Origin of the sequence: Dyadobacter sediminis, from assembly GCF_005860765.1 — a bacterium.
Lineage (GTDB): Bacteria > Bacteroidota > Bacteroidia > Cytophagales > Spirosomataceae > Dyadobacter > Dyadobacter sediminis.
This window is the reverse complement of record NZ_VCEI01000028.1, coordinates 115,343-230,685: the sequence shown is the minus strand read 5'-3', so window position 1 is coordinate 230,685 and position 115,343 is coordinate 115,343. Positions and strand designations below refer to the sequence as shown.

General features: G+C 43.9%; 106 protein-coding genes (1 of these 106 cut by a window edge). 40 read left to right on the top strand and 66 right to left on the bottom strand.

The features are described from left to right. The 3 genes from FEM55_RS18050 to FEM55_RS18040 form a co-directional block, all read right to left on the bottom strand. On the bottom strand, positions 1 to 198 hold the 5' portion of the coding sequence (locus tag FEM55_RS18050; protein WP_138282793.1) for a LytR/AlgR family response regulator transcription factor. 585 nt of this gene lie to the left of the window's left edge; 198 of the gene's 783 nt are visible here — the first part of the coding sequence; its start codon is at positions 196 to 198; its stop codon lies off the left edge, out of view. 2 nt (positions 199 to 200) lie between these two features. Beyond that, positions 201 to 1,598: a histidine kinase gene (locus FEM55_RS18045; RefSeq protein WP_229209322.1), complete on the bottom strand. Its 1,398-nt coding sequence runs from the start codon at positions 1,596 to 1,598 to the stop codon at positions 201 to 203. A 293-nt stretch (positions 1,599 to 1,891) separates the two neighbouring features. Next, on the bottom strand, positions 1,892 to 2,527 hold the full coding sequence (locus tag FEM55_RS18040; protein WP_138282791.1) for a 3-keto-disaccharide hydrolase: 636 nt from the start codon (positions 2,525 to 2,527) through the stop codon (positions 1,892 to 1,894). A 95-nt stretch (positions 2,528 to 2,622) separates the two neighbouring features. On the opposite strand from FEM55_RS18040, the gene FEM55_RS18035 reads away from it, so the two are divergent. Then, positions 2,623 to 3,135: a fasciclin domain-containing protein gene (locus FEM55_RS18035; protein WP_138282790.1), complete on the top strand. Its 513-nt coding sequence runs from the start codon at positions 2,623 to 2,625 to the stop codon at positions 3,133 to 3,135. Positions 3,136 to 3,189: 54 nt separating this feature from the next. Here FEM55_RS18035 and FEM55_RS18030 read toward each other — a convergent pair whose 3' ends face one another. Further along, positions 3,190 to 3,609, bottom strand: a complete 420-nt coding sequence (locus FEM55_RS18030; RefSeq protein WP_138282789.1) for a nucleoside-diphosphate kinase — start codon at positions 3,607 to 3,609, stop codon at positions 3,190 to 3,192. Between the two features lie 200 nt (positions 3,610 to 3,809). On the opposite strand from FEM55_RS18030, the gene FEM55_RS18025 reads away from it, so the two are divergent. The 4 genes from FEM55_RS18025 to FEM55_RS18010 all read left to right on the top strand — a co-directional run bounded on the left by FEM55_RS18025 (position 3,810) and on the right by FEM55_RS18010 (position 7,387). Continuing rightward, on the top strand, positions 3,810 to 4,844 hold the full coding sequence (locus tag FEM55_RS18025; RefSeq protein WP_138282788.1) for a DHH family phosphoesterase: 1,035 nt from the start codon (positions 3,810 to 3,812) through the stop codon (positions 4,842 to 4,844). A gap of 52 nt (positions 4,845 to 4,896) precedes the next feature. Further along, on the top strand, positions 4,897 to 5,805 hold the full coding sequence (locus FEM55_RS18020; protein ID WP_138282787.1) for an FKBP-type peptidyl-prolyl cis-trans isomerase: 909 nt from the start codon (positions 4,897 to 4,899) through the stop codon (positions 5,803 to 5,805). Positions 5,806 to 5,884: 79 nt separating this feature from the next. Continuing rightward, positions 5,885 to 6,463: an RdgB/HAM1 family non-canonical purine NTP pyrophosphatase gene (rdgB, locus tag FEM55_RS18015; protein ID WP_138282786.1), complete on the top strand. Its 579-nt coding sequence runs from the start codon at positions 5,885 to 5,887 to the stop codon at positions 6,461 to 6,463. Between the two features lie 30 nt (positions 6,464 to 6,493). After that, entirely contained in the window at positions 6,494 to 7,387 is an 894-nt protein-coding gene (locus tag FEM55_RS18010; protein WP_138282785.1) for a PPK2 family polyphosphate kinase, read from the top strand. Positions 7,388 to 7,490: 103 nt separating this feature from the next. Here the strand turns inward: FEM55_RS18010 and FEM55_RS18005 are convergent, their stop codons facing one another. From FEM55_RS18005 to rplC, 35 genes are all read right to left on the bottom strand, one after another. Next, a complete protein-coding gene (locus FEM55_RS18005) occupies positions 7,491 to 8,444 on the bottom strand; it encodes a DUF8428 domain-containing protein (RefSeq protein WP_138282784.1) in 954 nt (317 codons plus the stop codon). Positions 8,445 to 8,762: 318 nt separating this feature from the next. Beyond that, positions 8,763 to 9,314, bottom strand: coding sequence for a hypothetical protein (locus tag FEM55_RS18000; protein ID WP_138282783.1), 552 nt, complete (start codon positions 9,312 to 9,314; stop codon positions 8,763 to 8,765). A gap of 156 nt (positions 9,315 to 9,470) precedes the next feature. After that, positions 9,471 to 11,003 carry a 2,3-bisphosphoglycerate-independent phosphoglycerate mutase gene (gene gpmI, locus FEM55_RS17995; RefSeq protein WP_138282782.1) on the bottom strand — a complete coding sequence of 511 codons (1,533 nt, stop codon included), beginning with the start codon at positions 11,001 to 11,003 and terminating at the stop codon, positions 9,471 to 9,473. A 47-nt stretch (positions 11,004 to 11,050) separates the two neighbouring features. Next, entirely contained in the window at positions 11,051 to 11,383 is a 333-nt protein-coding gene (locus tag FEM55_RS17990; RefSeq protein WP_138282781.1) for an FtsB family cell division protein, read from the bottom strand. A 54-nt stretch (positions 11,384 to 11,437) separates the two neighbouring features. Next, the gene (gene eno / locus FEM55_RS17985) at positions 11,438 to 12,709 is read right to left on the bottom strand and encodes a phosphopyruvate hydratase (RefSeq protein WP_138282780.1); all 1,272 of its coding nucleotides are present in this window, start codon (positions 12,707 to 12,709) and stop codon (positions 11,438 to 11,440) included. Positions 12,710 to 12,984: 275 nt separating this feature from the next. Beyond that, positions 12,985 to 14,088: a glutamine-hydrolyzing carbamoyl-phosphate synthase small subunit gene (gene carA / locus FEM55_RS17980; protein ID WP_171036602.1), complete on the bottom strand. Its 1,104-nt coding sequence runs from the start codon at positions 14,086 to 14,088 to the stop codon at positions 12,985 to 12,987. A 146-nt stretch (positions 14,089 to 14,234) separates the two neighbouring features. Then, positions 14,235 to 14,798, bottom strand: coding sequence for a 50S ribosomal protein L17 (gene rplQ / locus FEM55_RS17975; protein ID WP_138282779.1), 564 nt, complete (start codon positions 14,796 to 14,798; stop codon positions 14,235 to 14,237). Positions 14,799 to 14,870: 72 nt separating this feature from the next. Continuing rightward, a complete protein-coding gene (locus FEM55_RS17970) occupies positions 14,871 to 15,860 on the bottom strand; it encodes a DNA-directed RNA polymerase subunit alpha (protein ID WP_026631251.1) in 990 nt (329 codons plus the stop codon). A 126-nt stretch (positions 15,861 to 15,986) separates the two neighbouring features. Beyond that, positions 15,987 to 16,592 (bottom strand): 30S ribosomal protein S4, encoded by a 606-nt coding sequence (rpsD, locus tag FEM55_RS17965; RefSeq protein WP_138282778.1) that lies wholly within the window; start codon positions 16,590 to 16,592, stop codon positions 15,987 to 15,989. Positions 16,593 to 16,674: 82 nt separating this feature from the next. Continuing rightward, positions 16,675 to 17,070, bottom strand: a complete 396-nt coding sequence (rpsK, locus tag FEM55_RS17960; RefSeq protein ID WP_138282777.1) for a 30S ribosomal protein S11 — start codon at positions 17,068 to 17,070, stop codon at positions 16,675 to 16,677. Between the two features lie 46 nt (positions 17,071 to 17,116). Then, positions 17,117 to 17,494, bottom strand: coding sequence for a 30S ribosomal protein S13 (gene rpsM / locus FEM55_RS17955; protein ID WP_138282776.1), 378 nt, complete (start codon positions 17,492 to 17,494; stop codon positions 17,117 to 17,119). A 5-nt stretch (positions 17,495 to 17,499) separates the two neighbouring features. Next, positions 17,500 to 17,616, bottom strand: coding sequence for a type B 50S ribosomal protein L36 (gene ykgO / locus FEM55_RS17950; protein WP_015813811.1), 117 nt, complete (start codon positions 17,614 to 17,616; stop codon positions 17,500 to 17,502). A gap of 37 nt (positions 17,617 to 17,653) precedes the next feature. Continuing rightward, on the bottom strand, positions 17,654 to 17,872 hold the full coding sequence (gene infA, locus FEM55_RS17945; protein ID WP_015813810.1) for a translation initiation factor IF-1: 219 nt from the start codon (positions 17,870 to 17,872) through the stop codon (positions 17,654 to 17,656). Positions 17,873 to 17,887: 15 nt separating this feature from the next. Then, on the bottom strand, positions 17,888 to 18,682 hold the full coding sequence (gene map, locus FEM55_RS17940) for a type I methionyl aminopeptidase (RefSeq protein WP_138282775.1): 795 nt from the start codon (positions 18,680 to 18,682) through the stop codon (positions 17,888 to 17,890). A gap of 6 nt (positions 18,683 to 18,688) precedes the next feature. Next, the gene (gene secY / locus FEM55_RS17935; RefSeq protein WP_138282774.1) at positions 18,689 to 20,002 is read right to left on the bottom strand and encodes a preprotein translocase subunit SecY; all 1,314 of its coding nucleotides are present in this window, start codon (positions 20,000 to 20,002) and stop codon (positions 18,689 to 18,691) included. A 55-nt stretch (positions 20,003 to 20,057) separates the two neighbouring features. Next, entirely contained in the window at positions 20,058 to 20,504 is a 447-nt protein-coding gene (gene rplO / locus FEM55_RS17930) for a 50S ribosomal protein L15 (protein ID WP_138282773.1), read from the bottom strand. Positions 20,505 to 20,515: 11 nt separating this feature from the next. After that, a complete protein-coding gene (gene rpmD / locus FEM55_RS17925; protein WP_138282772.1) occupies positions 20,516 to 20,695 on the bottom strand; it encodes a 50S ribosomal protein L30 in 180 nt (59 codons plus the stop codon). A gap of 29 nt (positions 20,696 to 20,724) precedes the next feature. Next, complete coding sequence (gene rpsE, locus FEM55_RS17920) at positions 20,725 to 21,240, bottom strand: 30S ribosomal protein S5 (RefSeq protein ID WP_138282771.1); 516 nt, start codon at positions 21,238 to 21,240, stop codon at positions 20,725 to 20,727. 14 nt (positions 21,241 to 21,254) lie between these two features. Then, on the bottom strand, positions 21,255 to 21,608 hold the full coding sequence (rplR, locus tag FEM55_RS17915) for a 50S ribosomal protein L18 (protein ID WP_138282770.1): 354 nt from the start codon (positions 21,606 to 21,608) through the stop codon (positions 21,255 to 21,257). A gap of 45 nt (positions 21,609 to 21,653) precedes the next feature. Then, positions 21,654 to 22,211, bottom strand: coding sequence for a 50S ribosomal protein L6 (gene rplF, locus FEM55_RS17910; protein WP_138282769.1), 558 nt, complete (start codon positions 22,209 to 22,211; stop codon positions 21,654 to 21,656). Positions 22,212 to 22,232: 21 nt separating this feature from the next. Further along, positions 22,233 to 22,631: a 30S ribosomal protein S8 gene (gene rpsH, locus FEM55_RS17905; protein ID WP_031528740.1), complete on the bottom strand. Its 399-nt coding sequence runs from the start codon at positions 22,629 to 22,631 to the stop codon at positions 22,233 to 22,235. 75 nt (positions 22,632 to 22,706) lie between these two features. Then, complete coding sequence (gene rpsN / locus FEM55_RS17900; protein ID WP_138282768.1) at positions 22,707 to 22,976, bottom strand: 30S ribosomal protein S14; 270 nt, start codon at positions 22,974 to 22,976, stop codon at positions 22,707 to 22,709. A gap of 31 nt (positions 22,977 to 23,007) precedes the next feature. Then, positions 23,008 to 23,562, bottom strand: coding sequence for a 50S ribosomal protein L5 (gene rplE / locus FEM55_RS17895; protein ID WP_138282767.1), 555 nt, complete (start codon positions 23,560 to 23,562; stop codon positions 23,008 to 23,010). A gap of 69 nt (positions 23,563 to 23,631) precedes the next feature. Next, the gene (rplX, locus tag FEM55_RS17890; protein WP_138282766.1) at positions 23,632 to 23,973 is read right to left on the bottom strand and encodes a 50S ribosomal protein L24; all 342 of its coding nucleotides are present in this window, start codon (positions 23,971 to 23,973) and stop codon (positions 23,632 to 23,634) included. 47 nt (positions 23,974 to 24,020) lie between these two features. Next, a complete protein-coding gene (gene rplN / locus FEM55_RS17885) occupies positions 24,021 to 24,389 on the bottom strand; it encodes a 50S ribosomal protein L14 (RefSeq protein WP_026631237.1) in 369 nt (122 codons plus the stop codon). Between the two features lie 2 nt (positions 24,390 to 24,391). Then, positions 24,392 to 24,655: a 30S ribosomal protein S17 gene (gene rpsQ / locus FEM55_RS17880; protein ID WP_138282765.1), complete on the bottom strand. Its 264-nt coding sequence runs from the start codon at positions 24,653 to 24,655 to the stop codon at positions 24,392 to 24,394. 14 nt (positions 24,656 to 24,669) lie between these two features. After that, positions 24,670 to 24,864, bottom strand: coding sequence for a 50S ribosomal protein L29 (gene rpmC / locus FEM55_RS17875; RefSeq protein WP_138282764.1), 195 nt, complete (start codon positions 24,862 to 24,864; stop codon positions 24,670 to 24,672). Between the two features lie 35 nt (positions 24,865 to 24,899). Further along, positions 24,900 to 25,331: a 50S ribosomal protein L16 gene (gene rplP / locus FEM55_RS17870; RefSeq protein ID WP_138282763.1), complete on the bottom strand. Its 432-nt coding sequence runs from the start codon at positions 25,329 to 25,331 to the stop codon at positions 24,900 to 24,902. 42 nt (positions 25,332 to 25,373) lie between these two features. Further along, a complete protein-coding gene (gene rpsC / locus FEM55_RS17865) occupies positions 25,374 to 26,207 on the bottom strand; it encodes a 30S ribosomal protein S3 (RefSeq protein WP_138282762.1) in 834 nt (277 codons plus the stop codon). An 18-nt stretch (positions 26,208 to 26,225) separates the two neighbouring features. Beyond that, entirely contained in the window at positions 26,226 to 26,615 is a 390-nt protein-coding gene (gene rplV, locus FEM55_RS17860; RefSeq protein WP_138282761.1) for a 50S ribosomal protein L22, read from the bottom strand. A 50-nt stretch (positions 26,616 to 26,665) separates the two neighbouring features. After that, a complete protein-coding gene (gene rpsS / locus FEM55_RS17855; RefSeq protein WP_138282760.1) occupies positions 26,666 to 26,944 on the bottom strand; it encodes a 30S ribosomal protein S19 in 279 nt (92 codons plus the stop codon). A 9-nt stretch (positions 26,945 to 26,953) separates the two neighbouring features. Beyond that, on the bottom strand, positions 26,954 to 27,778 hold the full coding sequence (gene rplB / locus FEM55_RS17850) for a 50S ribosomal protein L2 (protein ID WP_138282759.1): 825 nt from the start codon (positions 27,776 to 27,778) through the stop codon (positions 26,954 to 26,956). A 40-nt stretch (positions 27,779 to 27,818) separates the two neighbouring features. Next, positions 27,819 to 28,106, bottom strand: a complete 288-nt coding sequence (gene rplW, locus FEM55_RS17845; protein ID WP_056280041.1) for a 50S ribosomal protein L23 — start codon at positions 28,104 to 28,106, stop codon at positions 27,819 to 27,821. Positions 28,107 to 28,108: 2 nt separating this feature from the next. Next, positions 28,109 to 28,738: a 50S ribosomal protein L4 gene (gene rplD / locus FEM55_RS17840; protein WP_138282758.1), complete on the bottom strand. Its 630-nt coding sequence runs from the start codon at positions 28,736 to 28,738 to the stop codon at positions 28,109 to 28,111. 5 nt (positions 28,739 to 28,743) lie between these two features. Continuing rightward, entirely contained in the window at positions 28,744 to 29,364 is a 621-nt protein-coding gene (gene rplC / locus FEM55_RS17835; RefSeq protein ID WP_138282757.1) for a 50S ribosomal protein L3, read from the bottom strand. A gap of 3 nt (positions 29,365 to 29,367) precedes the next feature. Here rplC and FEM55_RS17830 point away from each other — a divergent pair, with 3 nt between their 5' ends. Then, positions 29,368 to 29,631, top strand: a complete 264-nt coding sequence (locus FEM55_RS17830; protein WP_138282756.1) for a hypothetical protein — start codon at positions 29,368 to 29,370, stop codon at positions 29,629 to 29,631. Positions 29,632 to 29,642: 11 nt separating this feature from the next. On the opposite strand, the gene rpsJ is transcribed toward FEM55_RS17830, so the two are convergent. The 4 genes from rpsJ to rpsL all read right to left on the bottom strand — a co-directional run bounded on the left by rpsJ (position 29,643) and on the right by rpsL (position 33,577). Beyond that, positions 29,643 to 29,948, bottom strand: coding sequence for a 30S ribosomal protein S10 (gene rpsJ / locus FEM55_RS17825; RefSeq protein ID WP_015813787.1), 306 nt, complete (start codon positions 29,946 to 29,948; stop codon positions 29,643 to 29,645). 140 nt (positions 29,949 to 30,088) lie between these two features. Further along, the gene (gene fusA, locus FEM55_RS17820) at positions 30,089 to 32,209 is read right to left on the bottom strand and encodes an elongation factor G (RefSeq protein WP_138282755.1); all 2,121 of its coding nucleotides are present in this window, start codon (positions 32,207 to 32,209) and stop codon (positions 30,089 to 30,091) included. Positions 32,210 to 32,578: 369 nt separating this feature from the next. Beyond that, positions 32,579 to 33,046, bottom strand: coding sequence for a 30S ribosomal protein S7 (gene rpsG, locus FEM55_RS17815; protein WP_138282754.1), 468 nt, complete (start codon positions 33,044 to 33,046; stop codon positions 32,579 to 32,581). A 117-nt stretch (positions 33,047 to 33,163) separates the two neighbouring features. Then, a complete protein-coding gene (gene rpsL, locus FEM55_RS17810; protein ID WP_026631225.1) occupies positions 33,164 to 33,577 on the bottom strand; it encodes a 30S ribosomal protein S12 in 414 nt (137 codons plus the stop codon). A 344-nt stretch (positions 33,578 to 33,921) separates the two neighbouring features. Between rpsL and FEM55_RS17805 the strand changes: the two genes are divergently transcribed. From FEM55_RS17805 to FEM55_RS17770, 8 genes are all read left to right on the top strand, one after another. Continuing rightward, complete coding sequence (locus tag FEM55_RS17805) at positions 33,922 to 35,946, top strand: CHU_0125 family OmpA-like outer membrane integrity protein (protein WP_445447101.1); 2,025 nt, start codon at positions 33,922 to 33,924, stop codon at positions 35,944 to 35,946. Between the two features lie 136 nt (positions 35,947 to 36,082). Then, the gene (locus FEM55_RS17800) at positions 36,083 to 37,282 is read left to right on the top strand and encodes a deoxyribodipyrimidine photo-lyase (RefSeq protein ID WP_138282753.1); all 1,200 of its coding nucleotides are present in this window, start codon (positions 36,083 to 36,085) and stop codon (positions 37,280 to 37,282) included. Between the two features lie 132 nt (positions 37,283 to 37,414). Beyond that, positions 37,415 to 37,996 carry a LemA family protein gene (locus FEM55_RS17795; RefSeq protein ID WP_138282752.1) on the top strand — a complete coding sequence of 194 codons (582 nt, stop codon included), beginning with the start codon at positions 37,415 to 37,417 and terminating at the stop codon, positions 37,994 to 37,996. 89 nt (positions 37,997 to 38,085) lie between these two features. After that, the gene (locus FEM55_RS17790) at positions 38,086 to 38,526 is read left to right on the top strand and encodes a TPM domain-containing protein (protein ID WP_138282751.1); all 441 of its coding nucleotides are present in this window, start codon (positions 38,086 to 38,088) and stop codon (positions 38,524 to 38,526) included. A gap of 7 nt (positions 38,527 to 38,533) precedes the next feature. Further along, complete coding sequence (locus FEM55_RS17785) at positions 38,534 to 39,313, top strand: TPM domain-containing protein (protein ID WP_138282750.1); 780 nt, start codon at positions 38,534 to 38,536, stop codon at positions 39,311 to 39,313. A 156-nt stretch (positions 39,314 to 39,469) separates the two neighbouring features. Next, positions 39,470 to 40,378 (top strand): DUF8428 domain-containing protein, encoded by a 909-nt coding sequence (locus FEM55_RS17780; protein WP_138282749.1) that lies wholly within the window; start codon positions 39,470 to 39,472, stop codon positions 40,376 to 40,378. Between the two features lie 157 nt (positions 40,379 to 40,535). Next, positions 40,536 to 42,026 (top strand): peptide MFS transporter, encoded by a 1,491-nt coding sequence (locus FEM55_RS17775; protein WP_138282748.1) that lies wholly within the window; start codon positions 40,536 to 40,538, stop codon positions 42,024 to 42,026. Between the two features lie 38 nt (positions 42,027 to 42,064). Next, positions 42,065 to 44,107 (top strand): M13 family metallopeptidase, encoded by a 2,043-nt coding sequence (locus tag FEM55_RS17770; protein WP_138282747.1) that lies wholly within the window; start codon positions 42,065 to 42,067, stop codon positions 44,105 to 44,107. Between the two features lie 183 nt (positions 44,108 to 44,290). Here the strand turns inward: FEM55_RS17770 and FEM55_RS17765 are convergent, their stop codons facing one another. The 4 genes from FEM55_RS17765 to FEM55_RS17750 all read right to left on the bottom strand — a co-directional run bounded on the left by FEM55_RS17765 (position 44,291) and on the right by FEM55_RS17750 (position 54,796). Then, on the bottom strand, positions 44,291 to 45,541 hold the full coding sequence (locus tag FEM55_RS17765) for an MFS transporter (RefSeq protein WP_138282746.1): 1,251 nt from the start codon (positions 45,539 to 45,541) through the stop codon (positions 44,291 to 44,293). Positions 45,542 to 45,567: 26 nt separating this feature from the next. Further along, a complete protein-coding gene (locus FEM55_RS17760) occupies positions 45,568 to 48,174 on the bottom strand; it encodes a family 20 glycosylhydrolase (RefSeq protein WP_138282745.1) in 2,607 nt (868 codons plus the stop codon). A 136-nt stretch (positions 48,175 to 48,310) separates the two neighbouring features. After that, positions 48,311 to 49,291: a nucleoside hydrolase gene (locus FEM55_RS17755; protein WP_138282744.1), complete on the bottom strand. Its 981-nt coding sequence runs from the start codon at positions 49,289 to 49,291 to the stop codon at positions 48,311 to 48,313. 123 nt (positions 49,292 to 49,414) lie between these two features. Beyond that, the gene (locus tag FEM55_RS17750) at positions 49,415 to 54,796 is read right to left on the bottom strand and encodes a S8 family serine peptidase (protein ID WP_138282743.1); all 5,382 of its coding nucleotides are present in this window, start codon (positions 54,794 to 54,796) and stop codon (positions 49,415 to 49,417) included. A gap of 251 nt (positions 54,797 to 55,047) precedes the next feature. Here FEM55_RS17750 and FEM55_RS17745 point away from each other — a divergent pair, with 251 nt between their 5' ends. Further along, positions 55,048 to 55,821, top strand: coding sequence for a shikimate dehydrogenase family protein (locus FEM55_RS17745; protein ID WP_138282742.1), 774 nt, complete (start codon positions 55,048 to 55,050; stop codon positions 55,819 to 55,821). Here the strand turns inward: FEM55_RS17745 and ribD are convergent. Then, entirely contained in the window at positions 55,807 to 56,886 is a 1,080-nt protein-coding gene (gene ribD, locus FEM55_RS17740; protein ID WP_229209321.1) for a bifunctional diaminohydroxyphosphoribosylaminopyrimidine deaminase/5-amino-6-(5-phosphoribosylamino)uracil reductase RibD, read from the bottom strand. The two genes, FEM55_RS17745 and ribD, sit on opposite strands and share 15 nt — an antisense overlap. Before the next feature lie 91 nt (positions 56,887 to 56,977). Between ribD and prmC the strand changes: the two genes are divergently transcribed. Together prmC and FEM55_RS17730 are read left to right on the top strand one after the other, a co-directional pair. Then, positions 56,978 to 57,838, top strand: coding sequence for a peptide chain release factor N(5)-glutamine methyltransferase (gene prmC / locus FEM55_RS17735; protein WP_138282741.1), 861 nt, complete (start codon positions 56,978 to 56,980; stop codon positions 57,836 to 57,838). Between the two features lie 63 nt (positions 57,839 to 57,901). Then, the gene (locus FEM55_RS17730; RefSeq protein ID WP_138282740.1) at positions 57,902 to 58,855 is read left to right on the top strand and encodes an AAA family ATPase; all 954 of its coding nucleotides are present in this window, start codon (positions 57,902 to 57,904) and stop codon (positions 58,853 to 58,855) included. Here FEM55_RS17730 and yidD read toward each other — a convergent pair whose 3' ends face one another. Further along, positions 58,856 to 59,065, bottom strand: coding sequence for a membrane protein insertion efficiency factor YidD (gene yidD, locus FEM55_RS17725; protein ID WP_138282739.1), 210 nt, complete (start codon positions 59,063 to 59,065; stop codon positions 58,856 to 58,858). A gap of 50 nt (positions 59,066 to 59,115) precedes the next feature. Between yidD and lgt the strand changes: the two genes are divergently transcribed. Then, entirely contained in the window at positions 59,116 to 59,955 is an 840-nt protein-coding gene (gene lgt, locus FEM55_RS17720; protein WP_138282738.1) for a prolipoprotein diacylglyceryl transferase, read from the top strand. A gap of 158 nt (positions 59,956 to 60,113) precedes the next feature. Here the strand turns inward: lgt and FEM55_RS17715 are convergent, their stop codons facing one another. Then, a complete protein-coding gene (locus FEM55_RS17715) occupies positions 60,114 to 60,650 on the bottom strand; it encodes an RNA polymerase sigma factor (protein ID WP_138282737.1) in 537 nt (178 codons plus the stop codon). Between the two features lie 561 nt (positions 60,651 to 61,211). Here FEM55_RS17715 and FEM55_RS17710 point away from each other — a divergent pair. From FEM55_RS17710 to FEM55_RS17695, 4 genes are all read left to right on the top strand, one after another. Next, complete coding sequence (locus FEM55_RS17710; RefSeq protein WP_138282736.1) at positions 61,212 to 63,137, top strand: PfkB family carbohydrate kinase; 1,926 nt, start codon at positions 61,212 to 61,214, stop codon at positions 63,135 to 63,137. Positions 63,138 to 63,487: 350 nt separating this feature from the next. Beyond that, positions 63,488 to 64,654, top strand: a complete 1,167-nt coding sequence (locus FEM55_RS17705) for a sialidase family protein (RefSeq protein ID WP_138282735.1) — start codon at positions 63,488 to 63,490, stop codon at positions 64,652 to 64,654. A gap of 71 nt (positions 64,655 to 64,725) precedes the next feature. Then, positions 64,726 to 66,957, top strand: coding sequence for a hypothetical protein (locus tag FEM55_RS17700; RefSeq protein WP_138282734.1), 2,232 nt, complete (start codon positions 64,726 to 64,728; stop codon positions 66,955 to 66,957). A gap of 54 nt (positions 66,958 to 67,011) precedes the next feature. After that, positions 67,012 to 68,343, top strand: coding sequence for a DUF3748 domain-containing protein (locus FEM55_RS17695; RefSeq protein ID WP_229209320.1), 1,332 nt, complete (start codon positions 67,012 to 67,014; stop codon positions 68,341 to 68,343). A gap of 7 nt (positions 68,344 to 68,350) precedes the next feature. On the opposite strand, the gene FEM55_RS17690 is transcribed toward FEM55_RS17695, so the two are convergent. Then, complete coding sequence (locus tag FEM55_RS17690; RefSeq protein ID WP_138282732.1) at positions 68,351 to 68,929, bottom strand: Uma2 family endonuclease; 579 nt, start codon at positions 68,927 to 68,929, stop codon at positions 68,351 to 68,353. 226 nt (positions 68,930 to 69,155) lie between these two features. On the opposite strand from FEM55_RS17690, the gene uxuA reads away from it, so the two are divergent. The 4 genes from uxuA to FEM55_RS17670 are packed head-to-tail and all read left to right on the top strand — an operon-like array spanning position 69,156 to position 73,512. After that, on the top strand, positions 69,156 to 70,388 hold the full coding sequence (gene uxuA, locus FEM55_RS17685; RefSeq protein ID WP_138282731.1) for a mannonate dehydratase: 1,233 nt from the start codon (positions 69,156 to 69,158) through the stop codon (positions 70,386 to 70,388). 21 nt (positions 70,389 to 70,409) lie between these two features. After that, entirely contained in the window at positions 70,410 to 71,195 is a 786-nt protein-coding gene (locus tag FEM55_RS17680; RefSeq protein WP_229209319.1) for an SDR family NAD(P)-dependent oxidoreductase, read from the top strand. Between the two features lie 16 nt (positions 71,196 to 71,211). After that, a complete protein-coding gene (locus FEM55_RS17675; RefSeq protein WP_138282730.1) occupies positions 71,212 to 72,051 on the top strand; it encodes a ThuA domain-containing protein in 840 nt (279 codons plus the stop codon). Between the two features lie 27 nt (positions 72,052 to 72,078). After that, complete coding sequence (locus FEM55_RS17670; protein WP_138282729.1) at positions 72,079 to 73,512, top strand: Gfo/Idh/MocA family protein; 1,434 nt, start codon at positions 72,079 to 72,081, stop codon at positions 73,510 to 73,512. A 44-nt stretch (positions 73,513 to 73,556) separates the two neighbouring features. On the opposite strand, the gene FEM55_RS17665 is transcribed toward FEM55_RS17670, so the two are convergent. After that, positions 73,557 to 74,417: an AraC family transcriptional regulator gene (locus FEM55_RS17665; protein WP_138282728.1), complete on the bottom strand. Its 861-nt coding sequence runs from the start codon at positions 74,415 to 74,417 to the stop codon at positions 73,557 to 73,559. A 307-nt stretch (positions 74,418 to 74,724) separates the two neighbouring features. Between FEM55_RS17665 and FEM55_RS17660 the strand changes: the two genes are divergently transcribed. From FEM55_RS17660 to FEM55_RS17650, 3 genes are all read left to right on the top strand, one after another. Continuing rightward, on the top strand, positions 74,725 to 75,153 hold the full coding sequence (locus FEM55_RS17660) for an META domain-containing protein (protein ID WP_138282727.1): 429 nt from the start codon (positions 74,725 to 74,727) through the stop codon (positions 75,151 to 75,153). Between the two features lie 386 nt (positions 75,154 to 75,539). Next, positions 75,540 to 76,364: a sugar phosphate isomerase/epimerase family protein gene (locus FEM55_RS17655; RefSeq protein ID WP_229209318.1), complete on the top strand. Its 825-nt coding sequence runs from the start codon at positions 75,540 to 75,542 to the stop codon at positions 76,362 to 76,364. A gap of 121 nt (positions 76,365 to 76,485) precedes the next feature. Then, complete coding sequence (locus FEM55_RS17650) at positions 76,486 to 77,346, top strand: pirin family protein (protein WP_138282725.1); 861 nt, start codon at positions 76,486 to 76,488, stop codon at positions 77,344 to 77,346. A 96-nt stretch (positions 77,347 to 77,442) separates the two neighbouring features. On the opposite strand, the gene FEM55_RS17645 is transcribed toward FEM55_RS17650, so the two are convergent. Together FEM55_RS17645 and FEM55_RS17640 are read right to left on the bottom strand one after the other, a co-directional pair. Continuing rightward, complete coding sequence (locus tag FEM55_RS17645) at positions 77,443 to 78,885, bottom strand: glycoside hydrolase family 125 protein (RefSeq protein ID WP_138282724.1); 1,443 nt, start codon at positions 78,883 to 78,885, stop codon at positions 77,443 to 77,445. A 148-nt stretch (positions 78,886 to 79,033) separates the two neighbouring features. Beyond that, positions 79,034 to 79,588 (bottom strand): GNAT family N-acetyltransferase, encoded by a 555-nt coding sequence (locus tag FEM55_RS17640; RefSeq protein ID WP_171036601.1) that lies wholly within the window; start codon positions 79,586 to 79,588, stop codon positions 79,034 to 79,036. A 238-nt stretch (positions 79,589 to 79,826) separates the two neighbouring features. On the opposite strand from FEM55_RS17640, the gene FEM55_RS17635 reads away from it, so the two are divergent. The 3 genes from FEM55_RS17635 (at position 79,827) to FEM55_RS17625 (ending at position 85,762) form a co-directional block, all read left to right on the top strand. After that, entirely contained in the window at positions 79,827 to 80,951 is a 1,125-nt protein-coding gene (locus FEM55_RS17635; RefSeq protein ID WP_138282722.1) for a Gfo/Idh/MocA family protein, read from the top strand. A 59-nt stretch (positions 80,952 to 81,010) separates the two neighbouring features. Then, the gene (locus FEM55_RS17630; RefSeq protein WP_138282721.1) at positions 81,011 to 84,775 is read left to right on the top strand and encodes a PVC-type heme-binding CxxCH protein; all 3,765 of its coding nucleotides are present in this window, start codon (positions 81,011 to 81,013) and stop codon (positions 84,773 to 84,775) included. A 108-nt stretch (positions 84,776 to 84,883) separates the two neighbouring features. After that, the gene (locus FEM55_RS17625) at positions 84,884 to 85,762 is read left to right on the top strand and encodes an AraC family transcriptional regulator (protein WP_138282720.1); all 879 of its coding nucleotides are present in this window, start codon (positions 84,884 to 84,886) and stop codon (positions 85,760 to 85,762) included. Here FEM55_RS17625 and FEM55_RS17620 read toward each other — a convergent pair. Both FEM55_RS17620 and FEM55_RS25415 read right to left on the bottom strand, forming a co-directional pair. Then, on the bottom strand, positions 85,732 to 86,076 hold the full coding sequence (locus tag FEM55_RS17620) for a nucleotidyltransferase domain-containing protein (protein ID WP_138282719.1): 345 nt from the start codon (positions 86,074 to 86,076) through the stop codon (positions 85,732 to 85,734). The genes FEM55_RS17625 and FEM55_RS17620 overlap by 31 nt on opposite strands. Beyond that, positions 86,034 to 86,381: a HEPN domain-containing protein gene (locus FEM55_RS25415; protein WP_374756482.1), complete on the bottom strand. Its 348-nt coding sequence runs from the start codon at positions 86,379 to 86,381 to the stop codon at positions 86,034 to 86,036. The genes FEM55_RS17620 and FEM55_RS25415 overlap by 43 nt, the downstream gene beginning before the upstream one ends. 192 nt (positions 86,382 to 86,573) lie before the next feature. On the opposite strand from FEM55_RS25415, the gene FEM55_RS17610 reads away from it, so the two are divergent. The 5 genes from FEM55_RS17610 to FEM55_RS25225 all read left to right on the top strand — a co-directional run bounded on the left by FEM55_RS17610 (position 86,574) and on the right by FEM55_RS25225 (position 95,172). Beyond that, positions 86,574 to 90,335: a hydantoinase B/oxoprolinase family protein gene (locus FEM55_RS17610; RefSeq protein ID WP_138282717.1), complete on the top strand. Its 3,762-nt coding sequence runs from the start codon at positions 86,574 to 86,576 to the stop codon at positions 90,333 to 90,335. 195 nt (positions 90,336 to 90,530) lie between these two features. Further along, positions 90,531 to 91,694: an NRAMP family divalent metal transporter gene (locus FEM55_RS17605; protein ID WP_138282716.1), complete on the top strand. Its 1,164-nt coding sequence runs from the start codon at positions 90,531 to 90,533 to the stop codon at positions 91,692 to 91,694. Positions 91,695 to 91,765: 71 nt separating this feature from the next. Continuing rightward, entirely contained in the window at positions 91,766 to 93,334 is a 1,569-nt protein-coding gene (locus FEM55_RS17600; protein ID WP_138282715.1) for a glycoside hydrolase, read from the top strand. 44 nt (positions 93,335 to 93,378) lie between these two features. Then, the gene (locus FEM55_RS17595; protein WP_138282714.1) at positions 93,379 to 94,764 is read left to right on the top strand and encodes an aminopeptidase P family protein; all 1,386 of its coding nucleotides are present in this window, start codon (positions 93,379 to 93,381) and stop codon (positions 94,762 to 94,764) included. A 174-nt stretch (positions 94,765 to 94,938) separates the two neighbouring features. Further along, on the top strand, positions 94,939 to 95,172 hold the full coding sequence (locus FEM55_RS25225; RefSeq protein ID WP_229209317.1) for an SRPBCC family protein: 234 nt from the start codon (positions 94,939 to 94,941) through the stop codon (positions 95,170 to 95,172). 187 nt (positions 95,173 to 95,359) lie between these two features. Here FEM55_RS25225 and FEM55_RS17585 read toward each other — a convergent pair whose 3' ends face one another. From FEM55_RS17585 to FEM55_RS17555, 7 genes are all read right to left on the bottom strand, one after another. Next, the gene (locus tag FEM55_RS17585) at positions 95,360 to 97,174 is read right to left on the bottom strand and encodes a M61 family metallopeptidase (protein ID WP_138282713.1); all 1,815 of its coding nucleotides are present in this window, start codon (positions 97,172 to 97,174) and stop codon (positions 95,360 to 95,362) included. Between the two features lie 12 nt (positions 97,175 to 97,186). Then, positions 97,187 to 98,614, bottom strand: a complete 1,428-nt coding sequence (locus FEM55_RS17580) for an APC family permease (RefSeq protein ID WP_138282712.1) — start codon at positions 98,612 to 98,614, stop codon at positions 97,187 to 97,189. Positions 98,615 to 99,272: 658 nt separating this feature from the next. Further along, positions 99,273 to 99,731: an IS200/IS605 family transposase gene (gene tnpA / locus FEM55_RS17575; RefSeq protein WP_138282711.1), complete on the bottom strand. Its 459-nt coding sequence runs from the start codon at positions 99,729 to 99,731 to the stop codon at positions 99,273 to 99,275. Between the two features lie 177 nt (positions 99,732 to 99,908). Next, entirely contained in the window at positions 99,909 to 101,171 is a 1,263-nt protein-coding gene (locus tag FEM55_RS17570) for an NAD(P)/FAD-dependent oxidoreductase (RefSeq protein ID WP_138282710.1), read from the bottom strand. A gap of 117 nt (positions 101,172 to 101,288) precedes the next feature. Next, a complete protein-coding gene (locus FEM55_RS17565) occupies positions 101,289 to 102,290 on the bottom strand; it encodes a 4-hydroxyproline epimerase (protein ID WP_138282709.1) in 1,002 nt (333 codons plus the stop codon). A 127-nt stretch (positions 102,291 to 102,417) separates the two neighbouring features. Then, positions 102,418 to 103,899, bottom strand: a complete 1,482-nt coding sequence (locus FEM55_RS17560; protein ID WP_138282708.1) for an aldehyde dehydrogenase (NADP(+)) — start codon at positions 103,897 to 103,899, stop codon at positions 102,418 to 102,420. A gap of 557 nt (positions 103,900 to 104,456) precedes the next feature. Then, positions 104,457 to 105,395: a dihydrodipicolinate synthase family protein gene (locus FEM55_RS17555; protein WP_138282707.1), complete on the bottom strand. Its 939-nt coding sequence runs from the start codon at positions 105,393 to 105,395 to the stop codon at positions 104,457 to 104,459. 377 nt (positions 105,396 to 105,772) lie between these two features. On the opposite strand from FEM55_RS17555, the gene FEM55_RS17550 reads away from it, so the two are divergent. From FEM55_RS17550 to FEM55_RS17540, 3 genes are all read left to right on the top strand, one after another. Then, complete coding sequence (locus FEM55_RS17550) at positions 105,773 to 106,864, top strand: Gfo/Idh/MocA family protein (protein WP_138282706.1); 1,092 nt, start codon at positions 105,773 to 105,775, stop codon at positions 106,862 to 106,864. A gap of 755 nt (positions 106,865 to 107,619) precedes the next feature. Then, positions 107,620 to 110,847, top strand: a complete 3,228-nt coding sequence (locus tag FEM55_RS17545) for a SusC/RagA family TonB-linked outer membrane protein (RefSeq protein WP_138282705.1) — start codon at positions 107,620 to 107,622, stop codon at positions 110,845 to 110,847. A 36-nt stretch (positions 110,848 to 110,883) separates the two neighbouring features. Then, positions 110,884 to 112,455: a RagB/SusD family nutrient uptake outer membrane protein gene (locus FEM55_RS17540; protein WP_138282704.1), complete on the top strand. Its 1,572-nt coding sequence runs from the start codon at positions 110,884 to 110,886 to the stop codon at positions 112,453 to 112,455. A gap of 117 nt (positions 112,456 to 112,572) precedes the next feature. On the opposite strand, the gene FEM55_RS17535 is transcribed toward FEM55_RS17540, so the two are convergent. The 3 genes from FEM55_RS17535 to gltX all read right to left on the bottom strand — a co-directional run bounded on the left by FEM55_RS17535 (position 112,573) and on the right by gltX (position 115,313). Beyond that, positions 112,573 to 113,352, bottom strand: a complete 780-nt coding sequence (locus tag FEM55_RS17535; RefSeq protein WP_138282703.1) for a TIGR00266 family protein — start codon at positions 113,350 to 113,352, stop codon at positions 112,573 to 112,575. Positions 113,353 to 113,405: 53 nt separating this feature from the next. Next, positions 113,406 to 113,654 carry a hypothetical protein gene (locus tag FEM55_RS17530; protein WP_138282702.1) on the bottom strand — a complete coding sequence of 83 codons (249 nt, stop codon included), beginning with the start codon at positions 113,652 to 113,654 and terminating at the stop codon, positions 113,406 to 113,408. Positions 113,655 to 113,762: 108 nt separating this feature from the next. Beyond that, positions 113,763 to 115,313, bottom strand: coding sequence for a glutamate--tRNA ligase (gene gltX, locus FEM55_RS17525; protein ID WP_138282701.1), 1,551 nt, complete (start codon positions 115,311 to 115,313; stop codon positions 113,763 to 113,765). Between the last annotated feature and the right edge of the window lie 30 nt (positions 115,314 to 115,343).

Sequence of the window (115,343 nt, the reverse complement as noted above, 5' to 3'; positions counted from 1 at the left end):
TCCGTTCAGCAGCGGCATTTCAATATCCAGAAATATAATATCCGGATCAAACCTGTTGATCTCGATCAATCCTTCTGCTCCGTTTTTTGCTTCCGATACAATATAAAAAACGGCTGCATGTTTTTCCAGCAATCTGCGCAGGCGGCTCAGTGCAAGCGGTTCGTCATCAATCAGTATGGTTTTTAACGGAAAGTTCATGATCAGTTCAGAGATGAGTCGATTGCGGTTTTCAGAATAGAAATATTGACGGATTTGTAAGGATCATTGTGCAGTTCAAGCCTGGCATTTTCACCATAAAGCAGTTTCAGCTTGTCCTGAATGCTTTTGATCCCATAACCGGCCCCCATATTTTCGGGAAATGCCGGCCCGTTGTCACTGACGCAAAGATGCAGCCAATTGTCTTTTTCGTAAATCTTCACAACAATATATCCCTGTTCGGCCATTTTCGAAATGCCGTGCTTGATTGCGTTTTCGACAATGGGCTGCAAGATAAACTTTGGAACCTGTAAAACTTTCAGCGCTGCATCGGTTACTTCCACATTGAATTTCAACCTGTCACCAAACCTTACCTTTTCCACTTTCAGATAAGTATCCACCATTTCCAGCTCGTTTTCTATGGTGTCAAAATAATCATTTGTCTTGCGGCCAGTTGTGTATCTGAAAAGTTTGGATAATAACAAAGTCATTTCCTCGGCCTTTTCCGGATCATCGTGAACAAGGCTTGCAATGCTGTTTAGTGAATTGTACAGAAAGTGCGGATTGATCCTGGCCTGCAATGCATCGAGTTCCGCGCGGGTTTTCAGCTTTTCAAGGTTCAGCAGCTGATATTCCTGATCGGAAATTTTTCTTGAAATCTGCTTTCCGGCACGGCTGAAATAATAAAATGTATTGGCCACGATAATGGCGCCCCACATATACCAGTACCACGGCGCATTCTGTGCGGCTTCGTTCGGGTACATAATCCGGTAATTACGGACAAGATTGATGCCAAAGAAGAAATAGATTGCAATACTCAGCGCATTATTCAGGATCAGAATGGCAACGGAAAGAATCAGATGCTTGATGTAAACCTTGTCAACAAGCATATCCAGCCACAGGGTGAATTGCTGGGTAAACAAAATCGTAAATACACCGGCTATGATATTCTGCGAAACCAGATATTGGTATAACTTGATCCTTACCGGTTCGTGTGTGTAATAAATCTCTGCGGTAAAAAAAGCAATGGCATTGATCCCGTACAATATGATTGCACCCAGCACAATGGCGATCAGCGTTCCGATCCAGCCCTGATTCTGTATGGCACCGATCAGATTGAAATCTATCTTGTTCAAAGGTTTCTGATGCGAAGTAAAGCTGAAATTCGCTCCTTCCACTCTGGCTTGCGACAGATCCACATCCGACAAACTGCTGAAACTCAGGTCTGCGTTTCTGAGATCCGTGTTCCGGAACGTAGTCCGGTCCAGTGCTGAAAAACGAAGTTTGGCATTCCTGAGATTGGCGCCATCGAAGTTGATATCCTTTAAACTGGAAAAACTGAAATCTGCATTTTCCAGATCCATGTTACTGAAATCCCGTCCGTCCAGTGAAGAGGCCTTCATACGCAACCGCTTTGTTCCTTTGTTCTCCATTTTATACTGATAAAGCGTTACTTATTAACACGACATCCGGGCTCATTTCGGTTCTTGTCAAAGACACATTCAGGAAAGTATCTTATTGTTATTTTTTACGGGTTTGAAAGGATTTAAAAACAAAAAGGCTTCATAACTGACAGCATCTGTGCTTTTTTACACAAACCTATCAGCTATGAAGCCTGCAATGGAATCATTTCCGACGAACTGCAGGTTTCACCGGAATGAACCTGTTTTCTTTCGGAGTGAAAGCATATGCTTTTTTATAGTTCTTCGACCATAATATCTTTCCAGCGTACTTTTATTCCGCCTCCGTCATGAATCTGCAAGGCAATGGAACCATTGGCAGCACCAATTTTTTCATCATTGAAGTCGACCATTTCGTTTCCGTTCAGCCAGGTTTGTACCTTGTCGCCGTTCACGCGGATGCGCAAAGTATTCCATTCGCCCATTTTCAGAAAGCCTTCTTTTTCGTCCGGAATTTTAACCAGCCATTCGCGTCCGTACGATTCGTAAACACCGCCGGTATCGTGATTTGGTGGTGCAACTTCCACTTGCCATCCTGAAACTTTTGTTCCGTCCACGGTCGATCTGAAAAATACGCCGCTGTTACCGTTTGCTTCCTGCAGGAATTTCAGGGAAAGGTCAAAGTTCTTGTAGAACTTCTCGGTAGTCAGATAACCGTATTTCTTATCCGGACCGCTTTCGCAAACCAGTTCGCCATCTTTTACGTACCATTTTTCGGTACCGTTGATTTTCCAGCCTTTCAGGTCTTTTCCGTTAAACAGCTTTACCGGTTTTTTTTCAGGACCGACGGCTGGTTCCTTTACTGCAAGGAAAGCAGAATTGATAAAAAAGACGGAAGCACAAACGACAATCAATTGCCTCAATTTTAACATAACTTTTTTGGGATTAGGATTAAAAAATTCAGGTCAGAAATTCTGCCAGGATAGATTTTACATTAGTTTTACAGAAACTAACTAATTGGAAAGCTATGAAAAAAAACCATTGCATAGAGCGCTATCTGACATTTTTTTTAATTGCTGTCCTGTTTTCAGGAGCTCTTTTTTCCTGTACAGAAGATGATGATGACCGGATAAAACCCAAAACGCTGACGGATGTAATTCTGGAAAACGAGCAGTTCAGCATTCTGCGCGACGTTATGCTTTATGCAGAAATGAGCGATGCTTTGAGGACGGATGAGTTAACGGTTTTTGCGCCCAATAACAATTCATTCGGGAAAGCCGGCATTTTCAGTTCAGATGCAGTGACCCGGTTACCGAAAGATTCTGTACGTTCATTTCTGCGGAGCCATATCATACCAAAACAAAGGCTCAGCTTTTCACAGCTTACGCCCGGCTCTCAGGTTTCATTGAATAGAAACACCTTGTCAATCACCAGAATGGACAGCACGCTTTCCGTCAACAAATCGGATATTATAATCAGAAATGTGAATGCGGCCAACGGCATAATCCATGTTATTGACAGTGTAGTGGTCAGGTATTAAAAAGACAGGCCGGACTGAAAAATCAATCCGGCCTGTCTTTTATATGGTTGAAAATCAGAATTGCTCGATGTGTGCAAAAAAGAAATTTCCTTCAATTTCAGCATTTTCGTCTGAATCCGAACCGTGAATGGCATTGGCTTCCATGGATTTTGCATACAGTTTCCGGATTGTGCCTTCCTCTGCATTGGCCGGATTTGTAGCGCCGATCAGCGTACGGAAATCAGTAACCGCATTTTCCTTTTCCAGAATAATCGGAACGATTGGCCCGGATGACATATACTTGCACAAATCATTGTAAAAGGGACGTTCCTTGTGCACTTCATAAAACTTCCCGGCAAGCTCCGGCGTAAGCTGTGTTTTCTTCATAGCAACAACACGGAACCCGGCTGCCTCGATCATTTTGATAATAGAACCCGAATGGCCATCCCGAACGGCATCCGGCTTAATCATGGTAAAAGTTTTATTTGTCGGCATACAATCTGCTAAATTTGTTCAGGTGCAAAACTACAATTTTTCAATTTATATTTCCGATCCTTTCATGACTAACCATTCTGCGGTATAAAACATATACTGATAACCAGCCTTTAGTGTTTAACATTGAGCAAATCCCAACAGTTTTATTAATTTTGCGATCTCAATAAAAACAATAAATTCTTCTTTTGAATTAAATAATTGTGAATCAAGCCTTTAAGGAGCTAAGCTCTTTTTTATCCCTTCCCCAAAAAATCATTATTACGACGCATCGTGATCCGGATGCAGATGCATTGGGTTCTTCGCTGGGCTGGGCAAGTTATTTAATCAAAAAAGGTCACCATGTAACGGTTATCAGTCCGACCGAGTACACGGCCAATCTGCGCTGGCTTTCAGGCATTGAAAATGTGCTCGTTTATGAAAAGGCCGGCGATCAGGTTAAATGCAAAAGGAAAATGGAAGAGGCAACACTGATTTGCTGTCTCGATTTCTCTGCACTTTCGCGCCTTAAGGATCTTGGAAAAGTTGTTCAGGAAGCTGCTGCGCCCAAAATGATGATCGATCATCACCTGGAACCGGAACAATTTGCCAAATGGATGTTCTGGGATACCACGGCTGCTGCAACCGCACAGCTTGTTTATGCACTTATTAAAGAACTGGAAGACAACAAGCCGGCCAACGTTATTTTTGACATACCGATGGCTGAATGCCTGTATGCGGGCATCATGACGGATACCGGTTCGTTCCGGCACGGAAATGTAACGCCGGAAGTTCATCTGGCCGTTGCGGACCTCATGCTGACCGGCTTTGATTCCAGCCGTGTTCACCGGCTGATTTATGACAATGCACCGCTTTCCCGTCTTCAGTTCCTGGGTTATGTACTTTCTCAAAAGCTTGTTGTACTGCCTGAATACCGGACCGCATATATGGTGCTTACCGAATCGGAACTGCAGAGATTCAATTCGAGTACAGGCGAAACCGAAGGAATCGTCAATTACGGACTGCAGGTTGAAAATGTTGTCATGTCCGCCATGTTCATCGAAAGAAAAGGAGAAGTGAAAATTTCATTCCGTTCGGTCGGGACATTTTCGGTAAGGGATCTTGCAAGCAGTTATTTCAACGGCGGAGGGCATAAAAATGCGTCGGGCGGAAGGTCGGAACAAACAGTCAATGAAACGGTTGCAACTTTTTTAAGCATTCTGCCCTTATACCAGGAAGCTCTTTTAAACGTTGACTAAACTTATATTATAACTTCAGAATCTAACCTATATTTTTAATTAACACAATCCAATGAATCTTAAAACAATCGGTTATGCGATGGGCATAACTATTCTCGCAGCCGCTTGCAACAAATATCGTACGCAGGTTACTGAAAACGGCCTTAAATATCAGGTTTTTGAACACGAAGATGATTCAAGAAAAGCGAAGCTGGGCGATATCATGTCATTCCATCTGGTTTTGAAAAACGGAAGCGATTCCACACTCCGCGATACATATAAAGAAGGCAATCCGGTGAAAATGGTTTTACAGGCGCCGCCATTCAAAGGCAGTTTTGAAGAAGGGCTGGCTATGTTATCAGCCGGAGACAGCGCCAAATTCCTGATCAATGCGGATACGTTGTTTGCAAAAATGATGCAGCCAATGCCTCCGATGATTAAAAAAGGATCTGAACTCAGTTTTACAGTAAAAGTCCTGAGCGTACTTACTTCTGAAGAATTCCAGAAACAGCAGTCTGAAGCCAGCGGCAAGCAAAAAGGAGTGGATGCCAAAGTAATTGAAGATTATCTTGCCAAAAATAACCTGAAGGCCAAAGCACGCAAAACGGCCTCTGGCTTGTACTATATTCCTCAGGTTGAAGGTTCCGGCCCGAGCCCTGCGGCCGGCGATAATGTTAAAGTTCATTATACAGGCAAATTTCTGGATGGAAAAGAGTTTGACAGCTCAAAAAACCAGGGAAAACCGCTTGACCTGCAGATTGGCGCCGGAATGGTTATTCCGGGATGGGAAGAAGGCATCATGCTGATGAAAAAAGGAGAAAAAGGCTTGCTGATCATTCCTTCAGGCCTTGCTTACGGACCAGAAGCTTACGGACCGATTCCGGGCAATTCCGTATTGCAGTTTGAAATGGAGCTGATTGATTTTAGCAAAGGACCCGCTGCACCTGCTGCCGGACCGCAAATTGCTCCTCCTGCAAAATAATACGGATTAAAAATCTTACTTTATGCGGCTGCTTCACAAAAGCAGCCGTTTTTTTGTATAAAATATTTTGATAAAAGGTATGAAACTCTGCTTTGCAACAAACAATCTTCACAAACTGGAAGAAATCCAGGCTTTACTGGGCAATCAGTTTGAACTGGTTACTTTATCCGAAATCGGTTGTGAAACTGATATTCCTGAACCTTACGACACCATTGCTGAAAATTCAAGAGCCAAAGCCGAGTTTGTATGGAAAAACTTTGGTATCAACTGTTTTGCGGACGATTCGGGGCTGGAAGTTGCTGCGCTGAACGGGGAACCGGGCGTAAAATCTGCTCGCTATGCCGGGCCTCAGCGGAATGCCGATGACAATATGGATTTACTGATTGAAAAACTCTGGAATAATGATAACCGCAAGTCCCGGTTTGTCACGGTAATTACACTTGTGCTGGATGGCGCTTATCACCAGTTTGAAGGCGTTGTCAATGGGCAGATCATTTCACAAAGGCGAGGCACAAACGGTTTCGGGTATGATCCCATTTTTGTTCCGGATGGTTTTGACCGGACTTTTGCAGAAATGACCATGCAGGAAAAGTCGGCATTGAGCCACAGAGGACTTGCATTTTCAAAACTGGTAGGCTTTTTGATGCAGATACATTAGGCAAAACTTACAGCATTAAACAAACAAACCATGGCCCATTTTGATATAGACGAGTACCGGATTGACGGAACAAACAAATTTGACATTAAGAAAGCCAAAACAAGGTTCAAGGATCTTTACGACAGCCGAGAAGAGTATGAAGAAATGCAGATTGTATCCGCAAAGGAAATGGACGATCTGCAAAGCATGATGTACGCGCATAACCGGTACGGTTTGCTGGTCATTTTTCAGGCAATGGATGCTTCCGGCAAAGATGGAACAATCAAAAACGTTATTTCAGGCGTAAATCCTGTCGGAATTAAAATTCATTCCTTTAAGCGCCCGACCGAAACGGAACTCGGCCATGACTTTTTGTGGAGAACCAATCTTGTAATGCCGCAACGGGGCACCATAACCATTTTCAACCGCAGCTATTATGAAGAAGTACTGGTCGTAAAAGTGGAACCGGATATTCTTCGAAATGCGCAAAGGCTTCCGGTCGAACTTACCGAAGATTTGGAAAAGGTTTTTAAACACAGGTATGCCGATATCCGTAACCTTGAAAAATACCTTTACAGAAACGGCATCCGGGTTATCAAGTTCTTTTTAAATGTTTCCAAAGAAGAACAGGCTGAACGATTGATCGAAAGAATTGAAGATCCCTCCAAAAACTGGAAATTTGAAGAACAGGATGTAAAAATCCGTGATAAATGGGATGAATATATGCAGGCTTATGAAGACTGCATCAATCAGACAGCATCGAAGAAAGCGCCCTGGTTTGTGATTCCTGCGGATGATAAAAAGAATATGCGGCTGACCGTTGCCAAAATTATCGTTGAAGAACTCAAAAAAATGGATATGTCATTTCCTGATGTCGGCCCTGAAAGATCCAAAGAACTGCGGACTTACATAGATGTCATCAACAAACAAAACGAAGTTTCCTGACGGCAGCAAAGTTTAAAAAAGATTTCATTACCTATTAAAACCAAAGAAGGCAACTGAACAGATCAGTTGCCTTTGATAGCTATGCATGGTGTGAAGTTATTCCTTATTTCTTGATGGTGAAATTTCCGCCACCAATTTTATAACCTTCTGCATATAGTTCCACATTATACTTTCCTGGACGGAACTGTGAAGAATTGTCGTATAACATTTCAACTTTCTGATTGTTATTCTGGAATGCTACGGACTCACGTGCTGTGAATTTCGAAGGTGCTCCGTCAATTTCAAATTCTCCTGAACCGGTTGCATTGTCTGCCAGAACAGCTCCTTCCGGATCAAGTACTCTTACATAAATATCTTTGGCTTCCTGTGCTGTCAAATCATTTTCCGGAAGATTGAAAACAAGTTTGATCTTGTCAACTCGGCTGGATTTGTATTCGTCCTTTTCTTTTACTTTTCCTCTTGAATTTACAGTAAGAATTTTCAGGTTTTGAGCTTTCAGCGCAGCGGCCTTGCTTACTTTTGCACTAAGCTCTTTATTGGCTTCTGTAAAAGTAACAACGGAATCAGTCAATTCTGCTTGACGCTGAACCAGTCTTTCACGCTCGCTTGTGAGTGTTCCTACATGTGTGCTCAATGAGTCATTGGAAGCAACCAGATGTTCGTTCTCGGCTTTCAGCTGCGCTATGAGTTCATCCTTTTCGGTCAGGAACTTTTCGTATTCCTTGATTTTTCCAAGGTATTTGTTAGTTTCAACTTTCTTGCTTCTGCTAAACGCCAACTTGTCCTTTTCAAGTTGTTCTTTCACCTTTGTAAGTTCTGTTACATCACCGCCAAGTCTTTCGATCTCAGCAATTTTGGAATCAAGAACGGTTGAAATAGAATCAAGTTTAGTTTTGGTGATAGCCAATTCTCTGGCTTTTTCAACAACCATTGATTCCTGCTGTGTAAGTTCACTTTTTTGTGTGGTAAACAGATAGCCGAACATAGCTGTTGCTAATCCAAGGACAACTACCATTGCCCATGCTATACTTTGCTTATTTTTTTGTTCTGGTTGCATTGATTTAAAGATTTACTTAATGGTTTGGTTTACATGTTAAAAGAAACACTTCAAGTCTCGTGACTGTACCAACTTAGCTTCCAAATGTATGCCCGGTAAAATAAAGATGTGAAAAGATGTAACCAAAATGCCATAAACCGGCATAAAACCAATACTACAAACAAGCATAACCTCGTACTGTGGCAGATTCCGTATAAAAAGCGGAATTAAAAAAATCCGGAAACACAGACTTGGAAAATTACATTATGCATTTGCGTTTGTGGAAACTTTACCCAAATTATGGTGCAACAGAACAACCATTCACAAAAACCAAACCTGTTATAATCCTATTTTTGCAGCTATATCGAACGACTTGGGATCCATCATTAACAGCTTTTGATAACCTTTTACAGAATAGGAAACAGGTTGCCATTCATTATTTTTATTTGAAAAAGTCAACTCAATGTATTTTTCCGATTTGTATATCTTGTTTTCCGATTTGATCAGTGCCTGAATAGAATAAGGCTGTTTCTGCAAAGTATCCATTTTGATCCTGAGAGAGCGTACATTCAGGTCTTCTCCGTTTTTAATCACGTATTCCAGTTCCGCAGCACTTTTTTTGATAGTGGAATAACTGTTTTTGAATGCCGGTTTATTAATGTCAGCCTGAACAAACAATTCCAGTTCTTTTTTCCAGTCAATTTTCGTGGTTGAACTTACTTCTTTTTTGCCGTTCAGTATAATCGTTTTGGTAACCTTCGGCTTTCTTTCATTCAGATAAACAATTTTGTTTTCAATCAGGCCCTTCAAATCAAAGTATGTGTGAATTGTTTTCTCTTCCGCTTCCCTGTTTTCGCATCCGGAAGTAAAAATGCCCAGAACAAGTATCATCAAAATTATATAATGCTTAGAATCCGGAGCCGGTAAAAAGTTCTTGGGTATACGATACATTATTTGCAATTAAAATTCAACTGTGAACGCCAACTAAAAAAACAGAGAGCCCATTTACGGACTCTCTGAAATCAACACCTTTTGAAACGGTTAAGTTTACAAAATGCTGGTTCCTGTCATTTCCGCCGGCTGTGAAATTTCCATTAATTGTAAAATAGTCGGTGCAACATCGGCAAGCTTTCCGTTTTTCAACGCATCATGGTGATCGTTATCAACCAGAATACAAGGCACCAGGTTCAGGGAATGCGCTGTGTTGGGCGATCCGTCGTCATTGGTCATGTAATCGGAATTACCGTGGTCTGCAATAATAATGGATGCATATCCGTGTTCCAGCCCGGTTGTAACAACAGCCTGTACGCATTGATCAACTGTTTCACAAGCCTTTACAGCTGCTTCAAAAACACCCGTATGGCCAACCATATCCGGATTTGCGAAATTCAGACATACAAAATCCACTTCTTCTTTGACCAGTTCAGGAACAATAATATCCCGGATACAAAATGCGGACATTTCGGGCTGCAAATCATATGTAGCCACTTTTGGTGACGGACAAAGCAAACGGCTTTCGCCTTCAAACGGTTTTTCACGGCCACCGGAAAAAAAGAAAGTAACATGCGGGTATTTTTCAGTTTCCGCAATCCGGATCTGTTTTTTACCTGCTGCTTCCAGTACTTCGCCCAATGTATTATTCAGATTATCCTTGTCGAAAATAACATCAACACCTTTGTAAGTATCATCATAGTTGGTCATGGTGATATACTTAAGGTTCAGCTTATGCATATTCTGCTCATGAAAATCCTGCTGTGTAAGCACTTCTGTTATTTCTCTTCCGCGGTCTGTACGGAAGTTGAAGCATAGTACAACATCGCCGTCTTCAATCACTGCAACCGGCATTCCGTCCGGATTGGTCGCAATAATAGGCAATATGAATTCATCTGTAACACCTTCTTCATACGACTCCTTAACGGCATTCAGAACATCTCCCGATTGAACGTGCTTGCCCTCGGCATGCACCATAGCATCGTAGGCGAGTTTAACACGTTCCCATCTTTTGTCTCTGTCCATCGCATAATAACGTCCGGTTATACTTGCAATTTGTCCGCTGGTCAGTGACATGGATTCCTGAAGTTCTGTCAGAAAGCCAAGTCCGCTTTTCGGGTCGCAGTCTCTTCCGTCTGTAAAAGCATGAACAAAAACCTTCGACATTCCCTTATCTGCGGCAATTTTGCAAAGCCCTTTCAAATGATCAATGTGGGAATGTACACCGCCGTCGGAAACCAGCCCGATAAAATGTACTTTCTTATCGTTACTCTTAGCATAATCCAGTGCACTGACAAGCGCAGGTTCATTGCCCAGCGTTCCTTCTGAAACGGCCAGATTGATCTTTACAAGATCCTGATAAACCACTCGTCCTGCGCCCAGATTGGTATGGCCTACTTCTGAGTTACCCATTTGGCCGTCCGGCAAACCTACTGCCAAACCGCTGGCCTCTAATTTACTGTGTGAATACTCCTGCAGAATACGATCGTAAAAAGGCGTATTTGCAGCGATAACAGCTGACCGGCTTTCTTCACCGGACTTGGCAATGCCCCAGCCGTCCATGATGATGAGAATTACTTTCTTGCTCAATGTTATGAAAATTAAATATGATCTGATGTTGAAAGTTTTTCAGGAAGCTACTCGTCTTTTTTACTCTCAACAGGCTGATTATTTTCGTCCACTATTACATAAACCTCTTCATTGGGCTTGCGCATCATAAACTTTTCCCTTGCCCATTTTTCAAGCATTTTCGGGTTTCCGAAAACTTCATTTCTTTCCTTTTTGACTTGCCGGATTTTGGTTAACAGGATACTTTTTTCCTTTTCCAGCTCTTTCATCTTCATTCTGTTCGACATGACAATCCGCATGTTGTTATTGTCAAGGAACAAGATCCAGACCAGCCATGCGAGAAGCGTGGCGATATAGAAATTTTTCAAAGATTGCAACGTCCAGAATGATCCGTTTTTCATCAGCTTGCCCGGAAACGAAAACCGGAGCTTTTGGCTCCGGTTATTCTTTGTTGATTAAAATTTCAGCCCAGGGAAATATGCGCTTTCGCCAAGCTCCTCTTCAATACGCAGCAACTGATTGTATTTTGCCATACGATCGGAACGTGAAGCAGAACCCGTTTTAATCTGACCCGTATTCAATGCTACTGCCAGATCCGCAATCGTTGCATCTTCAGTTTCACCGGAACGGTGCGACATGATTGTTTTATAACTGTTTCTCTTTGCAAGATTCACGGTATTGATCGTTTCGGTCAGCGATCCGATCTGATTTACTTTAACCAGAATCGAGTTGGCAATCTGAGACTCAATTCCCTGCTGCAGACGCGTTACATTTGTTACAAACAAATCATCGCCTACCAGCTGGCACTTTTTACCAATCGATTCAGTCAATGTTTTCCAGCCTGCCCAGTCATCTTCATCCATTCCGTCTTCAATCGAAATGATTGGATATTTGCTCACCCACTGTGTCCAGTAGTCTGCCATTTCATCGGAGCTAAGCTTGCGGCCATCCGATTTTTTGAAGTGGTACAATCCATCTTCATAAAATTCAGAAACAGCTGCATCCATTGCAATGAAAATTTCTTCTCCCGGCTTGTATCCTGCCTTTTCAATAGCCTGTAGAACTACTTCAATGGCTTCTTCATTGGATTTGATATTTGGTGCGAAACCGCCTTCATCGCCTACGTTTGTAGAATATCCTTTGCTTTTCAAAACCGTTTTCAGCGTATGGAAAACTTCCACGCCCATTCTCAACGCCTGTGAAAAGGTATCTGCTTTTGCAGGCATAATCATGAATTCCTGAAAATCGATTGAGTTATCCGCGTGGCTACCGCCGTTCAGGATATTCATCATAGGAACAGGAAGCGTATTGGCGTTTGTGCCGCCGACATATCTGTAAAGCGGAAGGTTTGCTTCCAGCGCAGCTGCTTTGGCAGCAGCCAGTGAAACGCCTAAAACCGCATTGGCGCCTAATTTTGCTTTGTTTGGTGTACCGTCAAGTTCAAGCATGATTTTGTCAATCAGATTTTGCTCGAAAACGGAACAGCCTATCAGTTCAGGGAAAATAATGTCGTTTACATTTTCAATGGCTTTTAAAACTCCTTTTCCAACATATACACTTTTATCATCATCACGAAGTTCAACGGCTTCATGCTTTCCGGTGGAGGCACCAGATGGAACAGCAGCGCGTCCTAAATAACCATTTTCGGTACGAATATCTACTTCTATTGTTGGGTTTCCTCTTGAATCCAGAATTTGTCTTGCATGTACTGATTGAATCGTACTCATTTGCAGCTTGCGGTTTGATTAGAATTGAATATGTTAACGCCACAAAATAACACAAAAAAAATGGTCATACATAAACCTCAATTTACTTTAGCTGAAATTTACGTAACTATAAACCGGATTGTATCCGGGAAAATAATCACCGGTTTTCAAAGGTTTTTTGCAGTTTTTTGTTCAAAGTCCGTTTTACATTCCTAACAGGTGCCAATCCGGTTATTCTGACAAGTTTCGATTATATTTTACAACAAAAAATCCCTCTTTACAGGAGGGATTTCATATTAACTGGCTCTTAAAAGCTTTATAAATTCATCAAAAAGATACCTAGAATCGTGCGGGCCTGGCGATGCTTCCGGGTGATACTGTACGGAAAATGCCGGATAATCTTTTCTTCTGATCCCTTCAATCGTTTTGTCATTCAGATTGACATGCGTGATTTCTATATCCGGGTGACTAGCTATGGCATCGGGATCCACTGCAAAGCCGTGGTTTTGAGATGTAATTTCACAAAGTCCGGTTACCAGATTTTTAACCGGGTGATTTAAACCTCTGTGCCCGTGATGCATTTTATACGTGTTAATTCCGCTAGACAAGGCCAAAAGCTGGTGACCAAGACAAATTCCAAAAAGCGGCTTACTTGTTTTTATCATCTGATTTACGCTTTCTACGGCATAAAGCATAGCAGACGGATCGCCTGGCCCGTTGGAGATGAAGAATCCATCCGGCTTCCAGTCCATTACCTCTTCAAAAGGCGTTTTTGCAGGGAAAACCTTGCAGTAACAACCTCTGGATGTCAGATTTTTAAGAATGCTTTTTTTGATTCCATAATCCATAACTGCGATTCTCCACTGGCTGCCGGCTTCTTCTCCGACAAAATACGGTTGCTCCGTTGTAACCTCCGAAGAAAGCTCCAGTCCGTCCATGGAAGGAATCCGAAGAAGTTCTTCCATCAGCAGCTTCTCATCCAGGATTTCCGAAGATATAATCGCATTCATCACACCTTTTTGCCTTACATGGCGAACAAGATGTCTTGTATCTACATTACTAACGCCTACAATGTTTGCTCTTTCAAAATATTCCTGTAAAGAAAAATCTGCAGTGTGGCGAGAATAAATTGGCGAAAATGTATTGCAAACCATTCCGCGGATCTTAACCGAAGCTGATTCTTCTTCATCTTCCAGCTGAACGCCGTAATTACCAATGTGCGAGTTGGTGTTTACGATAATTTGTCCGTAATATGAAGGATCAGTGTAAATTTCCTGATAGCCTGTCATCCCCGTATTAAAGCATATCTCGCCGCCTGTGGTTCCGCTTTTTCCCAAAGCAAGACCTTTGTATACGGTTCCATCTTCAAGCAACAGCAGAGCTTCCTTTTTTTGACTCATAATTATCAAATCTTTTTATCTTCTATTTGACAAAAAATTCGGTTTATTAAACCGGGTGCAAAATTAATTAATTATGCCCATAAAAAAGGGTTAAACGAAAACGTTTAACCCTTTTTAGTCATATTGTAATATAATCACCAGAAATTTTACTCTTTATCAGCATTTTCAGATGATTCGGTTGTTCCTTCTTCTGTCTTCGGCTGTTCTGCTTCAGGTTCAGTTTCTGCAACGATTGGATGATCTTCCTTTTTCACTACTGCAACACCTTCTTCAGTTCCTTCGCCTTTTCTTCCGCCTCTTCTGCTGCGACGGGTTTTTGCAGGTTTGTCGGCATTTGCAAGCAGTAATGCATCGTTGAAATCAACCAACTCGATCAAAGCCGTTTCCGCAGCATCACCAAGTCTGTTACCCAGCTTGATAATACGCGTATAGCCACCTGGACGAGCTGCAATTTTATCAGAAACAGCACCAAAAAGTTCTTTTGTAGATTCTTTATCGTTCAGATACGAAAATACAATTCTTCTGTTGTGTGTTGAATCTTCTTTTGCACGTGTCAGCAGAGGTTCAACATATTTACGAAGTTCCTTTGCTTTGGCAAGTGTTGTTTCAATTCTTTTGTGAAGAATCAAAGAGGAAGCCATATTTGACAGCATTGCCTTGCGGTGTGATGCTGTTCTTCCTAAATGATTATCTTTCTTACCGTGTCTCATTGTTTTGTTGTTTAGTTGCTTCGAGCTGCGGCCAGCGCGCTACAGAATACATACTTATGATGGAATATTTAATTAATCTTCATCCAAACGATACTTGGCAACATCCATTCCAAATGTAAGTTGCTTATCGGCTACAAGCTGTTCAAGCTCGGTCAATGATTTTTTACCAAAGTTGCGGAATTTCATCATGTCAGAAATTTCCAGTCTTACAAGATCACCAAGTGATTTGACATCAGCAGATTTCAAGCAATTGTAAGCACGAACAGAAAGATCAAGCTCAGAAAGAGAAGTTTTCAGGAGCTTTCTCATTCTCAACATTTCTTCATCTACTTGGTTGTCTTCTTCAGCTTTCTGCTTTTCAAACGTCATTGTTTGATCAGAGAACAGCATAAAATGTTGTATCAGGATATTTGCAGCACCTTTCAAAGCATCTTCAGGATGGATCGATCCATCAGTCTGAATATCAATCAAAAGTCTTTCATAATCCGTACGTTGCTCAACACGTGTATTTTCAACACTGTATTTCACATTTTTAATTGGTGTATAGATAGAATCCACAGCAATGTAACCAAATGGCAACTCGTTTGCACGTGGCTCATCTGCAGGAACATATCCTCTGCCTTTGTCAAGAAGAAGTTCCATTTCGAACTCTTTCTGATCATCTATATGACAAATAACCTGATCTGGGTTTAAAACCTCAAATGCATTCGTAAATTTGCCAATATCACCTGCAGTAATAACAGATACATTCTTGAGATTAACAACGATTCTGCTTTCGTTCAGATCAGAAACTTTTTTAAAACGAACCATTTTAAGGTTCAGGATGATTTCTGTAACATCCTCAACTATACCTTCGATAGATGAAAATTCGTGAAGAACACCAGGAAACTTCACGCTCGTAATGGCATAACCTTCCAGAGAAGAAAGAAGAATCCTACGTAACGCATTACCAATTGTTACACCGTATCCTTTCTCTAGAGGCTTAAACTCAAACAACCCGTGAAAGTCGTCTGCTTTTTCCATGACGACCTTATCAGGCATTTGGAAAGCTAATATTGACATAGTCCTTGCTCCTTTTATAGTAGTAAATGATAGTTGATCACGCTACCGTTACCTTTGCGATCGCAAAAAAGCCGTTTCCGGCAAAAAGCACGTCTGGAAAACCAGACGCGCCGTAATAAGAAGATATTATTTAGAATATAATTCAACGATAAGCTGCTCGTTGATATTTTCAGGAATTTGTTCCCGTTCTGGAAAAGTCACGAACTTTCCGGTCAGTTGCTGACCATCCCATTCGAGCCAGTTGAATCCTTTGGAGCTGTGTCCAGCAAGACTGTCAGCAACTGCTTCGAGAGATTTGGATTTCTCACGTACAGTTACAACCTGGCCGGGACGTAAAGAATAAGAAGGAATATTTACAATTTCACCATCTACAAGTATATGCTTGTGAGATACCAACTGACGTGCAGCACGTCTAGTAGGAGCAATACCAAGGCGGTAAACAGTATTATCTAAGCGAGCTTCACAGAATTTCAGGAGATTTTCACCCGTGATACCTTCTTTTACAGAAGCTTTTTCAAACAAATTACGAAACTGTCTTTCAAGTATACCGTATATAAATTTCACCTTCTGCTTTTCCATAAGCTGTAAAGCATATTCCGACTTCTTGGAACGGCGACCCTTTCCGTGTACTCCGGGAGGGTAATTTTTCTTAGCAAGCGCTTTGCTCGGTCCCATGATGGGTTCACCGTAACGTCTTGCAATTTTTGATTTGGGACCTGTATAACGTGCCATTAAAACATTTTGATAATTAATAAATAAGAAACCATTCAGTAACCCCAGTGTCCAAATTACGAATGGGTGCTATGCGCAATAACTATACTCTGCGGCGTTTTGGAGGACGGCAACCATTGTGTGGTAGCGGAGTAATATCACGGATAGTAGTGACTTCTATACCTGCATTCTGAATTGTACGGATAGCAGATTCACGGCCGGAACCCGGACCTTTAACAAAGACTTCTGCTTTACGCATTCCCAGATCAAAAGCTACCTGTGCACAGCTTTGTGCCGCGGTTTGTGCCGCATAAGGAGTATTTTTCTTAGACCCACGGAATCCCATTTTACCAGCAGAACCCCAGGATATAACCTGACCATTACTGTTAGTAATAGAAATTATGATATTGTTAAAGGAAGCTTTAATATGTACTTGGCCGACAGGCTCAACTACAACAACTCTCTTTTTTGCTTTATCTTTTCTTTTATTTTGTGCCATTGCTTGTTGAATAAGGTGTAGTATTCAGCATACTACCACTCACTGTTTATTTAGTAGCCTTTTTCTTGTTCGCGATTGTTTTGCGTTTTCCTTTACGTGTACGAGAATTGTTCTTCGTTCTTTGGCCACGTAATGGCAACCCTTTACGATGACGAAGACCACGATAACATGCAATATCCATCAAACGTTTAATGCTCAACTGCACTTCCGATTTAAGAGCACCTTCTACTTTATATTCACCTGCTATTACTGCGCGAACTGCACCTGATTCCTCATCAGACCAGTCAATGACTTTTTTATCAACATCTACACCTGCTTTATCCAGTATCTTTTTGGCGGAACTACGGCCGATACCAAAGATATAAGTTAGTGAGATTTCGCCCCTTTTACGATCGGGAATATCTACTCCAGAAATACGTGCCATAATGATTAACCTTGTCTTTGTTTATACCGTGGGTTTTTCTTGTTTATCACATATACTTTACCCTTGCGGCGTATAACTTTGCAGTCTTCACTGCGTTTTTTTACTGATGCTTTAACTTTCATCTCTATATACTTATATGTTACTTCCTATAACCGGAACTTACTTGTAACGGTAAGTTATTCTTGCTTTTGATAAATCATAAGGAGACATTTCTAGCTTCACTCTATCGCCTGGCAAAATCTTAATGTAGTGCATTCTCATTTTTCCAGAAATGTGTGCAATTACTTCATGCTTGTTTTCCAGAACTACGCGAAACATTGCATTAGAAAGTGCTTCTAATATTACTCCATCTTGTTCAATTGATGCTTGTTTTGCCATTCGTAGGTTTAATTGCTATACTTCGACCATAAGGCTGGTATTGGCCGTTACTTTTTCAATGTATTCGAAAGTTGTAAGTATTTCTGCTTTACCCTTTCGCACTACAACTGTATGTTCAAAATGAGCAGAAGGCTTTCTGTCTGTGGTTCTAATAGTCCAGCCATCCCGCTCCTGCATAACTGTTTTACTTCCCAGATTGATCATTGGCTCGATTGCCAAAACCATTCCTTCCTTTAATCTTATACCTTTTCCCCGCTTACCATAATTTGGCACTTCGGGACCTTCATGAAGATCTCTTCCAACTCCATGTCCTACAAGCTCACGAACGACAGTATATCCTCTTTCCTCGACGTAGCTTTGAATAGCATAGCCTACATCTCCCATTCTTAACCCGTCACTCGCCTGATCAATTCCCTGATACAAGGATTTTTTTGTAGTACTGAGCAGATTTCTAACTTCTTTTGATACTTCGCCAACTGGATAAGTATATGCACTATCACTATGGTAGCCGTTCAGCTTTACACCACAATCAATCGAAATTATATCACCCTCTTTCAAACTGTAACTTCCGGGAATTCCATGAACCACTACTTCGTTTACAGATATACAAAGTGAAGCAGGAAACTTATTGAATCCTTTAAATGAAGGCACACCACCGTAATCTCTGATATACTCTTCTGCAACTGCATCAAGTTTACCCGTTGTAACTCCTGGCTTAACCCAAAGAGCTACCTCAGCATGTGCCTTGCCTAAGATCTGGGCACTTTCTTTAATAAGATCTATTTCTCCTTCTGTCTTAAGATAAATCATTACCTATTATATAGCGACGCTTTCAGTTCTACCTTTTACACGTCCAGACTTCATCAAACCTTCATATCGGCGCATCAAGAGATAACTTTCAACCTGTTGTAAAGTATCAAGAACTACCCCAACCATAATCAAAAGAGAAGTTCCACCAAAGAAATGAGCAAAATCCGTCGAAATTCCAAGAAGACTGGCAAACGCTGGCAAAGTAGCAACTATTGCCAACATCAAGGAACCTGGAAAAGTAATCCTGTCTAGTATAGAGCTTATGTATTCAGAAGTTTGTTGACCAGGTTTAACCCCTGGAATGAAACCGCCTCCTCTTTTCATATCATCCGCTATTTGCTGAGGATTAACCGAAATAGCCGTATAGAAGAAGGTAAAAATTATAATCAATACAGCGAAAAGAAGATTATACTGCCAAGTAGTATAATTGGCAAAAATCGTAGCAACGTTGCTTGCAAAATCACTTTTTTCGGCAAAATAAGATGCTCCCAAAGAAGGAATAAACATAAGAGCCTGAGCAAATATAATGGGCATAACACCGGCTGCATTAAGCTTCAACGGAAGATACTGTCTTTGACCACCCATAACGCGGTTACCTACGACTTGCTTCGCATATTGAATAGGAATTCTTCTAACTGCTTGTGTAAGCATTACAGCTCCCATAATCACAAAGTACAGAGCTACAATTTCTAAAACAAACAAAAGAATTTGTCCACTTCCCCTTGATACAAATTCCTTGTAAATAGCGCCCGGAAATCTGGAAACAATGCCAATCATAATTAACATTGAAATACCATTACCAATACCTTTATCTGTAATTCTTTCTCCTAACCACATACAAAACATGGTTCCAGCGGTAAGAACAAAAACAGAAGAAATAGAGAACAAACTTCTTGATACAAGAAGTGCTTCATCCGGAACAGTGGTATTTAAATACGCTGTACCTTGTACCAAAGTGACAACAATTGTAAGTACACGTGTTATTTGATTAAGCTTTTTACGACCTGATTCCCCTTCCTTTTGCATCTTCTGAAAATAGGGCAATGCCATTGTCAAAAGTTGAATCGCAATAGAAGCAGAAATGTAAGGCATGATACCTAATGCAAAGATGGAAGCTTTACTAAAAGCTCCACCTAAAAAAGTATCTAATAGTCCTAGTAACCCTTGTGTTGAAACATTCATTTGATCAGGTTCAACACCAGGCAAAGCTACATAAGATCCCAAACGGAAAATCGTTATAAACAAAAGAGTATTGAGAATACGAGTTCTCAATTCCTCAATTGCAAATATGTGTTTTATAGTCTCTAAAAATCGCTTCATTTCGTGGGCTTACATTAGCTTTGTAAACTATAATTCATGTTTAAGGAAAGCACGATTATAATTTAACCGCTTTCCCACCTGCTTTTTCAATTGACTCGATAGCAGATGCAGAAAAACCATTTGCCTGTATTTCTACTGCAACTGATATTTCACCACGATTTAAGATTTTAACCAAATCGTTTTTTGCACACAAACCATTTTCACGAATCAAATCCATTGTAACTACATTGACATTCAACTTTTCTGCTAAAGACTGAATTGCATCCAAATTGAGTGCCTTGTATTCTACTCTGTTAATATTATTAAACCCAAATTTAGGCAAGCGTCTTTGAAGTGGCATTTGTCCTCCTTCAAAACCAACTTTACGACTGTAACCTGATCGGGATTGTGCCCCCTTGTGTCCACGTGCAGAAGTACCACCTTTTCCGGATCCCTGACCACGTCCAACACGCTTTCCAACTTTAATGGAGCCGGCAGCCGGTTTTAATGAACTAAGATTCATAATAATATATATTAAATTTCTTCGATTTTAACCAAGTGGCTAACCTTACGGATCATACCCGCAATAGCATCGCTATTTTCTTTTTCAACTGATCGGTTTATCTTGCCTAACCCTAGTGCCTTTATGGTTAGTTTTTGTCTTTCAGGACGATCAATGGTACTCTTAACTTGTGTAATGCGTACTTTTGACATAATTACTTTAAATAAAGGAAATCCAAAGATTATCCGTTAAACACTTTTTCTAATTTAACACCACGCTGGAAAGCTATCTGATGTGGTGCCCTCATTTTAAGCAACGCATCAATAGTAGCTTTAATCACGTTATGCGGATTAGAAGATCCTTTTGATTTTGCAAGAACGTCCTTAATTCCGGCACTTTCCAAAACAGCACGCATTGGGCCTCCTGCCAAAACTCCGGTTCCAGGTGCAGCAGGCTTGATAAGCACAAATCCACCACTGAATTTTCCTTCCATCTCATGAGGAACAGTATGCTTTAACATAGGAATCTGAATAAGATTCTTTTTAGCATCATCAATTCCTTTTGCAATAGCATCAGTAACTTCGTTAGCTTTACCTAAACCGTAACCAACTACTCCATTACCATCACCTACCACGACGATAGCAGAAAAGCTAAAACGACGACCACCCTTTACTACTTTTGCTACCCGATTGATTGCTACAACGCGTTCTTTCAAGTCAGATTCGTTAACCTTAGAAGGTTTTGTATTTGTAGACATAGTCTTTGTTATACTTAGAATTTCAGGCCACCCTCACGAGCTCCTTCGGCCAATGCTTTTACTTTACCATGATACAAATATCCGTTACGATCAAAAACAACCGTTTGAATACCTGCCTGCTGTGCTTTTTCAGCTATTTTCTTTCCAACCTGAAGAGCAACATCAGTGTTTGAATTCTCTTTTCTGCCTCCAAGATCTATGGATGATGCACTTGCAAGAGTAACACCATTAATATCATCAATAATCTGAGCGTAAATACTCGTATTTGAACGGAAAACAGATAATCTAGGACGCTCTGTACTTCCTTTTACTTTCTTCCGAATATGGTATTTTAAACGCTGTCTTCTGTCTGCTTTAACCGTAGCCATCTTTAGTCTTATCTAATTTGTTTATAACATTTTAGTGGCTACGCACTATTTTTTAGAAGCTGATTTACCAGCTTTACGTCTAACCACTTCACCAACGAACCGGATACCTTTACCTTTATAAGGCTCTACCTTACGCAATGATTTGATTTTAGCAGCCACAGAACCAATTAATTCCTTATCAATACCTTCCAGAATAACTTTGGGATTCTGACCTTTTTCGGAAGTAGTTGTCAATTTAATTTCTTCCGGAATTGCCATGAAAATATTATGAGAATATCCAAGTTGCAATTCAAGAACATTGTTAGCCGCACTGGCTTTATAACCAACACCAATAATCTCTAGCTCCTTCTTATATCCTGCATGAACGCCAATGATCATATTATTGATTAATGATCTATATAAGCCATGCAATGCTTTATGGCGCTTTTGCTCAGTTGGACGCTTAACCTTAATTTCGCTACCTTCTATCTCGACGCTGATATCACTATCAACAATCTGAGAAAGCGTTCCTTTTGGTCCTTTAACAGAAACAACATTTCCATCTGCTACAGAAACCGATACACCGGTAGGTAGTATTATAACTTTATTTCCTATTCGTGACATTTCCTGAATACCTTTATAATATTAATACACGAAACATAACACTTCTCCACCTACATTAAGCGTCTTAGCTTCCTTGTCCGTCATTACTCCTTTGGAAGTAGAGATAATGACAGTTCCTAATCCACCCAGAACACGTGGAAGTGTTGATGAACCTGAATATTTACGAAGTCCAGGCTTACTAACTCTCTCCAATTTGACAATTGCAGATTGCTTTGTCACAGGGTTGTATTTCAAAGCTATTTTGATTGTACCCTGAGGACCTACTTCGTCAAATTTATAACTCTGAATATACCCTTTATCAAAAAGTACCTTAGTTATTTCTTTTTTTATGTTGGATGCAGGTATCTCAACAACCCTGTGCTTCGCTTTGATAGCGTTTCTGAGTCTAGTCAGATAATCTGCTATGGGATCCGTTAACATTTTTATGCCTAGTTTAAACACCCCTTAAAACGGGAGTGCAAAGTTAAGTAATTGAAATCAGAATTGAAAGTATTCCTACCAACTTGATTTTGTAACACCTGGAATTTTTCCATCAGAAGCCATTTCTCGGAAACAAACTCTTGAAATTCCAAATTTCCTCATATAACCACGAGGTCTTCCTGTGATCTTGCACCTGTTGTGTAGACGTACAGGAGAAGAATTTCTTGGTAGTTTATCTAATCCAATCCAATCACCGGCAGCTTTCAACTTCGTACGCTTTTCAGCAAATCTCACTACCAACTCTTGTCTTTTTCTCTCCCTTGCTTTAACTGATTCTTTTGCCATTTCGATAAATATCTAATATTGAATATTATCCTTATTTATTCGCGTTTGAAAAAGGCATACCAAGTGCTTTCAGCAACTCGTAACTTTCTTCATCCGAGTTTGTTGATGTAACAAACGTAATGTCCATACCGGTAATTTTATTTACCTTCTCGATGCTGATTTCAGGAAAGATAATTTGTTCTTTTACACCAAATGTGTAATTACCTCTTCCGTCAAAACCTTTATCACTTATCCCTTTAAAATCGCGCACACGCGGCATTGCAATGGTTGTAAGACGATCCAGAAATTCATACATTCTGTCTCCACGCAATGTTACTTTTGCACCAATAGGCATGTTCTCTCTCAATTTAAAGTTGGAAACAGCCTTTTTCGAAATAGTAGCAATAGCTTTTTGACCTGTAATCTGACTAAGTTCTTCAACTCCGATGTCAACCAGTTTCTTATCTGCTACGGCAGCTCCAATACCTTTATTGATAACAATTTTTGTCAATCTTGGAACTTGCATGATTGATTTATACTGAAACTTATCTTTCAGCTGAGAAACAACTTCTCCTAAATACTTTTCTTTTAATCTTGGCTGTGCCATTTTGAGAATTGTTATTGTGGATTACCGACCCACCACTAAAATAATAACCTATATAAGTTCGGGCAGCTTTTACAGAATATTCCCGGTTTTCTTGGAATACCTTTGTAATTTACCCTTATCGTCCGCTTTACGGCCAGTCCTTGTTGCTTCTCCGGTTTTTGGGTCAACAACCATCAAGTTACTGATATGAATAGCTCCTTCGCGTTTTTCTATGCTACCTTGGGGATTTTGTGCATTAGGTTTCACATGTTTGGTAATCATGTTTATGCCCTCCACTGTAGCTCTTAACTTGTCAACAAGAACTTTCTTGATCTTTCCTGTTTCACCTTTTGCATTTCCGGATATTACCTTAACTGTGTCTCCGCTACGAACATGCAATTTTGCAGGTGCTTTTTTATTTTTACTTTCCATTGAGGTAATTTCTTATCAGTTAAAGAAATACTTAATATTCTTATTTCTTATAACACTTCAGGTGCCAATGAAACAATTTTCATGAATTGTTTCTCACGCAATTCTCTGGCAACAGGGCCAAAAATACGGGTTCCGCGTGGCTCATCATTGTTATTTAACAAAACCGCAGCATTATCTTCAAACCGGATATATGTACCGTCTTTGCGTCGAACCTCTTTTTTAGTTCTTACTACAACAGCCTTAGATACTGTTCCTTTTTTCATATTGCTCGAAGAAAGAGCAGATTTTACTGTAACGACGATTTTATCGCCTACTGATGCATAACGTTTGCCGGTTCCGCCAAGTACACGTATTACAAGTACTTCTTTGGCACCACTATTATCCGCTACTGACAGTCTTGATTCTTGCTGTACCATAATTACTTCGCTCTTTCAAGGATTTCTACTAATCTCCAACGTTTGTTCTTGCTAAGCGGACGTGTTTCCATTACACGAATCGTATCACCTATCCCAACCTCATTGGTTTCGTCATGCACCATTAATTTAGTAGTTTTAGTCATAAACTTACCATATTTGGCATGCTTCACTTTACGTTCAACAGTGATCACACAGGATTTCTCCATTTTGTTGCTCACTACTTTACCTATTCTTTCTTTACGTAAATTTCTTACTGTTGCCTCCATTGTTTCTAACTGATTTACTGTTGGTTACTTTTAGCCGACAGCTCGGTTAAGAGTCTTGCAATTTCCTTACGCGAAGTCCGAATACGCAAAGGGTTTTCAATAGGTGAAATGGCATGAGCAAATTTCAACCTCAATAAGCGTTCTCTCTCTTGCGCAATCTGCTCTTTAAGCTGATCTTGCGATAGATTCTTTATTTCTTTACTAGTCATTGCTTTAAATAATTAATGTTCTTAATACTTACGGACTAACTTTGTTCTTGATAATCCCGACGTACCACGAACTTTGTTTTGATCGGCAGCTTTTGTGCAGCCAAACGCAATGCTTCATTTGCTGTATCTAACGCAACACCTGTTGCTTCGAATATAATGGTTCCGGGTTTAACAGGAGCTACCCAATATTCAGGAGCACCTTTACCCTTACCCATACGAACCTCAGCAGGTTTCTTCGTGATCGGTTTATCCGGAAATACTCTGATCCAAACCTGACCTTCGCGTTTCATAGCACGGGTTACAGAAATACGGGCTGCTTCAATCTGGCGTGCTGTTAACCAGCCTGGCTCCAATGCTTTAATAGCAAATGATCCGAATGCGATTTCATGTCCACGAGTTGCCAGACCGTTATATGACCCCTTTCCTTTTTGTTGCTTGCGAAATTTTGTCCTTTTCGGCTGTAACATGATTCAAATCTATTTATACCTGTTAAACAGGAAAATGTCTGATTACTTCTTCTTGTTCTTATTTCTTTTGCGGCGGTCAGCTTCGCTGCTACCTCCACCTTCACCGCCACCCGGACGTGCTCCGTCACCACGGCCCCCGCCTCTTCTGTCTCTACCTCCACGATCATTACCTGGTCCAGCGTTACGCTCGTTTCCTCCGCGTTCTGCTCTTTCTGATGCAGCAGTTGCTGCACTTGGTGTAAGATCACGCTTACCGTACAACTCTCCTTTGAAAATCCACACTTTGATACCTATTTTTCCATAGATAGTTTGTGCTTCAGAAATAGCATAGTCAATATCAGCTCTTAAAGTATGCAAAGGAATACGGCCTTCTTTGTACTCTTCCGTACGAGCCATTTCTGCACCTCCAAGACGACCCGCCAGACGAATTTTGATCCCTTGAGTCCCAACACGCATAGCAGAAGCAATCGATTGTTTCATAGCTCTACGATAGGAAATACGAGCTTGTAACTGTTGAGCAATTGCTTCACCAACTAATTTTGCATCAATTTCAGGACGTTTGATTTCATAAATATTGATCTGAACATCTTTTCCTGTAATCTTTTTAAGCTCTTCTTTAATCTTATCAACTTCACTACCACCTTTACCAATGACAATTCCTGGACGAGCAGTATGTATTGTAAGAGTAATACGCTTTAAAGTTCTTTCAATAACTACTTTAGAGATTGATCCTTTTGGGATACGTGCTTTAATGTAGTTGCGGATTTTTTCATCTTCAACTAGCTTGTCAGAGAAATCTTTGCCTCCATACCAACTTGACTCCCAACCTCTAACAATTCCTAGTCTCAGACCTATAGGATTTACCTTTTGTCCCATTCGATATAGATCGTTTACTTATGATTCAGTATTAACTGCTTGTTTATCTTCACTTACAATAGCAGTCGATGCATCATCAATAACTATTGTAATATGATTTGAACGCTTGCGAATTCTATGTGCTCTGCCTTGCGGAGCAGGGCGAAGGCGCTTTAACATACGTCCACCATCTATAAAAATGGTTTTTACAACGAGATCAGAGTCTTCCAACTTAGCATCTTCGTTTAATTGTTGCCAATTTGCAACTGCAGAAAGCAAAACTTTATGCAAAACAGGCGAAGAAGCTCTTGGTTGAAACTTCAAAAGCGCTAGTGCTTTGCTGACCTTCTGTCCGCGAATCATGTCGGCTACTAGTCTCATCTTGCGAGGAGAAGTAGGTACATCCTTTAATATAGCTCTTGCTTCCATGTTCTTTCAGATATAGGCTTGTTCTTTGAGAACCAGCTATAGACGACTAATTATTTTCTTCCTTTATCTTTTTTTGCAGTATGTCCACGAAAATTGCGTGTAGGAGAAAATTCACCCAGTTTGTGACCTACCATGTTTTCAGTAACATATACAGGTATGAATTTATTTCCATTATGTACCGCAAATGTATGCCCGATAAAATCAGGCGATATCATTGAGCGCCGAGACCATGTTTTAATTACTGATTTCCGGGAAGCACTGTTCATTACCTGAACTTTATTTTCCAAACGAAAATCGATATATGGTCCTTTTTTTAATGAGCGTGCCATGTTATAATTTTATTTTTTACGACGGCTGATAATCAATTTCTCAGAATGCTTGTTGCGGTCACGTGTTTTAAGACCTTTTGCAAATTGTCCATTTCTAGAACGAGGCTGGCCTCCCGAAGAACGGCCTTCACCACCACCCATCGGGTGATCCACAGGGTTCATTGCAACACCGCGAACGCGTGGACGACGACCTAACCAACGTCTACGACCTGCTTTTCCAAGTGCCACATTCATATGACTTGCATTGGAAACTGTTCCTACTGTTGCGATACATGTAGAAAGAATCATTCGCATCTCACCCGAAGGCATTTTCAAAACTGCATATTTACCTTCACGTGCTACAAGCTGAGCATAAGCTCCTGCACTTCGTGCAAATTGTCCACCTTTACCAGGAGTCAATTCTATATTGTGTACGATTGTACCAATTGGCATGGCACTAAGAGGGAGAGCATTTCCAACTTCCGGAGCTACTGAACTTCCTGAAACAATTGCCTGACCTACTTTCAAGCCGTTTGGTGCAATAATATATCTTTTTTCTTCATCCTCATACTGTACCAAAGCAATACGAGCTGAACGATTTGGATCATACTCAATAGTCAAAACCTGAGCAGGTGCATCAAAACGATTTCTTTTAAAATCAATTACACGATACTTCCTTTTATGACCACCTCCTATATGACGCATGGTACGATGTCCCTGGCTATTGCGACCACCGGTTCTTTTGATGGTTTCCAGAAGACTCTTTTCAGGTTTCGCAGTAGTAATCTCCTCGAATGTAGGAGCCGAGCGAAAACGCTGACCAGCACTTGTTGGTTTTAATTTTTTAACTGCCATTTGCTATTATCTCTTCAAAGATTTAAATCGCCCAACTATTTTATGCTTCACCGTAAATGTCGATGATCTCACCTTCAGCTACAGTTATAATAGCTTTTTTGATAGTTGAAGTCTTTCCACTTACAAATTTTCCACCCGAAGTACGGGATTTGCTTTTACCAATGCTCCGCATTGTATGCACACTCTCTACGGTAACCCCGAACAGTTTCTCAATAGCTTTTTTAATCTCTACCTTATTCGAAGTAAGAGACACTTCAAAAGCGTATTTTCCTTGACCACCCTGAGCCGTTACCTTTTCAGTTATTATCGGACGTTTCAGTACACTCATTGTTATTTGTTCAATTGGGTTTCCAAAATAGATAGTGCAGATTCGCTAATCAGAAGACGATCCGCATACATAAGATCATAGGTATTTACTGCATCAACCGTCGTAACCTTGGCTTTCGGAATATTACGGCTGGACAGATATACATTGCTGTCAATTGCTGGAAGTATCAGTAGCGTCTTTGTGTTCACTAATGCAAGTGAATTCAGTACGTTCAGGTACGATTTGGTCTTTGGAGCATCAAAAGTAAATGCTTCGAGAACTGAAATAGCATCAGATTTAGCCTTTGCCGAAAATGCAGATTTACGAGCTAAAACCTTTACCTTCTTGTTGACTTTGAAACCATAGTCACGTGGTCTTGGTCCAAATATGCGACCACCACCTACAAATACAGGAGATTTAATGCTACCAGCACGAGCTCCGCCTGTTCCTTTCTGACGTTTGATTTTTCGTGTAGAGTGATTAACTTCTGCACGTTCTTTGGACTTGTGTGTTCCCTGACGTTGGTTAGCCAGGTACAACTTTACATCGAGATAGATCGCGTGGGTATTAGGTTCTATGCCGAAAATCTCTTCTGACACATTTACCTTTTTACCGGTATCTTCTCCTTTAATATTAATTACGGATAGTTCCATTGGTACTATTTCTCAATGATTAGAAAAGAATTCTTTGAACCAGGTACTGAGCCACTAACAACTAAAAGGTTTTGCTCAGGAATAACTTTCAGAATACGCAAATTCTGAATCTTTACACGATTGTTACCCATACGTCCACCCATACGAATGCCTTTAAACACGCGAGATGGAAATGAACAAGCACCAATCGAACCTGGGTGACGTGCTCTGTTGTGCTGACCGTGTGTCTGGCCTCCTACTCCACCAAAACCATGGCGCTTAACCACACCTTGAAAACCACGACCTTTTGCAGATCCAACAACATCAACAAACTCACCTTCTTCAAAGATATCCTGAACAGATATTGAAGTTCCAAGTTCATGTTCCACTTCAAACTCTTTGAACTCAACTAATTTTTGCTTAGGAGTTGTATTAGCTTTTTTGAAGTGGCCAATCAAAGGCTGGGAAGAATTTTTTTCTTTTTTCTCTCCAAACCCTAACTGAATAGCTTTGTAGCCATCTTTTTCTTCGGACCTAACTTGTGTTACAACACAAGGACCAGCTTGAATCACAGTACATGCCAGAGCCTGCCCGTCAGCATTGTACAAACTAGTCATTCCGATTTTCTTACCAATTAAACCAGACATGTTTTGAAATTAAAATTAGCAGGTAAACCCTTATTCTTTAAAACGGACTGCAAAGGTAAAAAATCAATTTTTAGTATCCAAGCAGTTAAAAAATATTTCTCGCTGATTATCAGCAAAAAAGGTCAGATGAATAAACCATCTGACCTCTTTTTAAAAAGCGGGAATGATATGGCAAAGCATATCACGATTCTGCCTTTTGAGTTCAGATGTGGTTTCCAGAAACCCGGACCTTCATCCAATTTATATGTTATTAGCTTAAGTAATTAAACTTATTAAAGCTAAACTTTGATTTCTACATCAACGCCACTTGGCAATTCAAGCTTCATTAATGCATCTACCGTTTTTGCACTTGTAGAAAAGATGTCAACCAAGCGCTTATAAGTACAAAGTTGAAATTGCTCACGTGATTTTTTGTTTACGTGTGGAGAACGAAGCACAGTAAACTTTTCAGTCTTAGTTGGTAAAGGAATTGGACCACTAACAACAGCGCCCGTTGCTTTAACAGCCTTAACAATTTTTTCAGCCGATTTGTCAACCAGATTATGATCGAAAGATCTAAGCTTAATACGGATTTTTTGATTCATGATTTTTATTAGTTCCGGTTCTAAGAATACTTGCCTGAAAACTATTCCGGCAATTCACCTGTGAAAGAACCATTTACTTCACAAGTTTATATATAAAGATATGTTAATCGCTTTCGCTTTTAACAGATCTGTTATTTCCTTTATGCTTTAACCAAGCCTTTTGATTTTTCAATTACTGCTTCTGCAATGTTGTTTGGCACGATTTCGTAATATGCGAAAGTCAAGGATGCAGTTGCACGTCCGGAAGACATCGTACGCAAATCAGTAACATAGCCAAACAATTCTGAAAGCGGAACGTCTGCTTTGATCACCTGAGCTCCGTTACGTGAATCCATACCTCTCATAATTCCGCGACGACGGTTCAAGTCACCTGTAATTGGACCGGTGTATTCATCAGGAGTAAGAACTTCAACATGCATAATCGGTTCCATCAGTTTAGATCCTGCATGACGTGCAGCTTCTTTAAAACCGATCTTAGCTGCCAATTCAAAAGAAAGTGAATCTGAATCGACATCGTGGAATGAACCGTGGAACAATCTTACTTTCATGGAATCCAAAGGATATCCGGCAAGTGCACCATTTATCATAGCAGCCTCAAACCCTTTCTGAACCGGAGCAATAAATTCACGAGGAATAGCACCACCCACTACTTCATTTACAAACTGCAAACCGGTTTTAGGCTCTTTTCCTTCTTCATTATCATCACGCGGTCCGATTTCAAATACGATATCGGCGAATTTACCGCGACCACCCGTTTGTTTCTTGTAAACTTCACGGTGCTCAAAGTTCTTGGTTAAAATCTCTTTGTAAGCAACTTGTGGAGCTCCTTGGTTTACTTCAACTTTAAATTCACGACGCATACGGTCAATGATAATTTCAAGGTGAAGCTCGCCCATTCCTTTAATGATCGTCTGACCAGTTTCTTCGTTACTTTCAACCTGAAGTGTCGGATCTTCTTCGATCAATTTTGTAATAGCTTTCGAGAAGTTATCGCTATCTGCAGCTTTCTTAGGCTCGATTGCATAACCAATTACCGGTTCAGGGAATACCATGGATTCCAGAATAATTGGTGCTTTTTCATCGGATAATGTATCTCCGGTCTTAATATCTTTAAAACCAACAACAGCTCCGATATCACCTGCTTCCAGCTTATCAATCTGATTTTGCTTGTTAGCATGCATCTGGAATATACGTGAAATACGCTCTTTATTTCCTGAACGATTGTTCAAAACGTAAGAACCGGATTCCAACACACCCGAGTAAGATCGAATAAAGCAAAGACGTCCTACATAAGGGTCCGTTGCAATTTTGAATGCCAATGCACAGAATGGATCTTTCTCAGAAGGCTGACGGCTTATTTCTTCGCCTGAACGAGGATCTGTACCGATGATGCTTTCACGATCCAGAGGAGATGGCAAAATAGCCATCACATAGTCAAGCATTGTCTGAACGCCTTTGTTTTTGAAAGAAGAACCACATACCATCGGAACGATTTTCATGCTGATGGTTGCAGCACGCAACGCAGCAAGGATTTCATCTTCCGTAATAGAGTTTGGATCTTCAAAATATTTCTCCATCAATGTATCATCGAATTCTGCAACTGCTTCGAGCAATTTCTCTCTCCACATCGTTGCTTCTTCAACCATATCATCCGGAATAGGAACTTCAGTAAACGTCATTCCTTTATCAGCTTCGTTCCATTCAATTCCACGGAAGTTAACCAAGTCAACAACACCTTTGAATGAATCTTCTGCGCCGATAGGCAACTGCAGAGGAACAGCGTAGCTGCCCAACATTTCTTTTACCTGCGTACAAACTTTAAGAAAGTCAGCACCGGAACGGTCCATTTTGTTTACGAATCCGATACGTGCTACATTATAGTTATTAGCCAAACGCCAGTTCGTTTCCGACTGTGGCTCAACACCGTCAACAGCGCTGAAAAGGAAAACAAGACCATCCAATACACGAAGTGACCGGTTTACTTCAACAGTAAAATCCACGTGGCCAGGTGTATCAATGATATTGATATGATATTTTTCGTTACGATAATTCCAGTTAACCGTTGTTGCGGCAGATGTGATGGTGATACCACGCTCCTGCTCCTGCTCCATCCAGTCCATCGTTGCGGCACCATCATGTACCTCACCAATCTTGTGGCTTACCCCTGCGTAATAAAGGATACGCTCCGTTGTGGTTGTTTTACCCGCATCAATGTGCGCAGCAATACCAATGTTTCTTGTTAATCTTAAATCACGTGCCATGACAGATGGTGATGTGTTATATTATATTCGATGTGCAATACAATCAGAAGCATGAGCTTTTAAAAGCAATTCTAACAAACACTTTCAAAAATTCAGAGCGCAAAAGTATTAATTATTAGTTACAAAAACAATTGTGCGAAAGTTATTTTTTTCACAAATCCATTGAATTCCAAAAACTTTACTGCATTTGAATCAACTTTCACAGCGGCTTCTGGATTGTTACAATTGCAAGTCATACAGGAGTTATTGAATTCACTATGATTTTGGCGCTTAAAGCAATTCAACTTCACATTACTGTTTGCCAGCCTTCATAAAAAAAGCCGAATTCTGCAAAACAGAATCCGGCTCATTATAAATAATCCGCAGTTCTTAGAACCTAAAGTGCGAGAATGCTTTGTTTGCATCCGCCATACGGTGGGTATCGTCTTTCTTTTTAACAGCAGCACCTTCGCCTTTTGCAGCTGCAATGATTTCACCTGCAAGGCGATCAACCATTGTTTTTTCGCCACGCTTGCGTGAATAGTTGATCAACCATTTCATTCCAAGCGACTGCTTACGCTCCGGACGTACTTCAGTTGGAACCTGGAAAGTAGCACCACCTACACGGCGGCTTTTCACTTCTACAGAAGGCGTTACATTATTAAGTGCTTTTCTCCATGTTTCTAGGCCGTTTTCACTTGTTTTTTTCTCAACAAGCTCCAGTGCATCATAGAAAATGGTAAATGCAATGCTTTTCTTTCCTTCAAACATCAGGTTGTTAACGAACTTTGTAACCTGTACGTCCCTGAACTTCGGATCAGGAAGGATATATCTTTTCTTTGGTTTCGACTTTCTCATTTTGTCTTAAATATTTACACGAGGTTTCGTTTTGCAACTTATTCACCCCGGACAAACTCCGGGATTACTTCCCTTTTATCAGATTAATTCCTTAATAAAAGCAGAGAGAGTTACTTTTTATTTTTTCTTACCTTTTGTTGGCGCTGCTGCAACCTGTCCTGGTTTCGGACGTTTGGCACCATACTTCGAACGGCGTTGCTTACGTCCGTTTACACCTGCAGTATCCAGTGCACCACGAATGATGTGGTAACGAACACCCGGCAAATCCTTAACACGGCCGCCACGGATCAATACGATCGAGTGCTCCTGAAGATTGTGACCTTCTCCGGGAATATATGCGTTAACTTCTTTATTATTTGAAAGACGCACACGGGCCACTTTACGAAGCGCCGAGTTCGGTTTCTTTGGCGTTGTCGTGTACACGCGGGTACACACACCTCTACGCTGAGGGCAGGAATCCAAAGCCGGCGACTTTGATTTCCATGTAATGGTCTCTCTACCTTTACGGACTAATTGTGAAATAGTTGGCATTTAACAAATTGATTTTGACTTGGTTAATAAACCAGTCTATTGTTCTATAAACAGTTTTCCCGAAAAATCGGAGTGCAAAAGTAACAGACTGAGCTTGATTTACAAAACGTTAGTATTTTTTTTTACAAGAAAGTCTGAAACAAACGGGATATTGATTAAAAACTGTTGTAAACTCCTATATTGCCTGCTGCACGGCCAAACCGGATACTTGCTATGCATGTTTATTTACATAATAAAAATCTTGGTGCATCATATCCATAATTTTATTTCCAAACGTTAGTTTATTAGTATTGTCATTCAAAGCCCTTATACGCGTCGAATCCTTTGTTTTTATACTTTACATTATGAAACTTTTACGGAGTAATTTTACCCTCGTATTTCTTCTTTTCACCATCAGTATCTACTTGTCCGGCTGCAATTCGGCGATGCAAGCCTATAAAGACGGACAAAAGAAATTTGCCAACGGAGAATATGATCTGGCTATAAAAGGATTTCAAAAGGCAGCTGAGGAAAATGTTGAACCTGTACAAACCAATTATCTGATTGCCGAGTCGTACAGGCTTTCAAACCGCTTCAAGGAAGCCATCCCTTATTATAAAAAAGCAATGGAAGGCGGCTTGAATAACTTTGATGCACAGTTTCAGTATGCTTATGCATTGAAAACTGCCGGCCAGTATGACGAAGCCGCAAATCAGTTTGCCTTGCTGTCCAAGATGACTAACGTTCCTCAGAATCTGCAGGAAAGAGCAGCCCGTGAAATAGAAGTACTCAAAATTGTGGATCGTTTGAAAACCGAAAAAACCAATGTGGAACTGAAAAGCATTCCGCTTAATACGGCTGCATCCGAATTTTCACCGGCTGTTTTGGGAAACGAACTTGTATTTTCTTCCTCTAAAAAAGAAAAGATTTATAAAAATAACGGTCAGCCTATGCTCGGCTTGTACAAAGTATCCATTTCAGAAAATGCAGGATCCACGCAGGGAACGCCGGTATTATTAAGCAAGGATATTTTTGATGCGGATGCCAATGAAGGTTCTCCCGCGTTTTCTCCGGATGGAAAAACGCTTGTGTTTGCACGCGGAAATACCGGCAAGAAGAAAGGCACAGCAGACGTAGATCTTTATCTAAGCCGTAATGTAAACGGACAATGGACTGTTCCTGCCATTCTGCCTATAAACGATTCTCTGGCATGGGACGGATCGCCTGCGTTTTCCCGCGATGGCAAAACGCTGTATTTTGCTTCCAACCGCGCTGGCGGTGCAGGCGGAATTGATCTTTACCGTACCAATATGGATGCTTCCGGACGTTTCAGCAAGCCTGTAAACATGGGCAAGGACATCAATACGGCTGGCGATGAAATGTTTCCGTACGTAGCGGAAGGCGGCAAGCTTTACTTTGCTTCTGACGGTCATCCCGGCTTGGGAAAGCTCGACCTTTTTTCAGCTACACGCTCGCAAGGTGTCATTTCCATTGAAAATATGGGCTTGCCGTTCAATAGTCCGCAGGATGATTTCGGGCTGGTATTTTATCAGAATCAGAACAAAGGGTTTTTCTCTTCCAATCGGGAAGGCGGAAAAGGCGACGATGATATTTATTATTTTGCTTCGCCGGAGGAAGAAGATACTACGACAATTGCAAAAAATCCGGACCCAAACGATCCGCTTAACCCGAACAATCCGAAATACATCAATGGAAAGCCAAAAGTTGTAAGATACTTCCTTGCAGGAAACGTCGTAGCCAACGATCAGGCTTTTACACCGATTGATTCTGCAACGGTACGCATTCTTCCGGATACTTCGGACATTCAGATCAGTGAGTTGCCTACGAATGCAGAAGGAAAATTTGGCAAACAAGCCGTTGAAGAAGGCAAATCTTATACTTTGCTTGTTCAGAGAAAAGGTTTTATCAGTAAAAGAGAGCCGTTTTCCATGGACGGACGCGCCATACCGCCTATTTTCCTGACCAAAGAACTGACGGATACGACTTTTAATGTAACTATCCGTCTTGACAAACTGGAACTTAACAAAACCTTTGTTCTTGAAAACATTTATTACGATCTGAATAAATACAACATTCGTCCGGATGCTGCTGTTGAACTGGATAAACTGGTTCAGATTCTGAAAGACAACCCGACCATGAAAATTGAACTCAGTTCGCATACGGATGCACGTGCAACGGACGCTTATAATATGACTTTATCTCAGAACAGAGCGGAATCAGCCGTTTCTTACCTGAATTCAAAGGGTATTGATGCAGATCGTATGATTGCAAAAGGATATGGCGAAAGAGAACTGATTGTTCCGAATGCCAAAACTGAAGAGGAACATCAGCGTAACAGAAGGACTGAATTTACGATTCTGAGTTACTGACAAAACACATTGCTTTATAAAGGCCCGTTCTCAGGTAAAATATCCCGGGAACGGGCTTTTTGATTAACGCCAAATCCAAATTTTGTATACTTGCAGCTTTTATTTTAAGGCTTTCAGCATCTACAAGTTTACATTAATGGCTCAACAACGCATTATTTACTGGTTCAGAAATGATCTGCGGTTACAGGACAATGAAGCATTGCGTTCCGCAGTCGAATCTGCAGAAGAAATTGTCCCGGTCTATGTTTTTGATCCGAGGCAATTTGAAAATACACGCTTCGGTTTCCGTCGCACGGGCGCCTTGCGCGCTCAGTTTCTGATCGACTCTGTAACGGATCTCAGAAATAATCTTCAGAAAAAAGGAGGAAATCTGTTGGTAAGGATCGGTGATCCCGAAAAAATCGTTTCACAGCTGGCAGAAGATTACAATGCTGATTATGTGTATACAAGCAAAGAAATTGCGCCTCAGGAAACGAGTGTAGAGTCCCAGCTGAGTAAAAACCTGAAACTGATCAACATTGATATCAAACTGTTCTGGATGGACACGTTGGTACATGCCGTTGATCTGCCGTTTTCAATATCAAAACTTCCTGCTGACTATGCCGGCTTTGTCAGTCAGATCAAAGATAATTTGCGTATTATAGCACCGTTTCCTGAAATCGGCAAAGTTACGTTGCCTGTAAAATACGATGCGGGCTCTGTTCCGTCATTGTCTGAACTGGGAATCAGCACTGATGAAATTCCTGGCCCGGAGGATCAATCCAGAATCTCTTCCGGTGGCGAAACAGCTGCATTAAAAGTGTTTGACGAATTTATAAAAAGTTACATTCTTAGCGACAAAAATCCGGGAACAAACGATTCCATTACCGATTCACGCATTTCGGACTGGCTGTCTGTCGGCAGCATTTCCGCACGTTATATTTATCATCACATCAAAAGTGCTCAGGCCGATTCGCTGAAAACCGAAGCCACCATCAACAACCTGCTGACAAGAGATTATTTTCACTGGACATTGCTGCGTTATGGCCCGAGGCTCTTCAAGCCCAGCGGCATAAAGCACGATTTCAGCAAGCAATGGGCCAATGACAATAATCTTTATGACAAATGGAAGAACGGACAAACGGATGATGAACAGGTTAATGCCATGATGAAAAAACTGGCTGCAGAAGGATACCTTACGTTGTCAGAGAGAGAACATGCCGCCAGCTATCTTGTCAACACATGGGGCGTGAACTGGACATGGGGCGCCATGTACTTCGAAAGCCATCTGATGGATTATGAGGTTTCTGTAAACTGGGGAAGATGGAATAATGTCGCAGGCGTAGGCGTGGAATGACTTTTTTCCGGTTGTAAGTTATAAATGCGGCAGAAATCGGGTAATTACCGGCAGTGTAATAATTCTTAAAGATTTCGCTAGCTTTGGACAACTTTGAACAGTACAATTCATTAATTCTAAACTAAATATAAAATGTCAAAAGGACTGATTGCAGTTATAGTCGTAGCTATTATTCTCGGGTTTGTTGGATGCGGTAAATATAATGGCCTCGTAGGAAAGGATGAAGTCGTAAAAGAATCATGGGCAAGAGTAGAAAGTCAGTATCAGCGCCGGGCAGATCTTATCCCGAACCTGGTCAATACAGTAAAAGGAGCTGCGGATTTTGAAAAAAGTACATTGACAGCTGTGATCGAAGCACGCAGCAAAGCAACATCGACTACAATTGATGCAGGCAACCTTACGCCTGAAAACATTGCAAAATTCCAGGGGGCGCAGGATCAGCTGAGTGGAGCACTTTCCCGACTGCTTGTATCCGTTGAGCGTTATCCGGAATTAAAGGCCAATCAGAACTTTCTGGAACTTCAGGCACAGCTGGAAGGAACCGAAAACAGGATTACAGTTGCCAGAAATGATTTTAATACGGTTGTTAAAGACTATAATCAGGAAGTACGCACATTCCCGACAAACTTGTTTGCAGGCGTGTTCGGATTTGCACAAAAGGGCTATTTCACAGCAGCCGCAGGTTCGGAAAGAGCTCCGTCCGTACAATTCTAATTGATCAGCAAATCTCCGGACATTGTTCCGGAGATTCTCTTTACAACCCGGCAGATTACATTTACTGTTCAAACCTCTTTAAATTTTCAATGGCCACCGAATCACTTTTTCTGACAGAAGCGGAACAGCAACGCATTATAAAAGCAATTCGTGAAGCTGAAAAACAGACTTCAGGTGAAATAAGATTGCATATTGAAAAAAAATGCCAGACAGCGGATGTAATGGAAAGGGCCAAGCAGGTTTTTCTGCTGCTGAAACTGGATCAGACAAGTGAGCGCAACGGCGTTTTGTTTTACCTCGCCTATGAAGACCGCAAGTTTGCCGTACTTGGCGATAAAGGGATTAATGAAAAAGTCCCGGCGGGCTTCTGGGACAGTACAAAAGAATTGCTGCGCCAGCATTTTTCCAAAGGTCTGTTTCTGGACGGCCTTTGTTTGGGAATAGAAGAAGCAGGATTACAACTCAAGAAGCATTTCCCTTACAGCACGAATGACATCAACGAACTGCCGGACGATATTTCGTTTGGTTAATGAATCTATGAATAAATTCCTCTTATATACTTTCCTGTTATCCTTTGTCCTGTTAAGAGCAGCTGGCCAGGACATTCCCGCTAAGCCCAATCCTCCAAAACTGGTCAATGACTTTGCAAATCAGCTCAACACAACCGAAGAAGCGCAGCTTGAACAGAAACTTGTTGCATACAATGACTCTACTTCTTCCCAGATTGTCATTGTAGTTGTTCCGACGACCGGAGATTACCCGATTGCTGATTATGCTTTTAAAATCGGACGGGAATGGGGCGTCGGACAAAAAGATAAAGACAACGGAATTGTGCTGCTGTGGGCATCTACTGACAGGAAAATTTATATAAGTACCGGTTACGGAATGGAAGGAGCTATTCCGGATGCTGTCGCCAAACGGATCATATCGCAGGTAATTACGCCGCGCTTCAAAAATGGCATGTATTATCAGGGGCTGAATGAAGGCGTTGATATGATTTTCAAATATGCAACCGGAGAATACAAAGCAGATCCGCGTGAAAACAACAACGAAGACTCTTTTCCGTCTTCCTATATTTTCATCATCATTTTTGTCATTATTTTGTTCGTCATGTTCCGGAATCGTAATAACGGCGGCGGAAGAGGCGGGAGAGGTGGTTTCGGAGGATTTGGAGGACCGATTATCTGGCCTTATACTACTCATACGGGTGGCGGCAGTTTCTCCGGAAACTGGGGCGGAGGCGGTGGAGGCGGTGGTGGCTTCGGCGGATTCGGAGGCGGAAGTTTCGGAGGCGGTGGTGCCGGAGGCGATTACTAGTCATCAGATTCAGCTTGGTAATACTTGTAAAAACTCCATTGTCCGATTACGAGCAATGGAGTTTTTTTATGCTTTTAAAGCTGAATTTCAAACGTATATAGCTGGCATAATTTTTTGGCGAGACATTGACAGCAAGTAAATAACCTGAACAACTTTATGGAAAATAGGAACAATACCGGTTTATTGGTCGGCCTTATCGTGATGACAATTCTGGCCGCTGTTTTTGGATATCTGTATTATAACGAACGAAGTATTAATGCAAAGCAGACAATTGATCTGGAAACTCGCGTAACGGAACTGGCAAATGCCGAAATAAAGCTGGATTCCATTTCAAAGCAACTGGATGCCCGGATTTTGGAAGTACAGGGACTTGGCGGTGATGTTGAAGAATTGCAAAAAGTAAGGGCCTCACTGGAAAATGACCGTATTGCACTTCGTAAAGGCAATGTTACGCTAGGCCGGAAAGTAAGGGAGTATGAAGCATTTCTGACGAAGAAGGACGAAGAAATTGCCCGGCTTAGAGAAGAAAATCAGCAGCTTATCAGCCAGAATGAAACATTGGTGCAGGCAAAAACGGAACTGGAAACCAGCAAGCAGGCAATCAGTGATTCGCTTAGTGGCGTGATCTCCAAAAATACGGAACTGGAATCCAAAGTTACAGCCGCAGCAGCCCTGAGAGCACGCAATGTCAAGATATACGCCATTTCTTCCAAAGGCAAAGTGCGCGAAGGTGAAAATGTAAAATCCAGAAAAATAGACAAGATCAGAGTTGATTTCATTCTGGAAAAGAACCCGCTGACTGCTCTGGATAACAAAACCGTTTACATGCGGATCATTGATCCTTCCGGTGCAACCATATCGGATACAAAAACAGGATCCGGTGTTTTTGACTATAACGGCCAGGAACAGGGATTTACAATCAGCAAGGAAGTTACTTACAGCAACAATAATCAGGATGTAAGCATTTTATACGACCGGAACGCTGCATTTCCGTCAGGCAATTATAAAGTTGAACTGTACGCAGAAAATTTCCCGATCGGCGAAGGCACATTTTCTGTCAAGTAGCAGGAATAATCTGAACATGATAAAGCGGTAACCTGAGTATGATCGGGTTACCGCTTTTCTTTGGGAACGCAAATAAATATTTATCCATAATCCCTATCTTGCGCGATAAAAGAATCAACTAATTTACCTGAAATACCAAATAAAAAACTTCTTCCTTATGCCTTCACAGATTTCACAAAAACATCCCACCGGCTTGTACGTACTGTTCTTTGCCGAAATGTGGGAGCGTTTCAGCTATTACGGCATGCGTGCGATTTTGCTTCTTTTTTTAATTGATACTGTGAAAGGAGGAATGTCCATGAACGCGTCTGAAAGTGCCGCGATCTACGGGATCTATACGGCATCGGTTTACTTGCTGACTTTACCCGGCGGCTGGCTTGCCGACAATATTCTCGGACAAAAAAAAGCGATCTGGTACGGAGGCATTGTCATTATGATCGGGCATATTATCCTTGCCGTTCCCGCGGGTTCAGCCATTTTCTTTCTGGGACTTACAACGGTTGCAGTTGGCACGGGCTTGCTGAAACCGAATATCAGTTCGATTGTCGGAGAACTTTATCCGGAAGGCGGCGCACGGCGTGACGCGGCTTTTTCCATTTTCTATATGGGTATCAACCTCGGATCGTTTCTTGGAATTGCCATTGTAGGGTATCTGGGCGAAAGAATAAGCTGGCATCTGGGTTTCGGAGCAGCTGCAATTGGCATGTTGCTCGGGTTAGTCGTATTCCGGATCGGCAGCGAACGCCACTTGAAAGGCATGGGTGAAGTGCCGCCTGCCCGGATTTCAACGCCGGAATCGGATGCGCAATCCGGTACGAATAAAAAGCTGGGGTACGGACTTGTCATTTTACTTATTGGATTGCTGACCGTTCTGCAACTTTCCGGCACCATTGACATGACTACAGCACAAGGTCTTGCAAAAGGCGCAGGCGTTATCATTGTCATTATTTCCGCTTCTTATTTCCTGTTTATACTTTTTGCAGGCGGCTTGACCCGGGTTGAACAAAAACGCGTTCTGGTTCTGATCATTCTGTTTCTGGCGATTGCGCTGTTCTGGGCGGGTTATGAGCAGGCCGGTACTTCGCTGCAGATTTTTGCCGAGCGGCATACGCAACGAATGGTTGGAGGCTGGGAAGTTCCATCCAGCTGGTTCCAGAACTTTCAGCCGACCTTTGTACTCATTTTCGCACCTGTACTGGCAAGCCTCTGGATTTTCTTATCCTCAAAAAGCCTGAATCCTTCCATTCCGGTCAAGTTTGCAGCCGGATTAATCCTGCTCGGACTAAGCTTTTTTGTCATGGTTGCAGCGTCCAATATTGCCGTTCAGGGCAATCTTACTTCGCCTTTTTTCCTGATTTTCACTTATTTTCTGCATACAATCGGTGAATTGTGCGTAAGTCCGGTCGGGTTAAGTTCATACACCAAGCTGGCTCCGAAACGCTATGTAAGCCAATTGATGGGAATCTGGTTTGTAGGCGCTTCGCTGGGAAATCTGATCGCCGGGATTTTTGCAGGCGGGTTTGATGAAGAAAACGTGATGCAAATGCCCGCCTTGTTTAATCAGGTTGCCATTATTACAACGGCATTTGGCTTGCTGCTACTGATTTTCTGGAAGCCGATAAAAGGCTGGATGGGCGGAATTTCTTAACATACAATTAATTTATACAAAAACGGATTTTATAAAAGATGAAAATAGCCACATTACGCTATTCGGTGCTCGCCTTGTCCATGATGGCAGCAGGATGCAAAAAAGAAAGCGAAGACAACGCAGATCTGAAAGTGCCGGGCTTTGAACTGAGTTCAATTGACTCTTCTTTCAAGGCTTGTGATGATTTTGACAGCTATGCAAACGGAGGCTGGAAAAAGAAAAACCCGATTCCCGGCACAGAAAGCCGCTGGGGTGCATTCAATGTTCTGGACAAGGAAAATAAAGAAGTAAGGCTGAAAGGGATCATTGAAGAAATTGCTAGTAAAAAGGATCATAAAACCGGTTCCGAAGAACAGCAGATTGCAGATTATTACCACTCTTTTCTGGATACGGCAACCATAGAAAAACGTGGCCTTTCGCCCTTGAAGCCGTATCTTGATAAAATAGAAGATGTAAAATCCCTGGAAGATCTGGCCAAGGTTACAGGTGAACTTCAGAAAACGGGCGTTTCTTCTGTCATCGGATTTTATGTGGACGGCGATTTGCGCAATAGTAAAATGAACGCTTTGTATCAGGGACAGGACGGACTGAGCCTGGGCGAAAGAAGCTATTATGAACGTACGGATTCCAGTACGGTAAAGGTACGCAAGGAATTTCTGGGCCATGTGGACAAAATGTTTTCCCTTGCCGGTTTTGGTGAAGCAAACCCGGGAAAAACCGTTCTGGACTTTGAAACCAGACTTGCCAAAATACAGCTTACCAATGTAGAGCTCCGCGATAATGTGAAGACGTACAACAAAATGGCTTTTGCAGATTTCCAGAAACTGACACCTGCCTTTGATCTTGATGCTTTTGCAGATAAACAGGATATTAAAGCGGACACCATTATTGTTCAGAACAAACTTTATCTTCAGAATCTGAACACATTGTTAAAGTCCACGCCGCTGCCCATTTTGAAACTCTATACCAAATGGCAGTTGCTGACACGGTTTGCAGGTTATCTTCCGAAAAGCATTGATCAGGAAAATTTCCGCTTTTACTCCACAGTAATGCGCGGTACGAAGCAGCAGCGGGCACGTACGGAAAGAGCAATCCGTTCCACGGACGGTTTGTTGGGCATGCCTCTGGGAAAATTGTTCTCAAAGAAATATTTTCCGGAAGAGGATAAAAAGAAAGTTTCAGAAATGATCGAGAATGTACGCACAGTATATGGCGAAAGGATCGACAAACTAAAATGGATGAGCGATTCAACCAAAGAGAAAGCACATCAAAAGCTGAAAGCATTCACGTATAAAATCGGCTATCCTGACAAGTGGAAGAATTATACTGCCATCACAATCAAAGATGACAAGCTTTTTGAAAACGTCATTGAAGCATCGCTTTTTGAACACGAGGAACAAGTAAAGAAAATCGGCAAGGAAGTGGACAAAAAGGAATGGTTCATGACACCGCAAACGGTTAATGCCTATTACAATCCTTCCAACAATGAAATTGTATTTCCTGCGGGTATTTTACAACCGCCATTTTACAACCGCGATGCGGATGACGCCATCAATTATGGCGGTATCATTGCCGTAATCGGTCATGAATTCACACATGGATTCGACGATCAGGGTTCACAGTTTGACTATGAAGGAAACCTGAAAAACTGGTGGACAGCAGCCGACAGAGCTAATTTCGACAAACTGACCAAAAGGTATATTGACTATTTCAGCGGCATTGAAGCACTGCCCGGATTCAAGGTCAATGGTGCGCTTACAATCGGTGAAAATGTGGCTGACCTCGGCGGGTTAACACTCGCTTACTATGCTCTTGAAAAATCACTTCAGGGCAAAGACGAACCGAAGCCTATTGACGGTTTCAACTGGAAACAACGGTTTTTCCTGAGTTGGGCGCAGGTTTGGCACATGAACACAACGGATGAAGCGCTGAGAAACCAGATTCAGACGGACCCGCATTCTCCTGCAAAAGAACGCATTAACGGCCCGATGCCGCATTTGAAAGAGTTTCAGGCAGCATGGAACTGCGGAGCAGGAAGCAAAATGATCCTGCCGGATTCAGCAAGAATCGTGATCTGGTAACTAGAAAGCAGCTTTTCACATAAGAAGCTGTATCAAAAGTAAAAAATGTCCTGCCAAGCGGAATCAAAGCACCATGCTTCAAACCCGCTCAGCAGGACATTTTTATGTTCAGGAACAACAACCTCCTGACTTATAATGACTAAAAATGACAATCCATAACTCCACATACCTCATCCCAAATCGTCATTCAAAAATCTCCTTTATACTTGTAATCCTGTCATTATTGATCAGAGGTTTTGCCCATAATCCAATGCTGAAAATGTAGCCAAGCGGAATAAAAAGAAACAGCATGGCAAGCTGCAGACCAAACAACTCTGCCAAACCTCCGATAATCAACGGTACGACCGCCCCGCCGGCAATTCCTGTGCACATGATTCCGGAAAATGTTCCGTGATGCCTCGGCACCGAGTTAAGCGCCAGTGAAAAAATAACAGAATACATCACAGAGGCAAAAAAGCCGGTTGCAGGAAATGCATACAAAGCGGTTTCAGCAGAGCCAAACAAAGCGGATAATAAGGCGATAATGGCACCGGCTGTAAATACGATCAGTACTTTGCGGCTGTCAAGCAATTTCAGAAGAATCAAACCCAGAATGCACCCGACCGTAAGCAAACCCCAGAAATATGAAATGACGGATGCGCCCGTGGTAGCCGGATCAATGCCGTGATAAGTCTGTAAAAACTGTGAAATCCAGTTGGCAATGCCCTGTTCGGTACCAACATAGGAAAACATTCCAGTGAAAAAGAGCCATACCGTTCTACTTCTGATCAGTTCGTTAAAGGAGTTGCCGATGTCCATTCGCTCATCTTCAAGCAGAACCACTTTCGGGAACTTCACCACCCGGATAACGACGACCATTGCAAAGGAAATTACAGCAAAAACCCAGTACAATGAAACCCATTTGAGCGATGCCGGAACAAGATTATTCAGTATATCAATCAAAAATCCCGACTTGCCGGAATGTACGTTCAGAACAAGGTAACTGTATAGCAACGGGCTGAGAAAAGAAGCTGCACCGAAAAAAAGCTGCGCCAAAACCAGATAAAATGCAAACTTTTCTTCCCCGCCGGAAACCCTCATCAATGGATTGATAACGACCTGAAGCATCGCCATGCCGATCCCGATCATAAACAGCGAAAACAAGGCAATTGCAAATCCGGGAATCAGTGCAAACAGCAGCGCGCCGGCAAAAGCCAGCGTAAATGCAATAATCAGCACTTTCTTCTCACCGTATTTCTCAACCATCAGCCCGGCCGGAATGGACATAATGCCGTAAGCAACAAAAAACGAAAACGGCAGAAATCCCGCAAGCCCGATACTCAGGTCAAAACTCTTGACAATATCCGGAATAATCGGACCGAGAATATTGGTCAGAAACGAGATGACAAAAAAGATAAGCAGAATAAGAACTACTATAAACGAATTTCTTTGCATAAGAAAATCCCGGATTCAATGCCTGGTTAATTTGCAGTTACAACGCTCGTCCGGCTGGATCGTCCGGCAAGATCAAAGCTTTTCAATTTGACAGTACCCGAAACTTTCACCGGCGCGGCATAAGCCGGAGATGCCGCAGTGGGTTCGGAACCATCCGTTGTGTAGCGAATAGCCAGACCCGGAAGTTCTACATTTGCTTTCAGCATACCGTTTTCAACAACTGCTCCCGGCATGGGTAAACGATAATTATAACCGCCGTTTACATATTTCAGTCTCGGAAGATGTTTCTGGGCAATTGAGTTGGCGAAAATATTCCAGCCTTCTGCAATCATTTTTCCTCTTGCTGCTGCTTCTGCGACATTCTCCCACTGGCGTTCGGGTGACCATGCACTTTCGGAGAACCCAAGCAATTTCGGCAGAACAGAATATTCCATCATATCGCGGCCTTTTATGGTTTCGCTCCACAGCTGCGCTTCAATGCCGAGTACATTTTTTCTCGCTTCCGGTTTAAGCAACTGTTTTCCGACAAATTCTTCTTTCAAAGGTTTTCCCAATGCATTTTCCTCCGTTGTCCGGAACATATTGAACGGAGCAAATGTCCAGTTGTCGCGTGTATCCACAAATCCGCCCCAATACAATCCGGGTTCCTTCGGATCATTGTTATACGACATGTCAAAATAGAAATTGGTCACATTGCAGAACACAACCTGATAACCGGCATTGGCAAGCCTGTTTCCAAGGTCTACGTCAAATATATTGTTCCATATATAAGGCACAACGGGCCGTTTGGCAAATTCCGGATTGGGCAGATAAATGCCTTCGGGCGTTTTGGTAAGCGCAACTTCTTCCCAGCCATGTACTTTCAGATTGCGTTTTTCAAGTCTTGGCAGCAGCTTTCCAAAAAAGTAGGACTGCAGGTTTTTTGCATCCTTGATATTCGGATTTTCCTTCATCAGTTTGGCTGCCATTGGCGATTTGGTCCATACGCCTTCGGCTACTTCGTCACCGCCGGTATGGAAGGTGTCCATTGTCAAGCCCGCCTGCTTGTACAATTTGGCTATTTCATCCACTACTTTTTCATAAAAGTGATACGTAGATTCCCGGGCAACACTCACGACATTGTTTTTGTAACCCTGCGCTGAAATGTATACCGATTTATCCTCCGGATCGATCAGCCGGTATTCATTGGCTTCTTTTTCCTTGCCTTCTTTCATCAGTCTGTCATAACGTGCTTCCATGGATTTGATGGCCGCCAGTGCATGTCCGGGAAAATTCAGCTCGGGTATTACTTTGATATGCCTTTCATTCGCATATTTCAGGATTTCAATAAAATCAGCTTTGGTATAATGGCCGCTTCCGTACTTGCCTTCGTCATTGGCCACCGGACCGGATCCATAGCTCGGGTGCAATGCCGATACATTCATCCCGGCCGTATGACTGCGTTGTGAGCCGATCTCGGTCAGTTCGGGCAAACCGTCAATTTCCACCCGCCAGCCTTCATCTTCCGTGATATAAAAAAGCAGGTGATTTACTTTATAAGCTGCAAGCAGATCCAGCATGCGCTTGACGGATTCTTTCGTCTGGAAATTTCTGGCTACATCCAGATGCAGGCTCCGGAAATGAAACCTCGGCGCATCTTCCACTTGTATATACCCCAGATTAATCGTGTTGTCTGCTTTCTGGTAATTTGCAGTCGGGACGAGCTGCAGCAGACTTTGTATGCCGTAAAAAACACCCGCCGCATCACTTCCGCTGATCGAAATTCCTTTCTGGTCAATTCCAAGATGATATGCTTCTTTTGCAATGCCGTTAACCGTTATTTTATCCGTTTTCAAAACAATAGCGGCAGAATCCGCAGTACCATTTGCCGGCAAGCCGTTCTTGATTGTAAAGTCTGTTCCACTCAGGGTTTTCAGCTTTGCAGCCATAAACCGGGCTTCATTTTCCAGCCCTTCCTGATAAAAAATTTGACTTTTGCTGCTGAGTGCAAATGTTCCGCTACCCGCATTTATTTTTACAGGACTTGGGATGATTTTCAGCAGCTGCTCCGCTCCTATTTTGGTAAAAGCCAGATTATCCTTGTAACGTGTTTCGGCAGTCGGGATTTGTCTGCGGTCATTTTTTCCTCTCAGAATCTGTTCTTTGGTTGTAAATGGCTCAATGCTGTAATCCGCAACCTGAACAATATCTTTTTCCTTTCCTTCTTTGTCATAGAAAACAAAATACAGCCCGAGCGGCGCATCCGTTTCCTTGATAACCGCATCCGTACCTTTGTAATTGACAACGATCGAATCGCCGGAATTCAGTTTGAAGTCTTTTGCCGGAACCATTTTATACCAGTCGCCATTGATGTGCTCAACTGTTGCCGGCTGAGGCATTTTATTCGTCTGTATCGGCCTCGGCGACATATTGAAAAACAATGCCCAGTTGCTGCCGTCCATAGTGAAGTCACTGCCGTTACGGATCGTAAATTTTGCTTCAAAGCTGCCGGCCGGCTCCACAAAATTGCTGACCAGTTTCCAGGAAATACCGATTTTTTCCGCTTGTTCCTTGGATATTCCGCCAGACTGCCCGCATCCGGCCAAAAGTATAAAACTGAGTACAACCAATTGAAATAGAACAATCTTCTTCATAAGTAAATTAAATATTAAAACAAGGTTGCAAATAACGCACGAAACAATGAAAGTCATTGCTTTTACAGGCATCAATCTTATTTTGGCTGACGTTCTTTTTTGCAAAAGAATCTTTGTCAAAAATCTCAAAAGACCCTCATTTTCCTTCCCACATCATCAGGCCTTCGATCATTTCCGTCAACTGACTGGCCGGCATTTGCTGCGTAAGATACGCGTGCGGGCCCATCGGATCGTCCTGCCATTTGTTATTTCCGCCTTCAACAATGATCCTGCCTTTTTTCAGGCCAAAATAGGGCTGAACGCCGCGGATACCCACAAGAACCGCAGTCTGGTCCCAGCTCATCCTGCCGTTTGCATCCTCTTTGGCTTTCGGCATGGCCAGTTGATAAACATCCTTGACCGGACTTTTCAATTGCTCATTGGCAATGACTTTCAAGCCTGTTTTGATTTTTTCCCCTATTTCCCATCCGCTGAAAACGATTTCTGTGGGCCACTCCGAAAAAACCTTTTGCGAAGCCAGTGAATCCACAAGCACATTGTATTCTCTTCCCTGCGGAAATGCGCCAGCCATGGAAACCAGCAATTTTACTTTTTTCCGGATCAGATTTGCACCGGAAAGCTGCGAAATGGCATCTGCCTGGGAATCCAGCAAACCGGCAAGGTTGGTCAGAAACCCGATGGTAATGATGGTTACGCTTTTGTCCGGCTGCTTTGCAAGGATTTTGCGGTACGTTTCCACCGCATCCGGCGCGTCGGATGTTCTGGGTATTTTGTGCGGGTATTTTTCAGCCAGCATTTCAGGCCATTTCTGAAAAGCGCCGTGATCGGGTGCAGCAGTTCCTTTCGGAGCCCCGGTCGGCAATTCAGGACGTCCGAAAAAAGTATTGATTACCTCGATTGTTGGAACAACCAGTTCGTTTTTATTGCAGGAAATAACCGCGAGCGGCTTTGCTTCACCGCGGTCGGCCAGTGCATGCATGACAGCCATGGCGCCCACATCGTCATAATCCGGACCTATATCCGTATCCAGAATGATTGCATGGGCTTGTCTGCCGCCCGTTTGGGCGATTGCAGAAGAGAAGGAAAGAAGTAAAAACAGCAGAAAAAACTTGTGCATAACAATGGATAAAAAGCTTTGAACCATAAAATCGGTAATACATTCGTAGGATCATTCAGAATTGATGCAATGCGGCAGAAAATTGTCAGGTATCCGGTTACAAAACTTTGGCGCGTTCAGGAACTACTCTTTCACAACTTTAAAAACCTGCTTTTCTTTTTCTGTTTTTACTTCAATAAAGTACAAGCCGCGCACTTGCTCCGCCAAATCCACAGGCTGCTTCTGTACTAATCCTGTTGCTTCCGAACTTGCGTTGCTGCACAACCGGCCGTTCAGATCGTATATTTTAAAAGTTACCCGTTGTCCTTTTTCAGCTTTATAAGTGACATTGAAAATGCCCAAAGACGGATTCGGGTAAACGTTCCATTTTATTTTGCCATCAAAAACAACCGTCTTTACACTCGAATACTGAAAACTTCCGTCCGCATCCACCATTTTCAGCCTGTAATACCGGTTGCCGGTTTCGGTTATATTCCCGTCTGTAAACGTGTACTTTTGGCCAGTATGCAGCGTACCGTTTCCCGGAACAGACGTTAACGAAGTAAAACGGTTCAGGCGGTACGCTTCATCTCCTTTTGCAAGTTCTATTTCAAAGTGGTCAAAATGTTCTTCGAAAGCTGTTTCCCATGCAAGAACCGCCTGATACGCGCCGTCCTGCTCACTTTTCTCGACAGTAAACCAGACCAGATCCACAGGCAAGGCACCCGCCGGGCCGACAAACTTCCTTGCAAACCAGAATTCAGAAAAATCCTTCACCTTGAACTCGGCATAATAACCTTGTTCAAAAGGCACTTTGGCTACTTTGGAAGAGGCCAGAAAGTTCCAGTTTCCTGCTACGTTGTTATCCAGGTTTCCGTCTTCTTTGGACTGATCCGTATGGCTGTATTTTGAAACGGCAAGTTCATATGCTTCCGACGGCTTTTCGCAATCGTTACACCCGGAAGCATTGATCAGCATTTCCGACTCCTTATCCAGAAAATACAACCTTACCGCAGCAGAATCCGTCAGATTTCCATTGGCCGGTTTTATAGAAATATTCCGGTCAAGATAATACTGGCCGTTTGCACTTCTTACCGTTCCTGCATGAATATAAGCCTGCACTTCGGTATTTCCCAGATTCTGGCCATTGGCATTAACGGATGCGATCCGTTTTCCGTTTTCAGTAAAATGCACCCAGTTGTTGTTTCCAGGAATGTTCTGCGTTACGGCAGTATTCATCGTTGCGCCGTCATAAATGCTGTTTGTTTTATCATAAATATGAATGTCGTCAATAGCAATTCCGTCGCGGTGCGTGAAATTATCGGAATGCATCACAAATCGTAGTTTAAGATCAGCAAATCCTGTGGGCAGCGGAATGCTGGCGACATGCCATCGGGAATAATCCTGAACACTCCACATGCTTTGTCCCGAATACGTTTTGTTATACCAGTTTGTGCCTTGCCCGGCAGCTCCGAGGCGCGTCCATTTACCGCCATTTCCTGAATATTCGATGTATACAAAATCACATGCATCCGGATTGCATACTTCCAGATCCAGGGCAACGCTGAAACTCAGTGCCGGCGCAGCAAGCCCCGAAACGGCAAAGCACGGAGAATACAGATACGAATCTTCTTTATCGTTGTAATTGCCTGCAAGATTGGTTTTCCATGCTTTCCTGCCGCTTGCAGCATGGCTGATCTGGGCAGAAGCCGGAATGCCGTACTGCCATGAATTGTTGGTTCCGCGGCTGTACCAGAATCCGTCGTCTGTTTCAAAATTCTGCAGGTACGGAAAAGTACTGATTACTGGCGCATTGTGGAATTCGGTTTTCAGACTGTCATTTAAATGATAATTGTCGCTTGCAAGTGCCGTCCATACTTTCAGGTTGTAACTTCCGAATGTTGTCAAATCCGCCTTGTTTGTAAAAGTAAAGTTCAAAGTCGTTCTTTTCTGGATAAACGGAATTACTTCGCTGATCACGGCGCCGTTGTTCAATTGATAAAATACCGGAATATTTGTTATGTCGCCGGACGAACTGTTTTTTACCTGAACCGTAATTGGCTCCTGCGTGCCCGAACCGCAGTTTTCGGCCAGAGGCGTGATCAAAGCAAGCACCTGAATGTCGTCCGTGACTGTAAAAATGCTGATATCGTCAAAAGTGTAGCCTGCGCCGCTGGTATAATCGGCCGCAATCGTATTTCCGTTCTGTCCAAACCGCACCTGAAATCCGGACGTCAGGAATTTGTTGTTGTCGAGCAGCAGATTACTGACTTCGATAGCCGGAGCCATTTTGTAGCCATTTTCCGGCAGGTTCTGATTTTCAAAAAGGTCAAATGCTTCTATCCACGGATCGGTTTCTTTGCCTCTGATCCACACTTTATTGCCGATACCTTCCTTCTGACCGTGATTCTTATACCGGAAACTTACACGAATATCTTTGCTTGCAACATCATAAGCTGCAAGATTGAATGTAGCATCCAGAAAATTAATGTTTCCGCTGGCAAAATACCGGTTTGCATCCAGCGTAAGTGCCTTTTCACCCGAAAACGCTATGCCTGAATTCACAAAGGTCCTCAAACGTCCGGCATCCGATGTGGAACTGAAATCATAACGGCCGATTCCGGAAATTTCGTTTGGAACAGCCTGTACAGTCTGGACCGGAAGTGCTTCCATATTATCGGTAAACGGCAGCGTTACAGGATCATTGGGAAAATGCCGGATGGTTGCTGAAAGCGTATCGTTGGCAACTACATTGTCATTCGCCTTGCTCAGAAAAACAGTCAGGACATAATTGCCGGCATTGGACAAATCTGCTGCAATGCTGAAAGTATGATCGTACGTTTTGCCTTTTTCAATAACCGGGCTAATGGTTTCCAAAGATGAAGAAACGCCATTTAAAGTATAGCCAACATTAAACGGTACTTTGGAATCCGCATCATCCAGATTTCTGATCCTGATTTTGACAAGAGAATTTCCGGTAAACTGCGTAGAAGTATTTTTTCTTCCCAAACGCGCAGGTGAAAGGATTGCCTCCATTTTCAGGTCGTTATCAGAAACAGTTCCGTCGCACGTTCCGCTGTCCGGCTTGCGTGAAACAGCCAGTGCTCTTCGGCCGGGATGTCCGTTTAACCGCGCCCGTACGGATAGAAAATAAGTGCTGTCGCTGTTCATGCCGCTGAGCACATAATTCGTGGAGAGAGTTGTGCCGGTCGAAATCATTTCATCTCCTTTCAAAAGCATGACTTCATAATCAGTGGCACCTGCAACCGGCGTCCAGTCCAGCGAAATATAATCTTCACACTGCACTGCCGACAGACTTACAGCCGGAATCCCCAGAATCGTAAATGGCTCGCTTGCACTTTCCATTCCCGTACTGTTCTGAATAACTCTTACTCTGGCTTTGTCTGTAGTTGCGGCGGCCGGTACAGTCCAGGAAAACTGCCGCACATTGGCAGCCAGGTTCTGCGCGATATTGCTCCATTGCACGCCATTGTCCAGCGAATACTGCACTGTAAATGTAGTGGACGGATTTCCGTAAGAATCCCAGCTTACGGAAATAGCGTCACCATCTTTCAGCCGTTCATTGCCGATCGGATACGTAAGCTGAACAGCATTCGGAATAACATCGTACACCACAAAATATTCCTGATTCGGATTCTGGCCAATCGAACTTCCTTTCACCGAAATCGTATAAGTGCCCGCCGCCGGATTCCGGATTACGACCTGTTCTGCATTGTTGATTTTATCAATTCCCGTAATGGCTACATTGTTCACGTTTGCCGGTGTCGGGTCCAGAAGCCGGGGCAACGTTACTGCCGACCACGGATCTGTTACGCTCAGATCAAGATCGTTGACAAGGTTCTGAGCGGAAAGAATGGCTGCGGCCGGATCATTCCAGTAAAGCATGACTTTCAGCTCAGCCGTATTGGCAGGAACTGCAATCGTATGCAATTTTGTGTTCTGATGGCTTACAGAATCATTTCTATAATGATTGTTTTCCAGCATTTGAATTGAACGTTCCAGGTTCAGCCAGCCAAAGCCGTATTTGTAATCCGGGCCTTCATTTCCTTTGTCCGTACCGCCATTGCACACAAGCGCTTTCATCAGGGCATTTTTCGGATTGAGGTTCTGATGAAGCTGCCGGTAACGTTCATACAACAGGGCCAGACCGCCGGCTACTGCCGGAGAAGACATGCTTGTTCCTGTTGCATTGCCGTAATTATTGACCGGAACCGTAGAAATTACAGCCGAGCCCTGCGCAGTGATTTCCGGTTTGATGCGGCCGTCCCTCACAGGCCCGCGACTGGAACCGTTGGCAATTAACCCGAGTGCCGACGTATTTCCTACACTGATTACGTTTTTCGCCGTCTGATATCCGCTCAGCACATTTGCAAAACCCGTCGGATAGGGACTGCATGCCACAGAACCGCTGTTTCCCGAAGCAAATACATGCTGCAGATAAGGCATCTGAAAAGCCTGTTCATCCAGAATGCGTGAGTAAAGATCGTAAGTGCCGAAGGTTTCGCAATTGTTGACATCCCCGCCATACGAATTATTGGTAATCACCATTCCGAAATCCTTTACATAAACGGGTGCATAAGCAAGTATTCTGGAATATTCCTGAACAACCAGCTTTGCTTTTGGAGCATAACCCGCGTATTTCTCATTCACAATTCCAGCGCCGGCGAGCGTTCCCATAACATGCAAGCCATGCGAACCTTCTTCTGCAGGCGTACGGTTAATTATGCGCCCGGAAAAGTCAATATGCTGCAAAGGGTTGGACTCATCCCCTACCCCGACGGTAACGCCTTTACCCGACAAATCAGGTCTGCCGTTCCGTGCAGAATGCAGCATGTTGGCCCTTGCATTCACCGTACTTTTGTCATTGAATGCCTTGTCACCCGGTGGAATCGCCTGCACATACTGGATAAATGACAGCGAGGCCAGTTCCGTAAGTCTTTCAACATCAACTCTTAAAGAAATTATCTGATGATCTTTGAACTGATCGGAAAGTATTTCAAAATGCCGTTCTTTCAACTGATCCGTTACTTCTTTAAACTGAAATGCCTTTGGATAATTGATCCATACATCTACGGTTCCCGCACGCTGTACCGCAAAGGCAGGAATAAGACCGTTTGCCAGTTCCGGCTGCATTTTCTGTTCGGGAGACAACGCAATGACGGAACGACCGCCCATTCTGGCCAGTGCATTTTCAGAAGAGCCGGAAATAACTGCCGTATAGGCGTAATTGGGAATGTATTCGAGCAGTTCAATGCCTTCCTGCTTCAGCTGATCTCTGGTCTTCTGATCGGGAATAGCCTCAAACTGGATGATTACAAGCTCTTTTGAATCAACGGCTGAATGCTTTGCGTTAACTTGCTGATTCTTATTGAATAAAATGTTTTTCTGCGGCGTAAAAGAGCCGCTTTTCAGAAGAATCCTGTAATCTTTTGCTTCCTGTGAAAAGGCAAAAAATGAAACAAGGTGGAAGAAAACAAGTGTGTGGTAAACGTTTTTCAGTTTCATAAAGAATAAACTAAATACAAGGAGTAATTGTACTTTATTTTTCAAATATTTACAAATAAAATGAGCTTCCGAACCGTCTGATTTCACTTGATAAAACAGCCGGAAATTGCAAATTTTTGTAAATGCATTCCACAGCGTTAACTTAGCAGCCGAAGAAAGTGCCGTAGGACTTATATAAATTGTCCGAAAAATCGGTTACTTTCCCGAAATCCAGTCTCACTAAATAAAGTCGTTCAAGCCGACCAGAAAATATGAATTTATACGGTTTAATCGGTTATCCGCTGACACATTCATTTTCAAAACGTTACTTTACAGACAAGTTCATACGTGAGAAAATAAAGGAAAGCAGTTATGAGCTTTATGAAATGAAAACGCTGGACGAATTGCCGGTTTTGCTGAAAAAGAAAACGGATTTGCGCGGCCTGAATGTCACCATTCCCTATAAAAAGGACGTAATTGCTTATCTGGACGATCTGGACGATGCTTCTGCGGAACGGATCGGAGCCGTCAATACGATCAAAATCTATGCAGACGGAAGCACAAAAGGCTTCAATACGGACTATTACGGATTTCGCCAGTCACTGACCGAATGGCTGGAAAAACGCGGTGAATCTTGCAGCAATTTCAAGGCGCTTGTGCTCGGGAACGGCGGCGCGGCGAAAGCGGTCATCGTTGCATTGCAGGATCTGCATATGGAATTCCAGATCGTATCGCGCCAGAAAAGCGACGATTCCATTCTGTACGAACAATTATCGGAAGAAATCCTGAACTCACATCTGCTGATTATCAATACAACGCCGCTCGGCACTTTCCCGAAAACAGAAGAATGTCCCGCCATTCCTTTTCAATGGGTAACCAAAAAGCATTATCTGTACGATCTGGTTTATAATCCGGCCGAAACGGTGTTTCTTAAAAACGGACATGCAAAAGGAGCAGCTGTGCAGAACGGTCTCAAAATGCTGGAACTTCAGGCCGAGAAAGCGTGGGAAATATGGACGAACGAAGAAAACTTATGGAGTGTCTGAACTTTTGGAATAAAATGTCCAGAGATCATCCTGAACCTTTTCGGAGGCTATAAGGATTCCTTCAGTAAGCGGCGCCTTTACTCCGCTACCGATTGTTTTTGGTCCCTGGCATTTTCTGATTTCATCCCATAAACCCGACTGCAGAAACGCATTGATCACCGTAGCGCCGCCCTCTACGAACACCGACTGGATTTTGCGTTCATGCAATTTCGATAATAACTGCTGAATTTCATTTTGGCCGGCTTCAACCTGTACGTAAGCAATTCCGGGATTTTCAGCATACCGTTCCGGATCTGTCGGCACAACGGTTTGTTCCAGATGATTTACAACGATTGTCGGCTGTGAACCGTCAAAGAAATTGAGCTTCTCGGGCAACTGCAGAAACCGGTCCAGTACAATTCGCACCGGGTTTTCCCCATGCCAGTTTCGCACGTTAAGTCTCGGATTGTCCAGCAAAGCCGTTTTGAATCCCACCAGAATGGAATCTTCTTCGGTACGCCATTTGTGGACGCGCATACCGGATAACGGCCCGCTGATCTGAACCGGCGGGCCGGCAGCATGACCTATAAAACCATCGGCGCTCTCTGCCCATTTCAGGATAACATAGGGCCTTTTCTGCCGCATTGCGGTAAAAAACCGTTTGTTCAGCTTCTCGCCTTCACCGGCAAGCATGCCGCTTTCTACTTTAATACCCGCTTCCAGCATGCGTTTTACACCGCTTCCGGAAACGAGCGGATTCGGGTCGTCGTTGCAGATGACAACCTTTCTGATTTTTTTTCGGATCAACAGATCAGCGCACGGCGGCGTTTTGCCGTAATGCGAGCAGGGTTCCAGTGTTACGTATGCAGTGGATTTGTCGAGCAAACCCGCATTTCCTTTTTCTTCCGCATCTTCAACCGCTCTTACTTCCGCATGCGGGCCGCCGTATTTCCGGTGCCAGCCTTCGCCTATAATCCGGTTTTCATATACAATAACGCATCCGACCATCGGATTGGGGCTTACGCTTCCGCAACCATACGCGGCAAGCTGCAGCGCCCGTTCCATCCATTGATTATTTGCGTCCATGAAGCAAAAATACAAACCTCTTCTTAAATGCAACTTTCGTGAGTTCCTATAATTTGCTAACTTTCCGACATTGCAATAAAATAACCTGAAAATGACTTCTGCACGCCAGCTATATCTATCCATTGTAAAAGGCATTAAAGTATATCCTGAAAAAGAAGCGCAAGCCATCACTTTTATGCTGCTTGAACATTATATGCGTTTACGCAACATTGATGTGCTTGTAGACAGGCCGGTTCCTGAAACTTCCGCCCAGCCCGACTGGGAAAGCATCATTTCGCGCCTGAACAATAACGAACCCGTACAGCATATCATCGGCTCCACCGAATTCTGCGGACTCGAATTCCGGGTTTCATCATCCGTTCTGATCCCGCGCCCGGAAACTGAAGAACTTGTGAGAATGGTTACACGCGATTATGCCGAGCCGGACAAGAATATTTCCATTCTGGACATCGGAACCGGCAGCGGCTGCATTGCCATTGTACTCGCCAGATTTCTTCCGCATGTTTCTGTTCACGCATGGGATGTTTCGGATGAAGCCCTTGCCGTAGCAAAGGAAAATGCCCGCCAGCTTATTGCAGACGTCAATTTCGCCAAACAGGACATGCTGAACGTAACGTTTCCGTTACCGGGAAACATTATCCAGTTTGATTGCCTGGTGAGCAATCCCCCGTATGTAACTTACTCCGAAGCAGAACATATGCGGCCCAATGTGCTCCGCTTTGAACCGCACGAAGCCTTGTTTGTCGAGGACAGCGATCCTTTACTTTTTTACAAAGCCATCGCAGATTTTGGCACGCACTATCTGAAACCGGCAGGTAAATGCTATGTTGAAATCAACGAACATTTCGGAGCGGAAACCAGACAGGTTTTTGAAGACAGAAACTATAAAAATGTAGAAATCCTGCGCGATATCAATGGCAAAGACCGTTTTGTAAGAGCCATCTGGGAATAACTGCTGCATTTTCCTTGCGCCGGATCAATACTGCCGGCCGCTATGATTAACGAATAAAAATCAATGTATATAGAAAAAATAAGGGAAGTACTTGATGAAATGGGCAAAGTAGTTGTCGGTCAGGACAAACTGCTGAACCGGCTGCTGATCGGATTGTTCACCGGCGGCCATGTGTTGCTGGAAGGAGTTCCGGGCCTGGCAAAGACACTGACGATCAATGTCATGTCCAAAGTACTGCATCTTGATTTTAAAAGAATCCAGTTTACGCCCGACCTTTTGCCTGCCGATCTGATAGGCACCATGATTTACAAGCCCAAAATCGGTGACTACGAGGTTAAAAAAGGACCTATTTTCTCCAATATCATTCTGGCCGATGAAGTGAACCGCTCACCGGCAAAAGTACAGTCGGCCCTGCTGGAAGCCATGCAGGAAAAACAGGTGACAATCGGCGATGAAACTTATCTGCTCGACCGTCCTTTTATTGTTCTTGCCACCCAGAACCCGGTGGAACAGGAAGGAACTTATCCGCTTCCCGAAGCGCAGATCGACCGGTTTATGATGAAAGTTTACGTTGATTATCTGGACAAGGTAAAAGAACTGGAAGTCATGCGCCGGATGTCGGACATTAACTACGATTATGAAATCCGGGCAATCCTGAACAAAGCAGATATTTTTGCCATTCGTGACAACGTCAACAAAGTAAATATTTCCGATACGCTGGAAAGGTATATTATCGAACTTGTATTTGCTACCCGACGTCCGTTGGATTACGGCTTGCGGGACGAAGCGCGGTATATTCAGTTCGGCGTTTCGCCGAGAGCAACGATTTACCTGAACCGGGCGGCCAAAGCGCTGGCTTATCTGGAAGGAAGGGATTACGTGCTCCCTGAAGACATCAAGGAACTGGCACCGGACATCATGAACCACCGCATTTTGCTGAATTACGAAGCCGAGGCTGACGGTATCCGGACCACAACCATTATCGATTCCATCCTGCGCAAAGTAGCAATCGGCTGATTACGGCACCGGATCGTGGCCGTGCCCACCCCACGGATGGCATCTGGAAAAACGCTTAAGACCAAGCCAAGTGCCTTTTACAGCGCCATATTTTTGTATGGCCTGAATCATATACAGCGAGCAAGTGGGCGTATAACGACAGGAATTCGGCAAATAAGGTGACAGCACACCCTGATAGATCCGTACCAGTCCTATGAGCAAAGTTTTCATTTCTCTTGTTGTATCAAAATAGTATATTTGACAATTAACATCACAAAGGCATGATTTCGTTTATTATATGGGATGCAAGTCCCGAAATCTTTACCATTCCTGAATTTTTTGGCCTGGGCCCTTTTCCTGTACGCTGGTACGGGCTTCTTTTTGCAGCCGGTTTTCTGATCGGGCAGCAAATCATGATCCATATTTTCAAGAAAGAAGGCAAACCGCTGGAAGATATTGACTCCCTGACACTTTACATGGTTTTGTCAACTGTAATCGGAGCGCGGGTGGGCCATTTTCTCTTTTATGAACCCGAAGTCCTGTTCAGAAATCCGCTTGAAGTTATTTTACCGCCTTATGCAGGGCTTGCAAGCCATGGCGCGATTATCGGGATTATAACAGGTCTTCTGCTTTATTCACGTTCAAGAGCAGCCTCCGGGCAGACCTTTCTTTGGGTTGCCGACCGGATGGTGATTACCGTTGCACTGGCCGGCGCATTTATCCGGTTTGGCAATCTGATGAATTCTGAAATTGTGGGAAGACCGACGGACGTTTCCTGGGGATTTATTTTTATGAAAAATCTGGAATTCAGGCAGATTCCACGTCATCCGGCGCAGTTATACGAATCCATTTCCTGCTTTATACTCTTTTTTGTCCTGCTGTGGATCTGGAACAGGTACAAAGCCGCAACGCCGCGCGGGTTAATGGTTGGTGTGTTTTTCGTATGGGTTTTCACGCTGCGCTTCTTTTATGAGTTTCTTAAAGAAAACCAGGAAGCATTTGAGGATAACTATGCACTGAACATGGGCCAGATACTCAGTATTCCTGCTGTATTGCTTGGCGTGTATTTCATTGTAAGGTCAAGACAGCATCGGATACAGCAACCGGTTCATAACAGATGAGTTGCAGAGGTTAAAACAGATTACAACAAGCCCGATAAAGACGTCTAAAAAAGCCATAACCTGTCGAAGCCGAACAATCGGCAACAGCAGTCCGTAATGGAAAAATGCTGAAACCCTTTTTCCTGAATCTGGTTAAATCCGGTTTCAGGAAAAAGGGCTTAAACCGCGGCAAAATCAACTTTCTCACGCAATATCTGCTTGGCTTTCACCAACTGGTTTTTAACCGTATTTTTCGAAATCCTCAAAAATTCTGCAATTTCCTGATAAGACTTTCCTTCTTCAACATTCAGTTTCAGGATCAGTTTTCTTTTGATGGATAAAGAATCCACTGCCGCCTGTACCATGCTGATCCGCCTTTCATTTTCCTCCTTTTCATCTTCTGCCATTCTCGCCGCTTCGGTATAATACCTTCTCAGCTGCTCGCTCTTTTCCAGTTTCTTAAAATGATCAAACGCCATGTTGCGCAGACAGGCAAACAGATAGGAATTGAAATTGTATTCGGGTTTGATATGCGCTCTTTTCACCCAGATTTTGACAAAAACATCCTGAACCATATTTTCTGCTTCTTCTTCATCTTTCAGCAGGGAAACCGTAAAGCGCAGGGCGGGCATTTTGTAATGATTGTACAATTTTGCAAAAGCAAGGGCATCACCTTGTGTTGCTCTTCTGATCGTATTCTCGTCGGGACAGGTCACAGTTGTAAAGTTTTATCGATAATAAAGATTCAGGTTTAAATTATGCCTTATAAAAGCCGGCTTGACTTTTATTTCCGGATAGATCTGATCATCCTTTCCTGATTACAACACAAGCTGCTTTTAATGGCAGCTTCTCCCCTGGAAACTCATCATGATGCAAGCTCCGGAATCCCGGCAAAATGAACTGGATGCCTTTGGCAGGATTATACTGTAAAGCCCTGTTTTGGGCGGTAATACTGCTGTTGTCCACTAAATCTGCACTTTCATTATTTACCGGAAAAAACAATGATATAAAATTATTTTTATTCCGGTAATTTCGGGCAGGTTAACTTATACTTAACAATTATTTAAACTTGTTCCTTTTATTTGTTTGCCGGCACTGACTTTTAAAAGTATCTAAACATCATTCAGACGTACTTTTTGCGCGTTGGTAACATTAATTTTCAACTATTTATTTGAATATAGTGAAAACAAATAGCCCGACACGCTACTCATGAAGTATATAATCGGAAAAACATTAAGTTAAGTAGGAACAATACGTAATCGGGTCGCTTCATGGTCATGGTTCAAAGTCGTATCTCATCTGTTCTGGAAAAAATAGCAGGCGTCAAAGTGGCCGTATATGGCGACTTCTGTCTGGATGCATACTGGATTATGGATGAACGAGGCTCGGAGGTTTCCATTGAAACAGGTCTGCAGGCAGAGGCTGTTTCCAGCGATTATTATTCTCCCGGCGGAGCGGCCAATGTAGTCGCCAATCTTTCGGCTCTGAACCCTGCTTTGATCCGGGTAATCGGTGTGGTTGGCGATGACATGCATGGAAGGGAACTGGCTGCACAGCTGAAATCGCATGGTGCCGATACCAACGCACTTTTTATCCAGAAAGAAGATTTCAGTACGTACTGCTATCTGAAAAGGCTTGTAAACGGCCGCGAAGAACCACGTGTCGATTTCGGCGTTTACAGCAGAAGAAGCGTGGAGACCGACCGGCATATTCTGGCTGCGATTGAAGCTGCCCTGCAGGAGTGTGATGCGCTGATTTTTAACCAGCAGGTTACCGGAAGCATCAGTAATGAATCTTTCATTGAACAGGCAAACCGGCTTTTTGAAAAGTACAGCGATAAAATCATCATACTCGACTCGAGGCATTTCAATCACCGGATAGCAAATACGTATCTCAAAGCCAATGACCGCGAAATTGCTTCATTAAACGGATTATACATCAGTCCGGAAGAAAATATCCCGATTGCAGAAATCCGGAAATACGGCAAAACGATTTTTGAAAAGTTCGGAAAACCTGTTTTTGTAACCTGCGGCGAAAGAGGGATCATTGCTTTTGATGAAGCGGGCAGCCATGAAGTTCCCGGCCTTCAGCTCAAAAGCAAGCTCGATACGGTTGGTGCCGGGGATACGGCAATCAGTGCGCTGACATTATGCCTGGCAGCCGGCATTTCACCGTACGAATCTGCTCAGTTTGCCAATTTTGCAGCTGCGGTAACTGTCCAGAAACTATTTACGACCGGCACTGCAAACGCACAGGAGATAATCAGCATCAGCAAAGAACCGGACTTTATTTACAATGCGGACCTGGCTCAAAACGAAAGAAATGCAGTATACATTCCTGAAACGGAATTTGAAATCTGTACGCCTGAAATACTGGAAAAATCGGGACATATCCGTTATGCCGTTTTTGACCACGACGGAACCATCAGTACGCTGCGGCAGGGCTGGGAAGATATAATGGAACCTGTTATGATGCAGGCAATTCTGGGCGATCATTACCATAAAGTTGATTCCGCTATTTTTGATACGATCCAGCTGCGGGTCAGGGATTTCATACATACAACAACCGGCATGCAAACCATTTACCAGATGGAAGGAGTTGTCAGGATGGTACGTGAACATGGCTATGTTCCGGAAGACGAGATTCTCGATAAATTCCAGTATAAAGCGCTTTACAATAAAGGTTTGCTGGAAATGGTCCGCAAACGGATCGATAAGCTGAGTGCCGGCGAACTCGATAACGAAGATTATACTTTAAAAGGCGCCATTGCTTTTTTAAATGCGCTGAAAGAAAGAGGCGTCACCTTGTATCTTGCCAGCGGCACGGATGTGGAAGATGTCAGAAATGAAGCACATATACTTGGTTATGCACATTTGTTTGACGGCGGCATATTTGGTGCATTGCAGGATTACACACGGTTTTCCAAAAAAATGATCATTGAAAAAATCATTCAGGACAATCAACTTCATGGAAATGAACTTGCCGTTTTCGGTGACGGACCTGATGAAATCCGTGAAGGAAGACGCGCCGGGGGCATTTCTGTAGGAATTGCCAGCAATGAAATGCAGCGCTTTGGCCATAATCCGGCCAAACGCCCAAGGCTGATCCGGGCTGGCGCACATTTGCTGATCCCGGACTTTTCACAGCATAAAAAGCTTGTAGCGCTCCTTTTTCAGAAAAATGCAAATTATGCCGAAGTATGACCGCGCTCTTTTCCCAGTATGCTCTGCGCATCTTTCCTGTGGGGCGTATCTCTGCTAATTATCTCCTGCCGACTGCAAAAAAAGCTGCTCCGGCAAAATCAGGAGCATTGCTGTCGATTTAAAATTCAGTATATGGATTGCAACATCAGTACTGATTTCACATAAAAAAATCCCAGCTCGACTGGATTGAAAGGCTAAATGACCGCTGCCTTTGGATAAAAAGTTATACGAAAATGATCATCGAATAATTCATAAAGCCACAAATACACAAATGGGCACGAATAAAAACATTAGTGCCTGCTTCGTGGATTCGTGGCTGATTTAAAAAGCACTTTGACCGTGCCGGTTACATGAAGGAAATCATATTTACAGCGATTCTGGTTCTGTTTGTAACCAGCACATTTGCGCAGGACAAAGTCATTAAAAGTCAGATGCTTGTTTTTCCTCCGCAGGAAAAACACGTACACGGGAGCAGTCTTGTCAGCTTGCCAAATGGTGATTTTCTGGTGGCATGGTTTCAGGGAAGTGGCGAACGTACGGCAGACGATGTCATGATTATGGGATCAAGACTGAAAAAAGGATACAAAAACTGGAGTGAGCCATTTGTAATGGCAGACACACCCGGCATTCCCGACTGCAATCCCGTGCTTTTTCTGAATGCGAATGGAAAGTTGTTTCTGGTCTGGATTGCCGTACAGGCCAATGTCTGGGAACAATCCATTCTGCGATTCCGTACATCGACTGATTATAACAACAGCGGAGCACCGCAATGGAGCTGGCAGGACAATATCCTTCTTAAGCCGGACGATCGTTTTGCAGAAGAAGTAGAAAAGAAGTTTAAAGAACTGCCCGAGAGCACCCTGGGCTGGGCTGGGTATGCACCCGGATATGACCAGATGATTACAGAAGCAAGCAAAGATGCCCGAAAACGGAGCATTGGCTGGATGACACGCATCAAACCGCTCTTGATGGAAAACGGAAGAATTGTACTGCCGCTTTATTCCGACGGCTACAACTTTTCCTTAATGGCCATTTCCGAAGATCATGGCAGTACATGGAAACCCGGATTGCCCCTAGTTGGCCGCGGGCCGATTCAGCCCGCAATTATACAAAACAAGACCGGAAATCTGGTGGCTTACATGCGCGACAGCGGAGACAGCCCGGAGCGGGTACACGTCAGTGAATCGGCAGACAAAGGGCAAAGCTGGACAGCGTCACAAAAAACCGGAATCCCCAATACTGCAAGCGTGGAACTGCTGGTTTTAAAAGACGGGAAATGGGCTTTTCTGGGAAATGATATGGTAGGCGGACGTTATCAGCTGAGCCTGCTTATTTCAGATGATGAAGGAAAATCATGGAAATGGAAAATGCATATGGAAAACGATCCTGCCAAAAAAGGAAGTTATTCTTATCCGTCACTGATACAAACAGCCGACGGACTTTTACACATGACTTACTCCTGGCATCCGGAAAAAAAGAAAAAATCAATCAGATACGTTGTGCTGGACCCGATGTAAATCACATTGAACGATAGTAAGTAAAAAGCGACCCGTATCCCGCCTGAATCAGATTCCTAAATCATACTTTAATGTACAAGAACTCACAATCCCTGCTTCTGTCTTTAATAATTATCACCGCTTCAATTTTTGGCGGCAGAACAACAGCACAGAATATTTACCAGGACCGTCCTTTTTTGCAGGATTACAGCATAAAATTTTACACCGATACTTCAAAACAGGATTTACTGGAAGTATGCGCTGATCGTAACGGAGCAATCCGCATGCTTTCCAGAGACGGACTGCTGCAACCCGATAATGGAAAGTTCCAGTGCCCCGGCACAATCGTACCCGACCAGTCTTACCGGTTTATAAAAGACAAAAGGATAGCGGCACTGGAAAATTATGAAAACCAGTTCGTATACCTTACCGATTCAGTTATTTTCAGCAATGCATGGGCAGGTAAATTATTTTCCAGGCACAGTCTTCCAAAAGCCCGCTATTTTGCCGGAGGAGCAGCATTCTCATTTCTGATTTCGGATGGAAAAACACTTCAGCTCATTCAGGACTCCGGAATCCTGTGGAGCGGAAGTCTGGACGGAGATGACATTGCAGGAATTGAATTTCAGAAAAGTGCAGGTCAGTTCTGGATTCTGGGAAGCAAATCCCTTTATACGTTTACACCCGGGAATAACCAGCTGACAAAGGTTCTGGACGGCAGCGATTTTACATGCTTTGATCTGACCGATCAGGATAAAAAGGTTTTTGTAGGCACTTCCGAAGGATACATCGTATATGATACGGAAACCAGGAAACAAACCGGGGAAATAGCTAAAAAACTTCCTGCAACCAGCATAACAGCTTTAAAGGAAATTCATGGAAGAGTATGGTTCGGAACGGATCAAGGGGCATTTTTATTGAGGGCCGACGGTAAATACGATTACTATTACGGAGAACGCTGGCTGCCCGGAAATACAGTTACGGACATTGCAGCCGGACCCGAGAATTCCGTGCTGGTCCTGACAACAAAAGGATTGGGACAAATTATTTTTAAAAACATGACCCTTGAAGAAAAGGCTTTGATATTTGAAGAACAAGTGAGGTTAAGGCACATCAGAAACGGTTTCAGCGCAACGCTTGTCAACATTGATCATGGCAATTTATCAACTGGATACATGGAAGATTCCGATAATGACGGCTTGTGGACTTCCATGTATCTGAGCGGGGAAGTTTTCAGGTATGCCGTTACCAAAGATCCCGAAGCTTTGCAAAACTGCCGTGAATCGCTTGACGCCATGGAACGGCTGTACACGATAACATCCATCCCCGGATTTCCTGCAAGATCATTTGAACGTTCGGGGCATATGAACGAATTAAGTGATGCCGAACGCTGGAAACACTCCAGAAATTCCGAATGGGACTGGAAATCGACAACAAGCAGCGATGAAGTAATCGGACATATTTTTGCATTTGGCGCTATGGCCGAACTCATTGATGAGCCCGCAATAAAAAACCGTGCAATCCTGCTGATCGATACACTCATGTCGACCATTATAAAAAATGACCTTTATCTCATTGATTATGACGGCAAGCCGACATTATGGGGCAAATGGAACCCCGATTATGTAAATTCATTTCCGGTTAACGTCGGAGATCGCAAATTGAATTCCTCTAATATTATTTCCATGCTTCAGACTGCCTATCATTTTACCAGAAAAGAAAAATACAAGGCAAAAGCATTTGAACTGATGACTAAAAACGGTTATCTCCAGAATATGATGCGGCCGATGAAAATAATTGGTCAGGCACCTGAAAATGCAAGCGAACATGCCAGGCTGATATCCGACGGCTGGAACCATTCCGACGACGAAATGTACTTTATCGGTTACTGGGGCCTTTACCGGTATGCTTTCAACGATACACTCCAGACAAAGTTCAAAGAATCCATAATTGATCACTGGCAAATAGAAAGACCTGAAAAGGAAGGCGCCTGGAACATTTTCACAGCACTAACGGGAACAAAAGATTTTGACCTGAACGAAGCCATCTGGTATTTACAGGAACATCCACTCGATCTGATCGACTGGAATATAAAAAACAGCCATCGCAAGGACATAGAAATAATGCCGGCCAATTTCCGTAAACAAACGATCAAAGAAGTTCTTTCGCCCAACGAACGTCCGGTTCAACGTCATAATGCAAATATGTTTAGCCTCGATACAGACGACGGTGATGGTTCTTTGGAATACAGCGCAGGTGACATCTGGCTCTTGCCTTACTGGATGGGCCGGTTTCTGGGCATAATTACTTCACCGCAGAAATAATTGTCAGTGCGGATGCTTTGTATTAAACTTGCTGCTTTACTAATGCCGCATTGTATGCTTTCCTGCCAGCCGGAACAACATTCTGAAGAAATACAGCTCACGAACGATCCCGGTTATCATCACGACCTGGACAATAACGACAACTTTTCGCCGGATGGCAAATGGCTGGTTTATGACACCAGAACAGACTCCGGCGGCATTGCCGAATCTTCAAAAATTGAAAAAGTAAATATTGACAATGGAGAAAAACAGGTTCTTTTTGAAATAAAAGATAACCATAGCTGGGGCCCGGGTGCCGGCGCTGCCAGTTACAGCCCGAAAGAAAATGCGGTCGTTTTTATTCACGGACTTGCCGGCAGCACAAAGGAAAACCCGTATCAGCAATGGAGACGAACCGGCGTTATTGTTTATGAATCCCGAGCCGGCATACCTGTTTATATGGATGCACGCGATGTAACTTTTCCTTTTACGCCCGGAGCATTGCGCGGCGGAACGCACCGTCATGAATGGAGCGGTGACGGACAATGGATTGGATTTACATACAATGACGCCATCATGAAAGCCCTGGAAGATGCAACCGGAAAGAAAAGAAACCTTCGGACCATTGGTGTTTCCAAAAGGATAAGCCCGGTTATTGCAGATCAAAACGAAGAAAATATTTCCGGTGAATGGTTTAGCGTATTAGTCGTTCGCGTCGTGCCCGAACCTGCGCCTGGATCGGACGGGATCAGCCATGCAGCCGGTGACAGCTGGGTGGGAACAAACAGTTATGTACGCGGAAATGGAAGCAGACAAATGGCAAGGGCATTTATCGGAACCGTAAAAGACAAACACGGCAGTGATGTCAATGAAGTTTTTATTGTTGATATTCCCGATGACATTACACAAGCTGGCATGTACGGGCCACTTGAAGGAACTGCGGACGACTTTCCGATGCCGCCCAAAGGTGCAGTACAAAGAAGACTGACCTTTACCGCCAATACAAATTATCCCGGATGCAGAGGCATTGTGCGTTCTTCGCCGGATGGAAATTCAATTGCCTTTATTGCCAGAGATAAATCCGGCGTTGAGCAGGTTTTCCGGATATCTCCGAACGGAGGTGAACCGGAACAATTAACTGAACACAATTCTGACATAACCGGCAGTTTGAGATGGCATCCGGATGGAAAGCACGTAAGTTATGTCTGGAATGGAAGCATTATCCTGTGCAAAGTGGGCAAAGAGCCTTTTACAGAAAGAATTCTTGCATTGACCCGTTCTACTGCTCCGGCCCCGACCAATACCGTATGGTCACCGGATGGAAAAATCATTGCATATAACCGCCCGGTAAAATCCGGGAAAAACAGTAATGCCATGCAGCAGATATTTTTGATGAAGATGGAGTAAAACCGCATCAAGCCTTTTCATTATTTCCAGCCAGAAATACTACTTTTTTATAAATGGCACTCACCGGAATGTCAATACCAAAATAAGGCAGCGGAATAATATCATTCATTTTGCTGTAAAGCTCCACATACCAGCGCTCGCCTTCTCGAATGTAAACTTCAATCAAACAGCTTTCCTGTTCTGCAATCAGATAATACTGCAAAGACGGAATAGATAAGTATTCATTCAGTTTGGTAGTGCGGTCTGTTTTCTCGGAACTCACTGAAATGACTTCGGTAATCAAAACAGGCTCCGTAGCATACTTTATCTGATTGCCGCTTTCCTTAAAAATAAGGAAATCCGGAATACGGTAAATTTTCTCTTCCTTAACCTGAAGCTTTACGGCATTCTGAACAAATAAATAAGCTTGGTCTTCAAGAAGCCCGCGAATGTAGAAGTGTATGTTTCCAGCAATCTGGTTAGCAGTAACTGACTCTCCCGACATTTCTATAATATCTCCGTTTACATATTCAAAGCGACCTTCATGCGATTCGCAGAAGGTAAAGTATTCTTCCAGAGTATAAAGTTTTTCGGCAACAGCTTCCATAATGATCTGCTTTTATTCAAAAATAATCAATTCTTGCAAATTTTCAGACTAGTCATCAGGCATACTTTCCATAATACCCGAATACTTTGCAAATGACAGAAATCGGTTTTCATACGGTAAGACGAATCCAATTCCGTAGCTTGGTAAAAGACAATAATTCTGCCGGTTGTCAGGGAAAAATCAGCTGGATTGCGTCTGGTATTTATGCATTAATCTGACAAATTTTATGATTCATACCATGCGCTGGTTCGGACCGAATGATCCGGTTTCTTTGATGGACATACGGCAGGCCGGATGCTCGGGAGTAGTGAGCGCTTTGCATCAGGTTCCGGTGGGAGCAATATGGACAACTGACGCCATCATGGAAAGAAAAAACCTTGTTGAAGCGGATAACGGATATTATACTGATCTGAAATGGCTTGTAGTGGAAAGTCTTCCGGTTCATGAACACATCAAAAAGGGACTTCCGGACAGGGAATTTTACATAGAAAATTACAGGCAATCGCTCAGGAACCTGGCTGCATGTGGTTTGAAAACGGTCTGTTACAACTTCATGCCCGTGCTCGACTGGTCGCGCACTGCACTGGATTATTCATTGCCGGAAGGACATAAAACGCTGCGGTTTGTCTGGGAAGATTTTGCATTGTTTGACCTTTACATACTTAAAAGACCGGATGCTGCAAATGATTATGAACCGGAAATCAGGCAAGCCGCGCTAGATAAATTCAATGGCATGACAGCCAATGAAATTACGCTGCTTACCAATACGGTTCTGCTCGGACTTCCGGGTTCTGAAGAAGCTTTTGACCTGAACGGATTTCAAGGCTTGCTCAATGCATATGCGCATATTGATGACGCCCGGCTTCGTGAAAACCTCTATTATTTTATAAATCAGATTGCACCGGTTGCGCAGGAATGCGGCATAAACCTCTGCATCCATCCCGACGATCCGCCGGCACCGCTGCTTGGGCTTCCAAGGGTTGTAAGTACAGAAAACGATCTTCTGCAATTGATGAATGCATGCCTGCTGAGAGCCAGCGGCATTACTTTTTGCACGGGTTCGCTGGGTGTACGGGAAGACAATGATCTTGTAAAAATCATCAGACAGTTTGGCGACAGAATACATTTTGTGCATCTGCGAACGACAAAAAGAGAAGCAGGCACCCGAAATTTCCATGAAGCGCCGCATCTGAACGGAGACGTGGACATGTATGAAGTTGTAAAAGCACTGATCGAGGAAGAACAAAAACGAAAAACAGCCGGCATCAGCGATCAGCAACTGCCGATGCGTCCGGATCATGGTTTTCAGATGCTGGACGATTTGCATAAAAGAACATATCCGGGCTATTCTGCAATCGGCCGACTGAAAGGACTGGCTGAGCTGCGCGGTCTGGAAATGGGGATCACCTATACTTTTTACCCCGAAACGCATGCATTATCCTTTGCAAACCAGCTTTAATATAAAAATACTTTCAGTCAGATGATGCCAGTTGCTCAACAGGAAATATTACACGATGTCTTTTCCCTTCATGGAAAGCTGGCGCTCATTACAGGCGGCGGAAGCGGGATCGGATTTTACATTGCCTGCTGCATGATCCAGGCCGGTGCAAAGGTTGTGATTACAGGAAGACGCGAAACGGTTTTGAAAGAAGCGGTTGAAACGCTCGGATCCAATGCTGCTTACTTCGTTCATGACATCACAAAGCTGGACACCATCCCGGAACTGATCGCAGACATTGAAACCAGAGAAGGTTCGATTGACATTCTGGTCAACAATGCAGGCATCAATATGAAAAAACATGCCGTTGAGGTTACAGACGAAGAATTTGACCGCGTTATCCAGACAAACCTGCATGCGGTTTTTGCCATTACGCGGGAATGCGGCAAACGCATGACGCAACGCAGACAAGGTTCCATTATCATGATTACTTCCATGGCTGCATTGTATGGAATTGATCGCGTAGTGGCTTATTCCGCTTCCAAATCGGCCGTTGCCGGAATGGTGCGTGCACTGGCCACCGAATTTTCTCCGCATCACGTAAGGATAAATGCCGTCGCTCCGGGTTTTATAGAAACACCCATGATGCTGACCGCCATGAACGGCGATCCGGCAAGACGTGACAAAGCCATGGATCGTACGCCGATGGGAACCTGGGGAAAACCGGACGATGTAGGCTGGGCGGCTGTATTTCTGGCATCGCCGGCAGCCGGATTTATTACCGGCGTTTCGCTGCCGGTGGACGGCGGCAATTCAATCGGATTTTAATACTACTATATATAAAATGAAAAGAGTGAACCGTCCGGCTTATGCTGTTTCTTTCCTGCTGATATTCTGCGCTTTTGCTTTAAATTATTCATACGCCCAGAAAATCAGATGGAACAAGGTAAAAATCCTGTTTTATACCAAAAACGGAAAAGGCTATGTACATGACAACATCGCAAGTTCCGTAACCGCCATACAATCGCTCAGCAAGCAGCATGGATTTGCCGTAGACGTCTCGGATGATCCTGCCGTTTTTACGGATGATAACCTCAAACAATACGATGCGCTGGTTTTTTCCAATACCAACAACGATGTTTTTGATACCGATGCGCAGCGCGTTGCCCTGATGCGCTACATGCAGGCCGGCGGGAATTTTGTCGGGCTGCATTCGGCTTCGGGTACGGAGCGAAAATGGCGATGGTTTAAAGATATGCTCGGCGGAACGTTCTTCTGGCACGAACCCGGACAAAGCTTTACGGTGAAAATCCTGGATGATAAAAACCCTGCACTTGCACACTTGCCCGCAGAATGGAAGCGCGAAACGGACGAATTCTATTTTGTGAAGGAAATGGCCGTTAACCTGCATGTACTGGCTGTAAATGACCATACAACGATTCAGAAACCGGCAGGAAAAGCGCTGGACACTTTCGGCACCGTATTTCCTTCCGTCTGGTGGCATGAATACGACGGAGGCCGCGCATTTTATACTTCGCTCGGGCACCAGAAAGAGGATTACGAAAAAGAAGATCTGAAAAGGCATATTCTTGGCGGAATTGAATGGGCGATTGGTCCGCAGAAACCAAGAAATTACAGCAAGGCTTACGCTACAAGCCCGAACGATGAAGTACGCAAAAAGTAATTCTGAAAAACATTAATCCTGAATCCGGTGAAAAATAACAGCAAAAATAACCAGGACAGAAGATCCTTTCTTAAAACTGCCGCATCCGGTACAGCCGGCATCCTGGCGGCATCCATGTTTCCGGCCATCGTTCCGGCCAGTGTTTTTGGTAAAAGCGCACCCAGCAACAGAATCCAGATCGGACAGATCGGTATCGGGCGAATAGCTACTACACACGACTTGCCGGAAGTGATGAAGAACGAAGTTGCGCATGTGATGGCTGTTGCGGATGTGGATAAAAGCCGGCTTGCACAAGGTAAACAGTGGATTGAAAAGAAATATGCGGATAAAACCGGCAAAGCCAATTATGTAAACGTCAAAACGTATGACGATTACAAAGAGTTGCTGGCCAACAAGGAAATTGACGCCGTTATAATCAGTACGCCCGATCACTGGCATGCACAGCCGGCAATGGAAGCAGCCGTAGCCGGAAAGCACATTTATATGCAGAAACCGACCTCGCTTACCATCAAGGAAGGCAGAATGATGGCGGAAATGATCAAGAAAAAGAAAGTTGTTTTCCAGCTTGGAAGTCAGCAGCGATCCATGAACCCGTGGCCGCAGTTCAAAAGAACCTGCGAACTGGTGCGGAACGGACGCATCGGGCAGCTTAAAAAAGTATATGTCGGCCTGCCGGGCGATCCTGCCGGCGGCAATCCTGAAAAAATGCCCGTTCCTGCCAATCTGAATTACGACATGTGGCTGGGCTCCACGCCGGAAATTTATTATACGCTTGACCGTGTGCATTCGCAAACCAACATCAATGACCGTCCAGGCTGGCTTCGTCTGGAACAGTTTGGCGCCGGAATGATCACAGGCTGGGGTTCTCATCACCTGGATATTGCGCATTGGGGCATGGACACCGAACTGACCGGCCCGATTGAAATTGAAGGCAAAGCCACTTTCCCGCCGGCAGGCTCAGGCTTATGGAATGTTCACGGGGATTTTCTGGTGAATGCAAAATATGCAAACGGTGTGGAAATGGAAATCGGCGGCACCAATCCGAACGGGATCAAGTTCGAAGGAACCGACGGCTGGATATTTGTTTCAAGAGGCAATGTCGGTGTAACGGCGTCTGATCCCGGCGCTGCTGAATCGACCAAACAGAATGAAGCATTTTACGCAAGTGACAGCAAGATCCTGGGTTCTGTTATTCAGCCCGATGAAATTCGTCTATATGAAAGCCCGGAACAGCACCAGAACTGGCTGGAATGCATTCAGAACGGCAAACAAACGATCAGTCATGCCGAAATTGCGCAGCGTTCCTGCTCCGCATGTTTGATTGCACATACCGCAATGAAACTGGGAAGAAAACTTACATGGAACCCGGAAAAAGAAGAATATATCGGTGATGCCGAGGCAAACGCCATGCTTTCAAGGCCGCAAAGAGCACCTTACGGCACGAACTATGTAAAAGGCTGAAAACAAAACGCTTAAAACCCGCTTATTCTGGAAAAACCTTACAATCAATAATTTCCTTTGTATTCCCTTGGCGTGTGGCCAATGTAACGCTTGAAGTTCCGGTTGAAATTGGACAATGAATCAAACCCGCTGTCGTAAGCAATCTGGGCAATAGTCCATTTGTCTTCCAGCAGCAATTTGCAGGCATGCCCGATCCGGATTTCATTTACAAAATCAATAAATGTCTTGTTTGACCTTGCCTTGAAATAACGGCAGAAGGCAGCTTCCGTCATTCCGGCCAGCGACGCTACATCGCCGAGCCTTATTTCCTGTGCAAAATGCTGAAGTACATAATTATGGACTTTCTGCATGCGTTCGGTTTCCGAAACTTTGTAGGTATTTACGTAACCATAACTGGAAATCGGCGAACCGCCCGGATCATGTGCAAGCTTGTGCAGCAAGGTAAGCAGCTGAATAATACTTTGAAAACCTTCCTGGTGCATCAAAGACATCAACTCGGAACGAATGTGTTCGCGTAACGAGCCTTTGTATTCGATTCCTCTTTTGCTGTCCAGCAGCAGTTGCCGCAAGGCAAGCATTTCGGGTTTTTCAAGGAAATCCCTGCCCAGAAAATCTTCCTGAAAATACAACACAACCCCGTGCGTAAACAACGCAGAATCATTTTCAAAATAAACCGGATCACTGCGCCATAAATGCGGAACGTCAGGTCCAAGAAATACGGTGTCGCCCGGACCGAAAGTCTGTACGGAATCACCGATAAGCCGCTTACCGGTTCCTTCCAGAACCGTAAAAAGCTGGTAATGCGGATGAAAATGCCAGTTTGGGTCAAAATAAGCAGCTTTTAACTCCTGTATGGTTACGGTTCTTACCTGACTTTCGATGTTTTTATGAATAGGCGCCTTCATTTCTTACCTTATTTTACCTTGAAATTTTATCAAATGTGGATATAAATATCAAAATAAGATCAGTAATTTCTTTTCTTTTTACGCGCACGGCAAAAATAAATGTTCGTTCTATACGAGAAGAATTAGTAAACGGCGAAAGAAAATTTACTTGAACTTCGTTGTAATAAACGCATTAAACGAACCGGCCCGGAGTGCTTTCACAGGTTAAATCCGGTACAGTATTTTCAGGAATGATGCTTGTTTCGGCCAAACGCAATTGCCTATTGAAATAATTATATTAAATCCTCATCTTATTATAATAACTACAATGAAAAATCTGATACAAAGGACCGTATTCGTACTGTCTGCAATCGTGACATTCAGCTGTGGAAAAACCACCACAATCAGCAGTAATCTGGAACTGACCGGAACATGGAAGCTGGAAAGTATCGTACAGGAATCTGACACGATTAAAAAACCGAATCCATCGAAAGGCGCAATGGATATTGTTTTGAATTTCAAGGAAAAAGGAGAACTGGAAGGAACGACTTCAACCAATTTCCTTACCGGTTTTTACGAAACAGCACAGCAAAACACAATCCAGATCGGTGGAGGCGGAACGGAAAGAGCGGAAACTCCCTGGGGAAATTTGTTCATTAATGCTTTACCAAATGTCAATTTATACGACCTGAAAACAAACCAGCTTGTTTTATATTACGAAAATAACAATCAAATGATTTTCAGCCGGATGCAGTAAACAAAACAGAATAATGCAACAAAAGGCAGTTTCGTATATCATCGAAAGCTGCCTTTTTTCATGCTCAATGAAATGGCTTTATTTTGTCCGGGTATTCATTTACAATTACAGAATATATCAATATGCAGTCAGTACTAATCAAAAGCGAATAAAAGCACTGTATTTTTTTGTTGTAAAATTGTACGCATTTGAATTTAAATAATTGCTTGAAATTAATTCAGATCCGGCATTCACAATCTGTTTTTTTATCAAATACAAATTCCCTGACAGCTTGAAGCTAATTGCTGACAGCTGTTTATTTTAGCATATCTGATCTAACTATTTTATTATCAATCCGGACGATTGCAAAGATTGAACGGCAAAAACCAATTTGAATGAAGTACAGCATGAATCTTCTCCTTTGGGGAAATCAAATAGACGAAAGTCTTTTTCCAACGCTTGAACTGATCAAGGAAATAGGATTTGACGGCGTGGAAGTTCCGATTTTCAATACCGATCCTGCGCATTGGTTCAATTTCAGAAAAAAACTCGATGATCTCGGACTTGCCTGTGAAACCGATACCATCTGCGGTCCGGACGAGCACCTCATCAGTGCTGATCCCGCCATGCGAAGACATACCGTTGAACATCTTAAGAAAGCGCTCGACTGCTCGCTTGTTCTGGGCGCAACCAAATTAATGGGTCCTTATCATTCGGCATTGGGCGTATTTTCGGGCAAGCCGGCAACGGCAGACGAGTGGAAATGGGGAATTCAGGGCATCCGGGAAGTTGCAGATTATGCCGAATCGCTGGACATTACGCTCGGGCTGGAATATCTAAACCGTTTTGAACTGTATCTTACAAGCTGCGGCGATGAACTCATCCGATTTGTGGATGAAGTAAATCATCCCAACTGCAAAATCATGTTTGACACTTTTCATGCCAATATTGAAGAAAAAAACATTGGCGACACCATGCGCAAGGCCGGCGAACGGATTTCATTTATCCAGCTTTCTGAAAATGACAGGTCTACACCCGGAAAAGGAAACGTGGACTGGACGGGAATTTTTCAGGCCATAAAAGACATCCGGTACGACGGCTGGATCAGTATCGAAGCATTCAGTCCCAAACTTCCGGTTGCGAATATCTGGCGGAAAATGTTTGAATCGGAGGAACAGCTGATGCGCGACGGACTTGCTTTTATCAAATCCGGCATTTCCGGAGTCCAGTAATCATACCAATGAAATTAATATATAGCGGCAACAATCGGCCGCTATACTTTTGAATAGTCCGTACACAAACTATTTTCTTCCAGATTACATTAAAGTCTGAAAGAAGGATAAAAACATAGTTATGAAAACGATTAAAAATATATTCAGGGCCGTCCGGGCGGACATGGGCGGACTGGTGACTTACCGGGTTATGCCATCACAGGAAGTAGCCATTGATGACCTTGAACCTTTTCTTTTCCTTAATCACCACGGGCCGCAGACGTACCCTTCCCGGAACAGAGGCCTGCCTTTTGGACCTCACCCGCACAAAGGTTTTGAGACGGTTACGTTTATCGTGGAAGGAGACATTGTTCATACGGACAGTACCGGCTATAACAGCAAGATCGAGGCCGGAGGAATTCAATGGATGACTGCGGGAAAAGGCATTATTCATTCTGAAAATTCTTCAAAGGAATTTCTGGCCAATGGCGGAAACGTGGAGATTCTTCAGTTGTGGGTCAATTTGCCTGCCAATCTGAAAAATACCGAACCGGCATATACAGGTTTGCAGAAAGACGAAATTCCGCACATTGCGCTGGATGAAGGCAAAGTTGTTGTCGATGCTGTTTCCGGCGAATGGTTTGGACAGAAAGGCAGCCTGCAATCCATTGCGGATGTACACATTGCCACAATCGGATTTCAGAAGAGCGGCAAAACCACCATAGCTGTTCCCGAAGGACGTACGGTTCTGTTTTATGTAATTCAGGGAAAACTGAACGTGAACAATGCAGAAGTAAATAAACTGGAACTGGTTGAATTTGATACTGAAGACGGAGAAATCCAGGTTGAAGCCAAAGAAAACAGTCTGCTGCTGATCGGTCATGCAAAGCCGAACCATGAACCGGTTGTTGCGCAAGGGCCTTTTGTCATGAATTCGGAATTCGAAATTGAACAGGCTTACCAGGATTATCAGCTTGGAAAATTCGGAAGCTGGAAGCATTAAGCAGCTGATTCATAACGAAAGAAGCCGGATCCATGAAATTCCGGCTTCTTTCGTTAAATGCACTTTCAATTCAGCGGTAAGCTGTAACCAAATGGCTCAGTAAACCTTGGCCAGCAGATGCGGTCTTTCTTTTTCAAGTTTCAGAATCAGCTCTCCGAACAAGGTATTTACCCAGGCAAACCATTTGCGGGTAAATTTGGACTGGTCGTCTTTGTCAAAAGACTCATGCATAAAACCGGTGTGATTATGCGTTGTTTTCAGCAATTTCAGCTGCGCTTCAATTTCCTTGTCGTCCGTTGATGTGATCGCACGCGCAATAATGCCCATCGGCCAGATCTGATTAACCAGAGTATGCGGACTGCCCAGCCCCTCGCCTGCTTTTCCTTTGAAGAAATACGGATTGGAATCACTCAGCACAAACTTTCTGGTATTGACATAGACCGGATCTTTCACCGGCATGGCGCCCAGATATGGCATACTGATCAAGCCCGGAATACCGGCATCGTCCATCAGAAGATAGTTGCCAAATCCGTCCACTTCAAAAGCATAGATTTTACCAAATTCCGGATGCGGATATATGGCGTATTTTTTCAGTGCATTCTCAACTTCCAGCGCCAATGCTTTGAAATCAGCGGCAAGTGCGGCATCCTGGCCGCCTGCGGAACCGCCTGTTTTTTCCAGCAGCTCAGCTACTTCACGAAAAGAAACCACTGCAAAAAAATTGGACGGAACAAAAAACGGATAAATCGCGGCGTCATCCGACGGGCGGAAAGTACTTGCAATCAAGCCGTTCGGCTTAACCGGATTTCCGTATCCGTTTCCGGGAACCGTATCTGTGGACCATGCAGTAACGCGTCCGAACTTGTAAGGACCCGGACCGTCTTTCCGCTGCTGTTCTTTACAGGTTTTCAGGATCAGTCCCATTGCCTTGCGCCAGTCCGCATCAAAAGGCTTCGTATCACCCGTTATTTTCCAGTAATTGTAAGCCAGCCTGATTGTGTAACAAAGTGAATCCAGCTCCCATTTACGTTCATGCAGCATCGGTTTCATTTCTGTAGCATCCTTTGTCCATTCGCTTTCTTTCGGACGGTCATAGAATGCATTGGCGTAAGGATCAATATGGATGCATTTGGTTTGTCTGTTGATCAGCCCGGCCACCATGTCTTTTAGTTTGCTGTCTTCTTTCAGCAGCGGCAAGTACGGCCACACCTGTGCAGTACTGTCGCGAAGCCACATGGCGTCGATATCGCCGGTGATCACGAAAGTATCCGGTTTGCCGTCAATGGGTTTATAATGAACCGTTGTATCGATCGTATTGGGAAAACAGTTTTCAAAAAGCCAGGCCAGCTCCGGATCTTTGATCACCTTTTTCATTCGGGTTATGGTTGCCTCCACAGCCGGACTTGTAAAGCTGCGCTTGTCTGCAGGAATCCGTACAACCGGGAAGTCGGCAGCATTTTTTGCAAATGACCAACGCGAAGCAGCGATTCCGGCAACAGCCAGTGCACCGGTTTTTATGAATGTTCTTCTTTGAAACATGGATTCAGGTAAAAATTTGAATTCTTAAAAAATTTAAAGAAGCAATTTAGGCAAATTTCCTTCACATCCCTTTAAGAAGCACAAACCCTGTATTCCAGCTTTTCGGAAAGAACAGACAAAATCACAAACTCCGGTTTTAAAAGTTTATTTACAATACTTTCCTGACCATATGGAAATAGCGGTGACCCAGAAAATCCTTTTCTCCGGCTACTTCAAAACCCAGCTTTTCATACAGCCTTTTTGCCTGCGGATTTACCTGATCGACAATCAGACCCACACGCTCAAATCCCAATGATGCGGCTTTGTCACACATGGCAAGAATCAGCTTTTTACCAATTCCCTTGCCCTGATGTTCCGGATGAACGTTGACACAATCGATATAAAATTCGCCGGCTTCGGTTTCATCTTCAGGCGAAAACCCAGGGTCTGATTCTCGTAATCTGTCAAGGACCGGCTTTCTCAGTTCATGCAGCTGCACTCCGTCATAGCCTGTTATAGAACCCAATACGCTTGTTTCATCTGTAAAAACCAGCGTATTGGCGTAACTGTACTGGTTATCATCAGCCTTGAAAAAGGCGTGAAAGAAAGGAACTGCATCCGCATCATTTCCAGATCCTGCAAAAATGCCTGCGATATGGCCCATGGCAAGAACAAGTAGCGGTGCCACAGCAGGCGCATCTTCAGGTAAGGCGGAACGTATCATATGAACTAAGTTAAAAGTTATTGATGACAGCATTAATTTCAAGCATTATTTTGCAACTAAAATTCATATTAATTAAAAAAAGATCAAAATACAGTCATTAGTAATCAAAAGACGTAAAGTTTTTAGTATTATTTTGTTTTAAAATTGTATTGTGAATCCTATGTTCATTCGTTGAGGTAAATATCTTGTTATCAGCTTTTTCAAGCCTTTAAACCGAATCCATTAACCAATAATAAATATGTCCCAAAAAATTAATGTTGCTATTGTCGGATTAGGCTTCGGAGCCGAATTTATTCCCATCTATCAGCAGCATCCCAATGCCAATATGTATGCAATATGCCAGCGTACGGAATCCAAGCTGAATGCTGTCGGCGATCAGTATGGAATTGATGTACGCTACACCAGTTATGATGACCTTCTGAATGACCCGAATGTAGATGCTGTACATATCAACTCACCGATCCCGAATCATGCCGAACAAACGCTGAAAGCCCTTCGTGCCGGAAAGCACGTTGCCTGCACGGTACCCATGGCAACAAGCGTGGAAGATTGCATGGAAATTGTAAAAGCGACAAAAGAATCCGGAAAAAAATATATGATGATGGAAACCGTCGTGTATGCGCGGGAATTTCTGTTTGTAAAAGAGTTGTACGAAAAAGGAGAACTTGGCAAAGTCCAGTTCCTGAAAGCAAGCCATCAGCAGGATATGGAAGGCTGGCCGGATTACTGGCCCGGATTGCCGCCGATGCATTATGCCACGCACTGCGTAGGTCCGGTTGCAGGTTTGCTGAAACTGGAAGCGGAGTATGTTTCGTGTTTCGGATCGGGAACGATCAGTGAAGACCTTGCAAAAATCCATAACTCGCCGTTTGCCGTGGAATCCGCACATATTAAATTCAAGGACAGCGATTTATCGGCTTATGTTTACCGTTCACTGTTCGATGTGGCCCGTCAGTACCGCGAAAGCTTTGAGGTTTACGGAAGCAAAAAATCGTTTGAATGGCCATTGATCGAAGGTGAAGATCCTGTAATCCATACGGCCAAAAAGCCGGAACACGAAATTGCAGAACGCGTCACAACGCCTGATTATGCACATTATCTTCCGGAAGAAATACGTCATTTCACCGGCCATGGCGTTTATAACCTGGATGACAATGCGCATTTGTCGTTTGTACAGGGCGGCGGCCACGGCGGTTCGCACCCGCATCTTGCACATGAATTCATCAGTGCATTGATTGAAGACCGCGAACCTTTCCCGAATGCAGCACAATCGGCAAACTGGACGAGCGTGGGTATTCTCGCACATGAATCCGCTTTGCAGGGTGGCGCATTGATTCAGCTTCCGGATTTCAGGAATGTCTGAAATGAAAAATCAGACAAGAAACACCTTTTTGATTTTGAAGAAAACGAAATAACAATCAAATGAAAGCCAGAGCGTTATCCTTTTTACTTGGCATAGTCCTGTTGGGCTGTGCCGTCAAACAAACTTCACAGAACGCCTCGGTTAAAAGCGCGTCCTCGAAGAATGAAACCGTCAGGGCACGTCGTCTTGAAATCCTGTTTATGGGTGACAAAGAAGGTCATCACAAGCCCGCTGAACGTGTTCCGCAAATTATGGCGGCGCTGGGGCCAAAAGGCTTCAACTTCACTTATACCGATAACCTGGATGATCTTAACCCGGAAACATTAGGCAAATACGATGCGCTGATGCTTTTCGCAAACTGGGATTCCATTGCACCAAATCAGGCAAAATCACTGCTTGATTTCGTTGCGAGCGGCAAAGGCTTTATTCCGGTGCACTGTGCATCTTACTGTTTCCGGAACAATCCGGAAGTAGTGAAACTGATGGGCGGCCAGTTCTGGAGACATACATGGGACACGATCCAGCCGGTATGGACCAAGCCTGACCATCCTGCCATTGCGGGTGTAAAACCTTTTAAAACCGTTGATGAAACGTATCTGCACACTTTGCTGGAACCGGACAACATTGTTCTTACCGAACGCACGATCCAGAAAGATCAGGAAAATGACAAGCCCGGACAAACCAAAGAACCTTATACTTGGGTAAGAACGCATGGAAAAGGACGTGTTTTTTATACTGCTTACGGGCATGACGAGCGCACCTGGGCAGTTCAGGGATTTCAGGATCTGCTGGAAAAAGGGATTTTATGGGCTGTTAACGACAACGCCCGCAAATCACTGGCTGCATTGAATCCGAAACCATTTGAATACCGCGAAGCCAAACTTCCCAACTACGAACAGCGTCCAGGCCCTCAGTTGCAGCAATTGCCGCTTTCACCCGAAGAATCTGTCAAGCACATTCAGATTCCGGTCGATTTTACACTGGATGTTTTTGCGCACGAGCCTGACGTTATGCACCCGATTGCCATGACCTGGGATGAAAAAGGAAGGTTGTTTGTACTGATTACAAAAGATTATCCAAACGAGCGCAAAGACACCGGCGGAAGCGATTACATCCTTATTTGTGAAGACACAAACAAGGACGGAAAAGCAGACAAATTCACCAAATTCTCCGATGACCTCAGCATTCCGACCGGACTGGTTTTTGCCAACGGCGGATTAATCGTTTCGCAGGCACCGCATATGCTTTTCCTGCAGGATACAGACGGCGATGACAAAGCGGACGTAAAGAAAATCCTTTTCTCAGGATTCGGAACGGGCGATACACATGCGGGTCCATCCAACTTGCATTACGGATTTGACAACTGGGTTTACGGATCGGTCGGTTATTCCGGTTTTAAAGGAAAAGTAGGCCAAAGCGATTCACTGGATTTCGGACAGGCACTGTTCCGTTTCAAACCGGACGGATCGAATATGGAAATAGTTGCCAAAACATCCAACAACACGTGGGGACTTGGTTTTAATGAAACCGGCGACCTGTTTGGCTCTACGGCAAATAACTCACACGGCTGGTACAGTGCAATCCCGAACCGCTATTTTGGCAACAGCAAAGTAGATAACGGAAGCCGCAGCACCGATACGCATAAAGACATGCAGCCGATTACGCCGAAAGTTCGTCAGGTGGACGTATTTGGCGGATTTACAGCCGCAGCCGGACACAATTTCTATACGGCAAGAGCATTTCCGAAAAGTTACTGGAACCGAGTGGCTTTTGTTTCCGAACCGACCGGACATATTCTGCACCAGAACGTAATGGCCAAAAAAGGTACAGACTTTGAAGATGTGCTGGGATTCAACTTGCTGGCCGGAGCTGACGAATGGGTTTCTCCTGTTTTTGCAGAAGTCGGGCCGGACGGCGCCGTGTGGGTTGCAGACTGGTACAGCTTTATCATTCAGCATAACCCGACGCCAAAAGGATCGGAAAACGGAAAAGGAAATGCATATGAAACCAATTTGCGCGATTATACACATGGCCGTCTTTACCGCATTGCCTGGAAAAACGCACCTGAGTACAAGCCGGTTTCATTAAGCAAAGACCGTCCGGATGAACTGGTTGCTACTTTGAAAAACACCAATATGCTTTGGCGCCGTCACGCACAGCGCCTGCTGGTAGAACGCGGACAAAAAGACGTTGTTTCCAAATTGCTTGATCTGGTTAAAGACAAATCCGTAGATGAAATCGGAATCAATGCGCCGGTGATTCATGCATTGTGGACGCTGCACGGACTGAATGCAATGGAAGATCCGCAGGTTCTTGCAGTGGTTACCGAAGCTTTGAAACACCCTTCCGGTGATGTTCGTAAAACAGCCGTGAAAGTATTGCCCCGTACAGCTTCAACCGGCATTGCATTGCTGACTACGGATGCCTTGCACGACAAAGAGCCGCTGGTGGTGATGAACACACTGCTTGCCTTTTCTGAAATTCCGTTTACACCGGAAATCGAAAATGCCGTTCTTGGCTTGCTTGACAGTTATTCCCAGGCGGATGACCGCTGGATGCCGGATGCATTTGCAGCAATCCTGAATTCGCATAACGGTACTTTACGCGAAAAATATCTGGCACAGCGCATCAGCAAGGCTTCTTCTTCCAATGCTTCCGCACAAAAAACGGAAACAGCCAAAACAATGGATCATTCGGCTATGAACCACGATGCGCATGCTGCCAATAAAGTAACCGTGCAAGGTTCGGCAGATCTGGCCATTACCAACATCACTATTGAACCCGCAACACCTTATGTGCGCGAATATGCGCGGGTAGTTATTGAAATTACCAATCAGGGAAGTGTTGCCGTTCCGAAAGAACTGGTGCCGGTTGTCAATGTCGGAATCAGAAGCCGTTCATTGAATACGAATTACATCAGCCGTCAGCTTTCTAACGGCATTGCGCCCGGCGAAACGGTAAAACTGGTTGAAGGAAACAATGGTCCCTGGAAAACTGCTTTTGGATTTACTTCCGATGAGGCCGGCAAAGTAAGCGTTACAGCTACTGTGGACGTAGACAATGTGGTTCCTGAAAAAGAAGAGAACAAGAACAATACGATGAGCAAATCTTTTGAAGTACGCCGCCTTGACCGCCTTTCAGACTTTGCACTGGAACGTGCTACACGCGGGTATACATCATACGCCAAAGGGGATGAAGTGATTACGCTGCTTACAAAAGCACAGTCGCTTGATCCGCAGGGCCGCAATGCCGTAATGAAAGGAATCCTTGGCGCGTGGAACCCGAAACGCAAGGAAACAGCTTCCGCTGAAACAAAGACTTTGCTTGCATCGGTGAAAAACAATATTCCGGACGACCTGAACAGCAGATACCTTACATTTCTGGAATCATACGGTATAAAAGATGAAACACCGGCTGATCCGAATGTACAGGTTGTGCAGATCAAGGCGATACGTGAAGAAATGAAGTTCAGTCTGACGGAATTCACAGCAGTTGCCGGAAAAACCGTTGAGCTGGTGTTTGAAAACCCGGATGCCATGCAGCATAACGTAGTAGTCGGAAAGCCGAAATCGTACGAGATTATCGGGACGGCTGCCGATAAAATGATTACGGCGAAAGATGGCGCCGAGAAAAATTATGTTCCGAACATACCGCAGGTTCTGGCTGCCACGCCGCTTGTAAATCCGGGACAAACTTTCCGCCTCAAATTCGTAGTTCCGGACCAGACCGGCGATTATCCTTTTGTCTGTACTTTCCCGGGTCACTGGAGACTGATGAAAGGAACCATGAAAGTGGTAAAAGAACAGGCTCTTTTGAGCAAATAATTTTAAAATAAGCAAATTGCTTGTTAATCTTGATCCCGGGTGCACAAATGCGTTGCATCCGGGATTCTTTTTTATCTTCAATTTTTGGTAAATGCATTTCCTGTTCCTATGAAAGTTGTTCAGTTCACCATTCCGGTTTCCAAAGAGAACACCATTGTGGTGCAGGAAAACATTCTGCCGCATTACTACAACCATTTGCACAGGCATCGCGAAGTACAGATCGAATGGGTTGTGGAGGGCTCGGGAATCCTGATTGCCGGAAATTACATGCAGCGTTTCGAAGCGGGCGAGGTTTATATCATAGGCGCCAACCAGTCACATATTTTCAAGAACGACGAGGCTTACTTTGATCCGGAGGAAAAAAAACAGGTTCATTCCGTTTCCATCTTTTTTGATCCGCATCAACTTTCCCAAAATCTGTTCAGCCTGCCTGAAATGGCCGGTATCAGAAAATTTGTGGAAAGCCTGCACAACGGATTTCAGATTCCGGCAGCAGCAAGTGACGCCATCAAAAAGATTATTTTCGAAGTAAGGGAAAACAAAGACAGCCAGCGCGTAGCCGCATTTATTACTTTGATGCACCTGTTTTCGGTCACACGCGACATGAAACCGCTTGCAAGCAGCAACAGCGAACAGCTTATTTCAGAAGTGGAAGGAATCCGTATGGATCAGATTTTCCAGTATCTGGTCACCAATTATAAGCAGCACATTTCATTAACTGAAATCTCGGAAGTAGCCAATCTGACGCCGCAGGCATTTTGCCGGTATTTCAAGAAACATACGGACAAAACCTTTGTCAGTTTCCTGAACGAAGTGCGTGTAAACGAAGCCTGCAAAATCATCCTTTCCGGCCGTTTCGACAGCTTTTCAAACATCAGTTATCAAACGGGTTTTGATAACGTCACCAATTTTAACCGTGTATTCAAAAAAACAATCGGGAAGTCGCCGGGCGAATATTACAAGGAGTTTCGCGACAGACTTGTTTGATTTGCTTTCTTTCTGATTTCAATGCCGGAACTCATGATTTCATTGGCTACGGGATTTGTATTTTGAAACTGTAATGAAGTAAACGGATGCGGTTCAATCCGTAAATCAACAGATCTGCGCAGCTTCATCATGGCAATCTGAAGTTCTAATATATCATCAGAGCTGTCCAGCACTACGGCAATGTCAATATCGCTATCAACGTGATTGGTTCCTTTTGCAAAAGAGCCAAACAAAAATGCCCGCTTTACCGCATATACCTTTTCGATCCGCTTTACATATTCTTCTGCGATCCGAATTGCTTCTCCTTGATCCATAATCGTAATGTTTTGATTTTTTCAAACCATTCTTCCGTGAATTCCAAGTTACACTTAAGATAGAACAATTGCTTGTAGCTATCGTATCGCGTATTTAGATTAAATGTCGTAATAGTATCCATCCAATCCAATTGTTCGGACGTAAATTCGATCTGAGTCAGTTTAGCCAACCTTAGCAGGTCATGTGTAAAAGGTGCATGTGATTTTGTTACATTTACCACGACAGCTTTCAATAATTTCTCCAGAACGATATGTCCAACAAACAATGCCCAGGCATAATCCTCTGATTCAAAAAGGTGCTGCATTGTCTCAAAGTCATTGTCGGATGTTACAATCCAGTGACTGCATGTTTTTTCAATATCCAGATTCTCTTTCATCATGTGTGTTTTGCTCAAACTTACGCAGATATTTTAATTGAGCGCTTTTCCTTTTTATATTACCTCATCAATTTTAGTAGCCGTTAACACTGGCTTTGCTGTTTAACCCACAATTGTATTTTGAAACCAAACAATCATCCCGCCTGGAAAATATGGATCGATACGGGCGGGACTTTTACCGACTGTATTGCGGTTGATCCGACTGGAAACAAGACACGGATTAAAGTTCTGAGTTCAAGTTGTCTGAGAGGCCGGATTATCAGGAAAACAGCGCCCGGAAAATATGAATTTGAGGCGAGCTGGAATTTTGACAATGACCTTTTGGCCGGATATTTCTTTAAAATCAATGCAATTGACATAAGTAGTAAAGTAAAAGTATTTGATCATTCCCGTAAAATCCTGACGCTTGACGACGACCTTTTCATCCCTGAAAACGCCGATTTTGAAATAAGTACCGGAGAAGAAGCGCCGGTTCTGGCGGCGAGGCTGCTTACAAAAACACCTTTGAATGCGGCCTTGCCGGATATGGAAATGCGGCTCGGTACCACAAAAGGCACCAACGCACTACTTGAACGAAAAGGTGCAAAAACTTTACTGATCGTTACAAAAGGATTTAAGGATTTGCTTTACATTGGCAATCAGCAGCGTCCTTCGCTTTTTCAGCTGAACATTCCCGAACCGTCCTTGCTTTATGATACGGTTATCGAAGCAGACGAGCGACTGGATGCAGCCGGGAATGTGGTTATTCCTTTCAGATCAGACCATTGTGATTTACCGGAAAATAACAAAAATTTTCAGTCCGTTGCGATTTCATTGCTGCATTCCTACCAAAATGACGCACATGAAAAAGAGCTGGCTACACAATTGGCGGCAAACGGCAGCAAGTATGTTTCGGCATCTTCTGCTCTTTTTCCTTTTTCCCATTACCTCCGCAGAACGCAAACGGCCGTTGTCAATGCCTACCTTGATCCGATTCTGGATCAATACCTGAACAACATTAAAAAAGCACTGCAAACAGGCAGCCTGAAAGTAATGACCAGTACGGGCAGCCTGTCGGAAGTAGCTGGCTTTCATGCCAAAGACAGTCTGCTGAGCGGGCCGGCCGGCGGCATGGTGGCTGCGGCAAATACGGCAAAAAGGCTGGGTTTTGACAAAGCAATTACCTTTGATATGGGCGGAACGAGCACGGATACGGCTTTAATTGACGGCCAGCCCGAGTTGAAATACGTTACTGAAATTGACGGTATTGAATTTCATAATCCCACGCTGGCCATTGAGACCGTTGCGGCGGGAGGCGGTTCCATTTGCTGGTTTGATGGCTTCTCGCTTCAGGTTGGCCCGGAAAGTGCAGGCGCTTCGCCCGGGCCGGCATGTTACGGAGCCGGCGGCCCGCTCACTGTTACGGATATCAACCTGTTATCCGGCAAGCTGGATGCCTCCAGATTCGGTATTCCGGTGCGGCCAGAAGCAGCCGTTGCAGAACTGGAAAAGCTGAAAAACGCCATTCTTGAAAGAACAGGAAATGCATTGACAACTAACGTTTTAATTAGCGGCTTCGAACGCATCGCCAATGAGAAAATGGCCGATGCCATCCGCAGGATTTCCGTTGAAAAAGGCATTGATCCTGCTGACTTCGCATTGATCACATTTGGTGGTGCCGGCGGCCTGCATAGCTGTCAGCTGGCCGGGCTGCTTGACATGGAAACGGTTGTAATTCCATACGATGCCGGACTTTTCAGTGCAGTGGGCATGGGTGAAGCGCTGGTCAGCAACATTGTTTCCAGACAAATCCTGCTTCCGTGGCGGGAGGCGGGAAACAGCATTGAAGCCTGGAAAAATGAGCTGATTGAATCCGCTGCAAGTCAATTGAAAGTTCAAGGCATTCATGCATTTGACATTGCTTTCTGTTCTGTATACCTGCGTTTTGCCGGACAGGAAAATACCGTAGAAGTGGCTTACGATGGCGAAAATACAGTGCATGCTTTTAAAAAAGTTTACACTGCTCAGTTTGGCTATTACCCTGAAAATCTGAACATTGAACTGGAAAGTCTGAAACTGATGCTGCGCGAAAAGGCAGAAACGCCCGAAGTCCTGAACCGTATAGAAACCGGCAAACCCGCTACGCCCATCAGGAAAGTGCCGCCCTTGCTTGCAACGCAAACCGCCAATTCGGCTGACTTGTACGAATGGGACAAGTTAAATACTGGTGAACAAATTTCCGGACCGGCTGTTTTGCTCAGTAATACTTCCACTTCCTACATTCCAGTCGGCTGGAAACTTGTTGTGCAGGAAAACAAAGATGCCATTGCGTTCCGAATTTCAGATGAAAAAGCATTTTCCGACGAACAAAGCGAAGAAGTTGCTTTACAGCTATTTACCAACCGGTTTAAAGCGATTGCAGAAGAAATGGGCGTTCAGCTGCAACGTACGGCGTTTTCGGTGAATGTAAAAGAACGGCTGGATTTTTCATGTGCGCTTCTTGATGCCGAAGGTGAACTGCTCGTTAATGCACAACATATTCCCGTGCATCTGGGAAGTATGGGCATATGCGGCAGACTTGTAAAAGAAGCGATCGAGATTGGTCCCGGCGACGTCGTTATCACCAATCATCCCCGTTATGGCGGCTCGCATTTACCTGATATTACGTTATTATCGGGTGTCTTTACGGCTGAAAACGAATGTATCGGCTATGTGATCAACCGTGCGCACCATGCTGAAATCGGAGGAAAAACGCCGGGTTCCATGCCGCCGGATGCCGTTTGTCTGGCTGAGGAAGGGATTGTGATTTTGCCGCAGTATCTGGTAAAAAACAATGCATTTCAATGGGAAACGATCCGCAGGCTTTTTAACGAAGGTCCCTATCCTACCCGTTCGTTCTTGTCCAATGAAGCGGATATCCTGGCTGCATTGTCAGCGTTGCGGAAAGGCAGTGCGCAATTGCTTAAACTTGTGGATTTGCACGGCTTGGCGCAGGTAAAAAAATACATGCAGCGTCTGAAGGAAAGTGCCGTAATCCAGTTGAAACAAGCGCTTGTCCCACTTTCCGGACAAACATTTCATGCAACGGAATTTCTGGATGACGGGCATAAAATACAGGTCAGCATTTCCATTTCAGAAGAAAAACAGCTTTTTGATTTTACCGGAACATCGAGTGTTCACCCGAATAATCTTAATGCCAATATTTCGATTTTGTACAGTGCTGTTTTGTATGTTTTACGACTTTTGGTCGACAAGGAGATTCCGCTTAACGACGGATTGATGAAGCATGTGGAGATCAAATTGTCGGAAAACAGCTTTCTGCACCCTGATTTTACAGATGATCCGCTGCAATGTCCTGCCGTTGTAGGCGGCAACACGGAAGTAAGTCAGCGGCTTGTGGACACACTTCTGAAGGCATTTGGCCTGGCAGCATGCAGCCAGGGAACGATGAACAATTTCCTTTTTGGCAATGAACAGTTCGGTTATTACGAAACAATCGGCGGTGGCTCGGGAGCCGGACCCGGTTTTCACGGAAGATCGGCGGTGCACCAGCATATGACCAACACGCGCATCACCGATCCTGAACAGCTGGAACGTAAATGTCCCGTTCGCTTGCTGGAATTTGGCATTCGTCGAAATTCAGGTGGGAATGGAAGATATAACGGCGGTGACGGCATGATCCGGAAAGTGCAGTTTTTAAAGCCTTTGCAGGTGACGTTACTTGGGCAGCATCGTAAATATGCACCTTATGGCATGCATGGAGGAGATGACGGACAATGTGGCAAGCATATGCTTTTCACCAAGGCGAATGTTACGGAACTGCCGGGCATCTGTAATTTTTCTGTTGACAAGGGCGATATTCTGATGATCGAAACGCCGGGTGGTGGCGGATACGGTGAATAAGGGCGTGCATGGATTATATATCGTACCTACGGCACGAAAACAATCTGCATGGATATCATATTTCTACCGGGGTTTTGTCCCGATGGGACTTTTACTTACGTGCTTAAGCATATTATTTGGGCAAAACTTACTGCTGTTTTGTCCCGATGGGACTTTTCACTTACATGCAACAAACTGGTGCCGTAGGCACGCTATATGGGTCACAAGTACAATGCACTGATGGGTGCGGCTTTTCTGATGGCTACTTCTGCAGTCGGGCCGGGGTTTCTTACGCAGACTACTGTTTTTACAGAACAGCTTGCGACGAGCTTTGGCTTCATCATCCTGATTTCTGTCATCATCGATCTTTGTGTACAATTTAATATCTGGCAGATTGTTACCGTCTCCGGAAAAAGGGCACAGGATCTTGCCAATGCGCTTTTTCCCGGATTAGGTTATTTGCTGGCTTTCCTCATCGTTGCTGGCGGACTTGCATTCAACATCGGCAATGTAGCCGGAGCCGGCCTTGGCATGGAAGCCATGACAGGCGTTCCGGTGCAGACTGGCGCATTTGCAAGCGCAGCGATTGCCGTTGGTATTTTTCTGTTCAGGGATGCGGGCAAGGTTATGGATATTTTCACCAAAATACTGGGACTTGTCATGATCCTTCTGATCGTATATGTCGCCTATACATCACAACCGCCTCTGCTGCTGGCCGTCAAGCACACATTTTTGCCCGAAAGATTTGACGCCGTCGCTACTATAACCCTCGTCGGCGGTACAGTGGGCGGGTATATTTCTTTTGCAGGAGCGCACAGGTTACTGGATTCGGGCATTAAAGGCGAGGCTGCATTGCCGCAAGTAAACCGGAGCGCTGCAACGGGCATATTGCTGACGTCCGTCATTCGCTATCTGCTATTCCTTGCCACACTGGGTATTATTCTGGCCGGAGCCCACATCAATTCTGAAAATCCGACTGCGTCTGTTTTTGAAAATGCGGCGGGACAATCGGGCAGGCAGCTTTTCGGACTTATGATCTGGTGCGCAGCCATTACTTCCGTAGTCGGGGCGGCTTATACTTCCATTTCGTTTTTACGTTCCTTTCATCCTTTTCTGGAAAAGTACCATACTGCATTGACTATCGTTTTCATTCTGGTTTCCACAATTATTTTTCTGGCAGTCGGAAGGCCGGTGAAAGTGCTGGTTTTTGTCGGCACACTGAATGGCTTTGTACTTCCGATAGCACTTGCGATCCTGCTGCTGATCAGCCGCAAGTCGAGGCTGATGGGAACTTACAGACATTCGGTTTTCTTGCAGGTCGCAGGCTGGCTTATGGTCATGATTATGTCGGGGCTGGCAATCAGGGCTATTTTTGAATAAGGAAAACAGTTGGAAATACGGTTAATAAATCAGGATATTGCTTTTTTTTTAAACTGAACCCGGGCATTATTATGCGCTTTTTGATCTTTGTACTCCTTTTTGTTTTTCCTTTTTACTCCAATGCACAGCAATCCGCTGCATTGACCATACACATTGACCCAAATAACCGCGCACAGCAAATTGACAACTTCGGAGCAGCAGGCGCATGGTTTTCGGAAGGGATCGGTAAAAACTGGCCGACGGACAAGCGAGAGCAAATGGCTGAATGGCTTTTCAGCAAGGAACTGGACAAAAACGGCAACCCGAAAGGAATCGGGTTGTCGGCTTGGCGGTTTAACATTGGCGGCGGCACGGCCGAACAAGGCGACAGTAGCGGCATCATTGATTTTCGCAAACGTGTGGAATGTTTTCTTAAACCGGACGGCACGTACGACTGGTCGAAACAGGCGGGTTATATCTGGTTTACAAAAAAAGCACAGGAATACGGCGTCGAAAACCTGATTGCATTTTCCAATACACCGCCTGTTCAGTTTACAAAAAACGGATTGGGTTATAAAACCGAAAAAGATTATCAGACAAATCTGAAACCGGATAAATACGGCGATTACGCACGTTTTCTTGCCGATGTTCTGGTGCATTTTGACAAAGAAGGATTGCACTTCAACTACATCAGTCCGGTAAATGAGCCACAGTGGGACTGGTCGCATTCTTTTGGAAAAGGCACGCAAGAAGGCAGCCCGTGGCAAAATGAAGACATAGCAAAAGTAACCCGCGCACTCGACAGCACACTAACATTAACCGGATCAACTTCCAGAATATTGATTACAGAAGCCGGGCAACTGGATTATTTATACGGCAAAACCGGCGGAGCCGCGCAGCAGGCACAACTTTTTTTTGGGGCAAAAAGTCCGTTGCAGCTCAGTAATCTTAAACATATGCCGGCCATTATCGGCGGCCACAGCTATTTTACGGACAAAGGCGACAGCAGCCGGATCGCAATCCGCAAAAACGTAGCCGACACCACGCGCAAATACGGCGCAGACTTCTGGCAAACGGAATATTCCATGCTTGCAGACGGGTACAAGGAAGGTAAAACCGGAAAAATCCCGGCTATGGACTGTGCATTGTTTTTATCCAAAGTAATTCATGACGATCTCGTTTACGGCAATGCAAAAGCCTGGCAGCTCTGGAACAGCTGGGAACCCGGAAGTGCCGAATTTGATATACGCTATTTCCTTATCGCGCTGAACCCGGCAAATAAAGAATATACCGACGGCAGCATTACCGCAACCAAAACTTTGTGGGCCATGGGCCATTACAGCCGCTTCGTACGTCCCGGCATGCATCGGTTAACAGTCAAAAGAAACGATAATCTGACGCCGGTTCAAATTGCCCGAAACATAATGGTAACCGCATATAGCAATGAAAAGCAAGTCGTACTTGTGGCAGTCAATTACACGGAAAAAGAACAGACATTGAAGCCGGAACTGACAAATTTCAAAGTAAAAAATACAATGGAAACGTATCTGACTGCTGCAGACAAAGAAGTCAATATGCTGCACAGACAAGTAAAGTATGAGCGCAGCGGAGTAAAAATACCGGCGAGATCTCTGATGACGATTGTGTTTGAAAGAAAGTAAGATATCGTGTTCTTCAACGATTTAAAGCAAAAACTGTAATAAATATGTTTTCCAAACAAACTTATATTTCCCGCCGTAATGCGCTTAAACAGAAAGTCGGCAGCGGCCTTGTCCTTTTACTGGGCAACTTGGAAACAGGCATGAATTACCGCGACAATGTATATCCGTTCCGGCAGGACAGCAGTTTCCTGTATTATTTCGGTCTGGATGTCGCTTCACTCCATGCCTTGATTGACATTGATAATGATCGTGAAATGATCTTTGGCGATGAGCTGACGATTGATGACATTGTTTGGACAGGGCCCAAAGAAGCACTGGCAGAAAAAGCAGGAAAGGCTGGCGTTTCGGAAGTAAAGCCGCTGGCTGCATTGTCAGGATTTCTGCGCGATGCAATGTCCCGAAAGCAGCAAGTACATTATTTGCCGCCTTACCGTGCGGAACATACGCTGCAATTGCAGGAATGGCTCGCCTGCTCGCCTGCACAGGTTTCGGAACAAGTTTCTGTTAAGTTGATCAAGGCCGTTGTTTCCATGCGGTCGTATAAATCTTCTGAAGAAATTGTTGAAATAGAAAAAGCAGTGGATACTTCGGTGGATATGCACCTTGAATTCATGCAGGCAACCCGGCCGGGCATGACCGAAAAGGAAGTTGCTGCAAAGCTGCAAAGTATGGCAATTGCCAGAAACGGCGACATTGCATATCCTGTGATTTTGACTGTAAACGGCGAAATTCTGCATACGCATGCACGCGACTTGCCTATGCAGGAAGGGCAAATGGCACTTTGTGATGCCGGTGCCGAAACAGCCATGCATTACTGCGGTGACCTTACGCGCACGATTCCGATGGGCAGACAGTTTACAACGGTTCAAAAAGAAATGTATGAAATTGTATTGTATGCACAAAAATCGGCCATTGAAGCTTGCAAACCGGGTATTTTATTCAGAGACGTTCATGCATTGGCATCGTTGAAACTGCTGGAAGGACTTCAATCAGTCGGAATTATCAAAGGTGACCCGGCCGAAGCTTTGTCTCATGACGTGCATACGCTTTTCTTTCAATGCGGACTCGGACATATGATGGGACTCGACGTACACGACATGGAAAACCTTGGCGAACAATACGTTGGCTACACGGATGACCTGAGAAAAGGAACGACATTCGGCTGGAAATCCCTGCGGCTTGGCCGTGCACTTGAGGCCGGATTTGTCATTACGGTGGAACCCGGCCTTTACCTTATTCCAACTCTGATTGACCGCTGGAAAGCTGAAAACAAACTTTCCCAATTCATCGATTACAACAGACTGGAACAGTTCAGGAACTTTACAGGCATAAGGATTGAAGACAATTTGCTGATTACGGAAAGTGGGAACCGGACTCTTGGAAAGGAACTGGTGAAGGAAACTTCAGAAGTGGAGGCGCTGCGTGGATGAAGAAATGACTCATTTTGTTATTAGGAACCCTGGCTTTAAGGTCTTATATCTTACTTTTTAAACAATCATCAGCACAGTTGACAAAGGATTCTGATTTAGTGGATCAAATAATGCTTTGCTGAAAAATTATTAAATTTGATTATGCAAGTACATGTAGACATATCATTTGATTAATTGATAAAGGTCGTAAAAACTTTGCCTGAACAGCAACTGAAGAAGCTTAAAGAAGAACTGGAAAAAGAAAGCCAGTCGCCAGAATCGAATTTGGAAGCCCTTCTTTTAAGTAGCCTTCTAATGAATTTTTTCGTAGACAAGGAAAAAAGCAAGATCAAAGTTGAAAGGGAATTTGCAGTTCCAGTGGCAAAAGTCTGGTCTGCTTTTACTGAAAGTGAAATCCTTGACCAATAGAAACAACGCTTGTTTCCATAGAAATACAGTTCGAAAAACTGGAAGACCTCGAAGCACACATTGAAATGGGCTTTGAAGAAAGCTTTACAGCTGCATTGGAAAACCTGGATGAATTGTTACAGTAATTTGCAGGATTACAGAAGGTTCCTTAATCAGTGGCTTGTGCAGTTGATTAAGGAACTGCATATCAATTTGAATTCGCAACAATTTTCTCCCGGTACCAGCCTGCAAATATTGCTTTCTGCAAAGCATTCGGGTTATTTAAGGGCCTGATCGTAAATTGTTTTTCTGTTTTTGTCCCTAAAACAATCTCCAAGGATTCAGTGGTTTTGTTTTTGAAAACAGTCAGAAACAGCTTGTCTCCACTTTTTGAATCCTGCATTACATTTTTCAATTTCCCAGCCGGAAACCCGTCGCTTTTCAGTATGGCCGTTCCGGCACGCAAACCTACATTCCACGCCGGAGATTTCCATTCAACAGCTGCTATAAATAAGGAATCCTGTCTGCTTGCGATATCAGCTCCGAAATATCCGCCCGGCAATGCATGCGAAGTCGTATCTATTTCCAGGCCGGCATAGCTGAAATATTTTTTATAATCCGGCCCTGCAGTCGTGTAAATGTAGCTGAACAGTTCATCCAGCGGCTTTCCAGCTGTTTCTTCAATGGTTTTCTTCAATTCACTTTCAGTAAAACCCCTGTTTTTATTTTTATAATAATCATTGTACAACTGCCGCATGACGTCATCCAGCGATTTCCTGTTCTGGGTTTCATGCCGGATCGCAAAATCAAAAAGCAATCCAATCACCGGTCCTTTCTGGTAATAGGAAATCGTTTTATTCACTTCATCTCCGGTTCTTCCAAACGGGCCGTCCGACCATGTTTCTGCGCTTGCCTGAGCGAGTGTCTGAAAAAGGCGGCTGGGTTGGTTTTCGACATTTATAATATGTGTACGAAAAAATTCCAGCATTCCTTCCTTTGTGATCAATCCGCTTTCACGCATGATAATTGGCTCATAATAAACCGTCAATCCCTCCGAAACCCACAGTGAATTCGTTTTGCTGCCACGGTCATAATCAAAAGGACCGAGTTCAACGGGTCTGATCCTCTTTACATTATAATGATGGAAATATTCATGCGTTATAAATCCGAGCATGCCTGCCCAGCCTCTTTTGTCCAGCAAGTCGCCGCTAAAACTGATTGTTGTGGAATTAAGATGTTCGATTCCGCCCTGACCGGGGCCGATTGCAATGAAAGTGTAATGCTTGTATGGAATGTCGCCGATGAGCGCAGAGGCATTTTCAACGATTTTCTGGATGTCCGACATCAATTTCTTACTGTCAAAATCTCCCATTTTGTAGCCGATAAACCGGTGCGGAATGCCTTTTACATAAAATGGAGGCAGTTCCTGAAGATTTCCGATGAGCATCGGACTATCGTACAAAATGTCAAAGTCCGGTGCTGTATAAGTAAATATTTTATTGCTTACCGAATCAAGGCCGGTTGCTATCCGGTTCCACGTTTTAAACGGCCTGATTTCAATTTCAGCAGGCGTATTGATTTTCCCTGAAACATACATAAAAACACCCGCCGGAGTAATATAGCCATGTTCTTCATCAAGATAACTCGTCGCCACAAACTTGCGGCTGGTTTTCACATCATACTCGACATGCAGCTCTTTTACCTTGCGGGTCGGAACAGACCAGCCCGTTTTTCCGGAACGTTTCCAGCTTAAATCATTTCCTTCGGCATCTTTGGCAGAAAAATTCTGGATGGCTGAGGCATAATCCATTAGCTGATAATAACCTGGTGTCCAGTCGGGCATTTTCAGTAAAATACTGTCTTCAGTTTCCGGATTGCAGCGAAGCGTAACATGAAATGTATGCGTTGCAGGATTGTCCATCGAAACCACATATTTCAGCGGCTTAACTGCTTTTGCATAAGCCGGAAAAAGTGCATAGTAAAACAGCAGACAAACAAAGCAATGCCGCAGTATGTGTTTCATAGAAGCAGAATATCAGTTTAAAACATCAGGCGGCGATTGTCGTTTACCGATAAAATAATAAACCGGTATGCCAAGCAATACAATGATGAGTCCGGGCCATGTGTATTCCGGTTTGTAAATAATGAGCAAAACGCAGAATGCAATACCCATGATGATGTAAATAACAGGCAGAAACGGGTATCCGAATGCTTTGTATGGCCTTTCCGCATCCGGTCTTTTTTTCCTCAGGATAAATATCCCTGCAATGGTCAGCATGTAAAATACAACCACAACAAAAGAAATCATATCCAGCAAATTGCCGTATTTACCACTGAGTGCCCATAAAGATGCGATCACACACTGAATCCATAAACCAAATTCCGGAACCGCATTTTTATTTAATTCGCCTACTTTTTCGAAAAACAACCCATCTTTTGCCATTGAATAATAAACCCTTGCTCCGGACATAATGAGTCCGTTATTACAGCCAAAGGTGGAAATCATGATCATAACGGCAATAATAATGGTTCCGGCGCTGCCAAAGATCACATGTGACGCCGTTACCGCAACACGGTCCTTATCCGAAGCAGCAATTTCCTGCAAGGACAAAACGCCCGTATACATCACGTTGGTTAACAGGTAAATAACTGTGACAATAATGGTTCCCAATGCAAGGCTTAAACCGATATTGCGCTGCGGATTCTTGATTTCCCCGGCAATGAAAGTAACATTGTTCCAGGAATCACTGCTGAAAATAGAACCGACCATGGAAGCAGCAATGGCACCAAAAGCCGCAATGGTAGTATAAGATTCAATGCTTCCGTCGATATTGAGCTTATGCAGATCCCACATTGCCGCAGCATTCCAGTTTACGCTCCATATTTCAGACCTCATGAAAATCAGTCCGAACACGATCAGCCCGAGCAGGCTTAACAATTTTGTAAGTGTAAAGGTAGTCTGGATAATCTTTCCGCTGTTTACCCCACGTGTATTGATAAACGTCAGCAGCACAATGACGACAATGGACAGTAACTGAGCCGGTGAAATTTTCAGCACGCCCAGGTCCAGTGCAACAATATCTTCACTGAACTGCGGCAGCAGATAGGCAGTGAATTTGGCAAATGCCACAGCCACGGCGGCAATGGTGGCTGTCTGGATTACGGTAAAAAAGCTCCATCCGTATAAAAAACTGATCAGCGGGTTATAGGCTTCCTTCAAATAAATGTACTGGCCGCCGGCTTTGGGAAACATGGCGCTCAATTCACCATAACTAAGCGCAGCCGTGAGGGTCATAAAACCGGTTATCAGCCAGACGAACATGAGCCAGCCAACGCTTCCTGTATTTCTGGTTATATCGGCACTTACAATAAAAATGCCCGATCCGATCATACTGCCGGCAACGAGCATGGTTGCATCTACGAGACCTAAGGAGGGTTTAAAAGACGTGCTTTCTTCTGGCATAAGGGTTTAAATTAATAGGAGTTCAGGTTTCTGGTTTGTAATCTACATATTTATTCGAAACAATGAAATCCGACCGCAGGTATGTGCATGGATATTTCAAAAGGCATTTTTCAAATATATGGCTCCTGACGACTAAATTTCACAATCCAGCCAGAGACCCGATTTTAAACCATATTATGTTTATTATTCCTGAAAAAAAACATTCTATAATCCCGTCAGGGATCAAACCCCGGTAAAACATGGTCGTGTTCGTCGGATGCCGCGTGCCGTCAGGTACGTCATGTTTGTTTACATGATCAAATAATCCAATCATTCATATACCGTACCTGACGGCACGGATTGAACACGTATATATCCGTAATCTACCGGTGTTTTGTCCCTGACGGGACAATGGTTTTATCACGTGAAACAGGGTCTTCTGTATAAAAATGTTTTGTATCTGACGGGACAATTGTTTTATCACATGCATCGGTTATTGCTCTACAAAAAACACATCTACAATCCCTTACAAGACAATGGTTTTATCACATACGTCGGTTTATTGCCCTACAAAAAAACACCCTTCCAATCCCGTCAGGGATCAAACCCCGGTAGAACATGATCGTGTTCGTCGGATGCCGCGTGCCGTCAGGTACGTTATGTTTGTTTGGATATTTGTTCAGACATCATGAAAAACATAACGCTCATCGTATTGCACCTCATTTTTGTCCAGCATATGCAAATACTCCTTCCGAAAGGATTGCCTGCTATGATGCGCTTCCTGATTTATGATGTAGTTGATAATTACCGGCAATTGAGATTTCGAATAGGAAAATGCTCCAAATCCTTCCTGCCAGCTGAATTTTGTACTGATGAATTTATTTTTGTTAATCCACTCGGATGATTCTCCTTTTACCTTTTTCATTAAATCCGACAATGCCTGCGTCGGCCTCATTCCGATCAGAATATGAACATGATCCGGCATTCCATTGATCTGGATTACCTTATGATCATGGTTTTGAATAATGCCCGTCATATATTTAAAAAGCTCATCTTTCCACGACGGGTGAATAAGGCACTGACGATGTTTTACAGCAAAAACGATTTGTAAATGAATCTGTGTGTATGTGTTGGCCATTTTAATGTGTGTAAATTGATCATTCAAATGCAATGTTGCAAAAGCATCTGACAAGCCAAAATCCGGATATGATTTTAACATTCAAACCGACAGCATATGCCGTACCTAACGGCACGGAAATATCCGTATATCAATCACCATATTCTGGCTAACCATATTTTGTCCCTGCGGGGCATTTTAATTATAGCGTTCCGGGTTGTACAATTCTATATTCAGCGATAATGGATTTTTATCAGCCAATTCAGAGACTATTTTTCCGGTTGCCGGACCAAGACTGATTCCCATCATACCGTGACCGCCAGCCACAATCAGGTTTTTCAGCTTGCTGCTATACCCTACATACGGCAATCCATCCGGAGAACAAGGGCGAAAACCATACCATATATTTTCCTTTGAAGGCACTTTTACATTCAGTTCGGGATAATATTTCGGAATGGAATTAACGATTCCTTCTACACGATTCATGTTGATCTGGTCGTTTACAGCCGCGAGTTCCATGGTTCCACCGAAGCGAACCTGTCCGTTCATAGGCGTAACAGCCACACGTGCTTCAATCAGCAATGCCGGAGTTTTGATCGGATGCTCGGCATTTGGCTCCATAAAGGAATATCCTTTTCCAGGCATAACCGGAATCGACAAACCAGCCAGTCTGGAAAGCTGAGGCAGCCAGGTGCCTCCGGTCATTATGACAATATCTCCTTCATAGGATCCCTTTGAGGTATTTACCTTTTTGATTTCACCATTCCGGATTTCATAATTTTGCACCTCCGCATTGGTGACAACTTCCGCTCCGTTTGATCTAATGTAATTGAAAAGTTGTGAAAACAATGCTGACGGATACAGATGTGCATCGCATTGGTAATGAACGGCTCCCATTATATCCAGCTTTATTCCGGGCTCAATGGCCTGTACCTGTTCCTTGCTGAGCATGTCAATTTCCAGTCCAAGCTTTTGTCCGTCTCTGGCTACATGGATTTCTTCTTCGCCGGCTTTTTCAGTTTTATAAAGCATTAAAATGCCTTTATTTTCCATACCAAAACCGAAACCTTCTTCTTTGGCAAGATCTTCATAAAGCTGCTTGCTGAGCAAATGGTAATCTCTCAAAAACGGCGCGGCACGTTCCACATTTGCCGGTGTCGCACTTTTCATAAACTTCAAACCCCACGAAATCAAAGACAGATCAAGTGAGGGTTTTACATAGAACGGACTCCGGCTGTTAAACATCCATTTGATACCCTTTGAAATCATGCCCGGCGCGGCAAGCGGAATAAAATGGCTGGGCACGATCATTCCGGCATTGCCTTGTGAGCAATTATCCGCCAGGTCTCCTTTATCAATCAACGTTACTTTCCAGCCGCTTTTCAATAAATAGTAAGCTGAGGTCAACCCCATTATTCCGCCACCGATTATTATGGCATTCCCTTTATGTGCAGTGTTCATTGAATTTTTAAAATGTGGGTTGTGGGAATTGGCTTTTGCTGTTAGCTGTTGGATTTTTAATTATTGATTGACAAAAAACCAACTGCTAATCGCTAGCAACTGATGGCCAGTAGCTCATCACAAAACCTGAAATCCGTATGCATACGGATCTTCTTCGTCATCTATAAAAATGGTATTGTAACCTGTAACTACGGCCCAGCCTTCAATGCCGGGGATAATAGCCGGTTTATCGCCGATATTAACTTCATCTTCAACAGTACCGATGAACTTGGAACCAATGATACTTTCGTGAATGAATTGGTCACCTTTGTTTAGTTTTCCTTTGGCATGCCATTGCGCCATCCTTGCCGAAGTACCGGTTCCGCATGGTGAACGGTCGATGGCTTTGTCACCATAGAAAACAGCATTTCGCGCTGTTGATGTCGGATCAAGCGGCGCTCCTGCCCATAACAAATGACTCAGACCATTGATATGTTCGTTTTCAGGATGCACAAATTTGTACTGCTCGTTCATTCTTTTGCGGCAGACCCGGCTCCAGCTGATCAGCTGGTCTGCTGAATAGTTCTCAATGCCTTTGAAATTTTCCTGAGGATCAACAATGGCGTAAAAGTTACCGCCGTAAGCAACATCTACCGTCAGCATTCCAAGATCGGGACATTCCACCTGAAGGTTTTCCGCGGCAAGAAAAGATTTTATATTAATCAGCTTAACAGACTTCACTTTTTTGCCTTCCTGAACATACTCCACCAATACAAGTCCGGCCGGTGTTTCCAATCGTAATTTTCCGGGAATTTTAGGAATGACAAGTCCTTCTTCAATGGCAATGGTCACAGTTCCGATTGTTCCGTGTCCGCACATGGGCAGACAGCCGCTTGTTTCAATGTAAAGTACGCCTATGTCATTGGCAGGATCAACGGGCGGGTATAAAATGCTTCCGCTCATCATATCATGTCCGCGCGGCTCAAACATCAGGCCTTTTCGGATCCAGTCGTATTCTTTCAGAAAATGAAGCCTGCGCTCCATCATGCTGTTACCCTGCAGAAGCGGACCGCCGCCGGCAACGACACGCACCGGATTGCCGCAGGTATGGGCATCAATACAAAAAAAAGTTTTACGCATATGAGTTTAAGCTGTTAGCTTTCTGGCTACTAGCTGTTTGCAGCTGGCTTTTAAATGGCTTTGCGAAGGATGAAATTGCGTGATTGCCGAGCTTTTCGTTTTTTTACATTTTTCATACAATGAACAGCTAGTTGTCGATAGTCTTTTTGGTAATTTCGTTATCAACAGTTCTATAAATTCCAAGCGGATTGGCATTTTGCAGTTCTTCCGGCAAAAGTTCATCCGGCCAGTTTTGAAAACTTAGCGGACGTACAAACCGCTTGATCGAATCCGGACCTACGGACGTAAACTGCACATTGCTCGATGAAGGAAAAGGCCCGCCATGATGCATGGACTTGCATACTTCCACACCGGTAGGAAAATTGTTCAAAAGAATTCTTCCGCATTTGTCACGTACTACTTCCAGCAATTCCTCATTTTTGGCAAGGTCTTCATTAGTCGCCAAAAGCGTGGCTGTTAGTTGTCCATGTATTTTTCCGGCTACAGAAATCATTTCATCTGCATCCTGGCATTTTATTATCAATGCAAAAGGACCAAAAACTTCTTGCTGCAATGTATCATTTTTAAGGAAATTCTCGCCGGCAGCAATAGCAACCATAGCTGAACCCTGCCCTTCTTCTGCCTCTGTGGCAGCAACAGCAAGCACGTCCACACCCGATTGCGACATCACTTTCTGACTTGCAGAAACATAGCTGTCTGCAATCATTTCGTTCAGCATATTGGATGGAGCTACTTTCACGATTTCTTCCTGCAAAGCATCTGTAAACTGCCCGAGCGGTTCGCTGTCAACTGCTATAACCAATCCGGGATTGGTACAAAACTGCCCTACTCCCAATGTAAGGGAAGCTGCATATTGCCTGGCCAGTTCCGGCGCAGAGGTATTCAGTTTTTCTTCCAGTATAAAAACCGGATTTACACTTCCCATTTCGGCAAAAACAGGAATGGGTACTTCCCGTTTGGAAGCAATTTCGGCCAAAGCCATACCCCCGCGGAAAGATCCTGTAAAACCGACAGCTTTAACAATCGGATGACTTACCAGAAACTGTGCTTCTTCGTGGGTTGCGAAATATACATGCGAAAATGTTCCTTCCGGAAAACCGCTTTTCTGAACGGCACGTGTAATTGCATCCGCCATGATCTGTGATGTTTCAGGATGCCCGGGATGCGCTTTTACAACCACCGTACAGCCTGCTGCAATCGCACTGGCAGTATCTCCGCCTGCAGTTGAAAAGGCAAAAGGAAAATTGCTTGCTCCAAAAACAGCCACAGGCCCGAGCGGAACATTGGTTTTCCGGATATCCGGTTTTGGCGGTACCCGGCCTGGAATGGCAGTATCAATGCTTGCATCAAATGAATAGCCTTTTTCCAGCGCTTCTGCATAGCTGCGCCATTGAGATACAGTCCTGGCTTTTTCTCCGGTAAGACGTCCTTCGGGCAAGTTGGATTCCTTCTGGGCCGTTTCAACCAAATCGGAGCCAAGCGTTTCTATTTCATCAGCAATTGCTCTCATCAGGGCAACCCGCTTCTGAACCGTATATTTTCTGATGGTGATAAAAGCTTCAAGCGACTTCTGCAATACAGCTTCCAACTCTTCTTTTGTAATATTCATATCCAGTAATGTTGACAATTTTTGCTACAAACAGGGAACCACTCCGTGGTTGCATGCTGCTTGTTCGTACAAGCGTCTTCGGAGGAGCCTTCTGTTTTTGCAAACAATATGCATATTTTAAATTTAACCACCATTCTTTGCTACAAACAGGGAACCACTCCGTGGTTGCATGCTGCTTGTTCGTACAAGCGTCTTCGGAGGAGCCTTCTGTTTTTGCAAACAATATGCATATTTTAAATTTAACCACATTCTTCGCTACAAACAGGGAACCACTCCGTGGTTGCATGCTGCTTGTTCGCACAAGCGTCTCCGGAGGAGCCTTCTGTTTTTGCAAACAATGTGTATATTTTAAATTTAACCACATTCTTCGCTACAAACAGGGAACCACTCCGTGGCTGCATGCTGCTTGTTCACACAAGCGTTTCCGAAGGAGCCTTCTGTTTTTGCAAACAATATGCATATTTTAAATTTAACCACCATTCTTTGCTACAAACAGGGAACCACTCCGTGGTTGCATGCTGCTTGTTCGCACAAGCGTCTCCGGAGGAGCCTCCTTGCTATGCAACCGACGTATCTACTGCTAAATTTAAATAATCCGGCAGCACGGGCTGCATTTCAATAGCCTTGTTGATAATGGCAAGAACTTTTTCCCTTTCTGCACCTTCCAGAACCAGTCGGGGTGCACGCACATATTCCGAACCAATTCCCGCCACCGCTGCTGCCAGCTTGATATTCTGTACAAGCTTGGGATGAATATCCAGTTCCAGTAGCGGCAGATACCAGCGGTAAACGTTCAATGCCTCTTTATACATGCCCGCTTTTACAAAATTGAAAATAGCCACCGTTTCTTTTGGAAATGCATCTACCAATCCGCCCACAACGCCGTCTGCCCCAAGCATTACTTCTTCCATGATCAATGTATCAACGCCGCAGAATATCCGGAAACGATCCCCAAAGCGATTAAACAACCTTGTTACGTTACTTACATCACGGGTGGATTCCTTGATAGCATGGACATTCGGGATTTTGGCCAGTTCTTCAAACATATCCAGCGTGACTTCAATCTTGTAATCAACCGGGTTATTATAAATCATCAGCGGCAATGCGGTACTTTGCGCGATGGTTTTGAAGTAGGTAACCGTTTCAAGATCATCCGCTTTGTAACGCATAGGCGGCAAAACCATCAAACCGTCCGCTCCGATGGATTCTGCTTCTTTTGCAATACTGACCGCCTCCGCCGTAGACTGTTCTGCGATGCACAGGACAACAGGAAAACCGGCTGGTACAAACTGTTTGGCAAACTTGATCAGCTCCATCTTTTCAGCTCTTGTAAGCGTACTTGCCTCGCCCAGTGAACCTGAAACGATAGCGCCGGTAACTCCCGCTTCAATCTGGGCCTCCAGATTTTTACGGAACATTTCAAAATCTATGGTATCATCTGATTTAAACGGCGTAACCAACGCGGGAAAAATGCCCTGCCACGATTCTTTGTTCATGCTGAATTATATTTAGGATAATGTATATCTTTTTTGTCAAAGGTACATGATTGACAAGCTATGAATATTCGCTGGATTTAATCAATGATATACAGATTTTAACCTTTTGACAAACTTCCATGCCAATGTCTGTAGCCTGTAAATACTTACAGTCCCAATATAATAATCAGAGCTGATGAAGGACCATGCGGTTTTCAGTTCATATGCTGCTGGAAAATGCAAGATATTGAAATCGGGCTTGTAAAATGGTATGCTGAAAAAGGACTAAAACCAAAAACAGATTAAAATGCCTATTTTTGACACAAAAAAGAACTTCTGTTTGTTCTGCATTCAACTGTTTCCGAAAACCCAGAATCATTAACACTACCTATTTTATTATGTCATCTTCACAAAATGGAAATCCACTACGCGTTCTTGTCGTTGGTTGTGGTAATATGGGTGCATCCCATGCCTTTGCTTATCAGCTCATTGACGGTTTTGAAATTTGCGGGATCGTCTCTACCGGTAAAAGCAAGGAAGTTCTGAATGAAAAGCTTGGCGGCGGGTACAGCCTGTTCAGCGACTATGAAACGGCACTGAAAGAAACCAGGCCAGACGCGGTTTGTATCTCCACTTACCCTGATACGCATGAAAACTTTGCTGTAATGGCACTGGAGCACGGCGCGCATGTTTTTATAGAAAAGCCGCTTGCAGATACTGTTGAAGGTGCTAAAAGAGTAGTGGAAGCTGCAAAAACAGCCGGCAAAAAAGTTGTAGTGGGATATATCCTGCGCGTACATCCTTCCTGGGAGCGCTTTGTTGCAGAAGCACAGAACCTTGGAAAGCCGCTTGTCATGCGCATGAACCTGAATCAGCAGAGCCACGGTTACATGTGGGGTGTTCACCGTAACCTGATGAAAAGCCTGAGCCCGATTGTGGACTGCGGCGTTCATTATATTGACGTAATGTGCCAGATGACACGTTCGAAGCCGTTACGTGTAAATGCCATCGGTGCACGTATGACGGAAGATATTCCGGCAGGAAATTACAACTACGGCCAGCTTCAGATCTGGTTTGAAGACGGGTCCGTAGGCTGGTATGAAGCCGGCTGGGGACCAATGATCAGTGAAACTGCATTCTTTGTAAAGGATGTGATCGGACCGAAAGGTTCCGCTTCTATCGTGGCCAAAGATGCAGGCGGAAGCGGCAAATCGTCTTCTGTTGAAGCGCATACGAAGACTGAATCCATCCGCGTGCATCATGCCGAACTGAATGAGCAGGACGAATTTGTACATCAGGATACCTGGATCAATCTGGAAGACGAGCCGGATCATCAGGAGCTTTGCAACCGTGAACAGCGTTATTTCCTGAAAGCAGTCACAGAAAACCTGGATCTTACGGATCATCTTCAGGATGCCGTAACCAGTCTGCAGATCGCTTTCGCATGCGATGAATCCGTTAAAACAGGCCGTACTGTAGACCTCGTTTAACAATTTTTCCAGAAGCCGGAAAGCTCATCGGATCAGTCGGATTTTGGCTGCTTCGGTGAGCTTTTCCATTTTACAGGGTAAAACAGCCGCTGGCAATTTTTACTTTGGCTGTACCAGTACAAAGGTTTGTACCCGTACAGCTGTTTTCAAAAGTTTCCTGATTGTCAAAAGTTCATTTCAGCTTACTACCATAAAATAATATGATTCTATGCACCAAATACTTTTAAGGTACCTGCAACTGATGTAACTGCCTGATTATATGTGATAACTGGCATCTGCTCCTGCTATTCCTGCAAACGTTTGCATAAATATTTATGTTTTTCTTTAAGACCTATTTAAATATTCTTGTTAAATATTATAATATTGCAACATGTTTTTAAGCAATTTAATTAATTCCAGATTTGGCATAATAAAACCCAAAACAGTCATCAAGGCTGAAATGCCGGAAAAATTAATGTTCAATAACCCCTTCATAAACGGCAGCATTGTTGCTTTTTCATTATTCTGCTTTCTGGATTAATTGTTAACTGACTTTCCCGGCCAGAAGTAGTTTGAGATCAATTTTATTAATATCTGACTGTTATCATATTAATAATAAGTTAAACAATTCCAATAATAAACATTCTTTCATTTTCCCTAACTTAAAACCTGGCTTATGATGAAAAAACAACCTGACTGACTTAAATCTGTTAAAGCAAAAAGCACTTACAATTTCCATTATTCAATGAAGAACGTTTAACTAACACAGACCTTAGATGAAAAATACCGATACTAAAAAATGGATGTTCCGAATGAGGAATATCCGGAATTCTTTATGTCTGCTGCCTGCACTCTCATGCTCGCTTGTGGCAGTAGCCCATAACAAGATTGAATCCGGTCCTGCTGCTGTCATCAACGCAGATAAAACATTAAAAGGAAAAGTAACAGACAAGACAAACGGCGAAGGCCTTCCCGGCGTAAACGTTGTTGTGAAAGGTACAAGCACGGGAACAACTACGGACGGAACCGGAAACTATACGATTTCAGTTCCGGACAATGGCGCTACGCTTGTTTTCAGCTTTGTGGGTTATATAAGCCAGGAAATCGCCGTTGGAAACCGCAGCGAACTGGATGTGGCCATTGAGTCGGATTCCAAAGCGCTGAGTGAAGTGGTCGTGATCGGTTACGGTACCGCAAGAAAATCGGATCTGACCGGCGCGGTAGGCTCCGTAAAAGAAGAACAGCTGAAAGAACGTCCGGCTCCTTCTCTGAACCAGGCTTTGCAGGGTAAAGTATCCGGGGTTCAGGTGAACGTTAACTCCGGACGCCCGGGCGGAAGGAGCAATGTGCGTATCCGCGGTTTCAGCTCCATTAACTCTTCCAACAACCCGTTGTATGTTGTGGACGGTGTAATGCTTCCGCAGGGAACACAAAACCAGTACAGCTCGGCGATCGACTATATCAACCCGAATGACATTGTATCGGTGGAAGTACTGAAAGATGCATCTTCAACGGCTATTTACGGTGCAAGAGGTGCAAACGGTGTAATCCTCATCCAGACCAAAAAAGGAAGATCGGGCGAAGGGATTATTACTTACAACGTAGATGTGAGCGTACCGACCATCGGGCCGAAAAGACCGCATACGCTGAATGCACAACAATATCTGGATGTTGAAGATCTTGCTTACGCAAACATTGAAAAGTTTGACCCTGCGGGCTGGGCTTCCGGAAAATATGCAAACCTGAACCCGCAAACACGCAGAAGAGACTTCTCAGTGCAGCACCCGGATGTGTTTACGTTGGCGCCGGACGGCAGCTACAAGCCAAACTACGATACAGACTGGTTCAAAGAAGCAACCCAGAATAAAATTTCTCAAAACCATCAGCTGGGTTTCAGCGGCGGAAATGAAAAAACGACATACGCATTGTCTCTTGGCTACCGCGATGACCAGGGTTTACTGAAAGAATCTTACCTGAACCGTTACTCGACCCGTTTCAGCATTGACGATCAGGTTAAAAAATGGCTTAAAATCGGAGCAACGCTGAGCTATAACAACCAGAGCGAAAACCTTGTGGACATCAATGATGCCGTACCTCGCCAGATGGTTGAAGATTTCCCTTTTCTTCCTGTAAGATACCCGAACGGAACTTTTGCCAACAACAGGGATTATCCGCAGGCAGAAGGCTCATTCAGCTCGATACACAGGTTATCCGGACGTAAATACATTGTGAACACGGCTACTACATTGGGTAGCTTGTACGGCAATCTTACGCTGGCAAAAGGTCTGGAACTGCGTTCTGTTTTGGGTATAAACGTTGTGAATCAGGAAGTGAACCAATCACAGACACGCACTTTGGCCATATCCGAATTCGGTACAGCCAGCAAAGACGCACGGAAAGAAACTTTCTGGTCATGGGAAAATTACCTGACTTACAACAAAACGGTCGGCATCCATGCATTTAATGCACTTGCGGGTATTTCATGGCAGAAAACGAATGTTGCAACCACAGGTGCAAGCGTTCGTAACTTCTCGACGGATTATTTCGGTTATGAAAACCTGGGTGCAGGTGCCACATTGCCGGGTGTAAACTCAGGCGCACAAAGCTTTGCCTTCAACTCGTACTTTGGACGTATTAACTATACCTTGCTTGACAAGTATCTGGTTACGTTTACAGGACGTGCGGATGGGTCTTCCAAATTCGGAGAAAACCATAAATTCGCATTTTTCCCTTCTGCTGCTTTGGCATGGAAAGTGTCTGACGAAGAATTCCTGAAAGGCAATTCGATCATTTCCAGTCTGAAACTTCGTACAAGCTACGGTTTGACGGGTAACTCCGAAATTCCTCCGTACTCCTCTTTGTCGCTGCTAAGCTCTACTTATGCTACGGTTTACAACGATGCAAGAGTAAGCGGTACAGGTATCAACAGATTGGCTAACCCTGATTTGAAATGGGAAAAAACAGCACAAACCGATGCAGGTGTTGAAATCAGTTTCCTGAAAGGCAGAATTTCCGTGGAAGCCGATTTTTATTACAGAAAAACCACAGACATGCTTCTGGATGCGCCGGTACCACGTTCAAGCGGTTATGCTGTAATCAGAAAGAACATCGGTTCCATGCAGAACAAAGGGTTTGAATTTACTTTGAATACAACGAACATTGAAAGAGGTGACTTCACCTGGAACACAAGTTTCAATATTTCATTGAACAGAAACAAAGTGCTTTCACTGGCAACTCCTTCCGACATTTTCGGAGTAGGTGGTCCTAACTTTACAAACCAGACGGGTATTATCCGTATCGGTGAGCCAGTTGGATCGTTCTGGGGACTGATTCGTGAAGGAACATGGAGCGAAGCTGAAAAAGATCAGGCATCGAAATTCACAAGTTACCGTAACAACCTGACCATGCTTCCAGGCGATATCAAATACAAGGATATCAACGGCGATGGAGCCATTACAGATGCTGACCGTACGATTATCGGAAACGGCAGTCCGAAAGCATGGGGTACATTCTCCAACACCGTTCGTTTCAAAAACTTTGATCTTACCTTTGATGTACAGTATTCATACGGTAACGACGTAATGGACATGACGCTTCACCCAAGTGAAGACCGCGTTTCGATTGCCAACAGCTACACTTCCGTTCTGAATGCATGGACGCCAACCAACCAGAACACGCCGGTTGCACAGATTCGTGAAACTAGAGCAGGTTATGTAACCAACGTAGATTCGCACTGGATTTTTGACGGATCGTTCCTGCGCGGAAGAAACCTTTTGTTGGGTTACAACATTCCATCCGACGTGATCAGCAAAATCAAGCTCAGCAAGCTGAGAGTTTATCTTTCTGCCCAGAACTTCTTCCTGGTTACCAAATACCCGCATGGCGATCCGGAAGTTACACCTACAAACGGAGATCAGAACAGCAATGTTTTCTCTCAGGGTATGATCTGGCACGGCTATCCGAAACCGACTACTTACATGGCAGGTTTACAGATCGCATTTTAAAAAGCCAATTCATTTATTTTAATAAAAACATTGATTATGAAGTTATATAGTTTAAAAAATGTAGCCAAAGTATTGCTCTGCGGGTCCATTTTGCTTGGCCCGACGAGTTGCTCCGACTTCCTGGAAGAACAAGATCCGTCCAACCTGACGCCGGAAAGCTTTTACACCATTCCCGATCACGCAGAAGCTGCCGTAGCTGCCACTTATGCAGGCCTTCGCTTTTATGGCGACGGAGCCGGAATTTTTTCTGCAAACTGGCAGATGCTTGAAGCCGTAACCGGAACAGCGACCACAGAAACCGGTCAGAACTCGGATTTGAACAACCTGTACTCGCTGACTTACGATGGAAACACGGCGCATGTCAACAACTGGTACAATGGTCTGTACCGGATTATTGCCAATGCAAACCTTGCGTTGGACAAAATTCCAACGATTCCTTTTCTGGCTCCGGCAACCGAAGCACAGAAAACACGATTGCTGGGTGAAGCCCGTTTTCTTCGTGCATGGGCTTATTTTTATGCAGTAAGACTCTGGGGTGATGTTCCATTGATCACGACGCCGCAAACTGCCAATTCGGAAGATTTCCTTCCGTCCCGTGCTCCGCAGGAAAATGTATATAACCTGATTGTTGAAGATTTGCTGGCTGCCGAAGCTGCCGGTCTTCCTATGACTGATGTAAGCGGTCGCGCTACAACCATTGCTGCCAAATCATTGCTGGCAAAAGTATACCTGACAATGGCCGGATTCCCGCTCAGCAAAGGCGCTTCGCATTACAAACTGGCTGCTGACAAAGCACTGGAAGTAATCAATTATTCCAAAGCAAACCCGACTGTACTGAACCTTTTCAATACATACAGGGAAGTGCATCAGGAAAGTCTGAAAAACCGTCTGGAACATATCTTCATGATCCAGTACAACATTTCGGTTGCCGGCAATCCGCTTGGCGATTACTACCCTAACTTCAAACCTGTCACTTATTCAGGTCCGGGCGGAACGGGAAGTACGGTTCCAACACTTTCTTTCTATAATTCCTACGAAAAAGGTGACCTTCGTACGGTTGATCAGGAAGGATGGTTTTATACCACTTACTTTACAAACGGTGACGGTGCAAGGTTTAACCTCGGTGCTCCTTATGTTTTCAAGCATTTCAACATCACTGCAAACGGCACACAAGGCGTACCGGGTACCCGTAACAATAACCTGAACGTTCCGCTGATCCGCTATGCAGAAGTGTTGCTGATGTATGCAGAAGCACAAAGTGAACTGGGCGCTCCTAATCAGGAAGCATATGATGCCTTAAAAAAAGTAAGAGACAGAGCAAAGCTTGCAACACCTGCATTGGGAACTTTCACAGCGACATCTTTCCGCGAAGCCGTCTGGAGAGAACGCTGGTATGAGTTCGCTTATGAAGGAATCACCTGGTTCGATATGGTACGTCTGCGCAAGGTGTTCAATGAAAAAACAAAAGGATTTGACAACTTCGTAGGCCACCTTAACCTGAACGTAGGTTCCGGCGTGGCATTACAGGCCAAACATTTGCTGTTCCCGCTTGGCGTTCAGGAAATGAAAAACAACCCGAACCTGACACCTCAGAATCCAGGTTATTAATTTCTTGATTGAATAAAAAAGTCAGCTCCGGTGCATGTGCACCGGAGCTGACTTTTTTATTGATAAATAATTGAAAAGAACTTGTGAAAAAATGTCCTTTTATGTTACGAAAAGAATTTAATCTTCAAACAAGCTGCCCAGACCACCGATTACAGAACCACTTTCTTTTCGGGAATTCGGCCCGCCGACAGACAGCCGCTGAATCAGTTTGGAAATAGGCATGGACTGAATCCAGCAACGGCCTGTGCCGCGCAAAGTTGCCAGAAACATGCCTTCTCCGCCGAATACCATGGATTTCAATCCGCCGGAACGCTGAATATCAAAGCTTAACGATTGTTCAAAAGCAACTACGCAACCTGTGTCAATACGCAGCGTTTCATTGTTCAGCTGCCGTTCCATTACAACACCGCCGGCATGCACAAATGCCATTCCGTCGCCTTTCAGTTTCTGAAGAATAAACCCTTCTCCGCCAAACAAGCCTGAGCCGAAGCGCTGGTTAAAATGGATTTTCATGCTTGTTCCCATCGCAGCGCAAAGAAAACCGTCCTTCTGGACAATCAGCTCATTGCTATAAATTTTGGACAGGTCAATAGGCATCACCGTTCCGGGATAAGGCGCGGCAAAGGCAAGTTTCCTTTTTCCTACTCCTCTGTTTGTAAAGTGCGTCATAAAAAGCGATTCTCCGGTCAGAAGCCTTGTTCCGGCCTGAAAAATCTTGCCCATAATGCTTTGATTTGCTTCGGAACCGTCGCCCATTTTGGTTTCAAACTGGATGCCGTCTTCCATAAAAAGCATGGCACCCGCTTCTGCAATGACAGTCTCATTGGGATCCAGTTCGATTTCCACAACCTGGATATCGTCACCAATGATTTTGTAGTCAATTTCGTGTGAGATCATTTTCGTACATTTTATATTAAATAGCCGCTCTGAACTTTTAACAGACCCTGTTCCTACTCCTCTTCTTCACTGGTTTTCTTTTTCTTCGACTTCCGTGTTTTCCGGCCTGGAATATCCTCACGGTCACGCAGTTTTTTGTCATCCACATTCTTGTTCAGAAATTCATTGATACGGTCCATATCAAAACTCGTGGTGATTTCACCGAATGAATTAATTTGAATATCAAAGCCGTCCAGATCTTTATGAACACGGGGTTTTTCCGCATCCGGCTTTGCTATATCGGTTTGTTTCTTTTTAGCCATGTGATTGATAGCAGTGGAACGTTGGAACGGTCCGTTGTTCAATGATTACGAAAATATGCAATAAATATTCAGTTAAAATCTGAAATTGATCCTGTGGTCATAATACAACTATGCCAGGCGAATTTGTGCCGGTAAACGGTCAAGGGCATTTTCAAGCCTTCTGATCACTTCTTCCTTTCCAAGAATTTCCATGATGATCATCAGATCCGGCCCTGCGCCTGCACCTGTAACCGCAAGCCGCAGTGCCTGCATGATTTTGCCCATTTTAATACCAAGGTTTTCCATAGTAGCGGAAAGCTTGTCTTTGATATCATGAGCAAGAAAACTGCCTTCAAATCCGGCCAAAGCATCCTTGAATCCTGCAATGGCATTTGCAGCTTCTTCATTCCACTTTTTCACGGCTACGTCCTGATCGTAAGTTTCCGGTGCATGGAACAGAAAGAGAGATTCCTCCGCGATTTCACGTACAAAATGCACGCGGTCTTTCAGCAAATGAACAATCTGCGTAATCTGATCTTCATTGACAGGAATTGATTTTTGCTGATAGAGCGGTTTCAGCTGCGCAATGATTTCTTGATCGTCCAGTTGTTTCAGGTATTGCTGATTAAACCAGTTTGCTTTCTGGATATCAAATCTTGCCCCGGCCTTGTGCACACGGTCGAAGCTGAAAGTCCGGATCATTTCTTCCATGCTGAAAAGCTCCTGCTCTGTCCCGGCGTTCCAGCCGAGCAATGCCAGAAAGTTGGCCGTTGCCTGCGGAAGATACCCTTCTTCGCGGAAACCTTTTGCCTTGTCGCCGCTAACCGGATCGGTCCATTCAAGCGGGAAAATCGGAAATCCGCCGAGGTCCGCATCCCGCTTGGAAAGCTTGCCGTTCCCATCCGGTTTCAGCAGCAACGGAAGGTGTGCAAATTGCGGCATGGTGCTTTCCCAGCCAAGGTAACGATACAGCAAAACGTGCAAAGGAGCAGAAGGAAGCCATTCTTCACCGCGGATCACATGCGTTATGCCCATCAAATGATCGTCCACAATGTTGGCAAGATGATACGTAGGCATGCCGTCGGATTTCATCAGCACCTTATCGTCTATTTGTGAAGAGTGCACAACAATCCATCCGCGGATCAGGTCATTGAAACGGATGTCTTCCTTCGGCATGATCTTCATTCTGATGACGTAAGGCATTCCACTTTCCAGCCTGGATTTGGTTTCCTCGGCAGACAAAGTCAGCGAATTCGTCATTTCCATGCGTGTAATGGCATTGTACTGCGCGGCTGCCACTTTTGCAGCTTCCAGTCTTTTGCGCATATCGTCCAGTTCTTCGGCCGTATCGAAAGCATAATACGCTTTTCCTTCCCGGATCAGCTTTTCTGCGTATTCCATGTACATTTCTTTTCTTTCCGACTGGCGGTAAGGCGCATTCGGGCCACCCTGCTGCGGGCCTTCGTCAATGTTTATGCCCAGCCATTTCAGTGCTTCCAGTATATATCCCTCTGCACCCGGAACGTAGCGGTTCTGGTCGGTATCTTCAATACGAAGCAACATCTGGCCTCCCTGCTGGCGTGCAAACAAATAATTGTACAAAGCGGTGCGGACACCGCCTGCATGAAGCGGGCCTGTCGGGCTGGGAGCAAATCTTACTCGAACGGGTTGATTATTCATTTATTCTTGACTATTAAATTCTGGTTTTTA

Bases quoted from the DNA above. Each gene is read 5' to 3' on its own strand.
- FEM55_RS18045 (WP_229209322.1), bottom strand. From the start codon at position 1,598: ATGAAGGCCTCTTCACTGGACGGACGGGATTTCAGTAACATGGATCTG.
- FEM55_RS18040 (WP_138282791.1), bottom strand. From the start codon at position 2,527: ATGTTAAAATTGAGGCAATTGATTGTCGTTTGTGCTTCCGTCTTTTTT.
- FEM55_RS18035 (WP_138282790.1), top strand. From the start codon at position 2,623: ATGAAAAAAAACCATTGCATAGAGCGCTATCTGACATTTTTTTTAATT.
- FEM55_RS18030 (WP_138282789.1), bottom strand. From the start codon at position 3,609: ATGCCGACAAATAAAACTTTTACCATGATTAAGCCGGATGCCGTTCGG.
- FEM55_RS18020 (WP_138282787.1), top strand. From the start codon at position 4,897: ATGAATCTTAAAACAATCGGTTATGCGATGGGCATAACTATTCTCGCA.
- rdgB (WP_138282786.1), top strand. From the start codon at position 5,885: ATGAAACTCTGCTTTGCAACAAACAATCTTCACAAACTGGAAGAAATC.
- FEM55_RS18010 (WP_138282785.1), top strand. From the start codon at position 6,494: ATGGCCCATTTTGATATAGACGAGTACCGGATTGACGGAACAAACAAA.
- FEM55_RS18005 (WP_138282784.1), bottom strand. From the start codon at position 8,444: ATGCAACCAGAACAAAAAAATAAGCAAAGTATAGCATGGGCAATGGTA.
- FEM55_RS18000 (WP_138282783.1), bottom strand. From the start codon at position 9,314: ATGATACTTGTTCTGGGCATTTTTACTTCCGGATGCGAAAACAGGGAA.
- FEM55_RS17990 (WP_138282781.1), bottom strand. From the start codon at position 11,383: ATGAAAAACGGATCATTCTGGACGTTGCAATCTTTGAAAAATTTCTAT.
- eno (WP_138282780.1), bottom strand. From the start codon at position 12,709: ATGAGTACGATTCAATCAGTACATGCAAGACAAATTCTGGATTCAAGA.
- carA (WP_171036602.1), bottom strand. From the start codon at position 14,088: ATGAGTCAAAAAAAGGAAGCTCTGCTGTTGCTTGAAGATGGAACCGTA.
- rplQ (WP_138282779.1), bottom strand. From the start codon at position 14,798: ATGAGACACGGTAAGAAAGATAATCATTTAGGAAGAACAGCATCACAC.
- FEM55_RS17970 (WP_026631251.1), bottom strand. From the start codon at position 15,860: ATGTCAATATTAGCTTTCCAAATGCCTGATAAGGTCGTCATGGAAAAA.
- rpsD (WP_138282778.1), bottom strand. From the start codon at position 16,592: ATGGCACGTTATACAGGTCCCAAATCAAAAATTGCAAGACGTTACGGT.
- rpsK (WP_138282777.1), bottom strand. From the start codon at position 17,070: ATGGCACAAAATAAAAGAAAAGATAAAGCAAAAAAGAGAGTTGTTGTA.
- rpsM (WP_138282776.1), bottom strand. From the start codon at position 17,494: ATGGCACGTATTTCTGGAGTAGATATTCCCGATCGTAAAAGGGGCGAA.
- ykgO (WP_015813811.1), bottom strand. From the start codon at position 17,616: ATGAAAGTTAAAGCATCAGTAAAAAAACGCAGTGAAGACTGCAAAGTT.
- infA (WP_015813810.1), bottom strand. From the start codon at position 17,872: ATGGCAAAACAAGCATCAATTGAACAAGATGGAGTAATATTAGAAGCA.
- map (WP_138282775.1), bottom strand. From the start codon at position 18,682: ATGATTTATCTTAAGACAGAAGGAGAAATAGATCTTATTAAAGAAAGT.
- secY (WP_138282774.1), bottom strand. From the start codon at position 20,002: ATGAAGCGATTTTTAGAGACTATAAAACACATATTTGCAATTGAGGAA.
- rplO (WP_138282773.1), bottom strand. From the start codon at position 20,504: ATGAATCTTAGTTCATTAAAACCGGCTGCCGGCTCCATTAAAGTTGGA.
- rpmD (WP_138282772.1), bottom strand. From the start codon at position 20,695: ATGTCAAAAGTACGCATTACACAAGTTAAGAGTACCATTGATCGTCCT.
- rpsE (WP_138282771.1), bottom strand. From the start codon at position 21,240: ATGTCTACAAATACAAAACCTTCTAAGGTTAACGAATCTGACTTGAAA.
- rplR (WP_138282770.1), bottom strand. From the start codon at position 21,608: ATGGCTACGGTTAAAGCAGACAGAAGACAGCGTTTAAAATACCATATT.
- rplF (WP_138282769.1), bottom strand. From the start codon at position 22,211: ATGTCACGAATAGGAAATAAAGTTATAATACTACCTACCGGTGTATCG.
- rpsH (WP_031528740.1), bottom strand. From the start codon at position 22,631: ATGTTAACGGATCCCATAGCAGATTATCTGACTAGACTCAGAAACGCT.
- rpsN (WP_138282768.1), bottom strand. From the start codon at position 22,976: ATGGCAAAAGAATCAGTTAAAGCAAGGGAGAGAAAAAGACAAGAGTTG.
- rplE (WP_138282767.1), bottom strand. From the start codon at position 23,562: ATGGCACAGCCAAGATTAAAAGAAAAGTATTTAGGAGAAGTTGTTTCT.
- rplX (WP_138282766.1), bottom strand. From the start codon at position 23,973: ATGGAAAGTAAAAATAAAAAAGCACCTGCAAAATTGCATGTTCGTAGC.
- rplN (WP_026631237.1), bottom strand. From the start codon at position 24,389: ATGGTACAGCAAGAATCAAGACTGTCAGTAGCGGATAATAGTGGTGCC.
- rpsQ (WP_138282765.1), bottom strand. From the start codon at position 24,655: ATGGAGGCAACAGTAAGAAATTTACGTAAAGAAAGAATAGGTAAAGTA.
- rpmC (WP_138282764.1), bottom strand. From the start codon at position 24,864: ATGACTAGTAAAGAAATAAAGAATCTATCGCAAGATCAGCTTAAAGAG.
- rplP (WP_138282763.1), bottom strand. From the start codon at position 25,331: ATGTTACAGCCGAAAAGGACAAAATTTCGCAAGCAACAAAAAGGAAAG.
- rpsC (WP_138282762.1), bottom strand. From the start codon at position 26,207: ATGGGACAAAAGGTAAATCCTATAGGTCTGAGACTAGGAATTGTTAGA.
- rplV (WP_138282761.1), bottom strand. From the start codon at position 26,615: ATGGAAGCAAGAGCTATATTAAAGGATGTACCTACTTCTCCTCGCAAG.
- rpsS (WP_138282760.1), bottom strand. From the start codon at position 26,944: ATGGCACGCTCATTAAAAAAAGGACCATATATCGATTTTCGTTTGGAA.
- rplB (WP_138282759.1), bottom strand. From the start codon at position 27,778: ATGGCAGTTAAAAAATTAAAACCAACAAGTGCTGGTCAGCGTTTTCGC.
- rplW (WP_056280041.1), bottom strand. From the start codon at position 28,106: ATGAGTGTACTGAAACGTCCGATAATAACTGAAAAGGTAACGGCTCAG.
- rplD (WP_138282758.1), bottom strand. From the start codon at position 28,738: ATGGAACTATCCGTAATTAATATTAAAGGAGAAGATACCGGTAAAAAG.
- rplC (WP_138282757.1), bottom strand. From the start codon at position 29,364: ATGTCTGGTTTAATTGGTAAGAAAATCGGAATGACTAGTTTGTACAAT.
- rpsJ (WP_015813787.1), bottom strand. From the start codon at position 29,948: ATGAATCAAAAAATCCGTATTAAGCTTAGATCTTTCGATCATAATCTG.
- fusA (WP_138282755.1), bottom strand. From the start codon at position 32,209: ATGGCACGTGATTTAAGATTAACAAGAAACATTGGTATTGCTGCGCAC.
- rpsG (WP_138282754.1), bottom strand. From the start codon at position 33,046: ATGAGAAAGTCGAAACCAAAGAAAAGATATATCCTTCCTGATCCGAAG.
- rpsL (WP_026631225.1), bottom strand. From the start codon at position 33,577: ATGCCAACTATTTCACAATTAGTCCGTAAAGGTAGAGAGACCATTACA.
- FEM55_RS17805 (WP_445447101.1), top strand. From the start codon at position 33,922: ATGAAACTTTTACGGAGTAATTTTACCCTCGTATTTCTTCTTTTCACC.
- FEM55_RS17800 (WP_138282753.1), top strand. From the start codon at position 36,083: ATGGCTCAACAACGCATTATTTACTGGTTCAGAAATGATCTGCGGTTA.
- FEM55_RS17795 (WP_138282752.1), top strand. From the start codon at position 37,415: ATGTCAAAAGGACTGATTGCAGTTATAGTCGTAGCTATTATTCTCGGG.
- FEM55_RS17790 (WP_138282751.1), top strand. From the start codon at position 38,086: ATGGCCACCGAATCACTTTTTCTGACAGAAGCGGAACAGCAACGCATT.
- FEM55_RS17785 (WP_138282750.1), top strand. From the start codon at position 38,534: ATGAATAAATTCCTCTTATATACTTTCCTGTTATCCTTTGTCCTGTTA.
- FEM55_RS17780 (WP_138282749.1), top strand. From the start codon at position 39,470: ATGGAAAATAGGAACAATACCGGTTTATTGGTCGGCCTTATCGTGATG.
- FEM55_RS17775 (WP_138282748.1), top strand. From the start codon at position 40,536: ATGCCTTCACAGATTTCACAAAAACATCCCACCGGCTTGTACGTACTG.
- FEM55_RS17770 (WP_138282747.1), top strand. From the start codon at position 42,065: ATGAAAATAGCCACATTACGCTATTCGGTGCTCGCCTTGTCCATGATG.
- FEM55_RS17765 (WP_138282746.1), bottom strand. From the start codon at position 45,541: ATGCAAAGAAATTCGTTTATAGTAGTTCTTATTCTGCTTATCTTTTTT.
- FEM55_RS17760 (WP_138282745.1), bottom strand. From the start codon at position 48,174: ATGAAGAAGATTGTTCTATTTCAATTGGTTGTACTCAGTTTTATACTT.
- FEM55_RS17755 (WP_138282744.1), bottom strand. From the start codon at position 49,291: ATGCACAAGTTTTTTCTGCTGTTTTTACTTCTTTCCTTCTCTTCTGCA.
- FEM55_RS17750 (WP_138282743.1), bottom strand. From the start codon at position 54,796: ATGAAACTGAAAAACGTTTACCACACACTTGTTTTCTTCCACCTTGTT.
- FEM55_RS17745 (WP_138282742.1), top strand. From the start codon at position 55,048: ATGAATTTATACGGTTTAATCGGTTATCCGCTGACACATTCATTTTCA.
- ribD (WP_229209321.1), bottom strand. From the start codon at position 56,886: ATGGACGCAAATAATCAATGGATGGAACGGGCGCTGCAGCTTGCCGCG.
- prmC (WP_138282741.1), top strand. From the start codon at position 56,978: ATGACTTCTGCACGCCAGCTATATCTATCCATTGTAAAAGGCATTAAA.
- FEM55_RS17730 (WP_138282740.1), top strand. From the start codon at position 57,902: ATGTATATAGAAAAAATAAGGGAAGTACTTGATGAAATGGGCAAAGTA.
- yidD (WP_138282739.1), bottom strand. From the start codon at position 59,065: ATGAAAACTTTGCTCATAGGACTGGTACGGATCTATCAGGGTGTGCTG.
- lgt (WP_138282738.1), top strand. From the start codon at position 59,116: ATGATTTCGTTTATTATATGGGATGCAAGTCCCGAAATCTTTACCATT.
- FEM55_RS17710 (WP_138282736.1), top strand. From the start codon at position 61,212: ATGGTTCAAAGTCGTATCTCATCTGTTCTGGAAAAAATAGCAGGCGTC.
- FEM55_RS17705 (WP_138282735.1), top strand. From the start codon at position 63,488: ATGAAGGAAATCATATTTACAGCGATTCTGGTTCTGTTTGTAACCAGC.
- FEM55_RS17700 (WP_138282734.1), top strand. From the start codon at position 64,726: ATGTACAAGAACTCACAATCCCTGCTTCTGTCTTTAATAATTATCACC.
- FEM55_RS17695 (WP_229209320.1), top strand. From the start codon at position 67,012: ATGCTTTCCTGCCAGCCGGAACAACATTCTGAAGAAATACAGCTCACG.
- FEM55_RS17690 (WP_138282732.1), bottom strand. From the start codon at position 68,929: ATGGAAGCTGTTGCCGAAAAACTTTATACTCTGGAAGAATACTTTACC.
- uxuA (WP_138282731.1), top strand. From the start codon at position 69,156: ATGATTCATACCATGCGCTGGTTCGGACCGAATGATCCGGTTTCTTTG.
- FEM55_RS17680 (WP_229209319.1), top strand. From the start codon at position 70,410: ATGATGCCAGTTGCTCAACAGGAAATATTACACGATGTCTTTTCCCTT.
- FEM55_RS17675 (WP_138282730.1), top strand. From the start codon at position 71,212: ATGAAAAGAGTGAACCGTCCGGCTTATGCTGTTTCTTTCCTGCTGATA.
- FEM55_RS17665 (WP_138282728.1), bottom strand. From the start codon at position 74,417: ATGAAGGCGCCTATTCATAAAAACATCGAAAGTCAGGTAAGAACCGTA.
- FEM55_RS17660 (WP_138282727.1), top strand. From the start codon at position 74,725: ATGAAAAATCTGATACAAAGGACCGTATTCGTACTGTCTGCAATCGTG.
- FEM55_RS17655 (WP_229209318.1), top strand. From the start codon at position 75,540: ATGAATCTTCTCCTTTGGGGAAATCAAATAGACGAAAGTCTTTTTCCA.
- FEM55_RS17650 (WP_138282725.1), top strand. From the start codon at position 76,486: ATGAAAACGATTAAAAATATATTCAGGGCCGTCCGGGCGGACATGGGC.
- FEM55_RS17645 (WP_138282724.1), bottom strand. From the start codon at position 78,885: ATGTTTCAAAGAAGAACATTCATAAAAACCGGTGCACTGGCTGTTGCC.
- FEM55_RS17640 (WP_171036601.1), bottom strand. From the start codon at position 79,588: ATGATACGTTCCGCCTTACCTGAAGATGCGCCTGCTGTGGCACCGCTA.
- FEM55_RS17635 (WP_138282722.1), top strand. From the start codon at position 79,827: ATGTCCCAAAAAATTAATGTTGCTATTGTCGGATTAGGCTTCGGAGCC.
- FEM55_RS17630 (WP_138282721.1), top strand. From the start codon at position 81,011: ATGAAAGCCAGAGCGTTATCCTTTTTACTTGGCATAGTCCTGTTGGGC.
- FEM55_RS17625 (WP_138282720.1), top strand. From the start codon at position 84,884: ATGAAAGTTGTTCAGTTCACCATTCCGGTTTCCAAAGAGAACACCATT.
- FEM55_RS17620 (WP_138282719.1), bottom strand. From the start codon at position 86,076: ATGGATCAAGGAGAAGCAATTCGGATCGCAGAAGAATATGTAAAGCGG.
- FEM55_RS25415 (WP_374756482.1), bottom strand. From the start codon at position 86,381: ATGCAGCACCTTTTTGAATCAGAGGATTATGCCTGGGCATTGTTTGTT.
- FEM55_RS17605 (WP_138282716.1), top strand. From the start codon at position 90,531: ATGGGTCACAAGTACAATGCACTGATGGGTGCGGCTTTTCTGATGGCT.
- FEM55_RS17600 (WP_138282715.1), top strand. From the start codon at position 91,766: ATGCGCTTTTTGATCTTTGTACTCCTTTTTGTTTTTCCTTTTTACTCC.
- FEM55_RS17595 (WP_138282714.1), top strand. From the start codon at position 93,379: ATGTTTTCCAAACAAACTTATATTTCCCGCCGTAATGCGCTTAAACAG.
- FEM55_RS17585 (WP_138282713.1), bottom strand. From the start codon at position 97,174: ATGAAACACATACTGCGGCATTGCTTTGTTTGTCTGCTGTTTTACTAT.
- FEM55_RS17580 (WP_138282712.1), bottom strand. From the start codon at position 98,614: ATGCCAGAAGAAAGCACGTCTTTTAAACCCTCCTTAGGTCTCGTAGAT.
- tnpA (WP_138282711.1), bottom strand. From the start codon at position 99,731: ATGGCCAACACATACACACAGATTCATTTACAAATCGTTTTTGCTGTA.
- FEM55_RS17570 (WP_138282710.1), bottom strand. From the start codon at position 101,171: ATGAACACTGCACATAAAGGGAATGCCATAATAATCGGTGGCGGAATA.
- FEM55_RS17565 (WP_138282709.1), bottom strand. From the start codon at position 102,290: ATGCGTAAAACTTTTTTTTGTATTGATGCCCATACCTGCGGCAATCCG.
- FEM55_RS17560 (WP_138282708.1), bottom strand. From the start codon at position 103,899: ATGAATATTACAAAAGAAGAGTTGGAAGCTGTATTGCAGAAGTCGCTT.
- FEM55_RS17555 (WP_138282707.1), bottom strand. From the start codon at position 105,395: ATGAACAAAGAATCGTGGCAGGGCATTTTTCCCGCGTTGGTTACGCCG.
- FEM55_RS17550 (WP_138282706.1), top strand. From the start codon at position 105,773: ATGTCATCTTCACAAAATGGAAATCCACTACGCGTTCTTGTCGTTGGT.
- FEM55_RS17545 (WP_138282705.1), top strand. From the start codon at position 107,620: ATGAAAAATACCGATACTAAAAAATGGATGTTCCGAATGAGGAATATC.
- FEM55_RS17540 (WP_138282704.1), top strand. From the start codon at position 110,884: ATGAAGTTATATAGTTTAAAAAATGTAGCCAAAGTATTGCTCTGCGGG.
- FEM55_RS17535 (WP_138282703.1), bottom strand. From the start codon at position 113,352: ATGATCTCACACGAAATTGACTACAAAATCATTGGTGACGATATCCAG.
- FEM55_RS17530 (WP_138282702.1), bottom strand. From the start codon at position 113,654: ATGGCTAAAAAGAAACAAACCGATATAGCAAAGCCGGATGCGGAAAAA.
- gltX (WP_138282701.1), bottom strand. From the start codon at position 115,313: ATGAATAATCAACCCGTTCGAGTAAGATTTGCTCCCAGCCCGACAGGC.